The sequence below is a fragment of the Mangrovibacter phragmitis genome (assembly GCF_001655675.1).
GTDB classification, from domain to species: Bacteria; Pseudomonadota; Gammaproteobacteria; order Enterobacterales; family Enterobacteriaceae; genus Mangrovibacter; species Mangrovibacter phragmitis.
Genome location: NZ_LYRP01000022.1, coordinates 403,700 through 519,042, shown reverse-complemented (window position 1 = coordinate 519,042; position 115,343 = coordinate 403,700). Strand labels below are relative to the sequence as shown.

Annotated in this window: 100 protein-coding genes (2 of these 100 running past the window's edge); 38 read left to right on the top strand and 62 right to left on the bottom strand. The window is 50.0% G+C overall.

Annotated features, from left to right (window positions below):
- The 4 genes from A9B99_RS15480 to proS form a co-directional block, all read left to right on the top strand.
- Positions 1-480: the 3' portion of a MetQ/NlpA family lipoprotein gene (locus A9B99_RS15480; RefSeq protein ID WP_064598962.1), read on the top strand. Its footprint begins 336 nt before the window's first position; 480 of the gene's 816 nt are visible here — the last part of the coding sequence; the start codon falls outside the window, past its left edge; it ends in the stop codon at positions 478-480.
- A 126-nt stretch (positions 481-606) separates the two neighbouring features.
- The gene (rcsF, locus tag A9B99_RS15475) at positions 607-1,017 is read left to right on the top strand and encodes an Rcs stress response system protein RcsF (protein ID WP_064598960.1); all 411 of its coding nucleotides are present in this window, start codon (positions 607-609) and stop codon (positions 1,015-1,017) included.
- A 6-nt stretch (positions 1,018-1,023) separates the two neighbouring features.
- Positions 1,024-1,731, top strand: coding sequence for a tRNA (N6-threonylcarbamoyladenosine(37)-N6)-methyltransferase TrmO (gene tsaA, locus A9B99_RS15470; protein WP_064598958.1), 708 nt, complete (start codon positions 1,024-1,026; stop codon positions 1,729-1,731).
- A gap of 105 nt (positions 1,732-1,836) precedes the next feature.
- Positions 1,837-3,555 carry a proline--tRNA ligase gene (proS, locus tag A9B99_RS15465; RefSeq protein ID WP_064598956.1) on the top strand — a complete coding sequence of 573 codons (1,719 nt, stop codon included), beginning with the start codon at positions 1,837-1,839 and terminating at the stop codon, positions 3,553-3,555.
- Between the two features lie 85 nt (positions 3,556-3,640).
- On the opposite strand, the gene nlpE is transcribed toward proS, so the two are convergent.
- The 3 genes from nlpE to A9B99_RS15450 all read right to left on the bottom strand — a co-directional run bounded on the left by nlpE (position 3,641) and on the right by A9B99_RS15450 (position 5,460).
- The gene (gene nlpE, locus A9B99_RS15460) at positions 3,641-4,342 is read right to left on the bottom strand and encodes an envelope stress response activation lipoprotein NlpE (RefSeq protein WP_064598954.1); all 702 of its coding nucleotides are present in this window, start codon (positions 4,340-4,342) and stop codon (positions 3,641-3,643) included.
- A 154-nt stretch (positions 4,343-4,496) separates the two neighbouring features.
- Positions 4,497-4,919 (bottom strand): alternative ribosome rescue aminoacyl-tRNA hydrolase ArfB, encoded by a 423-nt coding sequence (gene arfB, locus A9B99_RS15455; protein WP_064598952.1) that lies wholly within the window; start codon positions 4,917-4,919, stop codon positions 4,497-4,499.
- Positions 4,920-4,926: 7 nt separating this feature from the next.
- Positions 4,927-5,460: a YaeQ family protein gene (locus tag A9B99_RS15450; RefSeq protein WP_064598950.1), complete on the bottom strand. Its 534-nt coding sequence runs from the start codon at positions 5,458-5,460 to the stop codon at positions 4,927-4,929.
- 212 nt (positions 5,461-5,672) lie between these two features.
- On the opposite strand from A9B99_RS15450, the gene A9B99_RS15445 reads away from it, so the two are divergent.
- On the top strand, positions 5,673-5,873 hold the full coding sequence (locus A9B99_RS15445; protein ID WP_036105974.1) for a YaeP family protein: 201 nt from the start codon (positions 5,673-5,675) through the stop codon (positions 5,871-5,873).
- Positions 5,860-6,120 carry a Rho-binding antiterminator gene (gene rof / locus A9B99_RS15440; protein ID WP_064598948.1) on the top strand — a complete coding sequence of 87 codons (261 nt, stop codon included), beginning with the start codon at positions 5,860-5,862 and terminating at the stop codon, positions 6,118-6,120. Before A9B99_RS15445 ends, rof begins: the two co-directional genes overlap by 14 nt.
- Positions 6,121-6,148: 28 nt before the next feature.
- Here the strand turns inward: rof and tilS are convergent, their stop codons facing one another.
- From tilS to rpsB, 20 genes are all read right to left on the bottom strand, one after another.
- Positions 6,149-7,459 (bottom strand): tRNA lysidine(34) synthetase TilS, encoded by a 1,311-nt coding sequence (gene tilS, locus A9B99_RS15435; protein ID WP_064599027.1) that lies wholly within the window; start codon positions 7,457-7,459, stop codon positions 6,149-6,151.
- Positions 7,460-7,488: 29 nt separating this feature from the next.
- Positions 7,489-7,878 carry a VOC family protein gene (locus A9B99_RS15430; RefSeq protein WP_064598946.1) on the bottom strand — a complete coding sequence of 130 codons (390 nt, stop codon included), beginning with the start codon at positions 7,876-7,878 and terminating at the stop codon, positions 7,489-7,491.
- 38 nt (positions 7,879-7,916) lie between these two features.
- On the bottom strand, positions 7,917-10,052 hold the full coding sequence (locus tag A9B99_RS15425) for a lysine decarboxylase LdcC (RefSeq protein WP_064598944.1): 2,136 nt from the start codon (positions 10,050-10,052) through the stop codon (positions 7,917-7,919).
- Between the two features lie 261 nt (positions 10,053-10,313).
- A complete protein-coding gene (gene accA, locus A9B99_RS15420; protein ID WP_036105984.1) occupies positions 10,314-11,273 on the bottom strand; it encodes an acetyl-CoA carboxylase carboxyl transferase subunit alpha in 960 nt (319 codons plus the stop codon).
- Positions 11,274-11,285: 12 nt separating this feature from the next.
- Positions 11,286-14,768: a DNA polymerase III subunit alpha gene (dnaE, locus tag A9B99_RS15415; RefSeq protein ID WP_064598942.1), complete on the bottom strand. Its 3,483-nt coding sequence runs from the start codon at positions 14,766-14,768 to the stop codon at positions 11,286-11,288.
- Between the two features lie 41 nt (positions 14,769-14,809).
- Positions 14,810-15,403, bottom strand: a complete 594-nt coding sequence (gene rnhB, locus A9B99_RS15410) for a ribonuclease HII (RefSeq protein ID WP_064598940.1) — start codon at positions 15,401-15,403, stop codon at positions 14,810-14,812.
- Positions 15,400-16,548: a lipid-A-disaccharide synthase gene (lpxB, locus tag A9B99_RS15405; protein ID WP_064598938.1), complete on the bottom strand. Its 1,149-nt coding sequence runs from the start codon at positions 16,546-16,548 to the stop codon at positions 15,400-15,402. Before lpxB ends, rnhB begins: the two co-directional genes overlap by 4 nt.
- A complete protein-coding gene (lpxA, locus tag A9B99_RS15400; RefSeq protein WP_064598936.1) occupies positions 16,549-17,337 on the bottom strand; it encodes an acyl-ACP--UDP-N-acetylglucosamine O-acyltransferase in 789 nt (262 codons plus the stop codon).
- A gap of 3 nt (positions 17,338-17,340) precedes the next feature.
- On the bottom strand, positions 17,341-17,796 hold the full coding sequence (fabZ, locus tag A9B99_RS15395) for a 3-hydroxyacyl-ACP dehydratase FabZ (RefSeq protein ID WP_064598934.1): 456 nt from the start codon (positions 17,794-17,796) through the stop codon (positions 17,341-17,343).
- 113 nt (positions 17,797-17,909) lie between these two features.
- The gene (gene lpxD / locus A9B99_RS15390) at positions 17,910-18,935 is read right to left on the bottom strand and encodes a UDP-3-O-(3-hydroxymyristoyl)glucosamine N-acyltransferase (RefSeq protein WP_064598932.1); all 1,026 of its coding nucleotides are present in this window, start codon (positions 18,933-18,935) and stop codon (positions 17,910-17,912) included.
- Between the two features lie 5 nt (positions 18,936-18,940).
- Complete coding sequence (gene skp / locus A9B99_RS15385) at positions 18,941-19,435, bottom strand: molecular chaperone Skp (RefSeq protein ID WP_064598930.1); 495 nt, start codon at positions 19,433-19,435, stop codon at positions 18,941-18,943.
- Positions 19,436-19,554: 119 nt separating this feature from the next.
- The gene (gene bamA, locus A9B99_RS15380) at positions 19,555-21,960 is read right to left on the bottom strand and encodes an outer membrane protein assembly factor BamA (protein WP_064598928.1); all 2,406 of its coding nucleotides are present in this window, start codon (positions 21,958-21,960) and stop codon (positions 19,555-19,557) included.
- A gap of 33 nt (positions 21,961-21,993) precedes the next feature.
- Entirely contained in the window at positions 21,994-23,352 is a 1,359-nt protein-coding gene (gene rseP, locus A9B99_RS15375) for a sigma E protease regulator RseP (protein ID WP_064598927.1), read from the bottom strand.
- Positions 23,353-23,363: 11 nt separating this feature from the next.
- Positions 23,364-24,221, bottom strand: a complete 858-nt coding sequence (gene cdsA / locus A9B99_RS15370) for a phosphatidate cytidylyltransferase (RefSeq protein WP_064598926.1) — start codon at positions 24,219-24,221, stop codon at positions 23,364-23,366.
- Positions 24,222-24,233: 12 nt separating this feature from the next.
- A complete protein-coding gene (gene ispU, locus A9B99_RS15365; RefSeq protein WP_064598925.1) occupies positions 24,234-24,992 on the bottom strand; it encodes a (2E,6E)-farnesyl-diphosphate-specific ditrans,polycis-undecaprenyl-diphosphate synthase in 759 nt (252 codons plus the stop codon).
- Between the two features lie 192 nt (positions 24,993-25,184).
- Positions 25,185-26,381, bottom strand: coding sequence for a 1-deoxy-D-xylulose-5-phosphate reductoisomerase (gene ispC, locus A9B99_RS15360; RefSeq protein ID WP_064599025.1), 1,197 nt, complete (start codon positions 26,379-26,381; stop codon positions 25,185-25,187).
- A gap of 253 nt (positions 26,382-26,634) precedes the next feature.
- Positions 26,635-27,192 (bottom strand): ribosome recycling factor, encoded by a 558-nt coding sequence (frr, locus tag A9B99_RS15355; protein WP_036106016.1) that lies wholly within the window; start codon positions 27,190-27,192, stop codon positions 26,635-26,637.
- A gap of 172 nt (positions 27,193-27,364) precedes the next feature.
- A complete protein-coding gene (gene pyrH / locus A9B99_RS15350) occupies positions 27,365-28,090 on the bottom strand; it encodes a UMP kinase (RefSeq protein ID WP_036106019.1) in 726 nt (241 codons plus the stop codon).
- A gap of 259 nt (positions 28,091-28,349) precedes the next feature.
- Positions 28,350-29,201 carry a translation elongation factor Ts gene (gene tsf, locus A9B99_RS15345; RefSeq protein ID WP_064598924.1) on the bottom strand — a complete coding sequence of 284 codons (852 nt, stop codon included), beginning with the start codon at positions 29,199-29,201 and terminating at the stop codon, positions 28,350-28,352.
- 254 nt (positions 29,202-29,455) lie between these two features.
- Positions 29,456-30,181, bottom strand: a complete 726-nt coding sequence (gene rpsB / locus A9B99_RS15340) for a 30S ribosomal protein S2 (protein WP_064598922.1) — start codon at positions 30,179-30,181, stop codon at positions 29,456-29,458.
- 311 nt (positions 30,182-30,492) lie between these two features.
- Here rpsB and map point away from each other — a divergent pair, with 311 nt between their 5' ends.
- The 4 genes from map (at position 30,493) to A9B99_RS15320 (ending at position 35,409) form a co-directional block, all read left to right on the top strand.
- Entirely contained in the window at positions 30,493-31,287 is a 795-nt protein-coding gene (map, locus tag A9B99_RS15335; RefSeq protein WP_036106027.1) for a type I methionyl aminopeptidase, read from the top strand.
- Between the two features lie 75 nt (positions 31,288-31,362).
- Positions 31,363-34,038: a bifunctional uridylyltransferase/uridylyl-removing protein GlnD gene (gene glnD, locus A9B99_RS15330; protein ID WP_064598920.1), complete on the top strand. Its 2,676-nt coding sequence runs from the start codon at positions 31,363-31,365 to the stop codon at positions 34,036-34,038.
- A 49-nt stretch (positions 34,039-34,087) separates the two neighbouring features.
- A complete protein-coding gene (dapD, locus tag A9B99_RS15325; protein WP_064598918.1) occupies positions 34,088-34,912 on the top strand; it encodes a 2,3,4,5-tetrahydropyridine-2,6-dicarboxylate N-succinyltransferase in 825 nt (274 codons plus the stop codon).
- A 110-nt stretch (positions 34,913-35,022) separates the two neighbouring features.
- A complete protein-coding gene (locus A9B99_RS15320) occupies positions 35,023-35,409 on the top strand; it encodes a DUF3461 family protein (RefSeq protein WP_064598916.1) in 387 nt (128 codons plus the stop codon).
- A gap of 31 nt (positions 35,410-35,440) precedes the next feature.
- On the opposite strand, the gene A9B99_RS15315 is transcribed toward A9B99_RS15320, so the two are convergent.
- The 3 genes from A9B99_RS15315 to dgt form a co-directional block, all read right to left on the bottom strand.
- Positions 35,441-36,601, bottom strand: coding sequence for a CdaR family transcriptional regulator (locus A9B99_RS15315; RefSeq protein WP_064599023.1), 1,161 nt, complete (start codon positions 36,599-36,601; stop codon positions 35,441-35,443).
- Between the two features lie 163 nt (positions 36,602-36,764).
- Positions 36,765-38,198, bottom strand: a complete 1,434-nt coding sequence (gene degP / locus A9B99_RS15310; protein ID WP_064598914.1) for a serine endoprotease DegP — start codon at positions 38,196-38,198, stop codon at positions 36,765-36,767.
- Positions 38,199-38,339: 141 nt separating this feature from the next.
- Positions 38,340-39,851: a dGTPase gene (gene dgt / locus A9B99_RS15305; RefSeq protein WP_064598912.1), complete on the bottom strand. Its 1,512-nt coding sequence runs from the start codon at positions 39,849-39,851 to the stop codon at positions 38,340-38,342.
- 96 nt (positions 39,852-39,947) lie between these two features.
- Between dgt and mtnN the strand changes: the two genes are divergently transcribed.
- From mtnN to A9B99_RS15290, 3 genes are read left to right on the top strand one after another with little or no spacing between them, the layout of a single operon-like run.
- On the top strand, positions 39,948-40,646 hold the full coding sequence (gene mtnN / locus A9B99_RS15300) for a 5'-methylthioadenosine/S-adenosylhomocysteine nucleosidase (RefSeq protein WP_064598910.1): 699 nt from the start codon (positions 39,948-39,950) through the stop codon (positions 40,644-40,646).
- Between the two features lie 4 nt (positions 40,647-40,650).
- Positions 40,651-41,457, top strand: coding sequence for a vitamin B12 ABC transporter substrate-binding protein BtuF (btuF, locus tag A9B99_RS15295; RefSeq protein WP_269448075.1), 807 nt, complete (start codon positions 40,651-40,653; stop codon positions 41,455-41,457).
- 60 nt (positions 41,458-41,517) lie between these two features.
- A complete protein-coding gene (locus A9B99_RS15290; protein ID WP_064598906.1) occupies positions 41,518-42,141 on the top strand; it encodes a TRIC cation channel family protein in 624 nt (207 codons plus the stop codon).
- 84 nt (positions 42,142-42,225) lie between these two features.
- Here A9B99_RS15290 and erpA read toward each other — a convergent pair whose 3' ends face one another.
- Positions 42,226-42,570 carry an iron-sulfur cluster insertion protein ErpA gene (gene erpA / locus A9B99_RS15285; RefSeq protein WP_036106861.1) on the bottom strand — a complete coding sequence of 115 codons (345 nt, stop codon included), beginning with the start codon at positions 42,568-42,570 and terminating at the stop codon, positions 42,226-42,228.
- A 135-nt stretch (positions 42,571-42,705) separates the two neighbouring features.
- The gene (gene clcA / locus A9B99_RS15280; RefSeq protein ID WP_064598904.1) at positions 42,706-44,127 is read right to left on the bottom strand and encodes a H(+)/Cl(-) exchange transporter ClcA; all 1,422 of its coding nucleotides are present in this window, start codon (positions 44,125-44,127) and stop codon (positions 42,706-42,708) included.
- A 177-nt stretch (positions 44,128-44,304) separates the two neighbouring features.
- Between clcA and hemL the strand changes: the two genes are divergently transcribed.
- Complete coding sequence (hemL, locus tag A9B99_RS15275; protein WP_064598902.1) at positions 44,305-45,588, top strand: glutamate-1-semialdehyde 2,1-aminomutase; 1,284 nt, start codon at positions 44,305-44,307, stop codon at positions 45,586-45,588.
- Positions 45,589-45,660: 72 nt separating this feature from the next.
- Here the strand turns inward: hemL and fhuB are convergent, their stop codons facing one another.
- The 5 genes from fhuB to hrpB form a co-directional block, all read right to left on the bottom strand.
- The gene (fhuB, locus tag A9B99_RS15270; protein ID WP_064598901.1) at positions 45,661-47,643 is read right to left on the bottom strand and encodes a Fe(3+)-hydroxamate ABC transporter permease FhuB; all 1,983 of its coding nucleotides are present in this window, start codon (positions 47,641-47,643) and stop codon (positions 45,661-45,663) included.
- Positions 47,640-48,533 (bottom strand): Fe(3+)-hydroxamate ABC transporter substrate-binding protein FhuD, encoded by an 894-nt coding sequence (gene fhuD, locus A9B99_RS15265; protein ID WP_064598899.1) that lies wholly within the window; start codon positions 48,531-48,533, stop codon positions 47,640-47,642. Before fhuD ends, fhuB begins: the two co-directional genes overlap by 4 nt.
- Positions 48,533-49,333 (bottom strand): Fe3+-hydroxamate ABC transporter ATP-binding protein FhuC, encoded by an 801-nt coding sequence (gene fhuC, locus A9B99_RS15260; protein ID WP_064598897.1) that lies wholly within the window; start codon positions 49,331-49,333, stop codon positions 48,533-48,535. The genes fhuD and fhuC overlap by 1 nt, the downstream gene beginning before the upstream one ends.
- A 325-nt stretch (positions 49,334-49,658) precedes the next feature.
- Positions 49,659-52,214 carry a bifunctional glycosyl transferase/transpeptidase gene (gene mrcB, locus A9B99_RS15255; protein WP_064599014.1) on the bottom strand — a complete coding sequence of 852 codons (2,556 nt, stop codon included), beginning with the start codon at positions 52,212-52,214 and terminating at the stop codon, positions 49,659-49,661.
- Positions 52,215-52,314: 100 nt separating this feature from the next.
- Entirely contained in the window at positions 52,315-54,762 is a 2,448-nt protein-coding gene (gene hrpB / locus A9B99_RS15250; protein WP_064598895.1) for an ATP-dependent helicase HrpB, read from the bottom strand.
- Between the two features lie 97 nt (positions 54,763-54,859).
- Between hrpB and thpR the strand changes: the two genes are divergently transcribed.
- The 9 genes from thpR to panD all read left to right on the top strand — a co-directional run bounded on the left by thpR (position 54,860) and on the right by panD (position 61,902).
- Complete coding sequence (gene thpR, locus A9B99_RS15245) at positions 54,860-55,399, top strand: RNA 2',3'-cyclic phosphodiesterase (protein WP_064598893.1); 540 nt, start codon at positions 54,860-54,862, stop codon at positions 55,397-55,399.
- The gene (gene sfsA / locus A9B99_RS15240) at positions 55,399-56,103 is read left to right on the top strand and encodes a DNA/RNA nuclease SfsA (protein ID WP_064598891.1); all 705 of its coding nucleotides are present in this window, start codon (positions 55,399-55,401) and stop codon (positions 56,101-56,103) included. The genes thpR and sfsA overlap by 1 nt, the downstream gene beginning before the upstream one ends.
- A 178-nt stretch (positions 56,104-56,281) precedes the next feature.
- Complete coding sequence (dksA, locus tag A9B99_RS15235) at positions 56,282-56,737, top strand: RNA polymerase-binding protein DksA (RefSeq protein ID WP_036106071.1); 456 nt, start codon at positions 56,282-56,284, stop codon at positions 56,735-56,737.
- 67 nt (positions 56,738-56,804) lie between these two features.
- Positions 56,805-57,701 (top strand): tRNA glutamyl-Q(34) synthetase GluQRS, encoded by an 897-nt coding sequence (gluQRS, locus tag A9B99_RS15230; protein WP_064598889.1) that lies wholly within the window; start codon positions 56,805-56,807, stop codon positions 57,699-57,701.
- A 50-nt stretch (positions 57,702-57,751) separates the two neighbouring features.
- The gene (pcnB, locus tag A9B99_RS15225; protein WP_074388817.1) at positions 57,752-59,149 is read left to right on the top strand and encodes a polynucleotide adenylyltransferase PcnB; all 1,398 of its coding nucleotides are present in this window, start codon (positions 57,752-57,754) and stop codon (positions 59,147-59,149) included.
- Complete coding sequence (folK, locus tag A9B99_RS15220; protein ID WP_064598887.1) at positions 59,146-59,625, top strand: 2-amino-4-hydroxy-6-hydroxymethyldihydropteridine diphosphokinase; 480 nt, start codon at positions 59,146-59,148, stop codon at positions 59,623-59,625. The genes pcnB and folK overlap by 4 nt, the downstream gene beginning before the upstream one ends.
- A gap of 151 nt (positions 59,626-59,776) precedes the next feature.
- Complete coding sequence (gene panB, locus A9B99_RS15215; protein WP_064598886.1) at positions 59,777-60,571, top strand: 3-methyl-2-oxobutanoate hydroxymethyltransferase; 795 nt, start codon at positions 59,777-59,779, stop codon at positions 60,569-60,571.
- A gap of 12 nt (positions 60,572-60,583) precedes the next feature.
- Positions 60,584-61,438, top strand: a complete 855-nt coding sequence (gene panC, locus A9B99_RS15210) for a pantoate--beta-alanine ligase (protein WP_064598884.1) — start codon at positions 60,584-60,586, stop codon at positions 61,436-61,438.
- An 83-nt stretch (positions 61,439-61,521) separates the two neighbouring features.
- Positions 61,522-61,902: an aspartate 1-decarboxylase gene (panD, locus tag A9B99_RS15205; RefSeq protein ID WP_064598882.1), complete on the top strand. Its 381-nt coding sequence runs from the start codon at positions 61,522-61,524 to the stop codon at positions 61,900-61,902.
- A 59-nt stretch (positions 61,903-61,961) separates the two neighbouring features.
- Here the strand turns inward: panD and A9B99_RS15200 are convergent, their stop codons facing one another.
- The 3 genes from A9B99_RS15200 to A9B99_RS15190 all read right to left on the bottom strand — a co-directional run bounded on the left by A9B99_RS15200 (position 61,962) and on the right by A9B99_RS15190 (position 64,215).
- A complete protein-coding gene (locus tag A9B99_RS15200) occupies positions 61,962-62,402 on the bottom strand; it encodes a PTS sugar transporter subunit IIA (RefSeq protein WP_064598880.1) in 441 nt (146 codons plus the stop codon).
- 119 nt (positions 62,403-62,521) lie between these two features.
- Positions 62,522-63,292 (bottom strand): ABC transporter permease, encoded by a 771-nt coding sequence (locus A9B99_RS15195; RefSeq protein ID WP_036106091.1) that lies wholly within the window; start codon positions 63,290-63,292, stop codon positions 62,522-62,524.
- On the bottom strand, positions 63,289-64,215 hold the full coding sequence (locus A9B99_RS15190) for an ABC transporter ATP-binding protein (RefSeq protein WP_064598878.1): 927 nt from the start codon (positions 64,213-64,215) through the stop codon (positions 63,289-63,291). The genes A9B99_RS15195 and A9B99_RS15190 overlap by 4 nt, the downstream gene beginning before the upstream one ends.
- Before the next feature lie 106 nt (positions 64,216-64,321).
- Here A9B99_RS15190 and can point away from each other — a divergent pair, with 106 nt between their 5' ends.
- Entirely contained in the window at positions 64,322-64,984 is a 663-nt protein-coding gene (can, locus tag A9B99_RS15185) for a carbonate dehydratase (protein WP_064598876.1), read from the top strand.
- A gap of 84 nt (positions 64,985-65,068) precedes the next feature.
- Here can and hpt read toward each other — a convergent pair whose 3' ends face one another.
- Positions 65,069-65,605 (bottom strand): hypoxanthine phosphoribosyltransferase, encoded by a 537-nt coding sequence (hpt, locus tag A9B99_RS15180; RefSeq protein ID WP_064598874.1) that lies wholly within the window; start codon positions 65,603-65,605, stop codon positions 65,069-65,071.
- 193 nt (positions 65,606-65,798) lie between these two features.
- Between hpt and A9B99_RS15175 the strand changes: the two genes are divergently transcribed.
- Entirely contained in the window at positions 65,799-68,183 is a 2,385-nt protein-coding gene (locus tag A9B99_RS15175) for a glucose/quinate/shikimate family membrane-bound PQQ-dependent dehydrogenase (RefSeq protein ID WP_064598872.1), read from the top strand.
- A 120-nt stretch (positions 68,184-68,303) separates the two neighbouring features.
- Here A9B99_RS15175 and cueO read toward each other — a convergent pair whose 3' ends face one another.
- A complete protein-coding gene (cueO, locus tag A9B99_RS15170) occupies positions 68,304-69,917 on the bottom strand; it encodes a multicopper oxidase CueO (RefSeq protein ID WP_064598869.1) in 1,614 nt (537 codons plus the stop codon).
- A gap of 148 nt (positions 69,918-70,065) precedes the next feature.
- Here cueO and A9B99_RS15165 point away from each other — a divergent pair, with 148 nt between their 5' ends.
- The 3 genes from A9B99_RS15165 to speD all read left to right on the top strand — a co-directional run bounded on the left by A9B99_RS15165 (position 70,066) and on the right by speD (position 72,196).
- Positions 70,066-70,413 (top strand): YacC family pilotin-like protein, encoded by a 348-nt coding sequence (locus A9B99_RS15165; RefSeq protein ID WP_064598867.1) that lies wholly within the window; start codon positions 70,066-70,068, stop codon positions 70,411-70,413.
- 107 nt (positions 70,414-70,520) lie between these two features.
- Entirely contained in the window at positions 70,521-71,387 is an 867-nt protein-coding gene (speE, locus tag A9B99_RS15160; protein WP_064598865.1) for a polyamine aminopropyltransferase, read from the top strand.
- 14 nt (positions 71,388-71,401) lie between these two features.
- On the top strand, positions 71,402-72,196 hold the full coding sequence (gene speD / locus A9B99_RS15155; protein WP_064598862.1) for an adenosylmethionine decarboxylase: 795 nt from the start codon (positions 71,402-71,404) through the stop codon (positions 72,194-72,196).
- 203 nt (positions 72,197-72,399) lie between these two features.
- Here speD and murP read toward each other — a convergent pair whose 3' ends face one another.
- The 7 genes from murP to pdhR form a co-directional block, all read right to left on the bottom strand.
- Entirely contained in the window at positions 72,400-73,845 is a 1,446-nt protein-coding gene (gene murP, locus A9B99_RS15150) for a PTS N-acetylmuramic acid transporter subunit IIBC (protein ID WP_064598860.1), read from the bottom strand.
- A 288-nt stretch (positions 73,846-74,133) separates the two neighbouring features.
- Positions 74,134-74,496: a protein YacL gene (gene yacL, locus A9B99_RS15145; protein WP_064598858.1), complete on the bottom strand. Its 363-nt coding sequence runs from the start codon at positions 74,494-74,496 to the stop codon at positions 74,134-74,136.
- A 160-nt stretch (positions 74,497-74,656) separates the two neighbouring features.
- The gene (gene acnB / locus A9B99_RS15140; protein WP_156519067.1) at positions 74,657-77,254 is read right to left on the bottom strand and encodes a bifunctional aconitate hydratase 2/2-methylisocitrate dehydratase; all 2,598 of its coding nucleotides are present in this window, start codon (positions 77,252-77,254) and stop codon (positions 74,657-74,659) included.
- Between the two features lie 268 nt (positions 77,255-77,522).
- Positions 77,523-78,950: a dihydrolipoyl dehydrogenase gene (gene lpdA / locus A9B99_RS15135; protein ID WP_064599012.1), complete on the bottom strand. Its 1,428-nt coding sequence runs from the start codon at positions 78,948-78,950 to the stop codon at positions 77,523-77,525.
- 199 nt (positions 78,951-79,149) lie between these two features.
- Positions 79,150-81,030, bottom strand: a complete 1,881-nt coding sequence (gene aceF, locus A9B99_RS15130) for a pyruvate dehydrogenase complex dihydrolipoyllysine-residue acetyltransferase (RefSeq protein WP_064598854.1) — start codon at positions 81,028-81,030, stop codon at positions 79,150-79,152.
- A 14-nt stretch (positions 81,031-81,044) separates the two neighbouring features.
- Positions 81,045-83,708 carry a pyruvate dehydrogenase (acetyl-transferring), homodimeric type gene (aceE, locus tag A9B99_RS15125; protein WP_064598852.1) on the bottom strand — a complete coding sequence of 888 codons (2,664 nt, stop codon included), beginning with the start codon at positions 83,706-83,708 and terminating at the stop codon, positions 81,045-81,047.
- A gap of 160 nt (positions 83,709-83,868) precedes the next feature.
- Complete coding sequence (gene pdhR, locus A9B99_RS15120) at positions 83,869-84,633, bottom strand: pyruvate dehydrogenase complex transcriptional repressor PdhR (protein WP_064598850.1); 765 nt, start codon at positions 84,631-84,633, stop codon at positions 83,869-83,871.
- A 541-nt stretch (positions 84,634-85,174) separates the two neighbouring features.
- Here pdhR and aroP point away from each other — a divergent pair.
- From aroP to A9B99_RS15105, 3 genes are all read left to right on the top strand, one after another.
- Positions 85,175-86,545 carry an aromatic amino acid transporter AroP gene (gene aroP / locus A9B99_RS15115; protein ID WP_064598848.1) on the top strand — a complete coding sequence of 457 codons (1,371 nt, stop codon included), beginning with the start codon at positions 85,175-85,177 and terminating at the stop codon, positions 86,543-86,545.
- 168 nt (positions 86,546-86,713) lie between these two features.
- Positions 86,714-88,162, top strand: coding sequence for a glycoside-pentoside-hexuronide (GPH):cation symporter (locus A9B99_RS15110; RefSeq protein WP_064598846.1), 1,449 nt, complete (start codon positions 86,714-86,716; stop codon positions 88,160-88,162).
- 30 nt (positions 88,163-88,192) lie between these two features.
- On the top strand, positions 88,193-89,140 hold the full coding sequence (locus A9B99_RS15105; RefSeq protein ID WP_064598844.1) for a glycoside hydrolase family 43 protein: 948 nt from the start codon (positions 88,193-88,195) through the stop codon (positions 89,138-89,140).
- A gap of 18 nt (positions 89,141-89,158) precedes the next feature.
- On the opposite strand, the gene ampE is transcribed toward A9B99_RS15105, so the two are convergent.
- Positions 89,159-90,013, bottom strand: a complete 855-nt coding sequence (gene ampE / locus A9B99_RS15100) for a beta-lactamase regulator AmpE (RefSeq protein ID WP_064598842.1) — start codon at positions 90,011-90,013, stop codon at positions 89,159-89,161.
- Complete coding sequence (ampD, locus tag A9B99_RS15095; protein ID WP_064598840.1) at positions 90,010-90,570, bottom strand: 1,6-anhydro-N-acetylmuramyl-L-alanine amidase AmpD; 561 nt, start codon at positions 90,568-90,570, stop codon at positions 90,010-90,012. Before ampD ends, ampE begins: the two co-directional genes overlap by 4 nt.
- An 81-nt stretch (positions 90,571-90,651) precedes the next feature.
- Between ampD and nadC the strand changes: the two genes are divergently transcribed.
- The 4 genes from nadC to hofC all read left to right on the top strand — a co-directional run bounded on the left by nadC (position 90,652) and on the right by hofC (position 94,777).
- A complete protein-coding gene (nadC, locus tag A9B99_RS15090; protein WP_064598838.1) occupies positions 90,652-91,542 on the top strand; it encodes a carboxylating nicotinate-nucleotide diphosphorylase in 891 nt (296 codons plus the stop codon).
- 200 nt (positions 91,543-91,742) lie between these two features.
- Complete coding sequence (ppdD, locus tag A9B99_RS15085; protein ID WP_064598836.1) at positions 91,743-92,180, top strand: prepilin peptidase-dependent pilin; 438 nt, start codon at positions 91,743-91,745, stop codon at positions 92,178-92,180.
- 16 nt (positions 92,181-92,196) lie between these two features.
- Positions 92,197-93,582: a type II secretion system protein GspE gene (gspE, locus tag A9B99_RS15080; RefSeq protein WP_064598833.1), complete on the top strand. Its 1,386-nt coding sequence runs from the start codon at positions 92,197-92,199 to the stop codon at positions 93,580-93,582.
- Positions 93,572-94,777 carry a protein transport protein HofC gene (gene hofC / locus A9B99_RS15075; protein ID WP_064598831.1) on the top strand — a complete coding sequence of 402 codons (1,206 nt, stop codon included), beginning with the start codon at positions 93,572-93,574 and terminating at the stop codon, positions 94,775-94,777. Before gspE ends, hofC begins: the two co-directional genes overlap by 11 nt.
- 71 nt (positions 94,778-94,848) lie before the next feature.
- Here the strand turns inward: hofC and A9B99_RS15070 are convergent, their stop codons facing one another.
- Entirely contained in the window at positions 94,849-95,892 is a 1,044-nt protein-coding gene (locus A9B99_RS15070) for a GMP reductase (protein ID WP_064598829.1), read from the bottom strand.
- A 388-nt stretch (positions 95,893-96,280) separates the two neighbouring features.
- Here A9B99_RS15070 and coaE point away from each other — a divergent pair, with 388 nt between their 5' ends.
- Genes coaE through yacG form a run of 3 tightly spaced genes read left to right on the top strand, consistent with a single transcriptional unit; the run spans position 96,281 to position 97,849 of the window.
- Positions 96,281-96,895, top strand: coding sequence for a dephospho-CoA kinase (gene coaE, locus A9B99_RS15065; protein WP_064598827.1), 615 nt, complete (start codon positions 96,281-96,283; stop codon positions 96,893-96,895).
- A gap of 6 nt (positions 96,896-96,901) precedes the next feature.
- Positions 96,902-97,645 (top strand): cell division protein ZapD, encoded by a 744-nt coding sequence (gene zapD / locus A9B99_RS15060; protein WP_064598825.1) that lies wholly within the window; start codon positions 96,902-96,904, stop codon positions 97,643-97,645.
- A gap of 9 nt (positions 97,646-97,654) precedes the next feature.
- Complete coding sequence (gene yacG, locus A9B99_RS15055) at positions 97,655-97,849, top strand: DNA gyrase inhibitor YacG (protein ID WP_064598823.1); 195 nt, start codon at positions 97,655-97,657, stop codon at positions 97,847-97,849.
- Here the strand turns inward: yacG and mutT are convergent.
- The 14 genes from mutT to murE form a co-directional block, all read right to left on the bottom strand.
- Complete coding sequence (gene mutT / locus A9B99_RS15050; protein WP_064598822.1) at positions 97,846-98,238, bottom strand: 8-oxo-dGTP diphosphatase MutT; 393 nt, start codon at positions 98,236-98,238, stop codon at positions 97,846-97,848. The genes yacG and mutT overlap by 4 nt on opposite strands.
- A gap of 116 nt (positions 98,239-98,354) precedes the next feature.
- On the bottom strand, positions 98,355-101,060 hold the full coding sequence (secA, locus tag A9B99_RS15045) for a preprotein translocase subunit SecA (protein ID WP_064598820.1): 2,706 nt from the start codon (positions 101,058-101,060) through the stop codon (positions 98,355-98,357).
- A 60-nt stretch (positions 101,061-101,120) separates the two neighbouring features.
- Complete coding sequence (gene secM / locus A9B99_RS15040) at positions 101,121-101,630, bottom strand: secA translation cis-regulator SecM (protein ID WP_064598818.1); 510 nt, start codon at positions 101,628-101,630, stop codon at positions 101,121-101,123.
- 275 nt (positions 101,631-101,905) lie between these two features.
- Positions 101,906-102,823 (bottom strand): UDP-3-O-acyl-N-acetylglucosamine deacetylase, encoded by a 918-nt coding sequence (gene lpxC, locus A9B99_RS15035; protein ID WP_036106166.1) that lies wholly within the window; start codon positions 102,821-102,823, stop codon positions 101,906-101,908.
- 100 nt (positions 102,824-102,923) lie between these two features.
- On the bottom strand, positions 102,924-104,069 hold the full coding sequence (ftsZ, locus tag A9B99_RS15030; protein ID WP_036106169.1) for a cell division protein FtsZ: 1,146 nt from the start codon (positions 104,067-104,069) through the stop codon (positions 102,924-102,926).
- 62 nt (positions 104,070-104,131) lie between these two features.
- Positions 104,132-105,388, bottom strand: a complete 1,257-nt coding sequence (gene ftsA, locus A9B99_RS15025; protein ID WP_064598816.1) for a cell division protein FtsA — start codon at positions 105,386-105,388, stop codon at positions 104,132-104,134.
- Entirely contained in the window at positions 105,385-106,221 is an 837-nt protein-coding gene (gene ftsQ, locus A9B99_RS15020; RefSeq protein WP_064598815.1) for a cell division protein FtsQ, read from the bottom strand. Before ftsQ ends, ftsA begins: the two co-directional genes overlap by 4 nt.
- 113 nt (positions 106,222-106,334) lie before the next feature.
- The gene (gene murC, locus A9B99_RS15015) at positions 106,335-107,810 is read right to left on the bottom strand and encodes a UDP-N-acetylmuramate--L-alanine ligase (protein WP_064598814.1); all 1,476 of its coding nucleotides are present in this window, start codon (positions 107,808-107,810) and stop codon (positions 106,335-106,337) included.
- A 66-nt stretch (positions 107,811-107,876) separates the two neighbouring features.
- Positions 107,877-108,944 carry an undecaprenyldiphospho-muramoylpentapeptide beta-N-acetylglucosaminyltransferase gene (gene murG / locus A9B99_RS15010; protein ID WP_064598812.1) on the bottom strand — a complete coding sequence of 356 codons (1,068 nt, stop codon included), beginning with the start codon at positions 108,942-108,944 and terminating at the stop codon, positions 107,877-107,879.
- Positions 108,941-110,185: a cell division protein FtsW gene (gene ftsW / locus A9B99_RS15005; protein ID WP_064598810.1), complete on the bottom strand. Its 1,245-nt coding sequence runs from the start codon at positions 110,183-110,185 to the stop codon at positions 108,941-108,943. The genes murG and ftsW overlap by 4 nt, the downstream gene beginning before the upstream one ends.
- The gene (murD, locus tag A9B99_RS15000; RefSeq protein ID WP_064598808.1) at positions 110,185-111,501 is read right to left on the bottom strand and encodes a UDP-N-acetylmuramoyl-L-alanine--D-glutamate ligase; all 1,317 of its coding nucleotides are present in this window, start codon (positions 111,499-111,501) and stop codon (positions 110,185-110,187) included. Before murD ends, ftsW begins: the two co-directional genes overlap by 1 nt.
- Positions 111,502-111,503: 2 nt before the next feature.
- Positions 111,504-112,586 carry a phospho-N-acetylmuramoyl-pentapeptide-transferase gene (gene mraY / locus A9B99_RS14995; protein ID WP_064598806.1) on the bottom strand — a complete coding sequence of 361 codons (1,083 nt, stop codon included), beginning with the start codon at positions 112,584-112,586 and terminating at the stop codon, positions 111,504-111,506.
- Entirely contained in the window at positions 112,580-113,938 is a 1,359-nt protein-coding gene (gene murF / locus A9B99_RS14990; RefSeq protein ID WP_064598804.1) for a UDP-N-acetylmuramoyl-tripeptide--D-alanyl-D-alanine ligase, read from the bottom strand. The genes mraY and murF overlap by 7 nt, the downstream gene beginning before the upstream one ends.
- Positions 113,935-115,343, bottom strand: partial view of a UDP-N-acetylmuramoyl-L-alanyl-D-glutamate--2,6-diaminopimelate ligase gene (gene murE / locus A9B99_RS14985; protein ID WP_064598802.1) — the 3' portion only. The gene runs 79 nt beyond the window's last position; only the last 1,409 of its 1,488 coding nucleotides appear in the window; its start codon lies off the right edge, out of view; its stop codon occupies positions 113,935-113,937. The genes murF and murE overlap by 4 nt, the downstream gene beginning before the upstream one ends.

Sequence of the window (115,343 nt, the reverse complement as noted above, 5' to 3'; positions counted from 1 at the left end):
CCAATTGCAGGTTACTCTAAAAAAATCAAATCCCTCAGTGAACTGCAGGATGGTGCTCAAATCGCCGTACCAAACGATCCGACAAACCTGGGCCGTTCCTTGCTGTTACTGCAAAAAGTGGGGCTGATTAAACTCAAAGATGGTGTTGGCCTGTTACCGACGGTACTGGATATCACCGAAAACCCGAAAAACCTGAAGATTGTTCAACTGGAAGCACCACAGTTGCCACGTTCTTTGGATGATGCGCAAATCGCTCTTGCTGTTATCAACACCACTTATGCCAGCCAGATTGGTTTGACTCCGGAAAAAGACGGTATCTTTGTTGAAGATAAAGACTCTCCGTATGTGAACCTGATTGTGGCTCGAGAAGATAATAAAGATGCTGAGAACGTGAAAAAATTCGTTAAAGCATATGAATCAGATGAAGTTGCTGCCGCTGCGAACAAGATTTTTAACGGCGGTGCTGTGAAAGGTTGGTAAGACTTTCCCAGGCAACAAACAAATAATTACAGGACGGGCGCAAGCCCGTCTTGTTATTTGTGCCATAGCTTGCTTCAATAACAGCCGTTTTAACTATTCCGTTTTCACTTTTATCGAGGAATTATTATGCGTGCTTTACCGGTCTGTTTAATTGCGCTAGCGAGTCTTCTCAGCGGCTGCTCATTGTTAAATAGACCCCCTGTAGAACCTGTTGAAAGCACCGTAACGCCGCCGAAAACAGAACATACTCAACCCAAAGTTAGCCACGCTGCACCTGTTCAGATTTACACAGACGCAACTGCACTGGTGGGTAAACCCTTCCGCGATTTAGGCGAAGTCTCTGGTGAATCATGCCAGTCAAGTAGCCAGGATTCTCCGCCCAACATTCCAACAGCACGCAAGCGTCTGCAAATTAATGCTTCAAAAATGAAAGCCAACGCGGTTTTACTGCATAGCTGTGAAGTCACCAGTGGTACTCCCGGGTGCTACCGGCAAGCCGTATGCCTGGGATCAGCATTACAGGTTTCTGAGAAATAACGCCTGATGAGCGTTTTCGAGCTTAACCAGATAGGGGTTATTCATTCCCCATATAAGGAAAAATTTGCCGTCCCCCGGCAACCCGGTTTGGTGAATGCGATGGGTGGCGAATTGCATCTTCTCCCCCCTTATAATCAGGCCGAGGCTGTTCGCGGCCTGGAAAACTTTAGTCATTTATGGGTGCTATTCGTTTTTCATCAAACAATGGAAAATGGCTGGCGTCCTACTGTTCGCCCTCCCCGTCTGGGGGGCAATGCGCGTATGGGGGTGTTCGCTACACGGTCAACCTTCAGGCCGAACCCTGTAGGGCAGTCTCTGGTGGCACTTAAACATGTGGAGTGCCGGGGGCAGAACGTGATTTTGCACCTCGGCGGGTTGGATCTGGTTGATGGAACCCCCGTTATTGATGTCAAACCCTATCTTCCTTTTGCTGAATCCATACCTGATGCCCGTGCCGGTTATGCGCAGACGGAGCCACCCGCTGCTCTTGTCATAACATTTACCACACAGGTCAGGGAACAGTTGCGCAACCTGGCATCGCGCTATCCTGACTTAGAGCGCTTTATTGTCGAAGTACTGTCTCAGGACCCACGCCCTGCTTACCGAAAATCGGAGGCACCAGGCAAAACCTATGCTGTATTGCTGGCAGACTTCAATGTTCGCTGGCGAATAACCGGGGCAGGTGCTGAAGTCTTCGCGCTGGAGCCACGCTAATTTCACTGTTCACCCTTTTGACATCTGGCCCACGCTGGTAAACTAAACCACTTTTTATATCAGGCACTGTGCCTGAAACCTTTGTTCAACTGGAACCGTAACAACATGCGTACTAGCCAATACATGCTCTCCACTCTTAAGGAGACACCCGCCGACGCCGAAGTCATCAGCCATCAGTTGATGCTCCGTGCTGGTATGATTCGTAAGCTGGCCTCCGGTTTGTACACCTGGTTGCCCACCGGTTTGCGCGTTCTGAAAAAAGTCGAAAACATCGTGCGCGAAGAGATGAATAATGCCGGTGCTATCGAGGTGTCTATGCCCGTTGTCCAGCCCGCAGACCTCTGGCAGGAAAGTGGTCGTTGGGAACAATATGGCCCGGAATTGCTGCGTTTTGTTGACCGTGGTGAGCGCCCGTTTGTATTAGGCCCAACGCATGAAGAAGTGATTACAGACCTGGTTCGTAACGAGTTGAGCTCCTACAAACAATTACCGCTCAACTTTTTCCAGATTCAAACCAAATTCCGTGATGAAGTGCGCCCTCGCTTTGGTGTCATGCGTTCACGCGAATTTATCATGAAAGATGCCTACTCTTTCCATACCAGCCAGGAATCACTGCAAGAAACTTACGACACCATGTACCAGGCGTACAGCAAGATTTTCTCCCGTATGGGGCTGGATTTCCGTGCTGTTCAGGCTGACACTGGCTCAATTGGTGGCAGTGCTTCTCATGAGTTTCAGGTACTGGCACAAAGTGGTGAAGACGATATTGTTTTCTCTACCGAGTCTGATTTTGCCGCTAATATTGAACTGGCAGAAGCCGTAGCACCTGCCTCGGAACGTGCCGCACCTTCTCAGGCTATGAGCACCGTTGATACACCGAACGCGAAAACCATCGCAGAACTGGTGGAGCAGTTTAATTTACCTGTAGAAAAAACTGTCAAAACGCTGTTGGTTAAAGCCGCAGAAGACAGCGAACATCCACTGGTTGCCTTACTGGTACGTGGTGACCATGAGCTGAATGAAGTTAAAGCCGAGAAGTTACCACTGGTTGCCAGCCCGCTGACTTTTGCCACTGAAGAAGAAATTCGTGCAATTGTTAATGCAGGCCCGGGTTCTCTTGGCCCGGTGAATATGCCAATACCGGTAATTGTTGACCGTAGCGTCGCTGTAATGAGTGATTTTGCAGCTGGTGCGAACATTGATGGTAAACACTTCTTCGGTATCAACTGGGATCGTGATGTAGCGTTGCCTGTAGTTGCTGACATTCGTAATGTTGTTGAAGGTGATCCAAGCCCGGATGGTAAAGGTACTTTGCTTATCAAACGTGGTATTGAAGTGGGGCATATTTTCCAGTTAGGTACCAAATATTCAGCTGCGCTGAAAGCCACTGTTCAGGGTGAAGATGGCCGTAATCAAACGCTGACAATGGGTTGCTATGGGATTGGTGTAACACGCGTAGTGGCAGCGGCAATTGAACAGAATAATGATGAGCGTGGTATTGTCTGGCCTGAAGCCATTGCACCTTTCCAGGTTGCAATTCTGCCAATGAACATGCACAAATCTTTTCGGGTTCAGGAAGTTGCTGAGCGCCTGTATAACGAACTGCGTGCTCAGGGAATTGAAGTACTTCTGGATGACCGTAAAGAGCGCCCGGGTGTTATGTTTGCCGATATGGAACTGATTGGGATTCCACACATGGTTGTTATCGGTGACCGTAACCTGGACAGCGACGATATCGAATACAAATATCGCCGTGAAGGTGAGAAGAAAATGATTAAAGTTGGCGAAATTCTCAATTACCTCGTCAACCAAATCAAAGGTTAAGACCGGATTACGGACTAAAAAAGCCCTGTTAATAAATCACAGGGCTTTTCTTTTTATGACGTATATTACGTATTACAGCTAAAGGCTATTGTTGTACCGTTGTACTACACCCCATATTGGGTTTAAAAATGCCTTCAGAATCAGCTACCAGCGCAATATGCATTACACCGGTATCAGGATTAGGCTCATGCGTGAAATGAGCATCAAGCACGACTAAAACGGGTGCCATATCTGGTTTACGGCTTGCCCTGTAACCTCTTTCCAGCGCTATATTACTGACAACAGGAAATCGCTTACCTGTAACACAATCAGTAAACGTTGCGGAATCAGCTATATATTTATACATGCCTCGCATTGGCATAGGTTGTTCGGGAAGCGGTTGTTGTACAGGTTTCAATGTATAGTTCAGTGAAGACTCAATAGCATTGCCTTCTTGATCCAGCATCACCAGGGTATCGCCCTGAGGATGGAAGAACCATTTTTCGCCATCAGTAGCCGTTAATGTCAGTTTATTCGCCGTTCTTGCCCAGGTTCCCCAGGAAGCCGTAGCCGTCCCGTCCCCGCGTCCCTGATATTTCTGCTGCATAATCCATGAACCATCTTTTTCTAAAAAAAGACTGGTTTCAATCCCGCCACAATCCGCACATGGCAAAACACCCTTGTAGCTCTGTTGCATAGGTTTGAATTCTGCTGGCACAACAGCTACGCCCTCAGCACGGTTATTACAGCCTGACAGCACCAGCATACTGCCTAACACAATGGATACCGCTATAATAATTTTTCTCACTTTCTCATTCCTCAGCCAGTAACTTTTCGGCTTGCGCCAGGCGTGAAATTTGCCTTAAAAGCAGGGTTCATTGGTTTTTATTATCGTTATACCTGAACAACGATAGGGTGGACGCCTGATAATTCTCAATATTTCTGAAAAAAACGCCAGTTCCTCACTCAAAAAAACGACGAACCTTACTGCGTAGCGTCTTCACAATACTGTGTTTATTCTTAGCATCCAGCCGGCGTACAACACTTGTCCGCGTTGGTTTAGTACTTTTTCGGATCTTCTCTTCCCGGGTCAACTCACGAATCAACGTGACAAGACGCGAGATTGCAGCATCTTTGTTCATCTGTTGGCTACGATACGATTGCGATTTAATAATGATTACGCCATCTTCCGTAATTAAGTGATGCGTGGCAGACAGTAAACGCGCCTTGTAGTGTTCAGGTAATGACGATTGCTTTATATCGAAGCGCAAATGAATTGCCGTGGATGCTTTATTAACATGTTGCCCACCCGCTCCCTGAGCACGAATCGCTGTTATCTCCAGTTCTTCGTCTTCTAAAACAACATGATTCGATAGTCTAATCATCCGTGATTCACCATTGATGAGGTTGTATTTCCAGATTGCTGCTGCCATCAGACAACCAGATAACACCTTCCTGAAGCGTTGCCTGGAGCGACATTGTGCGGGATATCAACGCGGTAAGTTGCGCCAGTTGTTGATCGTCCAGATACCATACTGTTAAATCAGCATAACCATTGATTACGCCTCGCATCTGCTCATACCACACTTGTGCTGCCCGTGAATTATAAGCAAACAAAACCACTTTATCTGAAAGACTATTCGCTTTTTTGAGGCGCTTCTCTTCTGGGAGTCCTAAATCTATCCAAAGTTCAATGCCACCAAAATCATTACGTAACCAGAGCTCTGGTTCATCATCCGCACATAAACCACGAGTAAAATGCAAAGACTCGCTGGCATACATTATCCAGGCCAGCAAACGAAGCATCATTCTTTCCTGGGTTTCCGATGGGTGCTGAGCCAGGGTAAGGTTATGTTCCAGATAAACGTGCCTGTTCAGATCTGCCACATTCACCGTAGCCTTATAAACCGTTGCTTTTAATGCCATATATCCCCCACAAAAACACCTGACGTGCATTGTAACGAAAAGCATTAATTTGCACAGGTAAACGAATGAATTTATGCGTGACTTTACATAAGCCCGCGGTAATATCAACCAGATGAGTATGCTATAGTCACCTTGCGAAACAGCATTTATCTTCGTAGGCTTAACTGGCATCCCATGTATAAGTCTGTAGCCAAAAGCTGACTGGAGGGTATGTGGAAAAATATTGTGATTTGATTCGCAGACGTTACTCAGAAATTGCCAGTGGCGACCTGGGCTATGTGCCTGATGCGCTGGGTTGTGTATTGAAAACGTTGAATAACATTGCCTCAGACGAAACGCTTTCTGATTCTGTCAGGGAACCTGCAGCTTACGCTGCCGCTAACTTACTGGTGAGCGATTATGTCAATGAATGATGCGTATCAGCCAATCAATTGCGATGACTATGACAATCTGGAGCTGGCCTGCCAGCATCACCTGATGCTGACCGTAGAGTTAAAAACAGGCGATGTAATAAAAGCAAAGGCACAGGATCTGATTTCGCGTAAAAACGTTGAATACCTGGTGCTTGATGACGGCGGAAACAGCCAGGAGTTGCGCCTCGATAAAATTGCCAGCTTCAGCCACCCGGAAATTGGCACCGTAGTGGTCAGTGACTCATAATTGCCCAGGGCAGCAACGCTGCCCTGATTTATTCAGGCTGCCAACAAAAGTACCATTGGTCTGGGCCGGGTTCACCCTGCTGAGTAATAAAATAACCAGCCGCCGCAATAAGTTGTTCGTTATAAAACAATAATGGAACAGTCCTTCTCTTCCATGGTGCAACCCCCAGTTCCTGCCATATTTTCTTCAGTTCCCTCCCTTTGTCCCGACCAACAATGTGCAATAACCCCGAAGCAGTAAAACGAATGGACACTTTTTCATCTTCTGTTGCTGGCCGCACCGCCAGGCCATTACCCGGTACCTCACGGCAAAAAACTTGCCCAGACCCGGCAGGTAATTGCAAAGGCGTCAGTGGATATTCCCAGGGTATACAGGCATTTCGTGGGATCCTTACAGGTTTGACCAAATATAACGCCCCCTGGAAACGTCGTACCTCCCATGGTGCTATATGGAGGCAGGGCATAGCGTCTTCACGGCTCACGGCCACTTCATACCACAACCGCTTTAATTGCTCCCGTGAAGGCATTTTTGCACCAAGACACGCCAGCCAGCGCCGTAAGATTGCAGCTCGCCGCACTTCGCTCATGGTGTTCAGAGGCGCTATTTGTAATGAACTATCTGGCTGCACCAGAGCCTCAAGCTCCTCCGCGAGAAGTTCATCCAGCAATTGTTCCTGTTCCGCACACAACTGCGCACTCCTGGCCACAGCCTGCGTGAAATGAGGCCATCGTTGTTTCAGCTCTGGCAATATAGTCAGGCGCAAAAAATTCCGGTCATACCGGGTATCGGTGTTACTGTCATCGTCAATCCAGTGGAGCTTTGCAGCCCGTGCATAATGCTCCAGTTCAGTGCGCGAAAGTGATAATAAAGGGCGCAGTAGCGCACGGCCCGAAAACTGCATTTCTCGCGGCATGGCAGAAAGGCCAGCAGGCCCGCTACCGCGCTTCAATGCCAGTAAGAAAGTCTCGCTTTGGTCGTCAAGGTGCTGAGCAGTCAGCAACGCTTCGTCAGGAGCCAGAACGGCTTCAATCGCCTGATAGCGAACTTCCCGTGCCGCAGCTTCCACTCCTTTACCATTCGGGGAGACAGCCACATGACAGGCGATAAACTCAACATCCCACAACTGGCATAATTGCCTGCAATGCGCCAGCCAGGCATCAGCGTGAGCGCTTAAGCCATGGTGCACATGTACCGCCCGAACAGATAATGCCGGGTTTTCAGCACGCAGTGCAACCAGTTGGTGGAGCAGCACTGTCGAATCCAGCCCGCCACTGAAACCAACCAGGAAGTGGCGGTGATCTCCAAGGTCAGACAGGGAAAATAAAGGGCCAGGTAACATAGCCGTCATACTGTCATTCGTCACAGTAATTAACTCTGATAAAGTTCGAGGGGTAACCCATCCGGGTCACTGAAAAAAGTGAACCGTTTCCCGGTGAACTCATCTGTTCTCACTGGTTCGCAGGTTACCCCTTTGTCCTGCAGCACACCCACGGCCGCCTGAATATCGTCTACCGCAAACGCCAGATGGCGCAAACCACAGGCTTCGGGCCTTGAAGGGCGGGCTGGTGGAAAAGGGAATGAGAAAAGCTCAATAACATACTGCCCGTTCAAACCGAGGTCGGCCTTCCATGAGTCCCGCGCTTCACGGTAAACCTCCGCAAGCAGAGTAAAACCCAGAATGTCGCAATAAAATTGCTTACTTGCTGCATAGTCGGATGCAATTATCGCAATATGATGGATGCGTTTAATAGCCAGCATAATGTCATTATCCCTTTCTTTTAGCGTAAAAATGCCTGTTATTCTTTTAACACCCGCACACGGTAGATACCGTCTTCCCCAAGCCTCGCCCCATGAATATCCGTTTCAAACCCAGGGTAATGTTTACCTATGGAACAAAGCATTAGCAGAAAGTCCAGCACTCCCCTGCTTGCGTCAGTGATACGTTCACCAGGCATAACAACGGGAACACCAGGAGGATAAGGTAAGATCATATTCGCCGAAACTCGACCAGCAAGTTTCTCAATTTCTACAGTTTCTACATTACCGCGTAATTGTTGCTGATACATTTGATGGGGTGTCAATGCCATTTCGGGCAGCGTATCAAACGCATTTAACATCAGGCGTGGCAACTCATGCTGCTGGATAAGATCATGGATCCCTTGTGCCAGTGTCTGAATTCGCATATTGCGATAAAAATCAGGTGCCTCTGCATACAGGTCTGGCAGTATATTGCGCACCCGCAGATTCAGGTCATAAGCGCGCTTGAATTCCATCAGGCCACGCAACAGGCTCATCGCCCGGGTTTTATCAATACCAATACTGAACAGGAACAACAGATTATACGGCCCAGTTTTTTCCACCACCACGCCGCGTTCATCAAGGAACCTGGCGACCAGCGCGGCTGGGATCCCTTCGCTCGCCATAGTACCCTGCTGATCCATACCAGGCGTGAGGATCGTAACTTTGACAGGATCAAGGTACATATGAGCATGGCAGGCGTCACGAAAACCGTGCCAGTCCTCTCCGGGTTCTATGGGCCAACAATCTGCTTCATCAATATCTTCTGGCTGCCAGATATCAAAAAACCACCCATCAGCTTCTTCTCGCAGGCGCTTAATCTCTTTGCGAAAATGCAGGGCCCGTTCAACTGAGCGGTTAATCAACCGCCGGCCGGGATTTCCCCGTAACATTGCCGCCGCAGTTTCAATGGAAGCCACCAGTGGGTAACTGGGAGATGTGGAAGTATGCATCATGTATGCTTCGTTAAAGGTTTCCTCGTCATAGTCACCTTTAATATGAATCAGCGATGCCTGAGAAAGCGCGGCCAACATTTTGTGTGTGGACTGCGTTTCAAAAAAGACCTTGCCCGGAACCCGCTCCCCACTCATGCCACTTTTTCCATTATAAATAGGATGGAACTGGGTATAGGGCACCCAGGCTGAATCAAAATGAATAGAAGGAACATCCAGGGTTTGCTTGATCCAGTTGGTGTTGTACAGCAAACCATCGTAGGTAGAGTTGGTTATCACAGCATGAACAGGCCAGCTCGCACCAGGCGTTAACGCCACTTTGGCCTCAATACTCTCATGTGAAAATTGTGACTGCGGAATACCGCCCAGAATCCCCAGAGCATTACGTGTCGGCTTTAACCAGAGTGGCACAATATCGCTCATCATCAGCAAATGCGTCAGAGATTTATGGCAGTTACGATCAACCAGCACAGTACTGCCAGCGGGTGCCGCATACATGCCCACAATTTTGTTCGAAGTGGATGTCCCATTTGTGACCATATAGCTCTGCTCGGCACCAAAGGTGCGAGCAATATACTCTTCTGCCTCTAAATGTGGCCCGGAATGATCTAATAAAGACCCCAGTTCAGTAACAGAGATGGAGACATCTGCCTTTAAGGTATTCTCACCAAAGAAATCGTAAAACAGACACCCCACCGGGCTCTTTTGATAAGCTGTTCCACCCATATGGCCCGGGGTACAAAATGTGTATTTCCCTTCTTTTACATAAGTAAACAGCGCTTTGGTAAAAGGGGGAGTAATGGCATCAAGATATTCATCAGTGTACTGAACAATACGCTGAGCAATATCATGTGCCACTCCAAGGGTGTATTCAAAAAAACACAATGCCATACGCATTTCATTGGTACTGACATCTAACGTGGAGTGCGTATTGATGAACGCATACAAAGGCAAATGTTCGTTCAGTTGGTTGATTTCCGGGCACAACTCCAGGCCGTAGTCATCCCAGTCAAACACCACACCACAAATGCGCGGATTATGCTCAAGCAATTTCAGTAAGTCTGCACTGCTTCCCGGGAAGATAAGTTGAAAATTCTGCTGGCGCAGGGCATCAGCCAGTTCACGTAATGGACCTTCTTTATAAAACACACCATGCGTTTCCATGATAGCGATAATATTCACATTTACCTCTTTGCTTATTCCTTTGTGTAAGCATAACCAGGCTGTCTGATTCCTGAAACGAAAAAGGGCCGCTAAGCGGCCCTTCCGATTGATGAAAAAGAAGGAAAAAGCGTGGTTTTTCCTTCTTTTTAGCTAGCAGCCGAAAATCAATGAATTGATTTTCCTGGTTTTTATTGGGTGACATCCTCTCGTTCTCTGCGAACATGAGGTTTGTCATCAGGCTCAAGGGCCGCTAAGCGGCCCTTTAAGACAGTCGGTTGATTAAGCGTAACCGTAGGTCATCAAACGCTGATAACGCCTGTCGAGTAATTCATCTTTACTTAACACGTCTAAATCAGCAAGATCAGCAATCAATTGCGCTTTCAATGATTCTGCCATGGTTTCGGGGTTACGATGAGCCCCACCCAGAGGTTCGGCAACTACACTGTCTATCAGTTTCAGTTCTTTAAGACGTGGGGCGGTAATTCCCATCGCCTCTGCAGCCAGTGGGGCTTTATCCGCACTTTTCCACAGAATAGAGGCACAACCTTCCGGTGAAATCACAGAATAAGTGCTGTATTGCAACATGTTGACTTTATCGCCAACGCCAATTGCCAGAGCACCACCTGAGCCCCCCTCACCGATGACTGTACAGATGACAGGCACTTTCAGGCGAGACATTTCGCGCAGGTTACGGGCAATCGCTTCAGACTGACCACGCTCTTCAGCACCCACACCAGGATAAGCGCCAGGAGTGTCAATAAAGGTAATAATGGGCATATTGAAGCGCTCAGCCATTTCCATCAGGCGCAACGCTTTGCGGTAACCTTCTGGTGCCGGCATACCAAAGTTACGGCGGATCTTCTCTTTGGTTTCACGGCCTTTCTGGTGGCCGATTATCATCACCGGGCGCCCATCTAAACGCGCAATACCGCCGACAATCGCTTTATCGTCAGCATAAGCACGGTCTCCGGCCAGCTCATCAAACTCATCGAACGCCAGGCGAACATAATCCAGAGTATAAGGACGCAGAGGATGACGGGCGAGCTGTGCAATTTGCCAGGCCCCCAAATCAGCGAAGATTTTACGCGTCAGTTCCACGCTTTTTTCGCGCAAACGGTGAACTTCTTCGTCGATATTTATATCCAGTTTTTCATCCTGACGGCCTACGCTGGTCAAGGAATCGATTTTCGCTTCCAGCTCTGCAATAGGCTGTTCAAAATCAAGGAAATTCAGACTCATAATATTCCTGTTTTAGTCAAACTCCAGTTCCACCTGCTCCGGGCCAATAAGACCACGTAAATCGTTAAGTAAACGATCACTCGGAGATACACGCCACGTTGCCCCAAAGCGTAACCGCGCACGTGCGTCCGCCCTCTGATAATAGAGATGTACCGGAATAGTCCCCGAACGGTGAGGTTCCAGTGACTGGCGGAGACGGTTTAAAAGCTGGTCATCAATTTGCCTGTCCGTCAGCGAGATAGCAAGCCCGCGTGCATATTTTTCCCGGGCTTCGTCAATATCTATGACTTCACGGGCGGTCATTTTAAGCCCCCCGCTGAAGTCATCAAAGCTGACCTGTCCACTGACGATCAAAATACGGTCTTTTTCCAGCAATTGCTGGTATTTGTCCAGAGCATCGGTAAATAACATCACTTCCAGGCGACCAGAACGGTCATCCAGAGTACAAATACCAATACGGTTGCCTCGCTTGGTGACCATAACCCGCGCAGCAAGCACCAAACCTGCAGCAGTGGTAACTTTACCACGCTCGGTCGGGTGCATATCTTTCAGACGCATTCCTCCAACATACCGCTCAATTTCTTTCAGATACTGATTAATAGGGTGACCGGTAAGGTATAGTCCAAGGGTTTCGCGCTCGCCATCCAGTACAACCTGTTCAGGCCAGGGTGTTACACTGGCATAAGATTGCTCTACCTGCTCAGGCTCTTCCGCCAGTACACCAAACATATCAGCCTGACCAATGGCTTCGGCTTTGGCATGCTGATCGGCCGCTTTCAGCGCATCACCAAGAGCGTTCATCAGCGCAGCCCGGTGTGGGCCCAGCCGGTCAAACGCCCCCGACATAATCAGTTTTTCCAGCACTCGCCTGTTTAACTTCTTAGTATCAGTACGGGCACAGAGATCGAACAACTCGCGGAAATAGCCCCCTTCATTGCGCGCTTCAATAATGGCTTCAATCGGGCCTTCACCCACACCTTTGATTGCGCCAATGCCATACACAATTTCCCCGTCATTATTCACATGGAAGTGATAAAGACCAGAATTTATATCTGGTGGCAGAATTTTGAGCCCCATCCGCCAGCACTCATCCACCAGCCCGACAATTTTATCGGTATTGTCCATATCAGCGGTCATCACCGCCGCCATAAACTCAGCGGGATAGTGTGCCTTAAGCCAAAGCGTCTGATACGACACCAGAGCATAAGCCGCTGAGTGTGACTTGTTAAACCCATAACCGGCGAATTTCTCCACCAGGTCAAAGATTTTCATTGCCAGTTCGCCATCAACGCCATTTTTTTTCGCACCTTCTTCAAAGGTACCGCGTTGTTTGGCCATTTCTTCTGGCTTTTTCTTACCCATGGCGCGCCGCAGCATATCTGCGCCACCCAGAGTATACCCAGAGAGAACCTGCGCTATCTGCATCACCTGTTCCTGATACAGAATAATGCCATAAGTCGGCTCAAGAACAGGCTTCAGGCTTTCGTGTTGCCACTGAACATCAGGATAGGATATTTCTTCTCGCCCGTGTTTACGGTCAATGAAGTTATCCACCATACCGGACTGCAACGGCCCGGGCCGGAACAGTGCCACCAGGGCTATCATGTCTTCAAAGCAGTCAGGCTGCAGGCGCTTAATCAGATCTTTCATACCACGGGATTCCAACTGGAATACCGCGGTTGTTTCTGAGCGCTGCAGCATATCGAAACTTTTTTTATCATCAAGCGGAATCGCCGCAATATCTAACGGCGGCAGCCCTTCACGCTCCCTGCGGGCGTTGATCATTTCCATCGCCCAGTTGATGATGGTCAGTGTCCGCAAGCCAAGGAAGTCAAACTTCACCAGACCGGCATATTCAACATCACTTTTATCAAACTGAGTAACCGGGTGCCCACCCAGTTCATCGCAATATAATGGTGCAAAATCAGTAATTTTGGTGGGCGAAATGACCACGCCCCCCGCATGTTTCCCGGCATTACGCGTAACACCTTCCAGCTTACGTGCCATATCAATCAGCGCACGAACTTCTTCATCCGCTTCATAGATTTCTGGTAGCTGTGGCTCGGCCTCAAACGCCTTGGCGAGGGTCATCCCCGGGTCTGGAGGAACCAGTTTCGAAATACGGTCGACAAAACCATACGGGTGCCCAAGTACACGGCCAACATCGCGAATAACCGCTTTGGCCGCCATGGTACCGAATGTGATTATCTGCGAAACCGCATCACGCCCGTACATATCCGCAACATGGTCAATAACCCGGTCGCGCTTTTCCATACAAAAATCGACGTCGAAGTCAGGCATGGAAACACGTTCTGGGTTCAGAAAGCGTTCAAACAGCAAATCCAGCGCCAGGGGATCGAGGTCGGTAATCTTCAGGGAATATGCCACCAGCGAGCCCGCTCCTGAACCACGACCAGGGCCAACGGGAACGCCGTTATCTTTCGACCACTGGATAAACTCCATTACTATCAGGAAGTACCCCGGGAACCCCATTTGGTTGATAACCTTGAGTTCTGTTTCCAGGCGTTCATCATAGGGAGGCCGCCGTTTCTGGCGTTCTTCTTCATCCGGGAACAAGAAAGCAAGGCGTTCTTCAAGGCCTTCGCGAGATTTTTTTACCAGGAAGTCCTCGGTGGACATATCACCAGTTGGGAACTTGGGAAGGAAATATTCGCCAAGGCGCACTGTGACATTGCAACGCTTCGCAATTTCTACGCTGTTTTCCAGCGCTTCCGGAATGTCAGCGAACAATTCGCACATTTCGTCTTCACTGCGCATGTACTGCTGCGCAGAGTAGAGGCGCGGGCGTTTAGGGTCATCAAGTGTAAAACCATCATGAATAGCGACACGAATCTCATGGGCATCAAAGTCCGATGCTTCAAGGAAACGGACATCGTTGGTTGCAACAACAGGCAAATCATGCTGCTCCGCAAGCTTTACTGCTGCGTGCAAATAGTTTTCTTCATCAGGTCGCCCGGTGCGAATCAATTCAAGGTAGAACCGGTTCGGAAAATGTTGTTTCCAGAAAGCCAGGCTTTGCTCGACCTGAACATCATTACCACGCAGTATCGCTTTTCCCACCTCTCCCATGCGCCCACCGGAAAGGATTATCAGCCCTTCACTCAACTCAACCAGCCACTCACGGTCAATCCACGGGCCTGCATCACCATAACCACGCTGGTAGGCATGTGAAATAAGCAAGGTAAGGTTTTGATAACCGGTATTGTTGACAGCCAGCACAGTCAGTTGCGTCATTTCATCGCCACTGATCTCACTGGTCATTTGCAGGTCCGCGCCAACAATAGGCTTCATGCCGACACCATGCGCGCCACCATAAAACTTCACCAGACCACACAAGTTGGTGAAATCCGTAATGGCCATCGCTGGCATGTTAAGTGACGCAGCTTTTTTAACCAACGGCCCGACTTTCGCCAGGCCGTCAATCATTGAGTAATCACTGTGTATCCGTAAGTGGACAAAACGTGGTTCAGCCATCTCTTCATCCGGTTAATGGTCTCAACTGGACAGGCCGTACTTCAGGCCAGACCCAGAGCCCTTTTGACTGGGGAAAAACTGCGGCGATGATGCTCTGTCGCACCCAGGGCCGCCAATTTTTCAAGGTGATAAGCTGTCGGGTAGCCTTTATGTTGAGCAAACCCATATTCTGGATATTGTAAGTCCAGTTCGACCATTTCTTTATCGCGGGTTACTTTTGCCAGAATGGAAGCAGCACTGATTTCCGCTACCAGACTGTCACCTTTGACGACGGCCATTGAAGGCACAGGCAATACCGGGCAACGGTTACCATCTATCAATACATACTCAGGCGAAATGCTCAAACCGGCAACAGCACGCTGCATCGCAAGCATAGTAGCATGAAGAATATTCAGTGAATCTATTTCTGCCGGTTCAGCACGACCAAGGCTCCAGGCAAGAGCTTTATCAACAATCTCGTCGTACAGTGACAGACGGCGTTTTTCTGATAACTTTTTCGAATCCGCCAGCCCTGATATTGGACGGGCAGGATCGAGGATAACGGCGGCAGTCACCACTGCTCCAACAAGTGGGCCTCGCCCCACTTCATCAACCCCCGCCACTCTGTATGTGTGTGGGTAGATAAACTCACTCATTGAACTAACTCCAGTACAGCCTGTGCTGCCTGATCATCTGCATTGCACCGGATTTGCTCATGTAATGCCCGGAAGGTGTCATGCAAATGCTGGCTCTCATCTCCGCCTTCCAGCATGGGAATTAATGCCTGCGCCAGTTTTTCTGGCTGGCATTCATCCTGCAGTAATTCCGGTACCAGTTCGCGCCCGGCCAGCAAATTAGGCAACGAGACATATTGTGTTTTCACCAGACGTTTGGCCAGCCAAAAAGTGAAGGGTTTCATGCGATACCCGACAACCATAGGACATTTCGCCAGCATACATTCCAAAGCAGCAGTGCCCGAGGCCAGTAATGCAGCATCACTGGCAACCATGGCTTCGCGTGCCTGCCCGTCCAGTAAGTGGAGCGGAAAATCAGGAGCAACACGCTGTTTAATCTCTTCAAACTCAGCCCGGCGTTTAGCGTTGACCAGCGGCACAACGACTTCAAGATTAGGCCAACGCTGGCGAAGTAGCTGTGCTGTAGCGATAAAATCAGCGCTCAGCATCGACACTTCGGCATGCCGGCTTCCTGGCAGCAATGCAAGACATCGCGCTTGCGGATCCAGCCCCAATATTTTACGTGCTGCCTGCTTGTCCGGGTCCAGGGGCATAGCATCGGCCATTGTGTGCCCAATAAACCGGCATGCCACCGAGTAGCGATCATAAAAGGCTTTTTCAAATGGCAGAAACGCCAGAACGATATCTGTTGCCCGCCCTATTTTGAATACACGCTTTTGCCGCCATGCCCACACTGAAGGGCTGACATAATGAACAGTACGTATTCCACGCTGTTTGAGGCGTTCTTCCAGTGTGAGATTGAAATCGGGCGCATCAATACCCACAAACACATCTGGCCTGAGTTCACTGAAACGCCGGGTCAGGTCAGCACGGACATGAAGCAGCCGCGGTAAACGCCCTAACACTTCAACAATGCCCATTACGGCCAGTTCTTCCATTTCATACCAGACTTCGCACCCTTCAGCCTGCATGCGTGGTCCTGCGACCCCAACAAAGCGGGCATCAGGGACACGGGCTTTCAGAGCTTTTATCAGACCGGCACCAAGAATATCGCCGGAGGTTTCTCCGGCGACCAGGGCAATAGTGAGGGGACGAGCAGGTTTCATTTAACGAATCAAACCGCGTGTCGAGCGCTCAAAGAACTCGGTGAATAGTGCAACCTCAGGAACGTTAGCAGCCAGCTCGGTAATTTCCGGCTTCACATCTTCCAGTGTTTTACCGCTACGATACAGTAACTTGTACGCACTGCGGATAGCTGTAATCGCTTCACGGCTAAAGCCACGGCGTTTCAGACCTTCAATATTCACACCAAATGGTGATGCATGGTTACCCTGCGCTATCACATACGGTGGTACGTCCTGAGCAACCCCAGAACAACCACCGACCATGACGTGAGCGCCAATAATGCAGAATTGGTGCACAGCCGTCATACCGCCAATAATCGCGAAATCATCAACAGACACATGCCCGGCAAGTGTTGCATTATTTGCAAGGATACAACGATTTCCTACAGTGCAATCATGCGCAATATGCGCATTGATCATCAACAGGTTATCGCTGCCCACCTTTGTCAATCCCCCGCCCTGAGCTGTTCCGCGATGAATAGTGACACTTTCACGAATGCGATTGCGATCACCAATTTCTACACGCGTTGGTTCACCTGCGTATTTGAGGTCCTGATTCACTTCGCCAATAGAAGCAAACTGGTAAATCTCATTGTCACAGCCAATTTTCGTATGGCCGTTAACAACAACATGGGATTTCAGAACTGTACCAGAACCAATTTCCACATGGGGGCCGACAATACAAAAGGGACCAATGTGAGCACCGGCACCAATAACAGCACCGTCTTCAACAATGGCAGAAGGATGAATAAAGGCGGATTTATCTATCACGTATTATGCCTCCCGGCTCCGTGCACACATCATTGTGGCTTCGCAAACCACTTTACCGTCAACCAGAGCCACGCCTTTAAAGCGGGTCAGCCCACGACGTGTTTTCTCGAAAGTCACTTCCATGACCATCTGGTCTCCAGGCACGACTGGGCGTTTAAAACGCGCTTCATCAATACCTGCAAAATAGTAAAGCTCACCTGGCTCCAGTTTACCAACGCTTTTAAATGCCAAAATTCCCGTTGCCTGCGCCATCGCTTCCAGGATTAGTACACCTGGAAAAATCGGTTTACCGGGGAAATGTCCCTGGAAAAACGGCTCATTGACGGAAACGTTTTTCACGGCACGGAGAAAATGGCCTTCTTCAAAATCCAGCACACGGTCTACCAGCAAAAAAGGATAACGATGCGGCAGCAACTCTAAAATCTCTTCAATGTGCAGAGTATGAGTGTCAGTAGTCAAAATACTCTTCCTGTTCAATATACTAAAAAGCAATAATAACACGGCCTGCGGCAACCTAAATAGATCGCTTGCAGGCCGATAATCAGGCAACATCCGTGTCAGCGCGAGTGATGTCAGTCTTGTTGATTAACTTTGCGCTCGATGGCTTTAAGACGTTTTGTCAGGTCATCGATATTCATCACCAACGCAGCTGTTTTGCGCCAGACTTTATTGGGTTGCAAAGGAATACCAGACGAATACACGCCAGGCTCAGTAATCGGGCGCATGACCATCCCCATACCCGTCACTGTGACCTTATCGCAAATTTCCATGTGGCCGTTGATAACACTGGCGCCACCAATCATACAGTAGCGGCCAATTTTCAGGCTGCCAGCCATTATCACACCACCAGCAACTGCGGTATTGTCGCCAATCACAACGTTATGTGCAATCTGGCACTGATTATCAATAATGACACCCTGCCCAATAACTGTATCGTCGAGGGCTCCACGGTCTATGGTGGTACATGCGCCAATCTCAACGTTATCGCCAATAATTACGCGACCAAGCTGAGGAATTTTGATCCAGTTGCCGCGTTCGTTAGCGTAACCGAAACCGTCAGAACCAATCACAGTGCCGGACTGGATAAGGCAGGACTGGCCAATATGAATTTCATGGTAAACCGTGACATTGGCCCACAAACGTGTGCCTGCGCCAATATGGGTATTTTTACCCACAAAGCAGCCAGCACCAATGACTACGTTATCGCCCAGTTCAACGCCTGACTCAATAACCGCGTTTGCGCCAATCGCCACATTGTCACCTAATTTGGCGGTGGCATCGACAACTGCACTCGGAGCTATATTTTTTGCAGGTTGCGGCGTTGTATCCAGAATTTGCGCCATACGCGCATAAGTCACATACGGGTTTTTAACCACCAATGCCGCACTTTTTGCGTAGGGTAAATCATCCGTTGTCATCACAACAGCAGAAGCCTGGCATTGGGCCAGATGCTCGCGATAACGTGGATTAACCATAAAGGTTATTTGGCCTTCCCCGGCAGATTGCATCGAGGCCACACCGGTGATGACGATATCGCCATCACCGTGTAACTCGGCATCCAATTGCTGGGCTAAATCAGCCAGTCGAATTGAAGGCATGAGACTTATTTAACCTGTTTCAGTACATCTGCAGTGATATCTTTAATGTCACTGCTGGTATAAGCAACAGTGTTGGCGTCCAGCACTACATCATAACCTTCATCAGCGGCCACTTTTTTCACTGCGGATTCGATACGTGTAACCAGCTTGCCACGTTCTTCATTAGAACGACGGGCACGATCCTGTTCAAAAGCCTGAGCTTTGCTCTGGAAGGCTTCACGTTTCGCCATAACATCTTTTTCCAGCTTGCTACGGTCGCTGGCTTTCATGGTTGAACCATCACGTTGCAGGCGTTGCATTTGGGATTGCAGGCTGTTTTCCATGCTTTGCAATTCACTGGCGCGGCCTTTGAACTCATTTTCCAGAGATTTAGAAACACCTGAGCTCTGCGCAACTTGCTGGAACAAGTTCCCCATGTTGACTACAGCGATTTTATCTGCTGCCTGAGCAGAAGCAGCCATGACCAGACCCAAACCTGCTGCAACTAACCACTTTTTCACAATAAAACTCCTTACCGTCCCAAATATACCCGAAGGTACGCTTTTGCCAGCCAGTAGTCACCAAAAATGAACTGACTGGCTGAGCTTTGCACTACGAGGCCATCCCGGGCCCGGAAAAATTACCAGGTTTTACCAATGTTAAACTGGAACTGTTCCGCTTTATCTCCACTGTATTTCTTAAATGGCTGCGCATAAGAAAAGACCAATGGGCCTAATGGAGACATCCATTGTAATGACAAACCTGCAGACATACGGATATTAGTTGGATCACTATAGTCAGGAATACCTAACGCGCGCATCTGTTCCGTATTTTTCCAGTGTGTATCCCAGACACTACCTGCATCAACAAACAGTGATGTCCGCAGTGAATTCGCATATTTTTCACTAACAAACGGGGTTGGCGTAATCAACTCAAGACTGGCCACACCCATAGCATTCCCACCAACTGCATCACTTGAGCTACAAAGATCTGCGGAACTACAGTTACTCTGGTTCGGACCATAGTAAACCGCTTTCGGACCAATGTTGTTAGACTGGAACCCACGCACAGTGCTTGAACCACCGGCGTAGAAGTTTTCATAGAATGGCAATTCTTTGCCACCCAGACCATCACCATAACCCCAGCGAGTCCGGCCTAACAGAACCCAGGTGTGATCATCGTTAATAGGCAGGTAACTTTGCGTATCCAGCGTAACCTTGTAGAACTCGTTATCAGAGCCAGGGATCGTCACTTTGCCATTCAGGTTAACGCGCGTACCTGACGTTGGGAAGAAACCACGATCAAGACGGTTGTATGTCCAGCCGTAGTTAAAAGTGAAGTCATCCGCACTAAAGCTGTTATTTGTAGACGACATATTCGCGTTCTGGCCAACTGATTTCAGATAGCGCCACATTGCGACCTGAGGCTGCATGTTTGACAAGTCGTTATGCACGTAACCTAAACCTGCACGTAACGAGTTGTACTCATTAATCGGGAACCCGAGAGTGCCGTCCAGGCCATAACTTTTGTTGGTATAGCTGGACAAGTCCGCATTGTCTGCCTTGAAGTCGTTATAGAAAATACGCCCACCAAGGCTGACACCATCTACCGTGAAATACGGATTGGTGACAGAAAATTCTGAATAGGTCTGGTAGTCATTCTTAGTACCATTGATACCCACTGAATAACCCGTACCCAACCAGTTATCCTGCTGTACCCCAACCTGGAAACTGACACCGCTTTCTGTACCGTAACCAACACCAAAGTTGAAGCTACCGGTGTTACGTTCTTTAACTTTGTACACCACATCAACTTCGTCCGGCTTACCTGGTACACGTTGTGTATCGGTATCTACCGTTTCGAAATAACCAAGGCGGTTCAGGCGCTCTTTACCCTGCTCGACTAAATCGCTCCCTAACCACGCACCTTCCATCTGACGCATTTCACGGCGTAAAACAGAATCTTTGGTAATATCGTTACCTTCGAAACGAATACGACGAACATAGAAACGGTTGCCCGCATCTACATTGATATTCAACTTAACGGTCTTATTGGCATCATCGACTTCGGGTACGGTCTGCACGCGTGGGTACGCGTAGCCATATTTGCCCAATAATTTTTTGATGTCGTCTTCCATCTTCGTCACTTTCGTGCCGTTATAGAGTTCGCCCGGCTGGATCTTCGTCAGCGCTTCAATTTCAGCGGAGTGTCCTGCCAGATTACCGCGAACGGTAACGCCTGAAAGCTTATATTGATGGCCTTCAGTGATATTGATGGTGATATAAATGCCTTTCTTGTCTGGCGTGAGACTGACCTGAGTCGAATCAATATTGAAACGCGCATAACCATGATCAAGGTAGAAACTGCGCAGCGTCTCCAGGTCACCAGACAGTTTTTGTTTCTGGTATTTTTGGTCTGCAACAACGTTCCACCACGGCACTTCATCGCGCAACTGGAACCGGGAGACCAGGCTGTCCGTACTGTAAGCATGGTTGCCAACAATGTTGATCTGCTGAATTTTCGCAGATACCCCTTCCTGGAAAACCAGTTTCAGGTCAACACGGTTACGGGGAAGTGGCGTGACTACAGCTTTCACGCTGGCACTGTATTTACCAACGCTATAGTAGAAATCTTCCAGCCCTTTTTCGATATCAGACAGTGTTGTCCGGTCCAGCGCTTCGCCGACACGCACTCCCGAAGCTTCAAGGTTCTGCTTGAGCATGTCGTCTTTCACTGACTTATTGCCAGCAAACGTGATGCTGGCAATCGTCGGGCGTTCTTTGACCTGCACTAACAAAGAATCACCGTCACGCAGAACACGAACATCTTCAAAGTTACCGGTGGCGAACAGTGAACGGATGGTATTACTGATATCCTCGTCAGTAACGGTGTCACCTGGACGCACCGGCATACTGAGAAGGGCCGCACCAACGGCGACTCGCTGCAGGCCTTCGAAATGAATATTCTTCACTACGAAACCGTCTGCGCCGTATACGGTAGCGCTGCTAAACAGCAGCGACGCTATGAGCAACTTTTTTATCGCCATCGTTATTATGCGTTCTTCCTAACCTGAGTCTCTCTATAACCGAGAGAAATCATTAAAAAGTGCAAGCCCCATTAACAGCATCAGTAGAACAGAACCAACCCGATAACTGAGGTCTTGAACTCGCTCGGAAACCGGCGCGCCTTTAAGCTTCTCAATAGCCAAAAACAGCAAGTGTCCCCCGTCCAGCACAGGAAGAGGAAACAGGTTGATTATCCCAAGATTCACACTGATGAGAGCAAGAAACATCAGGTAATAGATCAACCCAAACTCTGCTGACATTCCGGCACCCTGAGCAATAGAAATAGGCCCACTCAGGTTGTTCAGCTTAACGTCACCGATTACTAATTTGCCCAGCATATCGACCGTGAGCCTCATCAATTGCCATGTTTTTCCTGTGGCTTCAATGACTGCGGCAAACGGCCCATACTGGCGCACTGTCTTATACTCATCAGGCAAAGGAATCACATGCGGCACAACGCCCGCGAAGCCCTCAGCCTGTTTTGTTCTGCCATTCTCTTTCACCGCAGGTGTCAGCGTAAGAGAAAGCAAATTTCCTTTGCGTTCGACATCCAGCCGAAGTGGTTTACCCGGGTTATCCCGCACCTGACTGACAAAATCTGACCACTGAACCAATGGCTGACCATCGACTTTAACGATCCTGTCCCCTGCTTGCAAACCTGCATTGCTCGCGGCTGAATGAGGTTGGACCTCAGCAAGTACTGGTTCGACTTGCGGTGATACCGGCAAAAAACCAAGAGACAGAACAGGATCCTGCTTGTCTGGTTCAAAGTGCCACTGGCGTAAATCCAGTGTGACATCACGCTGTTTATCTGTACCAAAAGGTGCCACACGCAGCGTCGTGCTGCTATCACCAATCTTACTGATAAACGCGAGGCGAACAGCATCCCAGTCAGGCGTTTCGATACCATCTACCGCTTTTAGTTCCGTGCCGGGTAAAATTTGTGCCTGCGCGGCGATTGAATCAGGCCTTACGCCACTAACAACCGGATAGACACTGGGGATACCAATAATGAAGACCATCCAATAGGCAAAGATGGCAAAAATGAAGTTAGCAACTGGCCCCGCCGCAATAATTGCAGCACGCTGAGCAACGGTTTTGTTATTGAAAGCACGATGGCGCTGTTCGGGCGCAACAGGTTCAATGCGCTCATCCAGCATTTTGACATACCCCCCAAGAGGGATAAGTGCGATGACAAACTCAGTACCCTGTTTATCTGTTCGTTTCCACAATGCCTTGCCAAAACCAATAGAAAAACGGTCAACACAGACTCCGCAACGCCGCGCAACCCAAAAATGGCCGAACTCATGCACCGTAATTAAAACTCCAAGTGCAACGATAAAAGCAGCCAGATTCCAGAGTATGCTGAGCATAAAACCTTCCGTTAAATCGTCCTGAAAACTAACAACAAAAGACAGGCAAAAACAGGAACCGCCGCTGTCAAACTGTCGATACGGTCGAGAATACCGCCATGCCCGGGAATCAACGAACCACTGTCTTTGATACCCGCTTCGCGTTTAAACATACTTTCCGTTAAATCGCCCAGTACCGAAGCAAGTGCGGCGATGACAGAACAAGTTAGCAAAGTAACCGGTGCGACGTCTAAATGAGCCAGTGCGCCAAATGCCCACGCAATAACAGCGGATGTCAGCAGGCCACCAATAAACCCTTGCCATGTTTTACCTGGTGACACTTTTGGTGCCAGCTTATGCTTGCCAAACAGCTTGCCAAACATGTAAGCCCCTGAGTCTGCTCCCCAGACCAGAAACATAACATACAGCAACCAGACAGATCCGGCGTAATGGTTGTCATCATAATGCCAGGAGCGCAGAACTACCATGCCCCAAAAAAAAGGTACAATGGTGGCAACACCAAAGCACAGGCGTAATATGTGTGAGCGCCTCCAGACACTGGCAGAAGCCGGGTAACTTAATACCAGCAGCAGAGCAACACACCACCAGCCCAGGGCAAGCCACAGCCACCCTTCAATCAAAGGAATGTGCGCATTATGGCGATATTCCGGCAACAGAAACAGCATCAGGGTTAAAAGCAACCCACATAATACTGCCAGCCAGACACGTTGAGAGCGGCTCTTAAAGCCACTCAACTGCCCCCATTCCCAGGCGGCGAGCATGCACACAACCAGCGTCACAATGGCAAATCCTGCGGGCGGCAGCCAGAATAACGCAGCAATGACGACCGGTATTAAAATAAATGCGGAAATCAGGCGATACTTCAGCAAAAGCAACCCCCATCAGGCTTTTTCGCCATCCGGTGCTGTACCGCCATAACGACGTTCCCTGCTCGCAAAGGCATTGAGTGCACCTTCAAAATCTTGTTCATCGAAATCAGGCCAAAGCACTTCGGTAAAGTAAAGTTCAGCATAGGCTATCTGCCACAGCAAAAAATTACTGATCCGGTGTTCTCCACCTGTCCTAATCACTAAATCCACGGGTGACAACTCATTCATACAAACCTGTTGCCCCAGCATGTCTTCATCAATTTGCTCAGGGAGAACTTCGCCCGACTGAACGCGCGCAGCAAGCGCTTTCACTCCCTGAATAATATCCCAGCGCCCACCATAGTTGGCTGCGATATTCAGCGTCAGCCCAGTATTTTGAGCAGTTAACGCCTCCGCTTTTCTGATCCGTTCCTGTAACCGCGCATTAAAGCGGCTGGTATCACCAATAACCCGCAAACGGACATTGTTGCGGTGCAGGTTTTTCACCTCGCTATCCAGTGCCCAGATGAACAGTTCCATTAAAGCACTAACTTCTTGCGCCGGACGGTTCCAGTTTTCGCTACTGAACGCATAAAGTGTCAGCGCATCCAGACCGATATTCGCGGCAAATGTCACAGCCCGACGAACCGATTTGGCTCCGGCCTTATGGCCAAAGGCCCTCATTTTCCCCTGACGTTTCGCCCAGCGCCCGTTACCATCCATAATGATGGCAACATGACGGGCACCATGTTCAGGCAAACTTTCGCTTAATGGTTGGTTAGCAGACAACATAACGCGTTTTATTCCCTAATCGGATTAAGCGGTTCTCAGGAATACTGATGCCTTTACGTAAAAAAGCCGTGCTCAATCACGGCTTACCCGATAAAAAAACAAACTCAGACATTTATCGGGTGGCGCAGACTATATCACCTCAGCCTGATGCTCACAAATGGCACTGAATTCAGCGCGTGAATATTCCCCACGCTACCCCCCAATATGGTTAACCTGTTTACTTGCCAGTTCACGAGCACCTGCATCGACATCCAGCACTTCATCAACCGATAGCGGCTCCCTGACATTCAGCTTATCGAGCACCGCACTGTTAACCTGGGCAATATCCGTAAAACGAATACGATTCGCCAGAAATGCAGCTACTGCAACTTCATTCGCAGCATTCAGTGCAGTTGTCGCAGCCTGGCCTTGTTGCGAGGCATCAATTGCCAGGCGCAGACAAGGATAGCGTGAGTAATCTGGCTGGCTGAAAGTCAGTTGATTCAAACGGCAAAAATCGAGTGGTTTCACGCCAGCATTAACACGGCCAGGCCAGCCCATTGTATGGGCAATGGGTGTGCGCATATCAGGTTCACCCAGTTGCGCCAGTACGCTACCATCACGATAACGCACCATTGAATGAATCACCGACTGGGGGTGAATCAGAACTTCCATCTGCTGTGCTGAGGCATTAAAAAGCCAGCGGGCTTCAATATACTCGAGTCCCTTATTCATCATTGTGGCCGAATCGACTGAAATCTTACGCCCCATTGACCAGTTAGGATGACGACAAGCCTCTTCAGGCGTCATCATTTCAAGGTCACTGAGCACAGTTTCACGAAAAGGCCCACCAGACCCGGTGAGAAGAATGGATGACACTCCATACTCTTCAAGTTCAGCGTATCCCAGATTTTGCTGGATTGGTTCCGGTAAACTCTGAAAAATGGCATTATGTTCGCTATCCACAGGTAGCAATTGCGCGCCATATTGCTTCACCGCATTCATGAAAAGGCGACCACAGGTGACCAGTGACTCCTTGTTGGCGAGCAAAATTTGCTTGCTCGCTTTTATCGCGGCAAGAGTTGGCAGCAAACCTGCTGCACCGACAATAGCCGCCATAACCTGGTCAACGCCATCCAGTGCCGCCATTTCGCATGCCGCCTGCGGGCCGAACAGAACCTCTGTTTTGCTGCCTGCATCCCGCAATTGCTGGCGCAATGCACGGGCACTCTCCTCATCATTCATAACAGCGAAACGCGGGTTAAATTCCAGACATTGCTCAACCATGCGCGTGACATTTTTGCCAGCGACAAGCGCGGTAACCGAAAATTGCTGAGGATTATGGCGGATGACATCGAGGGTGCTACTACCCACTGACCCGGTGGACCCGAGAATAGTCAATTGCTTCATGCGTTGCCTGTTGTAGAACCGAGTAACCAGGCACATCGTTACCTGATTCGCTCCTGACTGCAGCACACCTGCAGTCCCCTCTCTTTCAGCACACAGGCTGAACAGAGAAAATCACTGAATTGCCCTAAAACGATGCTGGCTGATAAGCCAGGTTGCCTGGTGGCAAAGGCAGTCAGTGCCCAGAAACTAAGCACTACTGACAAAAAAGCCGTGAGTCAGACACGGCTTTTTCTTGCAGCGCTAAGTCATTCAATCAGAACTGCATCAGTTCCGCTTCTTTATCAGCCAGTGCGGCGTCAACTTTCTTGATTGCTGCATCAGTCAGTTTCTGAACATCGTCCTGAGAACGACGGTCGTCATCTTCACTGATTTCTTTTTCTTTCAGCAAAGCTTTAACTTTATCGTTAGCGTCACGACGAACGTTACGCACAGCAACACGCGCCTGTTCGGCTTCACCACGCACGACCTTGATCAAGTCTTTACGGCGTTCTTCAGTCAGTGGTGGCAGCGGCACACGAATAACACTCCCGGCGGAGTTCGGGTTCAGTCCCAGGTCGGAAGCCATAATTGCTTTTTCTACTGCCGGCCCCATGGTGCGGTCAAATACGGTCAGTGCCAGGGTACGGGAATCTTCTGCGACCACGTTTGCCAACTGGCGCAACGGGGTTGGCGTACCATAGTATTCCACCATGATACCGTCCAGCAGACTGGGGGAGGCACGGCCTGTACGGACTTTGCTGATTTGATTTTTAAATGCTTCAACGCATTTTTCCATACGCACTTCAGCATCTTTTCTGATGTCGTTAATCACGTTACGAATCCTTGAAAACTGGTTGTCAGGCAGACCACACTTCTGTTTCCTCCCACAGCAACTGTGGTTGACCTAAGTATAGTCTCGTAAAATTCATGGCACCCGTATGGCTGCCTGTCGTCAAACTAACTTTTCTGGACTGAATGGTACCCTGATTCCGGCCTAAGGAACATTAGTCTGTAATCAAAGTTCCTTCTTTTTCACCCATAACCACCCGACGCAGTGCGCCTGGCTTGTTCATGTTGAAAACACGGATGGGTAATTTGTGATCGCGCGCAAGTGTAAATGCGGCCAGGTCCATCACTTTCAGCTCTCTGTCGAGAACATCATGATAAGACAGTTGTTCATAAAGCGTCGCAGAAGGGTCTTTTACCGGGTCAGCGGAGAACACGCCATCAACTTTGGTTGCTTTCAGTACTACATCGGCTTCAATTTCAATACCACGCAGACATGCTGCTGAGTCAGTAGTAAAGAAAGGATTACCAGTACCAGCAGAAAAAATGACGACGCGATTATTACGCAACAAGCTGATTGCTTCTGCCCAGCTATAGTTATCGCACACGCCATTGAGCGGAATAGCTGACATTAAGCGCGCATTAACATAGGCACGATGCAAAGCGTCACGCATAGCCAGGCCATTCATTACTGTCGCCAGCATCCCCATATGGTCACCGACCACACGGTTCATTCCAGCCTGAGCAAGGCCGGCACCGCGGAATAAGTTACCGCCGCCGATGACTACCCCGACCTGGATCCCCAGTTCAACCAGTTCTTTGATCTCCTGAGCCATACGATCCAGTATGCTCGCGTCAATACCGAAGCCTTCCGCTCCTTGCAGTGCTTCCCCACTCAATTTGAGCAGAATACGCTTGTAGACAGGTTTTGCGTTGGTAGCCATGTTTCTTTCCTGGGACAGTAAACAAATGGAATGGATAATCTGGTGACAATATTTGTCATATTTCAGGACGGCTGACATCAGAGCAGGCCGATTTTTTCAGACCCCGCAATAATGCTCTGGTATTTCGCCGGACAATTGCCATCCTGTTGTCATGCTTTTCTCTGCCGGTTGCAGGCATTATCACATTTTTTGAGGATGGCTTAGTTCTGAAAATGACAGATACAAAAAAGGAGCCGCCCTAAGACGGCTCCTCCCGGCATTACGAGTTTTTGGACATTGCTGCAACTTCAGCAGCGAAGTCAACTTCCGCTTTTTCAATGCCTTCACCCACTTCAAAGCGGATGAAACCTGTTACATCAGCATTGTGTTCTTTCAGCAGCTGACCAACAGTTTTGCTCGGATCCATTACGAAGTTCTGACCAGTCAGAGAGATCTCACCGGTGAATTTACGCATACGGCCTTCAACCATTTTTTCTGCGATTTCACGCGGTTTACCAGACTGCATGGCAATATCCAGCTGGATTTGGTGTTCGTGGCTTACTACGTCAGCCGGTACATCTTCCGGTTTAACGTATTCTGGTTTGCTGGCAGCAACGTGCATGGCAATGTGTTTAACCAGTTCGTCATCCGCGCCAGTCGCAGCAACCATAACACCGATACGCGCACCGTGCAGGTAAGAACCCAGAACATCGCCTTCGATAACAGAAACACGACGGATGTTGATGTTTTCACCAATTTTGGCAACCAGTGCAGTACGTTGTTCTTCAAACTGCGCTTTCAGAACTTCTACATCGGAAACACGGCCAGCCACAGCTGCAGCCAGAACTTCTTCGCCAAATGCTTTAAAACCAGCATCTTTAGCAACGAAGTCAGTTTCACAGTTCAGTTCCAGAACGAGACCAAATTTGCCATCGATAGCAGTCAGGATAACGCCTTCAGCAGCAACACGGCCTGCTTTTTTAGCCGCTTTTGCCTGACCAGACTTACGCATGTTATCGATTGCCAGTTCGATGTCGCCATTCGCTTCGACCAGCGCTTTTTTACATTCCATCATGCCTGCGCCAGTACGTTCGCGCAGCTCTTTTACCAGAGAAGCGGTAATTTCTGCCATTTTCTAATCCTCGGTTATCTCGTGCGGGGAGATATACCCTGCATGTTGAAGCCACACCCGGCACCTGTAACAAGTGCTTTCCGATGTGTTTTACCACACCACTGTGACACCAATGCAAAAGGGTATAGCGTTCAGCTTGTCTGGCTTTATAAAGCCGGACAGGCCGGACTCAAACAAAAAAGGGAGCCTGAGACAGGCCCCCTAACCAAACTATTCATACCTGGTTAATAAGGGCTCTTAAAGAGCGAACCTTATTATTCAGCTTCTACGAAGCTTTCTTCCGCCTGAGTAGCCAGATCCTGAGAACGGCCTTCACGTACGGTTTCTGCAACTGCGCCCAGGTACAGGCTGACAGCACGGATTGCATCGTCGTTACCCGGGATAACGAAATCAACACCATCCGGATCAGAGTTGGTATCAACAATAGCAAATACCGGGATGCCCAGGTTGTTTGCTTCTTTGATAGCGATGTGTTCGTGATCAGCGTCGATAACAAACAGTGCGTCCGGCAGGCCGCCCATATCTTTGATACCGCCCAGGCTGTTTTCCAGCTTGTCCAGTTCACGAGTACGCATCAGCGCTTCTTTTTTGGTCAGCTTGTCGAAGGTACCGTCCTGAGACTGAGTTTCCAGGTCTTTCAGACGTTTGATGGACTGACGAACAGTTTTCCAGTTAGTCAGCATACCGCCCAACCAACGATGGTTCACGAAGAACTGATCGCAGCTCAGAGCAGCGTCTTTTACCGCTTCGCTTGCAGCGCGTTTTGTACCAACGAACAGAATCTTACCTTTACGGGAAGAAATTTTGTTCAGCTCGGCCAGAGCGTCGTTGAACATCGGTACAGTTTTCTCAAGGTTGATGATGTGAACTTTGTTACGCGCACCGAAGATGAACGGTTTCATTTTCGGGTTCCAGTAACGGGTCTGGTGACCGAAGTGAACACCAGCCTTGAGCATGTCGCGCATGGAAACAGTTGCCATGTTTTAAAACCTCTATATAAAGTTGGGGTTATGCCTCCACGTATCCCATATTACCGACCCCGAAGAGCACCCCGGAATATGTGCCGATACGTGTGTGTTATACACAAAGTGAGATTGAAATCTTCCATAGTCCGTTTTTTGACACGGAAGTCCGGCGCGCTTTATACCACAAATGACGCAAGGACTCCAATAGTTGTTAGCGGGTTCTTTACTTCATTATTCCCGATTTGGCACTCTCTCGCCTGCCCTGATAACATTAGCGTTACTTTGTTTAATTATTGCCGAAATCCCGGCATCTGCGGACCTGATTAATGGCTATTTCAATTAAGACCCCTGAAGATATCGAAAAAATGCGCGTTGCTGGCCGCCTGGCTGCCGATGTGCTTGAAATGATCGAATCCCATGTAAAACCTGGAGTAACCACAGGCGAGCTGGATCGTATTTGTGATGATTACATCGTAAATCATCAAAAAGCAGTCTCTGCCTGCCTGGGCTACCACGGCTACCCCAAATCTGTCTGCATCTCTGTCAATGAAGTGGTATGCCATGGCATTCCAAGTGAAGACAAGGTTTTGAAAGATGGCGATATTGTTAATATCGATGTGACCGTGATTAAAGATGAATTCCACGGCGATACATCTAAAATGTTTATCGTCGGTAAACCCACTATTCTGGGCGAGCGTCTGTGCCGTATTACCCAGGAAAGCCTGTACCTGGGTCTGCGTATGGTGAAACCGGGTATTCGTCTGCGTACCATCGGTGCTGCAATTCAGAAGTTTGTTGAAGCCGAAGGCTACTCTGTTGTACGTGAATACTGTGGTCACGGTATCGGCCGTGTTTTCCATGAAGAGCCTCAGGTGCTGCACTATGACGCAGATGATGGCGGTGTGGTGCTGAAAACCGGCATGACTTTTACCATTGAACCTATGGTGAATGCAGGTGATTACCGTATCCGAACGATGAAAGATGGCTGGACGGTAAAAACCAAAGACAGAAGCTTGTCTGCCCAATACGAGCATACTATTGTGGTGACAGATAACGGCTGCGAAATTCTTACGTTGCGTAAAGATGACACCATCCCCAACATTATTTCGCACGATGAATAAGTGAAAAACCGGCATTGTCCGGTTTATCATTACTCTCAGGCCGGCACTTGCCGGCCTTTTTTATGGGCACCACATATGACCAATAGTTTTCCCGAGCAGTATATCGAGCCAAACCTCCCTCTACTCCCAGGTCAACCTGATTACCCGTCTTCCTGGCCTGGTTGCCAGTTAGAATGTCAGCCCATAAAAAGCGCCCTGGAAACTTTTCAACAATGGCTGGGCAGCGCCTTTGATGAAGGTGTGTCTGTCGAGAAACTGGTTGCGGCCCGAACGGAATTCATTGATCAGCTTCTGGAGCGCCTGTGGTCTCATTTTGGGTTCGACACCATTGCCGGGACTGCTCTGGTTGCTGTGGGTGGTTACGGGCGTGGCGAGCTGCATCCGCTGTCGGATATTGACCTGTTGGTATTAAGCCGTGAACGCCTGCCCGAAGACCAGTCACAAAAAATTGGTGAACTGCTGACACTACTCTGGGATATCAAGCTGGAGGTAGGCCACAGTGTGCGCAGCCTTGAAGAGTGTCTGCTCGAAGGGCTGTCCGATCTGACTATTGCCACGAACCTGATTGAATCACGGCTGCTGACAGGCGATGTCGCCCTGTTTCTCGAACTACAAAAACAAGTCTTCAGTGACGGGTTCTGGCCCTCTGAGAAGTTTTTCGCAGCTAAAATTGATGAGCAAAATGAACGCCATCAACGCTACCACGGTACCAGCTATAACCTAGAACCCGATATTAAAAGCAGCCCGGGCGGCCTGCGAGATATCCAAACACTGCAATGGGTAGCCCGTCGCCACTTTGGCGCCACATCCATGAATGAAATGCTCGGTTTTGGTTTTCTGACCGAGGCCGAGCGCGATGAACTGAATGAATGCCAGCATATTTTGTGGCGAATACGTTTTGCGCTGCATCTGGAACTGAACCGCTACGATAACCGCCTGCTGTTTGACCGCCAACTCAGCGTTGCCCAACGCCTCAAATATCAGGGTGAAGGTAATGAGCCCGTTGAACACATGATGAAAGATTTCTACCGTGCGACACGTCATGTCAGCGAACTCAATCAAATGCTGTTACAACTGTTTGATGAAGCAATTCTTGCACTGGATGCAAACGAAAAACCACGCCCACTGGATGATGATTTTCAACTGCGTGGCACACTGATTGATTTGCGCGATGACACGCTTTTTCTTCAGGATCCCTGCGCTATTTTGCGTATGTTTTACACCATGGTGCGTAATCGCGAAATTAGCGGCATCTATTCAACAACCTTACGTCATTTGCGTCACGCCAGACGCCATCTGAATGAGCCGTTGTGCTACAAAGCCGAAGCGCGTGAACTGTTTCTGGTTATGCTGCGCCACCCGGGAGCTGTCAGCCGTGGGCTGGTGCCAATGCATCGCTACAGCGTATTGTCCGCGTATATGCCCCAGTGGTCGCATATCGTTGGGCAAATGCAGTTTGACTTATTCCATGCCTACACCGTAGATGAACACACTTTGCGTGTGTTGCAAAAACTGGAAAGTTTTTCACACGAAGAAACCCGCCAGCGCCACCCACTGTGCGTTGAATTATGGCCGCGACTTTCTCACCCTGAATTGATTCTGATTGCCGCACTGTTTCACGATATCGCCAAAGGCCGGGGGGGTGATCATTCCGTACTGGGCGCACAGGATGTCATAAAATTTGCTGAACTCCATGGTCTTAACTCCCGGGAAAGCCAGTTAATCGCCTGGTTGGTTCGCCAGCACCTGTTGATGTCTGTTACCGCGCAACGCCGCGATATTCAGGATCCTGAAGTCATTGTGCAGTTTGCTGAAGAAGTCCAGACAGAAAACCGCTTACGTTACCTGGTTTGCCTGACCGTTGCCGATATTTGTGCCACGAATGAGACGTTATGGAACAGTTGGAAACAGAGCCTGATTCGTGAACTCTACTTTGCCACCGAAAAACAACTACGCAGGGGAATGCAAAATACCCCGGATATGCGGGAGCGTGTGCGTAATCACCAGGCCCAGGCTCTGGCGTTACTGCGTATGGAAAATATCGATGAAGAAGCATTACATAAAATTTGGGCACGTTGCCGGGCCAGCTATTTTGTTCGTCACTCCCCGAATCAACTGGCATGGCACGCTCGTCACTTGTTACAACACGATTTAAAGCAACCCATGATTTTGCTCAGCCCACAGGCGACCCGCGGCGGTACCGAAATATTTATCTGGAGCCCGGACCGACCTTATCTGTTTGCCGCAGTGTGTGCTGAACTCGACCGGCGTAACCTTAGTGTTCACGACGCACAGATCTTCACTACTCGCGACGGTATGGCAATGGACAGCTTTATTGTGCTGGAGCCCGATGGCAGCCCGCTATCACCTGACAGGCACGACGCGATTCGTCAGGGACTGGAGCAAACCGTTAACCAGCGTACCTGGCAGCCACCACAACCACGGCGCCAGCCCGCCCGTCTGCGCCACTTTACGGTAGACACTGAAGTCAACTTTTTGCCAACGCATACCGACCGGCGCACATTTATTGAACTGATCGCGTTAGACCAGCCCGGCCTGCTGGCAATTGTCGGCCAGGTCTTCGCTGACCTCGGTATTTCATTACACGGCGCACGTATCACTACCATTGGCGAACGTGTTGAAGATTTATTTATTGTCGCCACCAGCGAGCGGCGAGCTCTGGATGCCACTCTGCAACAAGAAGTACAACAACGGTTGACAGAAGGCCTCAATCCAAACGATAAAGTGTAGTGAAGTTTTTTTCATGTCATTCACATAAAACATCAGGAAATGATTAACAATGCAGCAGCTACAGAACATTATTGAGTCCGCGTTTGAGCGCCGGGCAGATATTACGCCGGTCAATGTAGATACAGTCACCCGTGAAGCAATTAACCAGGTGATTTCACTGCTCGACAGCGGCGCGCTGCGCGTTGCGGAAAAGATTGACGGCCAATGGGTAACCCATCAATGGCTCAAGAAAGCTGTGCTGCTTTCTTTCCGTATTAACGACAATCAGGTCATTGACGGCGCTGAAAGCCGCTTCTATGACAAAGTGCCGATGAAATTCGCCGATTACGACGAAGCACGCTTCCAGAAAGAAGGTTTCCGTGTTGTGCCGCCGGCAGCCGTTCGCCAGGGTGCATTTATCGCCCGCAACACTGTACTGATGCCTTCTTATGTCAATATTGGCGCTTACGTCGATGAAGGTACGATGGTCGATACCTGGGCCACTGTAGGTTCTTGTGCGCAAATTGGTAAAAACGTGCATCTGTCTGGTGGTGTGGGTATTGGTGGGGTTCTGGAACCGCTGCAGGCAAACCCGACCATCATTGAAGATAACTGCTTTATTGGTGCCCGTTCTGAAGTTGTTGAAGGGGTTATTGTTGAAGAAGGCTCAGTTATCTCTATGGGCGTCTATATTGGCCAAAGCACACGTATTTATGACCGTGAAACTGGCGAAATTCACTATGGCCGCGTACCTGCTGGCTCTGTCGTGGTATCTGGCAACCTGCCGTCTAAAGATGGTAAGTACAGCCTGTACTGTGCGGTTATCGTGAAGAAAGTCGACGCGAAGACCCGTGGCAAAGTGGGTATCAACGAGTTGCTGCGTACCATTGACTAATGGCGGTGATAAAAAGGCAGGGAGAACCTGCCTTTTTTGTATCTGGCACTGGCGGAAACACTTTTTTTCGTTAATTATCTAATAGTTATTTATTCGCTGAGGGTACCGCTATGTACGATAATCTGAAAAGCCTGGGTATTACCAATCCTGATGAAATTGATCGTTACAGCCTCCGACAGGAAGCGAATAATGATATCCTGAAGATCTATTTTCATAAGGATAAGGGCGAGTTTTTCGCTAAAAGCGTTAAATTCAAATACCCACGCCAGCGTAAAACAGTTGTGTCAGACAGTGTAGGTCAGGGTTATAAAGAGATTCAGGAAATCAGCCCAAATCTCCGTTACGTTATTGATGAGTTGGATCAAATTTGCCAGCGCGACCGTAGTGAAGTCGATCTGAAAAGAAAAATTCTTGACGATCTGCGCCATCTTGAAAGTGTTGTTGCCAACAAGATCAGCGAAATCGAAGCCGATCTGGAAAAACTCACCCGTAAATGACCTTCAGGCTGGCGCTAAGCCAGCCTTTTCTTTAGCCATGCTGTTCATCCAGCTGTAACGCAATATACAACAGCAGCCGGTCGTCAAAACTACTTAAATCAAGCCCGGTCAGTTCCGCAATTCTGTTCAGTCGGTACTCTAAAGTATTACGGTGAATAAACAGAGATTTGGATGTTGCCAGTGGCTGTACATTATGGCGAAACCAGGCGGTTAATGTGCGACGCAACAAGCCGTTATTATCCATTGCCCTGAGCCTCTCCAAAGGACGGGCAAGTTCATTCGCCTGCCAGCCGCCACGCAGGCTGTCAAGTAAGACAGGCAGCATCAGATCCTGGTAAAAATAACTACGGCTGTCTGGCATACGTTGTTTACCCACCATCATAGTGGTGCGCGCCGTTCGGTAAGAACGGGCAATGCTCCCTTCGCCAGTAAAATAGTTTCCCAGAGCGACGCGAAAACGTAGTTGGCCGTTTTCTTTCATTCGCGACAACAGAACATCTACCCGGCGTCGGTGATCATCGGCATCCCATCGCCCATACTGATTCAGTGCAGGTTTCAATACCACCATTTCACTCAGAGAGACAATCGCCACCAGGTTATTTCGCTCAGGTGTGGTTAATGCTGTTTGCAGTTGCTGAAGTTCATCCATGGCAGAATCCACTCCTAACTGCCCGCTATCGACTTCAACCACAGCCACCACTCTGGGCATCGTCAGGTCAATTCCCAGCCGTTGTGCCCACTCACTTAATGCAGGTGTAATGGTTTCTGCCTGAACCAGGTTCATCACCAGTTCTTCACGCAAACGGCTGTCTTGTGCCAGTAAGTGCATCAGGCGAGACTGCTCCAGCATCATCTCCGCCGTCATGCATACCAGCTCACCATATTTACGTAAGTTCTCTGGTTCACCTGTCAGCCCAATCACCCCCACTATCTCGCCTTCAAGGCGTAAGGGCAAATTGATCCCTTCCCGGACACCATGCAAATGGCGGGCAACAGCATTATCAATGTCAACAACGCGCCCCTGGGACAGTACCAGTAATGCCCCTTCGTGCAATTCCCCAATACGCTCCTGGTCGCCACTACCAATTATCCGCCCGCGCGCATCCATCACGTTGATATTGGTATCAATTATCTTCATGGTACGAGCTACTATCTCTTGCGCCATTCTCGTATCAAAGTGCCAGCCTGCCATATTTGCCGCCTCCTGTACGTCATCAGCACAGCATAATGAAGAGGCAGATGCCTTACATTGGGCAAATGACCAATTCACCAGGTAATAATGCAGAGTTGTGTAAAAGCTCACAAAAAAGGCCGCATACGCGGCCTTTAACTCGAAGAAATTAATTAGTAATGCATTACTGAAGGAGCAGATAAATGGAGCTGTCACCACGTTGAATATTTAACGCCAGTACACTCGGTTTGCTATCCAGGATTTTGCGCAGTTCAGCAATGTTATTCACTGGTTGCTGATTTGCCCCCACGATAATATCGCCTTTCTTCAGCCCGATACGCGCCGCCTGTGAACCGGCTTTCACACTGTTCACTACCACGCCTTTATCTTTACCGGCACGATTGCTCATCTCTGCACCTTCGATACCGCTGAAGATACTGGATGAATCCACCTGGGTTTGGCTGCTCTGCTGCAATTCAACATTCACGTCAATACGCTTGCCTTCACGCAACAAGCCCAGTTTCATTTTACTGCCCACTGGCATAGAACCAATTTCAGCACGTAACGCAGCAAAGCTGTTAATCGGTTTATCGTTCATAGAGACAATCACGTCCCCGGCTTTAATACCTGCTTTGGCTGCAGAAGAGTTTGGCAACACCTGGCTTACAAAAGCACCACGCTGAGCGTCAACTTTCATTGCCTTAGCCAGTTCAGAGTTCAGTTCTGTGCCCATAATGCCCAATTCACCACGGCGCACCTGCCCGTACTGAATCATTTGCTCTGTCAGGTTTTTCACCATATTACTCGGGATAGCAAAACCAATACCGATGTTGCCGCCATCCGGAGCCAGGATTGCTGTGTTAATCCCAATTAGCTCACCTTTGAGGTTAACCAGCGCACCGCCAGAGTTACCCCGGTTAATAGCGGCGTCGGTTTGAATGAAGTTCTCATAATTCTCAACATTCAGACCACTACGCCCCAGAGCGGAAACAATCCCCGAAGTAACAGTCTCGCCCAGACCATAAGGGTTACCAATCGCTACGGTATAATCACCAACCCGTAAATTATCGGAATCAGCAATTTTTATCGCAGTCAGGTTTTTCGGATCTTTAAGTTGGATCAGCGCAATATCAGAGCGCGGGTCTTTTCCAACAACTTTTGCGTCAAACCGGCGCCCATCGCTCAGTTGCACTTTAATTGATGTAGCGTTTTCAACAACGTGGTTATTGGTTACTACATAGCCTTTAGCTGCATCAATAATGACACCGGAGCCCAGTGCCATAAATTTCTGCTGCTGGCTGCCATCAGCACCGCCACCATTCCCTCCCCCCTGGCAGAAGGGTGAGTTCTGGAATGGCGAACCATCCTGGCAGAAGGGCGAGTTATCGCCAAAGAACTGCTGGAAATTACGCGACATGCGTGGCGTATTCACTGTCGTGCTACCTTCGACATTAATACTGACGACAGAAGGCATAATTTTTTCCAGCATAGGTGCCAGGCTGGGCATTTCTTGCGAAGTTGTAGCGGAAGAGGTTTCCGCCGCCAGCGCTGTTACCGGATTTAATGCCAGGCCCAGGCTCAGTGCCAGGGCGCTCAATGCTAGTGTCGTTTTTTTCATATGGCTCATTCTCAAATTAAGCAGGTAATACAACGTTGCTGTGTTCGTGGTTATCAGAGTCATATTTATAGCGTTAAGTTCCACGACAGCGTTTTCATAAAAGTAAAAAAGTATTGTGCATCTTTACAAATCTCGCTGGTATTATTCCACAGCCATCAGGCGTCGATATTCATCCCACGCATACAAATCTGTCATACCACTGATATAGTCCTGAATAAGCCGACAACGATAATAGAACTCCCAGACAGGATATTCAGATTGTGTGTTATCCAGTTTCTCAATGGCTTCCTGATACGCCATACAATGTTTGCTGGATAGTTTATGAAACAGCCGGCTTTCAATTGGCAGCCGGCGTACATTTCCCTCTGAAACTAATAACTGGAAATCCGCAAGTGGCAACAGGAGTAATGGCCGGTAAATATCCAGTAACCCACTGATTACACGGTAACCTTGTAGTTCAAGTTGCTCAACGTCCGGGTGCGAGAAAACGTGACGCATGGCAACACGTTTGAACATGCCAAGTAAACGGCTGTACGAACTATCATCTTCCAACAGGGCATGATTAAAATGCCCTGGGTATATTTCTGGCAGATTATCAATAAACCGCCGGGCGGCATGCGGCACCAGTTTACTGAGAGTATTAACACGTAAATACATAAAGAACACATCTTCCGCACCACTGCGTACTTTTCCTGCTCGCGACTTTTCCCAGGCATCTTCCACAACCAGAGAAAATAAGTCTCCTGAGTGATGCTCCCCCCAGGCGGTAGAAAGGTGCTGATAAAGTTGTTCAAGGCTAAAAATCCGCTTTTCTACAGCATCCTCTAAATCGGCAACGCAATAGGAAATATCATCTGCAGCCTCCATTATCCAGGTAAGTGGGAAACGACAATTTTCCTCAAGTGAAAGTTCTTTACGTAACCGTACAATATAATTCGCTTCTGAAAGATAAAAACCCGGTTTTTTCATTAAATAGTGGAAGCCCTCTGGCGCCGGGCCGCTTTCCCAGGCTGGCCGGGTGTATTTTAAAATACACCCCATTTGTGCCCAGGTGAGGTTCATACGCATCAAGGTATTAACCAAACGAATACCCTGAGCATTTCCTTCAAAGTGGCACAAATCTGTTATTACATGCTGGCGCAGGGTATTCAGGGCGGTCTCCCCTTCACGTAAACACAAAACCTCTGCTGCGCGAGATTCTTTTCCCTGCGCATCGTTATCAACACCGGGAAGCAGGCGTTGCCGGAACCAGTCGTTGATGGCTGCTTCACCAAAATGCCCGAATGGCGGATTACCAACGTCGTGCATCAGGCAGGCCATTTCAACAATACTCTCGAATGGGCCGGTCAGCTCACTCAACCCATATTGCTCCAGCAACCGGGCTTCTTTCAGGCGACTGATAACTTCTTTAGCAATATAGCGCCCCACCTGCTGTACTTCCATTGAATGGGTCAGACGTGTACGTACTGCAGCATTGCGCTCCAGAGGGAATACTTGCGTTTTTTGTTGCAACCGGCGAATGGCCGCAGAATTAATAATTCGCCCACGATCACTTTCAAAAATCCGCTGGATTTCGTGCTCGTTTTTTGTCCCTTCTGGCGAACGGAATTGACGATGCCAGTTTATTTTCTTTTGGAAGTTGAACTCACCCATATCACCGCCTTGAAAGGGAAAAATAATCCGATTAAATCCTGTTTGTCTGCCATGATAGACTATGTCTCTGAATACATCATTTAAACAGGTATGGCTATGAAAGCAGGCATCATTGGTGCAATGGAAGAAGAAGTTACGCTCTTGCGTGACAAAATCGAAAACCGCCAGACAATAAAACTGGCTGGTTGCGAAATCTATACTGGTACGTTAAACGGTACAGAGGTCGCACTGTTAAAATCCGGGATAGGTAAAGTGTCTGCAGCCGTTGGCGCGACATTGTTACTTGAGCACTGCAAACCCGATGTCATTATTAACACCGGCTCAGCTGGTGGCCTGGCGCCAACACTAAAAGTAGGTGATATCGTGGTTTCTGATGAAGTTCGCTATCACGATGCTGATGTGACCGCATTTGGCTATGAATATGGACAACTTCCAGGGTGTCCTGCCGGCTTTAAAGCCGATGAAAAACTGGTGGAAGCTGCGGAACAATGCATTACTGAGTTGTCGTTTCACGCCGTACGCGGACTGGTTGTTAGCGGTGATGCATTTATTAATGGCTCCGTGGGTCTGGCTAAAATTCGCCACAATTTCCCGAAAGCAATAGCAGTAGAAATGGAAGCAACAGCAATTGGTCATGTCTGCCATAAATTTTCCGTGCCTTTTGTTGTGGTACGCGCCATTTCCGATGTGGCAGACCAACAATCACATCTGAGTTTTGACGAGTTTCTGACTGTTGCGGCGAAGCAATCTACTTTGCTGGTTGAGCGCCTGGTACAAAAACTTGCTCAGAGTTAATCTCCTGTTTTTACGTGTATTCGCTTTATTGCTCTTCCCGGCGTGGCTTATGGCCGCGCCGCGTGTCATTACACTCTCGCCTGGTAATACGGAGCTGGCTTTTGCTGCCGGGATCACCCCTGTTGCTGTCAGCGCCTGGTCTGATTACCCACCAGCGGCAAAGTCTATTGAGCAGGTGGCAAACTGGCAGGGCATTAATCTCGAACGCATCGTCGCATTAAAGCCCGACCTGGTGATCGCCTGGCAGGGGGCTAATGCTCAAAGGCAGGTCGGCCAGCTATCTGCGTTGGGGATTCATGTATTGTGGCTTGACCCGCAAAATGTCTCTCAGGTTGCGGATGCCATTCGCCACCTGGCTGCGTGGAGTCCCCACCCGGAACAGGCATTAAAGGCCGCGGATACGTTGATGTCACAATTTGCGGCGCTTGAAAAACGCTATGCTGCCACCCCACGCAAGCGGGTGTTTTTACAATTTGGTGGTCAGCCACTGTTCACAACCGGCCAACACTCCATTCAGAACCAGGTCCTGCAGGTATGTGGAGGTGATAACGTTTTTGCCAACAGTGCAGTTCCCTGGCCGCAGGTTAGCCGCGAGCAGGTTCTGGCCAGGAAACCCCAGGTGATTCTGGTTACCGGTGATGAGACACAAATCCCAAAAATTGAACAATTTTGGCACAATCAACTTTCAGCGTCGGTTATTGCGGTAAATAACGACTGGTTTGAACGTGCAGGCCCACGTATTATCCTCGCCGCACAACAGATATGTGCAGCGCTGGCTGGTTTGCCCAATGTAAACAAGCTGGCGCATTAACTCACCTGGCGGCATCAATCCGTTGGGAAATGTTTTGGAAAAGCATTCAAGAGGAAGACCATGTTGGTGTACTGGCTGGATATCATCGGTACCGCTGTTTTTGCTATTTCAGGTGTTTTGTTAGCGGGCAAGCTGCGTATGGACCCTTTTGGAGTGCTGGTGCTTGGGGTAGTAACTGCTATTGGCGGTGGCACAATACGGGATATGGCCCTGAATAACGGACCGGTTTTTTGGGTAAAAGACCCAACTGACCTGGTCGTTGCGATGGTGACCTGCATGTTGACTATCTTGTTAGTTCGCCAGCCCCGGCGCCTACCAAAGTGGATCCTGCCAGTACTTGACGCCGTTGGACTGGCTGTTTTTGTCGGCATAGGAGTAAATAAGGCCTTTGCTGCAGATACCGGCCCACTGGTTGCCATCTGTATGGGTGTGGTAACGGGTGTCGGTGGTGGGATTATTCGTGATGTTCTGGCCCGGGAGGTCCCCATGATCCTCAGAACGGAAATCTATGCAACAGCCTGTATTGCCGGCGGAATTGTCCATGCAACAGCGTACTACACTTTTGGCGTACCACTTGAAATCGCCAGTATGGCTGGCATGGTAATCACGCTGGCTATTCGCCTGGCCGCAATTCGCTGGCACCTGAAGCTCCCCACCTTTGCTCTGGATGACAGAACGCACTGACACACAAGTCATAGCGCCATCCGGCCAAAACGACGACGCCGTGCATGTGCACGGCGTCAGGTGGCAAAACATCACTAAGGCTGGTCAGATACTGAAAGAAGAACCACAGCCACAGGTGCTTTTCGCATTGGGGTTATTTACCACAAAACGCGAACCTTCAAGTCCTTCGGTATAGTCTACCGCGCCACCAACCAGATACTGCAGGCTCATTGGGTCAACAACCAGTGCCACACCCTGTTTTTCGATGGTCATATCACCTTCGTTAATCTGATCATCAAAGGTAAAACCATACTGAAATCCACTACAACCACCGCCAGTAATATACACACGCAACTTCAGATTCGGGTTCTCTTCATCCGCGATCAGACTTTTTACTTTATTAGCTGCTGCATCAGTAAACTGCAACGGCAACGCGACATCATCACTCATTTTCTGCTCCCAACGAAGAAACAACTCACGCAAGACATGACCACAAACAGGCCTGCCAGACAACACAATACCCGGTGGATACACCTGTCTTGCGCCAGTACTTATTGGTGATTATCTAATACCCTGGTGAATCGTTCAAGTATTCTCCAGTGAAGCCGCCTCGGGTTGGGCGGTTTTCTGCTGCGCATCCTGTTTGGCCAATGTGCGCGCCAGAATAGAAGAATACAGCGGTTTTCCGCCTAAGAATTGTGCTAACAGCGTAGCGCCGAGACAGGTGATAATCATTGGCAAAATGAGCTGATAATTATCGGTCATCTCCAGTACCAGCACGATACCGGTCAGTGGAGCACGCACTGATGCAGCAAACAGCGCCCCCATTCCTGCAATAGCAAATGTCCCCGCTTCCAGGTGATACCCGGGAAACCAGGCGGTACAGGCCATACCGTAGGCGGTGCCAAAAAGTGTCCCCAGCGCAAGCATTGGTGCAAAAATCCCGCCCGGAGCACCAGAACTAAAACACAACAAAGTAGTAATAATGCGTGCAATAAAGATAAACAGCAGTGTCCCTACCGCATAGTTCCCTGCTGCTGCAATAGGGATTAGATTAAAGCCACCGCCAGCCGCTTCCGGTTCAATAAAACCCAAAACCCCACACACACCACCCAGGACTCCGCCGATCAATACCCATTTTGTTATCTCACCGCCGTGTAGGCGTTGAAACATATCCTGGGTACGAAAAATAAGTGAATTAAAAATCGGACCGACAATCCCGAAAATCATCCCGAGGATCAGATACAGCCATAACGTATTGACCGGCGCCACGCTGAGTTTACCCACTTCTATCACCGATACTTCGCCATTGAAGTAACGGAAAACAATCGTGGACATGATCACACCAATAAACACGGCCTTAATCGAAATCAGGCTGTAGCGAAATTGTGGGCGCATCTCTTCAATAATGAATAATATGCCTGCCAGTGGTGCATTAAACGCCGCGGCTAACCCGGCTGCAGCCCCTGTCGCCAACAATGTATGGCGGGATTCAGCGCCACGAATACGAAATATATCGAGCACCATACGCCCGATATTTCCTCCCAGTTGCACGGTTGGGCCTTCACGCCCAAGCACCATACCAGCCCCAAGGGTGCCCATCCCACCAAAAAACTTCACTGGAATAACTCGCCACCAGCGAACCGGGCGTAACTCCTCCAATGCACCTTCTATTTCTGGAATGCCTGAACCACCCGCTTCCTGGGCAAAACGGCGAACCAGCCAATACCCCACCATTGCCAGTAGTGCAGAGGCTATAAATGCCAGCGGCCATACCAGAAAAGGAGAATCAGCAAAGTTGAGTAGCATGCTCATTCGGTAATGTAATACCCAATTAACAGCTTTCTCAAAACCAACCCCGGCAAGACCTGCCAGAGTCCCTACAACAGCGGCCATAATAAGAACTGCCAGTGGCGTTTTGTCTCGCCTTACCAGCCGGCGAACCATGTCGCCACGCCGTAACCGAATAATCTGCTGTGCTTCAAAAGAAGGTGTTTCAGGTTTCATGAGTTGTCAGTGCAATTAGTAATACAAATGAGGCAGCATTCTACCTGCCCCGCCAGGGTTAGTCCTGTCCCAAATCAATACATAATGTGTTGTTTCAATCGGGCAAAACTTTCATAACGTTTACCGAATCACTTAGAATGACCCGCACGCTTACATATACCCCTCAGGAGTCCATTGATGAGTAAGTCAGAAAACTTGTATGCCACCGCCAGAGAATTAATCCCTGGTGGCGTCAACTCCCCCGTCCGCGCGTTTACAGGCGTCGGCGGCGTACCGCTGTTTATCGAACGTGCCGACGGGGCCAGACTCTACGACGCCGATGGTAAAGCCTATATTGACTACGTGGGTTCCTGGGGGCCAATGGTACTTGGCCATAATCACCCGGCTATCCGTAATGCGGTGATCGAAGCCGCTCAACGTGGATTGAGCTTTGGTGCACCAACTGAAATGGAAGTTAAGATGGCGCAACTGGTGACTGAGTTAGTGCCAACCATGGATATGGTTCGTATGGTTAACTCAGGAACAGAAGCAACAATGAGTGCAATCCGCCTTGCCCGAGGGTACACCGGACGCGACAAGCTAATCAAGTTTGAAGGTTGCTATCATGGGCACGCAGACTGCCTGCTGGTGAAAGCCGGTTCGGGCGCGCTTACCCTTGGGCAGCCTAATTCCCCAGGTGTGCCAGCTGATTTTGCCCGCCATACGCTGACCTGTACTTACAACTCACTGGATTCAGTGCGTGCGACCTTTGAACAATACCCGCAAGAGATAGCCTGCATTATTGTTGAGCCTGTCGCTGGCAATATGAACTGCGTTCCCCCTCAGCCTGAATTTTTACCTGGCCTGCGTGCACTGTGCGATGAGTTTGGTGCATTGCTGATAATTGATGAGGTGATGACAGGTTTCCGTGTCGCACTGGCGGGCGCTCAGTCTTACTACAATGTTGAACCAGACTTAACCTGCCTGGGTAAAATCATTGGTGGCGGTATGCCGGTAGGTGCGTTTGGCGGACGGCGAGAAATCATGGATGCACTGGCACCAACCGGCCCGGTGTACCAGGCCGGTACCCTTTCCGGTAACCCGATTGCGATGGCTGCGGGTTATGCCTGCCTGACCGAGGTAGCACAACCTGGTGTGCATGAAACACTGGACACCTTAACCACACAACTGGCTGAGGGCCTCAAAGAGGCCGCAGACCAGGCCGGTATTCCTTTCGTGGTAAACCATGTGGGAGGCATGTTTGGCCTGTTCTTCACTGATGCGCCCGCTGTCACCTGCTACCAGGACGTGATGGCCTGTGATGTTGAGCGGTTTAAACGCTTCTTCCACCTGATGCTTGAAGGCGGGATTTACCTGGCGCCTTCCGCGTTTGAAGCCGGTTTTATGTCTGTGGCGCACACGCCGGAAGACATTAACGCCACTATTGATGTTGCCCGTAATGTATTTGCGCAACTCGCCTGACAATAAAATCAGGTAAACAATAAAGTAAGCGTGTTAAGGCAGCCTGGTTTACTGACCGGGCTGCCTCACAGGTCAGTGAGTTTGCTTACGCAACAGGTAAACAAAATAGGGCGCGCCAATAAAAGTGGCGAGTAACCCGGCAGGTACCTGGTATGGAAACAGTAACATGCGGCCCAACCAGTCGGCAGACATCATCAACACCCCACCTAACAACGCAGCAATGACTAGTTGTGGTAATGTCCTGCGAAATCCCATCATGCGGGTGATATGTGGAGCCATCAAACCGACAAAACTTAATGGCCCTATGGTCAGCGTTGCGGCTGCAGTCAGCGCGGCAGCTAACAGCAATAAGCCAATGCGCACAGGTGTCAGTGCCAGTCCTACCGAGCGTGACATTTCACTTCCCAGTGGGAGTACAGTCAACCAGCGTCCGCACAGTGGTGTCACGGCCAGAAGCACAACCATGATTACCGTTGCCCGGACAGCCTGCTCCCCAGAAACATTATAAGTTGAACCAGAAAGCCAGGTCAGAACTTGCGCCATACGCGGATCACCACTGGCCTGAAGCATCATCAGTAACATCGTAAAAGCGGTACTGAGCGCCATCCCGGCCAGCAACATTCGTTGCGGAGAAAATCCGCCTTTGCCGGCAACTAACAAAATCACTACTAATGTAGCCGCAGCCCCCAGGCACCCGGCAGGCAGCAACCAGGCAAACGCATCACCAGGAACAAAAAACAGCATTAACACCACGCCGAATGCGGCTCCGGAGCTGATACCCAGGACTTCCGGGCTTGCCATGCCATTACCCGTGAGGCGCTGAATAATACACCCGGCGGCAGCCAGCATACACCCGGCACTCAGAGCAGATAATACGCGCGGCCAACGCCAGAACAACAGTGTGTCCAGTTCATGCCCTGTGGCAAAAAACCAGCCATGGCTGCCGCGCCCCAGTGATAACGCCACTCCAGTCAGTAATAGCAAGATGCCTGCGCCAACCAGAGCGAACCACGCCACATGTTGGCGCTCTGGTGTCACACTGTCGCCCTGAGCCAAAGACGGCGCGTTCAGTGACCGCAGGCGCGGCAGCAACCATAATAACAATGGCGTACCAACCAACGATGTCATAGTACCCGTGGATATTTCCCGCCACTCCCGGGTCAATAACACAATCACCTGGTCTGATAGCCATAAAATCAACGCGCCAATGACGGGAGCCAGCAACAAACGGCTGGTCAGCCTGCGGGCACCCAACAGCTTTGCCAGGAGAGGTGCAAATAGCCCAATAAAGCCAATAATCCCTACGGCATTGACCAGCATTGCACTGATACCTGTTGCCAGGATAAGTGTGGCAAAACGTGCCAGTGACAACATCAGCCCCAAATTACGGGCAACGCCATCATCCAGCCCCAACAACGTTAATGGGCGTAGTAATAGCACGGTCATCAGTACACCGACAACCAGCACCGGCCATAACCGGGTAACCCCCAGCCAGTCCGTCTGATTCAGTGCGCCAGTGCTCCACAAAAACATGCTCTGTAACTGGTCATGGTGAAAAATCACCAACAGCTGGTTCACCGCACCGCAATACAGGCTGACCACCAGCCCGGCAAGAATGAGCGTAACCGGTGACAGGCGTTTGCCCCAGGCAACACCAAAGACCAGTGCTCCGACTATGCAGGCACCAAACAGTGCGGAAAATTGCTGAGCCAGCGCACCACCAGGCAAAACCCACAAGGTAGACACAGTAATGCCCAGTTGTGCCCCGGTCGCCACACCTAATGTGGTAGGTTCGGCCAGAGGGTTGCGTAACACCTGCTGGAATAACACCCCGACCAGCCCCAGCCCTGCCCCGACCATTAGCGACATCACCAGGCGAGGTAAGGCACTGTAGTGGAATAACATCTGGTTGACTGCATCAGGTGAGGGCGACCAGAATGCGGCAGGCCAGTCCGTCAAAGGCAATAAAGCCTGTAAATTAAACAGAGTCAGCCCAGTACCACACAACAGAATGGCAGCAAACACGCCAGGTGAAATATGCACAGTACGCGTCACTTTTTCTCCCCCAGCGTTTGGCTCAGAACACGGCCAAAATGCATGGCTGAGAGTGTGGCACCATAAAACCAGACCGCAGGAACCCGATGAAAGCGGTTCTGGCGCACAAAAGGCATTGACTGCCATAAAGGTGTGTGGGTAATGGCCCGTTCAGTTGCGTTGTCGCCATGCCCGAAACACAATACGTCTGCATCGCGGATATCCGCCAGGCGTTCAACACCAACAATCGCACTGCCCCAAAAAGTCACCTCCCCCTGCCAGGCATTCTCAATACCCAGCGGATCCAGCACTTGCTGGAATAAGCTGTTATTACCAAGCACTAAAGCATGGTGAGATTCAAGTAAGCTCATCAGCAATACCGGGCGTTTCCCCCGGTGCGCAAATGTCGTTCTCAGGCCATCAATAAACTGATCGTATTGCCCGAGGTGGGTTTGCGCAGCCTGCTGCATATCAAGCAACTCTGCCATCTGGACTAAAGATCGCCGTGCTACATCCAGCGGGTGTTTACCATCAGTAAAAGTAAACCCCTGCCCGGGGGCGATACGGGACAATTTCGTTGCAGCCGGGCCATATCCCGCAGACCAGACAATCAACGAGGGCTTCATGCTGGCCAGCAACTCCAGATTAGGTTCAGTACGCAAACCTAAGTCGATAACCGAGTCTGGCAGGGCTGGTTCACTAACCCAGCGGCGATAATTGGGAATATCTGCCACACCATATGGGGTAACACCCAGTGCAATCAATAACTCAACCGGTAACCATTCCAGTGCGGCAACACGGTGAGGATTTATTCGTGCCGCCAGCGCATTCTGTGATTTCAGCCATAACGGTGAGGAGGCCATCAGCGTGAGTAACTGACGGCGGGATAAAGAAGAGAATAACGATTTCATCAGCAAACAAAACTCACTGGCGCACCACCCGCCGGGTGAGACAAGGTTCCCATGGGAATACCGTAAATCATGGACAGCGTTTCAGGTTGCATGATGTGTTCAGGTTCTCCCTGAGCAATCATCTGCCCACCGCGCAGTGCGACTAAATAGTCGCAATACCTGGCCGCCATATTGATATCATGCAGCACCGCAATCACAGTTAAACCACGTTGTTCACTGAGCCGGTGAATCAGTGCCAGCACTTCAACCTGATGAGCAATATCCAGCGCAGAGGTGGGTTCATCAAGCAACAAACACTGACTGTTTTGCGCCACCATCATCGCTATCCATGCCCGCTGGCGTTCACCACCAGACAAGCTATCTACCAGGCGTTGGGCAAAGGGTTTCAAGCCAACCAGGGCGATTGCGTCTTCGACATGTTGCCGGTCTTCGGCACTAAACCGCCCTAACGCGCCATGCCAGGGATAACGCCCTATCGCAACCAGTTCCCGAACGGTCATCCCTTCAGCTGCTGGTAACTGTTGTGGCAAATATGCAACACGCCGCGCACATGCCTTACTGTTCCATGTTTCCAGTGGCGCATTACCCAGTGTTATCTGCCCTTCACTCGGTGTTTGGTGGCGCCCTAACATTTTCAACAATGTTGATTTTCCTGAGCCATTGTGGCCTATCAGACCAGTAACTTTACCTTCCGGAAAAGCCAGACTCAGCGGGTGAAGTAATGTACGCCCGGGCACCCGAAACGTAACATTATCAAGGCTGAAAGTGATAGGAGTTGTTGTGTTCTGTGTATCCTGCATGGTGCCAACGTCGCCCTGACGGTGTATGAATTAAAAAACGGTGCAGCAACACCCGGTAATATAATGAATTCCCGGTGAGTATCACGCCCCCGACAAGTGAAAACAGGAACGCAAACGAGAATTATTATTATAATCGATGAATAATATGCGAACTGGGCAGCCTGAAGCAAGCCTGAATGGCGGGTTTACATATAGCCAGATTTTCCCTTCTGACCACTGACTGTATTACGTTTTACAGTATTAGTAAGAGAAAGCCCCTGTATGTCGACTGCTTCCCCATAACTAAAATGGGAAAACAGTATGCCATTGTACAGGGGCTGTATGGTTAATTACTGCCGAACATTTCTTTTATCCAGCCAGCCACACCATCATTCTTCTGTTGTTGTTGAGGCTGTTGCTGCTGTTGCGGTTGCTGCGGTTGTTGGGACGGTTGCCCTTGCTGCCCATCAGCCGCAGGTGGTTGCTGAGACATTGGCTGAGACTGCTGGCACAGCACTGACGGGTCGGTGGTCCAGACCGGTAATGTACGTACACCACCACCGTTGCACTGGAACTGCCCCATATCGTCCACGCTCATGTCGACAATGTCCTCAGGTGGCACCAAATCCAGCGGCATTGGCGACTCATTACTGAGATAGCGCTGATACAGCGTCATTGCCCCACTTGAACCATAAAAACGTGTTGGCTGGTTATTATCACGGCCAAGCCAGGTAATCACGACCTCACGGCCATCAATCCCCGCAAACCAGCTATCCACCAGATTGTTCGTCGTCCCGGTTTTACCGGCCAAATGCAGTTTCGGGAACTTCAAACTCAGTGCATGGCCGGTACCACGGCTAACCACCTGTTGCATGGTATAGAGCGTCAGATAGGCAGCCTGAGCCGGTACAGCCCGTTCCGCCTGCGGGAAGCTCTGATACAGCACAGTACCATCTTCACCAATTACAGAACGTAATACGGATAATGTTGCCCGGTTTCCACCGCTGGCAATGGTCTGGAATGCCTGTGCCACCTCAATCGGGGTAAGGTTCAATGCACCCAGCAACATCGCTGGTACCGGTGTCAGTTGGTCTTTGGACACTCCCAGTTTTTGCCAGGTATCAACAATAGAAGACAGGCCCAGCGTCATCCCCAGGTTAACCGTCGGCACGTTCATTGAACGCGTGAGCGCATCCACCAACATCACCTGCCCGCTGAAGCGCTTATCATCGTTTTGCGGCGACCAGGTTTGGCCATTGGATAAACGCAAAGTGATAGGCGCATCAGCAATCCAGGTATTCAGGCGATACTGATTAGGCTGACTCAGTGCCGTCAGGTATGTAGCCGGTTTTGCCAAAGAACCAATAGAGCGACGTGCCTGAAGCGCGCGGTTATACCCGGCAAACTGAGGATTCGCTCCACCAACAATCGCCCGAACTTCCCCTGTGAAGCGGTCGACAACAACCATCGCCGTTTCCAGATCGCTCAATTTACGTTGTTTACGTAATTGTGGGATCCCTTCGGTCACTGCTTTTTCTGCGGCATCCTGGGAAACCTGATCAAATGTCGTGAAAATTTTCACCCCGGAGAGATCTTTGACCTTGTCGCCCAGTTTCTGCTGTAACTCCTGTTTAACCAGTTGCATAAACGCAGGCTGTGGTGAAATCACACCACCACGCGGCTGCACACCTAACGGGCGCGCACTTAGCGTGTTATAGAGATCCTGGTCAATAACTTTCTGCTCCTGCAACAAGCGCAATACGATATTACGCCGCTCCAGTGCCAGTTTTGGCCGGCTCCACGGATTATACAATGACGCCCCTTTCACCATACCAACCAGCAACGCCTGTTGATCCAGGCTCAGCTCTTCTACCGGTCGGCCAAAGTAATACAGGCTGGCAAGCGGGAAACCGCGAATCTCATTATTGCCACTCTGCCCCAGATAGACTTCATTCAGGTAGAGTTCCAGAATACGGTCTTTGCTGTAGCGGGCGTCCATAATCAGCGCCATATAGGCTTCATTGGCCTTACGCCACAAAGAACGCTCATTGGTCAAAAACAGGTTTTTGACCAACTGCTGCGTCAGAGTACTCCCCCCCTGAACAGCACGCCCGGCAGTAATATTCGCGATAAACGCACGGCCAATGGAGTACAGGCTTATCCCGTCATGTTCATAGAAATGCCGATCTTCTGTGGCAATCAGCGTGTCCACCAGCAGGTCAGGGAAGCCTGAGCGTTTCACAAACAAGCGTTCTTCACCATTGGGCGAAGACAGCATGGTTATCAGACGCGGGTCGAGACGCAACAGACCAAAACTGCGGCCATTGTCCATGTTCTGGATGGAATCCAGGTGATCACCATTAAACACCAGACGTGCCCGTACCTGACCTTCCTTGCCATCAGGGAAATCAAATGGACGGCGGATCATCTCAATACTGTTCGCCTGGACAGTAAACTCACCAGGGCGCGTCATCCGCGTCACCTGACGGTATTGCGTTGCTTCCAGCAAATTGATCATCTCTTTTTTGCTGGTGGGCATATCGGGTTCCAGGTTTACCATGCGGCCATAAACGGCTGCCGGTAATTGCCAAACCTGCCCGTCAATACGGCTGCGGATTTTCTGGTCGAGGTAAACCCCATATGCAGCGACAATCACTGCAAAAACAATGAACAGTTTTACCAGTAACCACAGCAACCAGCGCTTTTTGCCCGGAGGGCTCTTTTTCTTACCTTTCCGTTTACTCGGCATGGGCTCCTCGTCTTCGTCCTCATACTCATCGTCGTAATCGTCGTATTCGTCATCGTAATCATCATCCCGATGCCCGCGACGGCTTGCTTTCGGTTTTGAAGGACGGCCAGATTTGGGTTTACGTCCGATTGGTTCGCGGTCATTCCCCGCCATGCTTTTTCTCCAAAAAAACGCCAGGCGCAGGCGTTTGATTCTCATTGCTTGCGCCAATTCTGAAACAAGAAATCTCTCAAAAAACAGATAACCGCCTGATTCAGACTGGCGGTTGGTACTTTTTCGTCCTGCGGGTCGGCGCAGTTGTCGCGGGTGAGTCCGGCCAGAGATGCTTGGGATAACGCCCTTTCATCTCTTTTTGGACCTCCCGATACGCCCCTTGCCAGAACCCGCTCAAATCACTGGTTACCTGCAGCGGGCGCATTGCCGGTGAAAGCAGTTCCAGTGTTAGCGGAACACGATTCTGTGCAATACATGGGGTCACAGCTTCGCCATACATTTCCTGCATTCTTACCGAGAGTATTGGGGGTTTATCACTAAAATAACGAATGGCAACCCGACTCCCGGTGGGCACAGTGTAATGAGTTGGTAGCTCACTATCCAGACGTTGACGTAATGACCAGTCCAGTAAATTGCAAAGAGCTTTAACTAAATCCACATTCAGCAAAGCCTGTCGAGAACTAATCTGTTGAATTTCCGGTGCCAGCCAGGTGTCAATATTTGCCAATAATGCGTCATCATCCACACACGGCCAGTTGTACTCGGGCAACCAGTTCGCCGCACAGGCAATTCGCACCCGCATTTGTTGTGACGCTTCAGTCCAGTTCAGGGCGGACAAACCTTTATCACGTATGCCATTCAAAATCGCCTGAGTCATATCCGCCTGAGAAGGCCTGGCAAGTGGCTGGCTCTTCACCACCAACTCACCAATTTGCCAACGGCGAATAGCGCGCAATGTTCCCTGCTCTTCATGCCATTCCACACTGTCGCGCACTGCAACCAGGTGCCCCATTTCTGCCTGTACAGCGTCAATATCCAGCGGCAGCGCAAGCAGGATCCGGGCATCGGGTGACTGGTTGCCCTGTAACAGACTCACAGCGACCAGCCAGTCATAGCGGTGCAGTGCATTATCCTGGTCCAGCATTGCCCCCATACCATTCGCCAGTTGATAGCGCCCACTCTGCCCCCGCCGCCTGGCGATACGGTCAGCATAAGCCAAAGCCAACAACCGGGTTGCACACTGGCTATTCACTTCACCTACGGGTTCTTTCCTGTGGACACGCTGTAACAATTGCCGGGCGCGTTGGTTCCACTGAGGCGTGTTGCGGTACAGTAAAGTATTCAAATCACCATCAGCGCCTCTGGGTGGTTCTTCTATAATTGCCACTAATTTTGCCGCTGTCGCACGCTCATCTGCATCTCGCGCATTAGCCAGCATCACACCGGCGCGCGGCTCAACACCACAGGCAGCAACCTGGCGCCCCAGTTCAGTGAGCCGCCATTGCGCATCCATAACACCTAACAGTTGTAGTAAGGTTTGCGCAGCTGTTACCGCAGCATGTGGGGGCGCATCCAGCCAGGTCAACGCTGTAACATCATGGCAGCCCCATTGTGCAAGCTCCAGCAACAGCCCACTCATATCGCTGTGCAGAATATCAGGTTCGCTTTGTAGTGGTGCCCGTTCTGCCTGCTCTTTGCTGGTCAAATGGACACAAATACCCGGCTCAAGCCGCCCGGCACGACCAGCGCGTTGAGTCATAGAAGCCTGACTAATACGCAGCGTTTCCAGACGCGTTAATCCGGTACGGATATCAAACCGGGCTGCACGCTCCTGAGCGCTGTCCACCACCAGCCGTATGCCTTCAATCGTCAGACTGGTTTCAGCAATATTGGTTGCCAGCACCACCTTTCTTAAACCTTCTCCGGCAGGAAGAATCGCTTTGCGTTGTTCTGACAGCGGTAATGCGCCATACAAAGGACACAACACCACATCATCACTAATAAGAGATGACAAGGCCTCCTGCACACGCTGAATTTCACCAACACCGGGCAAAAACAACAACAAAGAGCCCGCTTCTTCCCGTAATAACTGGCTCACTGCACGGGCAACAGCCACATCAAAAGGGATATGGCTGGCCAGAGCCTGGTAACGGCGCTCGACGGGAAAAGCACGCCCCTGCGAAACCACCACTGGCGCATCAGGTAAACAAGTGCTCAGACGTTCATCATCCAGGGTTGCCGACATAATCAGTACCCGCAGGTCGTCACGCAACCCCGTTTGAACATCCAGCAATAACGCCAGAGCCATATCAGCCTGAAGACTACGCTCGTGAAATTCATCCAGTATGACCAGCGCCACACCGCTAAGCTCAGGATCCTGCTGAATCATGCGCGTGAGAATCCCTTCCGTGACGACTTCCAGCACCGTACGCGGGCCAACGCAGGTTTGCGCCCGCATGCGGTAACCAACTGTCTCCCCCGGTTCTTCACCCAACAATTCGGCAAGACGCTGCGCGACGTTGCGCGCGGCCAGCCTGCGGGGCTCAAGCAAGATAATCCGCCCTTTAGCGCGAAAATGCGCCAATAATTGCAGTGGCAGCCATGTCGATTTACCTGCACCGGTAGGCGCATTCAGCAAAACCTGCGGTGCCGTGTTCAGCGCACAAACCAGCTCATCCACAACTTCTGCAACAGGTAATAACGACACAGAGCACTCCAGGGGGTTAACATAAAAAGAGCAGCATTGTAGGCTGTACGCTGTGATTATGCACGGCCCGTAACTTTTACCACACCAGCAGACGACTATGCCTGAAACCAAACGGCTCTTTTTTGCCATTGCCCTGCCAACGCCTCTGCAGCAGGAAATTATCGACTGGCGCGCAACACACTTCCCTGAAACCACCGGGCGACCAGTTGCAGCGGCAAACCTTCATCTGACCCTGGCCTTTTTAGGTGATGTTACCGCTGAGAAACAACAAGTATTGATGCAACTGGCCCGCAGAATTCACCAGCGTAGTTTTTCTCTGACACTGGATGACGCCGGGTTATGGATGCGTTCACAGGTGATTTGGCTGGGAACCCGCAGCCCGGCGCGGGGATTACTGTCGCTGGCTGATATGCTGCGTGCGCAAGCGGCGCGCAATGGCTGCTACCAAAGCCCGCAGCCATTCCATCCCCATATCACACTGTGGCGCAACTCAGCGAGCGATGCCAGGCTCCCTGCCCCCGGTTTTAGCTGGTCTTTCACCGTCAATAATTTTGTTCTTTATGAATCACAATTTATCCGGGGCCGTACACGCTATACTCCGCTGGCTGAATTTCCCCTTGAGCACCCGGAGAATTAATGGATTTTTCCCCTGCACTGCGCCCTGCCACATTGGTACGCCGCTATAAACGTTTTCTGGCTGATGTTATTACTGAACAGGGCGAAGCCCTGACACTACATTGCCCTAATACGGGAGCGATGACCGGGTGTGGCAGCCCGGGCGACAAAGTCTGGTATTCCATCTCGGGTAACCCGAAAAGAAAGTATGCCTGCACCTGGGAACTGACAGAAACTCACAGTGGTGATGTTATTTGTGTTAACACACAGCGTGCCAATCAACTCACAGAAGAAACCTTGCGGGATGAATGTATTCCAGCTTTAGCTGGCTATGAAAATATTAAGCGTGAGGTAAAATACGGGCACGAAAACAGCCGGTGCGATTTTATGTTACAGGCATGTAAACAGGTTAACTGCTATATTGAAGTTAAGTCTGTCACGCTCTCGGACGAGGGTCAGGGCTATTTTCCTGATGCAGTGACGACCCGTGGTCAAAAGCATTTGCGTGAACTGATAGCAATTGCGGAACAGGGGGAACGCGCGGTATTACTGTTTGCGGCGTTACACACCGCCATTACCTGTGTCTCGCCCGCCAGCCACATTGATGCGGCCTATGCGCAGTTGCTGAAACAGGCACTGCACAGCGGCGTAGAGGTTTATGCCTGGGGCGCCTCAATCAGCCCTGAAAAAATGGTACTGAACCGCCCGCTCAATGTTGTGGTCTAACAGATTGTTTCGTGTCAGTATGTTGTTGGATAAATGCTGCGCGCGTGAATACGCTTTTCCTCACAGGGTTGTCAAGAGGTGTGTTTATATAATTGCTATCCGGAAAAGCTTCTGTTATTTATAGCGACCTGATTTTCCCCCGACAGGGGATCGATAGTGCGTGTTAAGGAGAAGCAACATGCAAGAAGGGCAAAACCGTAAAACATCGTCCCTGAGTATTCTCGCCATCGCTGGGGTGGAACCATATCAAGAAAAACCGGGCGAAGAGTATATGAACGACGCCCAATTAGCGCACTTCAGGCGCATTCTTGAAGCATGGCGTAATCAGCTCAGGGATGAAGTAGACCGTACCGTAACACACATGCAGGATGAGGCAGCAAACTTCCCGGATCCGGTTGACCGGGCAGCCCAGGAAGAAGAGTTCAGCCTTGAACTGCGTAACCGTGACCGTGAACGTAAGCTGATCAAAAAAATCGAAAAAACGCTTAAGAAAGTGGAAGACGAAGATTTCGGCTACTGCGAATCCTGTGGTGTTGAAATTGGCATTCGTCGTCTGGAAGCCCGTCCTACCGCTGACTTATGCATTGACTGCAAAACACTGGCAGAAATCCGCGAAAAACAAATGGCTGGTTAATCCACCCGCGGTAAATCTCCCTTTCTTCGGCGGGCTTTCCCGCCGAAGCAACCTCCCGCGCTGAATCATGTCTGCAAACAGTTATATTGGGCGTTTCGCTCCCTCACCTTCTGGCGAGTTACATTTCGGCTCCCTGATTGCCGCATTAGGCAGTTATCTCCAGGCTCGTTCCTGTCTGGGCGTCTGGCTGGTGCGTATCGAAGATATCGACCCGCCTCGCGAAGTGCCGGGGGCTGCCACCACGATTTTGCGCCAGCTTGAACATTATGGGTTGCACTGGGATGGCGAGGTATTGTGGCAATCGCACCGTCACCAGGCATACCGGGATGCTCTGCACTGGCTGGCAAGCCAGAACATGAGCTATTTTTGTACCTGTACCCGGGCTCAGATTCAGGCCAGTGGGGGTTTTTACCCAGGCTGGTGCCGGGATAAACACCATAGCGCCGGGCACGCTGCGATTCGGCTACGACAAACCCATCCAGTTACCCATTTTCACGATAAACTGCGTGGCGAGATATACGCCAGCGATGCAATGGCCAGGGAAGATTTTATCATTCATCGGCGTGACGGGCTGTTCGCCTACAACCTGGCTGTTGTGGTTGATGACCATTTCCAGGGGGTAACAGAAATCGTGCGTGGCGCCGACCTGATTGAACCGACAGTGCGCCAAATAGCGTTATACCGGTATTTTGGCTGGGCTGAACCTGGCTATATTCATTTACCCCTTGCCTGTAACGCGCATGGCGATAAATTATCCAAGCAAAACCACGCACCAGCGCTGCCACAAGGCGACCCAAGGCCCGTTCTTGTCCAGGCGTTAGCATTTCTTAACCAACCCGTTCCACCCGGCTGGCAAGACCTGAATACTGGTGAGTTGCTGGCTTTTGCAGTAAAAAACTGGCAATTAAGTCATGTTCCGGCTACGGTCAGCGCGAATCCGGCATTCTCAAATGGTGAACACTGAGCTATGATTAGCCGCTGTTTTATCCCGACCACGATACACAGAGGTGCAACATTTTTACCCGAGTCGCTAATTTTTGCCGTAAGGTGCTAAACCGCGAGGAGTCTGAAACTCCTGAGGTGCTTATGCAACCGAAGATGACCGTTATCCCGCGAGAACAGCATACGATCTCCCGCAAAGATATCAGTGAAAATGCCCTCAAGGTACTTTACCGGCTAAATAAAGCAGGCTATGACGCGCTGCTGGTAGGTGGTGGTGTCCGGGATTTACTCCTCGGCGCTCGCCCAAAAGATTTTGATGTCACCACAAGTGCCACACCGGAGCAAGTGCGCAAACTGTTCCGTAATTGTCGTCTGGTCGGGCGCCGGTTTCGTCTGGCTCATGTTATGTTCGGCCCGGAAATTATCGAAGTTGCCACCTTCCGTGGTCATCACGAATTACATGACAGTGACAGAACCACATCTCAGCTCGGCCAGAATGGCATGTTGCTGCGCGATAACATCTTCGGGTCGATTGAAGAAGACGCCCAACGGCGTGACTTTACAATTAACAGCCTTTATTACAATGTCGCTGACTTTACGATTCGTGATTATGTCGGTGGTCTGCAAGACTTGCAGGAAGGCATTATTCGCCTGATTGGCGACCCGGAAACACGTTACCGGGAAGACCCGGTACGTATGCTGCGTGCCGTTCGTTTTGCCGCCAAATTGAATATGACAATCAGCCCGGAAACAGCCGAGCCGATTCCACGCCTTGCTTCTCTGCTAAATGATGTTCCCCCTGCCCGCCTGTTTGAAGAATCGCTTAAAATGCTGCAGGCGGGTTATGGTTACCGGACTTATCAGCTACTGTGCCAGTACCAACTTTTTCAACCCCTGTTTCCGGGTATTGCGCGCTATTTCACCGAGCATGGTGACAGCCCGATGGAGCGTATTATCACCCGGGTACTCAAGAACACCGACTCGCGTTTGCAGAATGATTTGCGCGTGAACCCGGCGTTTTTGTTTGCGGCGATTTACTGGTATCCCCAACAGGAAATGGCGCAAAAAATTGCTCATGAAGGTGGTTTGACCTGGTTTGACGCTTTTTCGCTGGCCATGAATGACTTGCTGGACGAAGCGTGCCGCTCACTGGCTATCCCGAAACGCATTACCACCATTATCCGTGATATCTGGCAATTACAATTACGTCTCTCACGCCGCCAGGGTAAACGTGCATGGAAATTGATGGAACATCCAAAATTCCGTGCAGCATACGATTTACTGGAAATGCGGGCTGAAGCGGAACGTAACCCGGAATTACAGCGCCTTGCTCAATGGTGGGGTGAATTCCAGGCTGCAACACCGCCGGTGCAAAAAGAAATGCTCAACCAGCTAGGTGATGACAGTCCCGCTCGCCGTAAGCGCCATCGCCCCCGCCGGAGAACCCCGAGACGTGAAGGCAATTCATGACGCGGGTTTATATCGCTATTGGCAGCAACCTGGCGTCTCCACTAAACCAGGTAGAGGCTGCCATTGATGCACTGAAACAATTGCCTGATAGCCAGGTGGTTGCTGTCTCGCCTTTTTTCCGTACCCCACCCCTTGGGCCGCAGGATCAGCCTGATTACCTGAATGCCGCCGTTGCGCTGGACACAACCCTCACGCCTCTGGCTTTGCTGGATAACACGCAGGAAATTGAACGCCAACAAGGACGGGTACGTAAAGCAGAACGCTGGGGGCCGCGAACTCTGGATCTGGATATCATGCTGTATGGCAATGACACCATTGAGAATGAACGCCTGACCATCCCGCATTACGATATGAAGCATCGTATGTTCATGCTCTGGCCTTTGTTCCAACTGGCACCAGATTTATTTTTCCCTGATGGGCAAAGTTTGCGTGACTGCCTGTCCTGCCTGAAAGATACCCCGCCAGAACGCTGGTAGTCGTTTTTTCGAGCTGGATCATTTCAGTCAGTCGAGTGCTGCTTTCCTGGTCACCCGTCAACCGAATTCAGCGCAAAATAACTAACACCTCCCCCCACATTCTTCTAGAATGCCCTGTCCTATATTTTTCCTATGATGCGACGGGGTAACCATGAAACCAACCACCATGACTCACCTGCGCCAGCTAAAAGACCAGAACAAGAAATTTGCGACTATAACCGCCTACGATTTTAGTTTTGCAAAACTCTTTTTCGATGAAGGGATTCGGGTAATGCTGGTCGGCGATTCTCTGGGGATGACCGTTCAGGGGCACGATTCCACTTTGCCTGTAACAGTTGCAGATATTGCCTATCACACAACCGCAGTACGCCGTGGCGCGCCGGAATGCCTGTTACTGGCTGATTTGCCTTTTATGGCGTATGCCACGCCGGAGCAAGCCTTTGAGAATGCGGCAACCGTGATGCGTGCCGGAGCCAATATGGTAAAACTCGAAGGGGGAAGCTGGCTTGCAGATACCGTGCGTATGCTTACCGAGCGTGCTGTGCCGGTTTGCGGCCACCTGGGGCTGACGCCACAGTCAGTCAATATTTTCGGTGGTTATAAAGTTCAGGGCCGTGATACTGCTGCCGCAGCAACCCTGTTTGATGACGCCAAAGCACTTGAAGCGGCAGGGGCACAAATGCTGGTGCTGGAGTGTGTTCCGGTAGCTTTAGCTGAACGGGTAACCCAAGCGTTATCCATTCCGGTGATTGGTATTGGTGCAGGTAATGTCACTGACGGGCAGATTCTTGTGATGCATGATGCATTCGGGATCACCGGCGGGCATATCCCGAAATTTGCTAAAGATTTTCTTCGTGAAACGGGTGATATACGCGCAGCCGTTCGGGCCTACGTTCACGAAGTCGAAACGGGTGTTTATCCGGGTGAAGAACATAGTTTTCAGTAACGGGAGTAGGTTGTGTTAATTGTTGAATCACTCAGCGTCCTGCGCCAGCACATTCGTGAATGGCGGCAGGCAGGAAAGCGCATTGCGCTGGTTCCCACTATGGGCAACCTGCACGATGGCCATATGACACTGGTTGATGAAGCCCGTCGCCATGCCGATATTGTTGTTGTTTCTGTTTTTGTGAACCCAATGCAATTTGACCGGGCGGATGACCTGGCGCGTTACCCGCGCACACTGCAGGAAGATTGTGAAAAGCTCAATCGCCGCCGCGTGGATCTGGTCTTTGCACCCGCGCCATCCGAAATCTACCCTCAGGGGATGGATACCCAGACCTATGTAGAAGTTCCCGGGCTCTCCACCATGCTGGAAGGTGCCAGCCGCCCCGGTCATTTCCGCGGTGTTGCGACCATTGTCAGCAAGTTACTGAACCTGGTTCAGCCTGATGTTGCCTGCTTTGGTGAGAAAGACTACCAGCAACTGGCTCTGATTCGCAAAATGGTGGCGGATATGGGCTATGGCACAGAGATTGTTGGCGTACCTATTGTACGCGCGAAAGATGGCCTGGCACTCAGTTCACGCAATGGTTACCTGACCAGTGAGCAGCGAAAACTCGCGCCTGGGCTGTACCAGGTGATGAACACTGTTGCGGAAAAACTGCGTCAGGGAGAACGGAGCCTGGATGAAATTCTGGCTCTGGCAGCCGCAGAACTGAATGAAAAAGGTCTGCGTAGCGATGATCTGCAAATTCGTGATGCGGACTCACTTGAAGCACTGAGTGAACAAAGCAAAGCCGCTGTGATTCTGATGGCGGCATGGCTCGGGCAGGCACGCCTGATTGATAATATGGTCGTTACACTGACACGCTAGACAGTGTACATAAAACGGGCAATACTGCCCTGGTTCCGGTGTGTTGAGGCACACCGTCAGTCAATGCCACAAAGGTTTAAACTATGATTCGCAAAATGCTGCAAGGCAAACTCCATCGTGTCAAAGTGACGCTGGCAGACTTACATTATGAAGGGTCCTGCGCCATCGACAAAGATTTCCTTGAGGCGGCCGGGATCCTTGAGTACGAAGCCATTGATATCTATAACGTCACCAACGGGAAACGTTTTTCAACCTACGCCATTGCCGGCGAGCGCGGTTCGAAAATCATTTCGGTAAACGGTGCCGCAGCACACTGTGCAGATGTCGGCGACATTCTGATTATCGCCAGCTATGTGGATGTGCCTGATGAGCAGGCCCGCGACTGGCACCCGAAAGTGGCTTATTTCGATGGTGACAACGAAATGAAACGCCTGGCAAAAGCTGTACCGGTACAGGTCGCCTGATTAAGTGTTTCCAGGGTTGGTTGAACCAGCCCTGGTTCATAGAACAAGCGCCCGCTTCGCTAGCTATGTGAACCAGGTTTAATAAGGACAAACGGTGGGTTTTTCTGCTGTTGGTGCCATAAGCTGGTTACGCTACCACCCCCTGCCGCCACAATTTGCTGGCGAAATTGCTCACTGGTCAGAATTTCTCTGGCTGGCAACATGGCCTGTAACAACGCCAGTGAAATACCACAAATAACCTCGCATCCTGGGTGTTTATGGCTTAACAATGCGGCTGCACGATAAGGTGGCGCAGATGGCAGGTCGGTTAAAAAAATCACGCCATCGCCGCTGTCGGTATTATGCAACGCATCACACATAGCACGGCTGAGCATATTATTACTCATTTCGGGCCAAAAATTCACCGTACAGCATTGTGGCAACACACCTGCCTGTGCTTCCAGCGCATCCCGAATTTCCAGTGCCATATTGTTATGGCAGGTAATTACCCAACCCAGCATCACCCATCCTCCTGAAGTACCATACCAGTGTGCCAGACGGGAATAATGATGTTGTGACGTTTATCAATAATGGTCGGTTTCCCCGGCAAAATATTACCGGGGAAGAAGGAAGCACTAACCTAACTGCGCAGACCACGCCCACGCTGAATTAAAAACCAGCATAACGCATAAAATAATGCAATAAAGCCAACTAATACCGCTACAGTGAAGCTCAGCGAAACATCAGCAATACCCAGAAAACCAAAGCGGAAACCACTTATCATGTAAACGATAGGGTTCAGGTGAGATAATCCACGCCAGAATGGCGGCAATAAAGTCAGGGAATAAAACACCCCGCCCAAATACGTTAACGGTGTCAGCACGAATGTAGGAATCAGGCTGATATCATCAAACGTTTTGGCAAAAATAGCATTCAGCAAACCAGCCAGTGAAAACAGGATAGTGGTCAGTAACAGTGTCAGGGCAACAAATAACCATGAATGCACCTGAAAAGGGACAAAGAATAACGAAACCGCCGTTACCAATACCCCCACACACAAGCCACGCGCCACTCCTCCGCCGATAAATCCGGCGATCACAACATGAGTCGGTACCGGAGCAACCAGCAATTCCTCAATATTACGCTGAAATTTTGCACTGAAGAATGATGAGGCCACATTCGCATAAGAGTTGGTGATAACCGACATCATAATCAACCCGGGTACGATAAACTGCATATAAGTAAACCCATGCATTTCACCAATACGCGAACCAATCAGGTTACCGAAGATAATGAAGTAGAGCGTCATGGTGATAACAGGTGGCACCAGTGTCTGAACCCAAATACGCATAAAGCGGTGGATCTCTTTGGTCCAGATACTTTTTAACGCAACCCAATACAGCTGCATCATTCCTGGCCTCCTTTTTTCTCATGCACCAGCGTAACGAACAGCTCTTCCAGGCGGTTTGCCTTGTTACGCATACTTAATACCTGAACACCCTGTTTGCTTAACTGGCTGAACACACTGTTTATCCCTTGTTCCCGCAAGATTTCTACTTCAAGCGTTGCGGTATCAACCAGACGATAATTGTAACCATCCAGCACAGGCAGTGGGCTTTTCGGTGCAAGATCCAACAGGAAAGTCTCAGACTTCAGTTTAGAAAGCAGCGCCTTCATTGAGGTATTTTCAACTAACTCACCACTTTGAATAATCCCAATATTGCGGCACAGCATTTCTGCTTCTTCCAGATAATGAGTTGTCAGGATAATTGTCGTCCCCTGATCGTTCAGATCCTTCAGAAACCCCCACATTGAGCGGCGCAGTTCAATATCAACGCCCGCTGTCGGTTCATCGAGAATCAATAAGCGCGGCTCATGCATCAGCGCACGGGCAATCATCAGGCGTCGTTTCATCCCGCCCGATAACATTCTTGCGCGCTCGTTGCGTTTGTCCCATAGATCCAGTTGGGTGAGATATTTTTCACTGCGTCGGAAGGCTTCGTGGCGTTCAACCCCATAATATCCCGCCTGGTGAACCACAATTTGCTGAACGGTTTCAAAGGGATTGAAGTTAAATTCCTGCGGCACCAGGCCCAATTGACGTTTGGCATTCACAACGTCCCGGTCAAGGTCATACCCAAACACTCGTACCAGTCCTGAGGTTTTATTTACGAGAGAGCTGATAATGCCAATAGTGGTTGATTTACCTGCGCCATTTGGTCCGAGCAGCGCATAAAAGTCACCGGCTTCAACGGTTAAATCAATGCCGCGCAGCGCCTGAACACCACCCGGGTAGATTTTTTTGAGTTTTTCTAACTCAAGTGCATACGTCATAGGTTACCAATTACCTTGATTATTACACTGTCTGTGTGGTTTAACATAAAATCGAATTGCTTATTGTAGTCCAATGCGTCTATCTGTTGACAGGTCAGAAACCTCCATGAAAGATATTGAAACACTCATCAGCAATAACCGTGTCTGGTCCAGGTTATTAAAAGAAGAAGAACCTGGATTTTTTGAACAACTGGCACTGTCTCAAAAACCACGCTTTCTATGGATAGGTTGCTCCGACAGCCGCGTTCCTGCTGAACGCCTGACCGGGTTGGAACCCGGAGAAATATTTGTGCATCGCAATGTTGCAAATCTGGTCATTCATACTGATTTGAACTGTCTCTCTGTTGTCCAGTACGCAGTCGATGTGCTGGAAGTCGAACACATTATTATTTGCGGCCACTATGGCTGTGGTGGTGTACAGGCCGCTGTCGAAAACCCGGAATTAGGGTTAATAGATAACTGGTTACTGCATATTCGAGATATCTGGTTCAAACACAGCACACTACTGGGAGAACTTCCACAAGAACGCCGGATGGACACCTTGTGTGAGCTGAATGTGATGGAGCAGGTCTATAACCTGGGCCACTCAACCATTATGCAATCCGCCTGGAAGCGCGGCCAAAAAGTCGCCCTTCATGGCTGGGTTTACGGGATCCATGACGGTTTACTACGCGACCTGGATGTCTCCGCCACCAGCCGCTCTGGCCTTGAACAACAATACCGTAATGGTATTTCCAACCTTAAGCTCACACACCACAGCCACAAATAATAGCAAAAGGGGCGTGATTCGCCCCTTTCCTATTTGTGCTAAACACAGCGATGCTAAGCCTGAATTATGTAAACGCCGTTAGTATCACTCATCCAGCAAAGTGACTTTACCAATATATGGCAAGTGGCGGTAATTTTGCGCGTAGTCAATGCCGTAGCCCACCACGAACTCATCCGGAATAGAAAAACCGACATACTCCACATTCACGTTCACTTCGCGGCGTGATGGTTTGTCCAGCAAAGTACAAATAGCCAGCGATTTTGGCTCACGCAGGCTCAATATTTCACGTACTTTACTGAGGGTATTACCCGAGTCGATAATGTCTTCCACAATCAAAATATCTTTACCGCGGATATCTTCATCCAGGTCTTTGAGAATTTTGACATCACGCGTACTGGACATGCCGCTGCCGTAACTGGAGGCAGTCATAAAGTCGACTTCATGCGGAACATGAACTTCACGGCACAGGTCAGCCATAAACATAAATGACCCGCGCAACAACCCAACCAGCACCATTTCATTACCCCGACCACGGTAATGCTCAGTGATCTGACGCCCTAACGCTTCAATTCGCGCCTTGATTTCCGCCGCCGGAATCATCACTTCAACAGTATGTTTCATTTCTATAACCATATGATTTAAATATAAATCATTAAATGCCAGTCACTTCTCAGCCAGCATCATGAATTTGCCGGGGAAGTATAACAGCAAACGCTGTTTAACGCTCAGCCGGATCAAAAAGCAAATTTTGTGATGCATATCACATTTGTTAATGACTATAATTAAATACGTCTTAATTATTAAAAGAGTGTTTATGTCTGTAAATAAAGAAGCTACGCAGTCACGTTGGCTCGTCATCATTACGGCACTGTTTGCATTATTAACAGGGTTGTATTTGTTGATTGGCGGGATTTGGCTCGTCGCCATTGGCGGCTCCTGGTACTACCCCATTGCGGGTATCGTAATGTTACTCACCGCAGCACTGGTATGGCGTGGCAAGCGCTCCGCTCTTGTGTTGTACGGGGCATTCTTACTTTGCACCATGATATGGTCTGTCTGGGAAGTGGGTTTCGATTTCTGGGCACTGACACCACGCTGCGATATTCTGGTGTTCTTCGGCATCTGGTTAATTTTGCCTTTCATCTGGCGTCGCCTTGCCACACCTTCGTCACTGGCTGTTCCCACTTTGGGCGTCAGCCTGGTGGTAAGCGGCATTATTCTTGGATGGGCGATTTTCAACGACCCGCAAGAAATCAATGGTACGCTGAGCAATGACACCACTTCCGCCACACAGCAAACCAGCACAGTGGCTGACGGGGACTGGCCTGCTTATGGGCGTACTCAGGAAGGGCAGCGTTACTCCCCTCTCAAACAAATTAACGACACCAATGTTAATCAGTTAAAAGAAGCCTGGCGCTTCCGGACTGGTGACCTGAAAACAGCCAGTGATCCGGTAGAAATCACTGATGAAGTTACCCCGATTAAAATTCGTGACACGCTTTATCTGTGTACTCCGCATCAGCGCCTGTTTGCACTGGATGCCGCAACAGGGAAAGAGAAATGGTCGTTTGACCCACAACTGAAAACCGACCCGTCATTCCAGCATGTGACCTGTCGTGGTGTGTCTTACCATGAGGCAACCCCGGAGAACGCACCAGCAGATGTGGTTGCCGACTGCCCGCACCGCATCCTTCTGCCTGTGAATGACGGGCGGCTGTTTGCCCTGAATGCAGACACTGGTAAGTTGTGCGAAACCTTCGCCAACAAAGGTGTGCTGAACCTGCAAACTAACATGCCGGTTACCACGCCGGGTATGTACGAACCCACTTCGCCACCCGTTGTTACTGACAAAGTGATTGTGATTGCGGGCGCTGTAACCGACAACTTCTCAACCCGTGAACCGTCCGGCGTAATTCGTGGTTTTGATGTAAATACCGGGAAACTGGTTTGGGCATTTGACCCGGGTGCCAAAGACCCGAATGCTATTCCGGCAGATGAACATCACTTTACGCTGAATTCACCTAACTCCTGGGCTCCGGCCTCTTACGATGCCAAACTGGACCTGGTCTATTTGCCGATGGGTGTCACCACGCCGGATATCTGGGGTGGTAACCGTACGCCTGAGCAGGAGCGTTATGCCAGCAGCATCGTCGCGTTGAATGCATCGACCGGTAAGCTTGCCTGGTCATATCAAACTGTTCACCACGACCTGTGGGATATGGACATGCCAGCCCAGCCGACACTGGCTGATATCAAAGATAAAAATGGCAATACCATTCCGGCAATTTATGCTCCTGCGAAAACCGGTAATATCTTTGTGCTCGACCGCCGTACGGGTAAACCTATTGTGCCGGCACCGGAAAAACCGGTTCCTCAGGGTGCAGCTAAAGGTGATCATGTTTCCCCCACTCAGCCGTTCTCTGACCTGACTTTCCGCCCGGCCAAAAAACTGACAGGTGCGGACATGTGGGGCGCGACAATGTATGACCAGTTAGTCTGCCGCGTAATGTTCCACCGTCTGCGTTATGATGGCATTTTCACTCCACCATCAGAGCAAGGTACGCTGGTCTTCCCGGGTAACCTTGGCATGTTTGAATGGGGAGGTATCTCCATTGATCCGCAACGCCAGGTGGCGATTGCTAACCCAATGGCGTTGCCTTTCGTCTCCCGCCTGGTTCCACGTGGCCCGGGTAACCCAATGGAGCCGCCGAAAGATGCCAAAGGTTCAGGCACTGAATCCGGTATTCAGCCCCAGTACGGCGTACCTTATGGCGTCACGCTGAACGCTTTCTTATCGCCGTTTGGTCTGCCGTGTAAACAACCGGCCTGGGGTTATATTTCCGCTCTGGATCTGAAAACCAACCAGGTTGTGTGGAAGAAACGTATTGGTACCGTGCGTGACAGTTCACCTGTTCCGCTACCTTTCCGGATGGGCATGCCGATGCTCGGTGCACCCATTTCAACAGCAGGCAATGTTCTGTTCATCGGTGCAACCGCAGATAACTACCTGCGTGCTTACAACATGAGTAACGGGAAAAAACTCTGGGAAGCACGTCTGCCAGCAGGTGGCCAGGCAACACCAATGACATATGAAGTCAATGGTAAGCAGTATGTTCTGATAGCCGCAGGCGGACATGGTTCGTTTGGCACCAAACTGGGGGATTATATTATTGCCTGGGCACTGCCAGACCAGAAATAACCTGCTGTATGACTGATAACATGCAGAATTAAGGCGGAATATCATTCCGTAACCAATAAAAGAGCCGGTCGCCTCAAAAGAGTGACCGGCTCTTTTCAATAACAACTGTTCTCGGGTTGCTTAAACCTCGCCGACAGTAAAGCCCAGCATCATGCCCGTATCTTCGTGTTCTAACAGGTGGCAATGTGCCATGTAAGCATGTTCCGCACTGGCGACATAATCAAAGCGCACCAGTACTTCGCTGCGCCTGCCTTCTACCCGAACAGTGTCCTTCCATCCCCGGCGATGCTCAGCAGGTGGCTGGCCATTTTCAGTTAATATCCGGAATTGCATGCCGTGAATATGGAAAGGATGCAGCATCATGTCGCCTTCCCCGGAGATAACCCAGCGTTCATATCGCCCTTGTGGGACATGAAACGCCGGGTGATGCATATCGAAAGCTTTACCATTAATACGGTTGGCGGTATAGAGATCAAATGCCTCCTGCCCCATTGCTGAATTACTCATATGATGGGTTTGTGGCATTCCTTGCATGCCAGACATCCCCTGCATGCTGTTCATATCACTGGCATGATGCATGTTCATGCCTGCCATGTTCCCACGGCCCATGGCCTGCTGACCATATTTGTCTTTCAAAGCCTGCATGCCCTGGCTGTCTAACCGTGGGTCCATACTCAATGTCAACACACGCTGAGTCAGCCCTTCAAGGGCAGGTAGTGCAGGTAATGCCACCAGTGTATCGGGTAAATCCCCCGATGCCGGAATACGCAGTGGGCGAATACCAACGACCGGGCAGGGCTTATCAAAGGGCGGTAATGTCATGCCCATTTGAGTGACCGGGAGAGTGACCAGGTCAAAAGGGGTGCCATCACTGGTATCCACCATGATTTCAAAGCGCTCTCCCATTAATAGCGGCAGGGAAGTGGTTTTGACAGGTTCAGGTAATAACCCGCCATCGCTGGCTATCACGTAGAAAGGGCGATTATCACTGGCGGCAATTGTCAACGAACGCGCATTACAGCCATTCAGTAAACGCAGCCGTAACCAGCCTCGTGGTGGCGCATGTTGCGGGTATTCGGCACCATTACACAATAATGTATCGCCAAACCAGCCGACCGCCGCTGTCATCATATCCAGCTGATAATCTATTTCTCCGGCAGTAGTAAAACGCTTGTCCTGAATAATCAGTGGTACATCATCAATCCCCCACTGCTTCGGTAGTCGCAATGCTCCCTGTGCAGCATCATCAATCAGCACTAATCCGGCCAGCCCCATCGCGACCTGCTGGCCTGTATGTTTATGGTAATGGGGATGAAACCAACAAGTGGATGCAGCCTGGTCAGGCGTGAAAGTCACCGTTCGGGTTTCCCCTGGTGCGATAATCCCTTGCGGGCCGCCATCCACACTGCCAGGAATTGCCAGCCCATGCCAGTGCACAGTCGTGGGTTGTGAAAGTGCATTATGCATTTCCACTGTTACCTCAGTCCCTTTATTCAGTGCCAGCGCCGGTCCCAAAAGATTGCCGTTATATCCCCAGGTTGTGACCTGCTTCCCATTAAAAAGTGTTTTCCCGGCCTGAATCCGTAAGCGAATTTTACCGTGGATATCCGCCTGGAGCAGGTCTGGTACCGGCAATGCCGGGCGCTCAGAAAGGACAGGCATTCTGGCCCAGGTGGGTATTACGCTCAGTGCGCCCAAAGCAGCTGAATACTTAATAAACTCACGACGTCGCATTCTTTTCTCCATTGCAGGTGATGACATAATGAGCGCAGTCTAAACCCTGACCTAACAGGAAGGTCAATCTGCGTTAAACACAAGAAATCACTTCCCGAATACTGTAAATATGCTAACGTTTTATTTCCGCAATCACGTGGTCAGAGCAATGAAGACGTTTGTTAAAATAACCATCCTGGGATGTTTGTTAGCTTTCTCCTCCGCCAGTCAGGCATTGAATGAAGCAGAAGCCGAAGATATGGCTGATTTAACAGCTGTATTTGTATACTTAAAAAATGATTGCGGTTATCAGGATTTACCTAATGACCAAATTCGCCACGCTCTGATTTTCTTTGCACAGCAAAATCAGTGGGACCTGAGTAATTACGACAGTTTTAATATGAAAAAAATGGGGGAAGAGAGTTACCGCGATTTAAGTGGTATTGCGATTCCCACCGCTAAAAAATGCAAATCGTTGGCCCGTGACTCACTGAGCCTGCTGGCCTACGTAAAATAGCCCACCTCTGGCCCCTTTGTTGAAATAATGACCGTGCATGCGCGGTCATTGTTCGTTATGATGTTGCGCCCATTTTATCCGGGTGTTAATGAAGGAGGTGCCAACACATGGCTGAAAATCGCCAGTGGCATGAAACGCTACACGATCAATTTGGTCAGTACTTTGCTGTTGATAATGTGCTGTACCATGAAAAGACAGATCACCAGGATCTGATTATCTTTGAAAATAGCGCATTTGGGCGCGTAATGGCGCTGGATGGCGTGGTACAAACGACTGAACGCGATGAGTTCATTTACCACGAAATGATGACTCATGTCCCTTTGCTGGCCCATGGCCAGGCAAAACATGTGCTGATTATCGGTGGTGGTGATGGCGCGATGTTACGTGAAGTTTGCCGCCATAAAAATGTTGAAACCATTACAATGGTGGAAATTGATGCGGGCGTAGTGTCTTTTTGCCGCCAGTATCTGCCACACCATAACGCCGGTGCCTATGACGACCCACGCTTTAAGCTGGTCATTGACGATGGCGTGAATTTTGTTAACCAAACCACGCAAACGTTTGACGTTATTATTTCTGACTGTACTGACCCGATTGGCCCCGGAGAAAGCCTGTTTACTTCCGCGTTCTACGAAGGGTGTAAACGTTGTCTCACGCCTGGGGGTATTTTTGTCGCCCAAAATGGTGTTTGCTTCCTGCAACAGGATGAAGCTATCGGCAGCCACCGCAAACTGAGCCATTACTTTGGTGATGTCAGCTTTTACCAGGCCGCTATCCCCACCTATTACGGTGGCGTAATGACATTTGCCTGGGCGACTGACAATACGGCTCTGCGCCATCTGCGTACCGAAATCATTCAGTCGCGTTTCCGCCAGGCCAGCCTGACTTGTCGCTATTACAACCCGGCAATTCACACTGCGGCGTTTGCCCTGCCCCAGTATTTACTTAACGCCCTTTCCGGCCCCGATTCCTGAGGAGGTGAGCGAAATTGAAAAAGCTGAAACTACATGGCTTTAATAATCTCACTAAAAGCCTGAGTTTTTGTATCTACGATATTTGTTATGCCAAGACACCCGCTGAGCGTGATGGCTATATTGCTTATATTGATGAGTTGTATAACGCCAACCGTTTGACAGAGATTCTGAGCGAAACCTGTTCAATTATTGGCGCTAATATTCTGAATGTTGCCCGCCAGGATTATGAACCGCAGGGTGCCAGCGTGACAATTCTGGTCAGTGAAGAACCCATTGACCCACTACACATTGATAAATCTGAAAATCCAGGGCCACTGCCTGAAGCCGTCGTTGCTCACCTGGATAAAAGCCACATTTGCGTGCACACTTATCCGGAAAGCCATCCCGAAGGGGATTTATGTACTTTCCGTGCAGATATTGAAGTCTCTACTTGTGGTGTTATTTCTCCCCTGAAGGCACTGAATTACCTTATCCACCAGTTAGAATCCGATATCGTCACCATTGACTACCGCGTCAGGGGCTTTACCCGGGATATTAACGGCATGAAACACTTCATCGACCATGAGATAAATTCTATTCAGAATTTTATGTCTGAAGATATGAAGTCGCTGTACGATATGGTGGATGTGAATGTTTACCAGGAGAATATCTTTCACACCAAGATGCTGTTGAAAGAATTCGATCTGAAACACTATATGTTCCATACCCGGCCAGAAGATTTAACCGCCGCAGAACGTAAAGTGATAACAGATCTGTTATGGAAAGAGATGCGCGAAATTTATTACGGGCGCAATATTCCGGCAATGTAAAGGTAACAGGTTAAAGCCTTGCTATATGCAGGGCTTTAAATTTTTTCTCTGAGCCAGGATAACCCAAACATTACCTTTCTGGATGGCTTATTTTTTATCCGGATAAACCTGACAGAAACACGACCAGTTTTTCTGCCGTATCACTATCCGTATCACTTTCTATCGTGCACAGCCTGAGCAGTTGTCAGCCACTGCCCTCGTTCTCAAGTCAGATCAACGTCTTTATAACCAAAGAACCATGTGAGGATAAAACCGCATGCATAGGAGATTAATATACCCGCTGCGTAAACGCCCATTCCCGCATAAATACCCAGGCTGGATGTCATCAGCGGCAACGAAACCAAACCTGATGGACCGAACACGGTATTCAGACCAATTGGCAATCCCAGCCAGGCAACCATGCCAATAAAAAAGCCGCCGCAGGCACCACCAAGACAGGCAGTCACAAACGGTTTAACACGGGGTAGCGTCACAGCATAGATCAGCGGTTCACCCACGCCCAGCAGACCGGGGATAATCGCCCCCTTCACCTGATTACGCGTTACGGAATCTTTCCCCGCCCGGAAGTACAACGCTAATGCCGCGCCAACCTGCCCGCCACCGGCCATAGCCAGAATCGGGAATAAGGAGTTGAAACCCTGCGCATCCATCAGCGCGAAATAAACCGGGATAAAACCCTGATGTACACCAAAGACCACTGCTATCAGGAACAGGCCAGCCAGTACCGCGCTGCCAAATGGGTTACCGTTCAGATGCAGGAACAGCCAGGACATACCTTTAAACAGCTCGCCGCCAAACGGCATAATCAGCGTAAAGGTCAGCATACCAGTGATAAGCAGTGTCAGTAGAGAAGTGACTATCATATCCAGGTTATCCGGGACAATCTTGCGGATTTGCCGTTCGATCCACGCCCCCAGAATCGCGGCAATCAGCACGCCGACAATATTGCCGCGTGGGTCTATCCCCATGCCGAAGAAGCTATCGATACCGGAGAAATAACCCACTGTCGCTTCCGGGTTGTAACCCAGCAGAAACAAAGACGCAATGATCGCCCCGTTGACCCCCGAACCGCCAAACGCTTTCTGCGCGTTATACCCAATCAGGATCGGCAGAAAGGTGAACAGGCCCTTGCCGAAGATTTTCATGTAACCAACGATATGCACGATGGTCGCATTTTTTACCGTAGCATCCACCAGCAGAAGTTGTTCGATTAAGGTCGCAAAGCCCAACAAAATCCCGGCGGCGATAAAGCCCGGGATCAGTGGAGTAAAGATAGTGGCAAACCTTGCGAGGAACTGATGTACCACACTATTTTGCTTTGCTTTCATTTTTTGTTTCGTGTCGCTTGCAACAGAGCTAACGCTCTGCAGAGCGGCAGAAGCGGAATCGCTGCCACTGGACAGCATTCTGTTCATCATCTCGGCGGCACTCTGCGCTTTGCCGGGGCCAAGAATAATTTGCAGTTGGCCGTCGGAGTTAATCACGCCCAAGACGCCATCCAGCACTTTAAGTTTACTGTGTTTGATAAGTTGATCGTTAACGAGCGTCAGGCGCAGGCGGGTCATGCAATGCCCACAGTTCTGGATATTATCTTTATTGCCCACCAGTTCCAGGATTGTAGCGATGAATTGTTCCGTCATCTTAGCCATTACCAGACCTCCATATTGGCTAAAGCGTTGCGAATAGATTCAGCTGGTATCGTTAAGCAGCTGTCTGGCCTGTTGCGCGCTCAACTTGCCCAATACCATGACAATGACCATTTTACAGTGGTTGTTTATGGGCATGCTCCAGCGTAACAAAAGCGAAGGAATGAAAATGATTGAGCAAAGCCGCAATCTGGTTGAGAGATTAACCTGACAGCACTGGCCCCCATTTCTGAAAAAAACCATGCGCATCCCGCATATTTCGCCAAGCTAAGCTAACTGGGGGCTAACGGCTTATTTTCCCGCTAAAAAGCGTTTATACGCGGCGACAACCTGTAAGAAATCCTCAACACCACACATCGCCAGACTTTCTTCGTCGTAGTAACTCATCCCTTCTTCGATTTCATCGCCCGAAAAGTCCAGTTGGTTGGCCCGTACCATCACTTCTTCGCCATCCAGCCACAACGTGTATTCATGCCCGGTCCGTTGCCAGTGGCGCTCACTCCCTTTTACTGTGCGCGCAGCCTGCTCTACCTCATCAAGCAACACCAGGTTCTCTTTCACTTCTTCGTTAAACCAGTGACCGATTGCCTCATGCCCCATTGACATACGCACTTTTACCACGCCAGTAACATCCCGCATAAATTCATAGTCCATAATGTGTTCCTCTCTATGCGTGCCCCAACCTGCAGGCGGGCTTTGACAACGCTATTATCTCAGTCAAACACCAGAAAAAAAGCGGGGACGGTGACAACTTAAAAAAAAGAATCCCTCCCCCCGAAGGGAAAGGGATTCTACAGTATGGCAGAGCTGAAAGTCAGACTGCAGTCTGGAAAATCACGCCATCTGCTTTTTCCGTATACTGACTGAGACGGTCAAAGTTCAGGTAACGGTAGGTATCTGTCGCGGTCTTATCGACTTGCTCCATAAAGGCCTGGTATTCCTGAGGTGTCGGCAATTTGCCAAGCAGCGATGCAACCGCAGCCAGCTCTGCAGATGCCAGGTACACATTCGCCCCAGTACCTAAACGGTTCGGGAAGTTACGAGTAGAAGTCGACACAACTGTCGCCCCGTCCGCAACTCGCGCCTGGTTACCCATGCACAGTGAACAGCCTGGAATTTCAATACGGGCGCCACTCTTACCGAATACGCTGTAGTACCCTTCTTCTGTCAGCTGTGCGGCATCCATTCGTGTTGGCGGAGCAACCCACAAACGCGTTGGCAACTGGCCTTTATGGCTGTCGAGCAACTTACCGGCTGCACGGAAGTGGCCGATATTGGTCATGCAGGAACCAATAAAGACTTCATCAATTTTGCTGCCAGCCACATCGGACAACAGGCGGGCATCATCCGGGTCATTCGGTGCGCACAGAATCGGCTCTTTGATCTCATCCAGATTAATGTCGATCACAGCGGCATATTCCGCATCGGCATCACCTTCCAGCAACTGCGGGTCGGCCAGCCATTTTTCCATACCCTGAATACGGCGCTCCAGAGTACGGCGGTCACCATAACCTTCCGCGATCATCCATTTCAGCAGAACAATGTTGGAATTGAGGTATTCAGTGATCGGGTCTTTATCCAGCTTGATAGTACAGCCCGCAGCAGAACGTTCTGCAGAGGCATCCGCCAGTTCAAATGCCTGTTCAACTTTGAGTGTGGGCAGACCTTCGATTTCCAGAATACGACCAGAGAAGATGTTTTTCTTACCTTTCTTCTCAACCGTCAACAGCCCCTGACGAATAGCGTACAGCGGAATGGCATGCACCAGATCACGCAAAGTGATACCCGGTTGCATTTTCCCGGAGAAACGCACCAGCACAGATTCCGGCATATCCAGCGGCATAACGCCAGTTGCAGCAGCGAAAGCCACCAACCCAGAGCCAGCCGGGAACGAGATCCCAATCGGGAAACGCGTATGGGAATCTCCGCCGGTACCAACGGTATCCGGCAGCAGCATTCGGTTCAGCCAGGAGTGAATAATACCGTCGCCCGGACGCAGGGACACACCGCCACGGTTCATAATAAAATCTGGCAAGGTATGATGAGTTTGTACGTCAACCGGTTTTGGATAGGCGGCAGTGTGGCAGAATGACTGCATAACCAGGTCAGCGGAGAAACCCAGGCATGCCAGGTCTTTCAGCTCATCACGGGTCATCGGCCCGGTGGTATCTTGTGAACCAACAGATGTCATTTTTGGTTCGCAATACTGGCCTGGACGGATACCGGCAACACCACAAGCACGGCCAACCATTTTTTGCGCCAGGGAGAAACCACGGTTACTGTCAGCGACATCTTTCGCTTTACGGAACACATCGCTGTGTTCAAGGCCCAGGGACTCACGCGCTTTGCTGGTCAGCCCGCGGCCAATAATCAGCGGGATACGCCCACCGGCACGCACTTCATCCAGCAGAACATCCGTCTTAAGTTCAAAGGTGGCCAGTACTTCGTCGGAGTCATGGCGGCAAACCTCACCTTTATACGGGTAGATATCAATGACATCGCCCATATTCAGGTTTGATACATCCACCTCAACAGGCAGCGCACCGGCATCTTCCATGGTGTTGAAGAAGATTGGGGCAATTTTGCCACCCAGGACAACCCCACCACTGCGTTTGTTAGGCACACCCGGGATGTCATCCCCCATGAACCACAAAACGGAGTTGGTTGCAGATTTACGCGATGAACCTGTACCTACAACATCCCCGACGTACGCCAGCGGGAAGCCTTTTTGTTGCAGCGCTTCAATCTGTTTAATCGGGCCGACGCTACCAGGCTGGTCAGGCTCAATACCATCACGGGCGTTTTTAAGCATAGCCAGAGCATGCAATGGGATATCCGGGCGGGACCAGGCATCAGGTGCCGGCGACAGGTCATCGGTGTTGGTTTCACCCGTCACTTTAAATACAGTAACGGTGATTTTATCAGCCAGTTTCGGGCGGGACAGGAACCATTCGGCATCAGCCCAGGACTGAACAACCTGTTTAGCGAAGACGTTGCCATTTTTCGCTTTTTCTTCAACGTCGTAAAAATTGTCAAACATCAGCAGGGTGTGAGACAGCGCTTTAGCAGCAACCGGGGCCAGCTTCTCATTGTCCAGCGCTTCCACCAACGGATGGATGTTATACCCCCCTTGCATTGTGCCAAGGAGCTCGACAGCTTTTTCAGGAGTAATCAGTGGAGAGGTCGTTTCGCCTTTAGTAATAGCAGCAAGGAAACCTGCTTTGACGTAGGCGGCTTCATCAACACCCGGAGGGACTCGGTTGGTCAGTAAATCTAACAAAAATTCTTCTTCACCCGCAGGCGGGGTCTTCAGCAGCTCTACCAGTGCGGCCATCTGGATTGCATCCAGCGGTTTCGGTACAACACCTTCTGCAGCACGCTCAGCTACGTGCTTACGGTATTCTTCTAGCACGACGGTTCTCCTCGCTCTCATTGTCATATCGGCACCGGACGCTCCTCTTCACTTTCCGATGAGACCTCAGAATGTAGGGTAAAGAGCCCAGTCCCGCACTGGGAGCATATCAGGATTTCAGTAGGCTGTTAATCTGTTTACAAAAAAGCAACATTAAATATTTGCTGAATCGTTAAGCACGGTATATTGCTGTCTTGTTTACGATTTTTGGCGCAAAAAAAACGGCCCATGAGGGCCGCTTTATCTTTACTTCAGGTCTTCACTCGACTTATTTACTTTTCTTCGCTTTTGGGTTCGGCAAGTCGGTGATGCTGCCTTCGAATACTTCAGCCGCAAGGCCAACAGATTCGTGCAGTGTTGGGTGAGCATGAATGGTCAGTGCGATATCTTCAGCATCACAACCCATTTCGATAGCCAGGCCAATTTCACCCAGCAACTCACCGCCGTTAGTACCTACAATGGCACCACCGATAACACGATGTGTTTCTTTATCGAAAATCAGTTTGGTCATACCGTCAGCACAATCAGAAGCGATTGCACGACCAGATGCGGCCCATGGGAAGGTCGCAGTTTCATAGCTGACACCCTTCTCTTTCGCTTCTTTTTCTGTCATCCCGACCCATGCCACTTCAGGTTCAGTGTAAGCAATAGATGGAATCACTTTCGGGTCAAAGTAGTGTTTCATACCGGCGATAACTTCAGCCGCCACATGGCCTTCATGCACGCCTTTGTGAGCCAGCATTGGTTGGCCAACGATGTCACCGATAGCGTAGATGTGCGGCACATTGGTGCGCATTTGTTTATCAACATGGATGAAGCCACGTTCATCAACTTCAACACCCGCCATACCGGCATCAATCAGCTTACCATTTGGTACACGGCCAATTGCGACCAGAACTGCGTCATAACGCTGTGCTTCAGCAGGCGCTTTTTTACCTTCCATAGAAACGTAGATGCCGTCTTCTTTGGCTTCAACTGCAGTCACTTTTGTTTCCAGCATCAGGTTGAATTTCTTGCTGATACGTTTGGTGAAGACTTTAACCACGTCTTTGTCTGCGGCAGGAATAACCTGATCGAACATTTCGACCACGTCAATCTGTGAACCCAGCGCATGGTAAACCGTACCCATTTCCAGACCGATGATACCACCGCCCATCAACAGCATACGTTTCGGTACAGATTTCAGTTCCAGCGCATCAGTGGAATCCCAAATACGCGGGTCTTCATGAGGAATGAACGGCAACTGAACCGGACGAGAACCAGCAGCGATAATCGCGTTATCGAAATTGATAATGGTTTTGCCATTCTCACCGTCAACTTCCAGCGTGTTTGCGCCAGTAAATTTACCCAGGCCAGTCACCACTTTTACTTTACGGCCTTTTGCCATACCCGCCAGGCCACCCGTTAACTGGGTGATCACTTTTTCTTTCCAGGTACGGATTTTATCGATATCAGTCTGCGGCTCGCCGAAAACAATACCGTGTTCAGCCAGTGCTTTTGCTTCTTCGATAACTTTAGCAACGTGCAGAAGAGCTTTTGAAGGGATACAACCGACGTTAAGGCAAACACCACCCAGGGTGCTGTAGCGCTCAACCAGAACGGTTTCCAGACCTAAATCAGCGCAACGAAAGGCCGCAGAGTAACCTGCCGGGCCCGCCCCAAGTACCACGACCTGAGTTTTAATTTCAGTACTCATCATGACCTCTTAATTTATTTCCGGCGGTCCCTGGTCTTTACGCCCATCATCCACCGGGACGTTCTATCCGTCCGCATTCTACAAAATTGTTAACAATTTTGAAACAACAAACGGGTAACGAATCAATTTGGCTCGCACAGCCCCACAACAGGTATGAGGTTACCAGAAAAAAGCCGACCGTCAGGCCGGCTTTCTCTAATTACATCACCAGGCGGCGAATATCGCTCAGCATGTTGTTGATGATGGTGATGAAACGCGCACCATCAGCCCCGTCAATCACACGGTGGTCGAAGGACAGAGAGATTGGCATCATCAGACGCGGCACGAACTCTTTACCATTCCACACCGGCTCCATCGCGGACTTGGACACACCAAGGATAGCCACTTCCGGCGCATTAACGATAGGCGCGAAGTGGGTGGTACCCAGGCCACCGATACTGGAGATAGTGAAGCAGCCACCCTGCATTTCGCCGGCAGTCAGTTTACCATCACGCGCTTTCTTAGAGATGGTAGTCAGTTCACGGGACAACTCAGTAATGCTCTTCTTGTTCACATCTTTGAAGACCGGAACAACCAGACCATTTGGCGTATCAACAGCTACACCAATATTGATGTATTTTTTCAGAGTCAGGCGCTGTGCATCTTCAGACAGAGAACTGTTGAAACGCGGCATTTGCTCAAGCGCTGCAGCAACGGCTTTCATGATGAAGACCACTGGAGTGAATTTCACGTCCAGTTTACGCTTCTCTGCTTCGGCATTCTGCTGTTTACGGAATGCTTCCAGATCGGTGATATCTGTTTTGTCGAAGTGCGTAACATGCGGGATCATTACCCAGTTACGGCTCAGGTTAGCACCAGAAATTTTCTGGATACGGCCCAGTTCCACTTCTTCAACTTCACCAAACTTGCTGAAGTCCACTTTCGGCCATGGCAGCATGCCTGGCAGACCACCACCCGTGGCAGCAGCCGGCGCAGCTTCTGCACGTTTTACGGCATCTTTCACGTAAGCCTGAACGTCTTCGCGCAGGATACGGCCTTTGCGACCAGACCCTTTCACTTTCGCCAGATTCACGCCGAATTCGCGCGCCAGGCGGCGAATCAGCGGAGTCGCGTGGACGTAAGCGTCGTTTTCAGCAAACTCAGATTTGCCTTCCGCTTTTGCAGCAGGTGCTGCAGGTTTAGCCGCCTGAGCCGGTGCAGTTGCCGGTGCCGGAGTGGCTGCGGCAGCTGGAGCGGCGGCAGGTGCAGCGCCTTCCACTTCGAAGACCATGATCAGTGAACCGGTAGACACTTTGTCGCCAGTGCTGATTTTGATCTCTTTAACAGTACCGGCAAACGGCGCAGGTACTTCCATAGAAGCCTTGTCGCCTTCCACGGTGATCAGCGACTGCTCAGCGGCAACTTTATCGCCCACTTTCACCATCACTTCGGTTACTTCAACTTCGTCACCGCCGATGTCCGGTACGTTAACGTCTTTCGCGCCGCCAGCAGCAGCCGGAGCCGGAGCAGCAGCCTGAGCAGGCGCGGAAGCAGGTGCAGCACCCGCCACTTCGAAGACCATGATCAGGGAGCCAGTAGACACTTTGTCACCGGTGTTAACTTTGATCTCTTTAACGGTACCGGCAAAGGGTGCTGGCACTTCCATTGAAGCTTTGTCACCTTCAACAGTAATCAGAGATTGCTCAGCTTCAACGGTATCACCCACTTTAACCAGCAGTTCAGTGACTTCTACTTCGTCACTGCCGATATCAGGTACGTGTACTTCTTTAGCGGCAGCGGCAGCAGGCGCGGCGGCCGGAGCGGCAGCTTTCTTCTCTTCCTGCACAGGTGCAGCAGCTGCTGCACCGTCGGCGGAATCGAAAATCATGATCAGTTTGCCAGTCTCGGTTTTGTCGCCAACAGAGACTTTGATCTCTTTAACGATGCCAGCCTGAGGAGACGGAACTTCCATAGAGGCTTTGTCGCCTTCCACGGTGATCAGCGACTGTTCAGCTTCAACTTTGTCGCCCACTTTGACCAGAATCTCGGTGATTTCAACTTCATCAGCCCCGATGTCCGGTACATTAATTTCGATAGCCATTATTCTTTTACCTCTTACGCCAGACGTGGGTTAACTTTTTCTGCGTCGATGTTGAATTTAGTAATTGCATCAGCAACCACTTTCTTATCGATTTCGCCACGTTTAGCCAGTTCGCCAAGTGCCGCTACAACCACATAGGAAGCATCAACTTCGAAGTGGTGGCGCAGGTTTTCACGGCTGTCAGAGCGACCAAAGCCGTCTGTACCCAGTACACGGTAGTCATCAGCCGGTACATAAGTACGAACCTGTTCAGCAAACAGTTTCATATAGTCAGTAGATGCCACTGCCGGTGCATCGTTCATTACCTGAGCAATGTACGGTACGCGCGGGGTTTCCATCGGGTGTAGCATGTTCCAGCGTTCACAATCCTGGCCATCACGAGCCAGTTCAGTGAAGGAGGTTACGCTGTACACATCAGAGCCCACACCGTAGTCGTTAGCCAGAATTTGAGCAGCTTCACGAACATGACGCAGGATAGAACCAGAGCCCAGCAACTGAACTTTGCCTTTGCTACCCGCTACGGTTTCGAGTTTATAGATACCCTTACGGATACCTTCCTCGGCACCTGCCGGCATAGCTGGCATGTGGTAGTTTTCGTTCAGCGTAGTGATGTAGTAGTAAACGTTCTCTTGTTTCTCACCGTACATGCGTTCCAGGCCATCATGCATGATAACCGCAACTTCATATGCGTAAGACGGGTCGTAAGAGATACAGTTAGGGATAGTCAGAGACTGAATATGGCTGTGGCCATCTTCGTGCTGCAAACCTTCACCGTTAAGGGTGGTACGGCCTGAAGTCCCGCCAATCAGGAAGCCACGAGCCTGCTGATCGCCTGCTGCCCAGCACAGGTCGCCAATACGCTGGAACCCGAACATGGAATAGTAGATGTAGAACGGAATCATCGGCAAATTGTTGGTGCTGTAAGAGGTTGCAGCAGCCAGCCAGGATGCGCCGGCACCCAGTTCGTTGATCCCTTCCTGCAGAATCTGGCCTTTTTCGTCTTCTTTGTAGTATGCAACCTGCTCACGGTCCTGCGGGGTGTACTGCTGGCCGTTCGGGCTGTAAATACCAATCTGACGGAACAAACCTTCCATACCAAAGGTACGCGCTTCATCGGCGATAATCGGCACCAGGCGATCTTTGATAGATTTGTTTTTCAGCATCACGTTCAGTGCACGCACAAACGCGATAGTGGTGGAGATTTCTTTGTTCTGCTCTTCCAGCAGCGGGCCAAAATCTTCCAGCGTCGGCAGTTCCAGTTTTTCAGTGAACTTAGGCTGGCGAGTCGGCAGGTAGCCGTTCAGTTTTTCACGCTGCGCATGCAAGTATTTCGCTTCTTCGGAATCCGGAGCGAAGGTCACATACGGCAGTTTTTCGATGTCTTCATCAGCAACAGGCACATTGAAACGGTCACGCACATAGCGGACGCCGTCCATGTTCATTTTCTTAACCTGATGCGCGATGTTTTTACCTTCAGCAGCGTCACCCATACCATAACCTTTAATGGTGTGAGCAAGGATAACGGTCGGCTGGCCTTTGGTTTCCTGCGCTTTTTTCAGTGCAGCATAGACTTTCTTCGGATCGTGACCACCACGGTTCAGCGCCCAAATCTGGTCATCAGTCCAGTCGGCAACCAGAGCTGCCGTTTCCGGATATTTACCGAAGAAGTGTTCGCGAACGTAAGCACCATCTTTAGATTTAAAGGTCTGGTAGTCACCATCAACGGTTTCATTCATCAGTTGGATCAGCTTACCGCTGGTGTCTTTACGCAGCAGTTCATCCCAACGACCACCCCAAATCACTTTAATTACATTCCAGCCAGCACCACCGAAGATGCCTTCCAGTTCGTTAATGATTTTACCGTTACCGGTTACCGGGCCGTCCAGACGCTGCAGGTTACAGTTGATGACGAAGACCAGGTTATCCAGTTTTTCACGGGTCGCGATAGTGATGGCACCTTTAGATTCCGGTTCATCCATCTCACCGTCACCCAGGAACGCATACACAGTTTGTGCGGAGGTATCTTTCAGACCACGGTGTTCCAGATATTTCAGGAACTTAGCCTGATAAATCGCACCGATTGGGCCCAGCCCCATGGAAACAGTCGGGAACTGCCAGAATTCTGGCATCAGTTTCGGGTGTGGGTAAGAAGACAGACCATTACCATGAACTTCCTGACGGAAATTGTTCATCTGGTCTTCAGTCAGTCGACCTTCAAGGAAAGCACGGGCGTAAACGCCTGGGGAGATGTGGCCCTGGAAGTACACCAGATCACCGCCATCTTTTTCATTGCGCGCACGGAAGAAGTGGTTAAAGCACACTTCATAAAACGTGGCAGAAGACTGGTAAGATGCCATGTGACCGCCCAGCTCCAGGTCTTTTTTAGACGCATGCAGCACAGTCATGATGGCGTTCCAGCGAATAGCAGAACGAATACGACGTTCCAGGTCCAGATTACCCGGGTATTCAGGTTCATCTTCAACGGCAATGGTATTGACGTAACTACCAGCACCAGCGCCAGCGGCAACTTTAACACCACCTTTACGGGCTTCGCTCAGTAACTGATCAACCAGGAACTGCGCGCGTTCAACACCTTCTTCACGGATGACCGATTCGATCGCCTGTAGCCAGTCGCGAGTTTCGATCGGATCCACGTCATTTTGCAAACGTTCTGACATGGGGTATTCCTTATCTTTTAATCGTTGATTGTCTGGAACCTGTCCCATTGCATTCTCAGCCTGAGGTAAAAACACAATAAGACAGGTTCTGCGTTTAGTTGCCGCGCTCTATAATTGGGCGCTTTTGCGTTTTATTCCGGCAAAAAAACCTGAAAAAACGCTAGTCCTTTCGTTGCTGTAAGCGGCGCAATGAACGTTCTCTTCGACTTTGCTCACGGCTGCGATCCAGCAATATTTCCTCAATAAACGCCAGATGCCGGTGCGATGCTTCACGGGCCTGTTCCGGCTTACGTGCCATGATCGCTTCGAAAATACTGGCGCGATGACTACTTACGAGGGGATGCATATCTCTTCGTGAGTAGAGCAATTCAAAATTTTGTCGAACATTCTGGGCAAGCATAGGCTCCATACAGCGAAGCAAGTGGAGCAGCACCACATTATGTGCCGCTTCTGTGACCGCTATCTGATACTGAAGCACGGCTTCCGATTCAGCATCCAGATCACCTGCCTGCCTGGCACTTTCAATACTTTCGTGGCATTCGCGAATACGCGCGAGGTCTTCGTCTGTACCTCGCAGCGCAGCATAATAGGCTGCAATACCTTCCAGTGCATGGCGTGTTTCGAGAAGATCAAACTGAGATTCGGGATGGTCTGACAGCAAAGCAGCAAGAGGGTCACTGAAGCTTTTCCAGAGATTATTCTGGATAAAAGTGCCACCACCCTGACGACGTAATAACAGCCCTTTTGCTTCAAGACGCTGGATAGCTTCGCGTAATGAAGGGCGTGAAACATCAAATTGACGCGCCAGTTCACGCTCCGGCGGCAATTTTTCCCCCGGGCGCAATGTCCCTTCAAGGATGAGGTACTCCAGTTGCTGCTCGATTACATCAGATAGCTTGGGTTGGCGGATTTTGCTGTAGGCCATTCGTTATTTTCTCTGCCTTTCGCCCGGAGTCAATTGGTAAGACCAATTTCATATTCGTGACGCTAAAGTAACAAAGTATTCACCTTATGTCCATATTGGTTTTGACTGAAATCATTAAACACCACACATTTTAACAACATTACAGAAATAGCGTTTCATAAATGTAACTTTGCACAAATCATAACGTTACCTGCCTCGATGCACATTTAACCAATTTGAAACTAATTATTTTTCAAATTGAACCGATTCAACATAGGATTTAATGAATAAAAATACATATTATTTGAATAATAAATCATATTAAAAAATTGAAGTGGAAAAATAGAATCCGCGAGGATGGTGAGATTTTGCTCAATCCGGGAAGAGGAATGCAGAAACCAGGTGCAACTCGCAGCTCTTAACACTATTCTTTTCGCTTCGGTAGTAGACGAATAAAAAAACGCGCTTTGTTACCGTAAAAAAACACTACAGCATATGGAATGTATCAATTACATACGGTGCTATTTACACCAACAATATCACCACACACGAGGTTTGTAAGATGGAAGGTCAACAACAAGGTGACTCGCTAAAGCGCGGCCTTAAAAACCGCCATATACAGCTAATCGCGCTGGGCGGCGCTATCGGCACCGGTCTGTTTCTGGGTAGTGCATCGGTTATACAGTCTGCCGGCCCGGGGATAATTTTGGGCTATGCTATTGCTGGCTTCATCGCTTTTCTGATCATGCGTCAGTTAGGTGAAATGGTCGTTGAAGAGCCCGTTGCAGGCTCATTCAGCCACTTTGCCTACAAATACTGGGGCAGCTTCGCAGGCTTTGCTTCTGGCTGGAACTACTGGGTGCTGTACGTACTGGTTGCCATGGCTGAACTGACAGCTGTCGGTAAGTATATTCAGTTCTGGTATCCGGAGATCCCCACATGGGTTTCTGCCGCAGCCTTCTTTGTCATTATCAATGCCATTAACCTGACCAACGTAAAAGTGTTCGGCGAAATGGAGTTCTGGTTTGCCATCATCAAAGTATTCGCTGTTGTGGCAATGATAGTTTTTGGCGGCTGGTTGTTGTTCAGTGGTAAAGGTGGGCCTCAGGCCACAATACATAACCTGTGGGATCAAGGTGGTTTCCTGCCCCATGGCATGACCGGTCTGGTCATGATGATGGCTATTATTATGTTCTCCTTTGGCGGGCTGGAATTAGTCGGTATTACCGCAGCAGAAGCGGATAACCCGGAACAGAGCATCCCGAAAGCAACCAACCAGGTTATCTGGCGTATCCTGATTTTCTATATTGGCTCACTGGCAGTTCTGCTCTCTCTGTTGCCGTGGACGCGCGTTACAGCGAATACCAGCCCGTTTGTACTCATCTTCCATGAGCTGGGTGATACTTTCGTAGCCAATGCCTTGAATGTCGTGGTGCTGACCGCCGCTCTGTCTGTATATAACAGCTGTGTATACTGTAACAGCCGCATGTTGTTCGGGCTGGCCCAGCAAGGTAACGCGCCGAAAGCACTCCTTACTGTGGATAAACGTGGTGTACCAGTAAACACCATCATCGTTTCGGCAGTGGTAACGGCACTCTGTGTACTGATTAACTACCTGGCGCCGGAATCGGCTTTCGGTATGCTAATGGCTCTGGTGGTTTCTGCTCTGGTTATCAACTGGGCAATGATTAGCCTGGCGCACATGAAATTCCGCCGGACCAAGCAACAGCAAGGCGTGACTACGCGCTTTCCAGCGCTGCTCTACCCATTGGGCAACTGGGTTTGCCTGCTGTTCATGGCTGCAGTGCTGGTTATCATGTTAATCACTCCTGGTATGGCAATTTCTGTTTACCTGATTCCTGTCTGGATTGCGGTCCTCGGTGTGGGTTATATGTGTAAGCAGAAAAGCCGCGACGCTGTGAAAACCCACTGATTTGTCCTTCCCTCTGCGCCCGTATTTTGCGGGTGCAGAATATTGTTACCCCCTTCACACTTACTACCCGATGACATGATTGTCCATTTCTGCGGTTGATTCTTGCTGCGAAAAATTTCACTTTAGCACCAATAATTCTGTCCATATCTTCTGAATGGAGTGAGGCAGATGCAAAGTAATAAATTAACAGTAAAGGAAAAGATAGGCTACGGGATGGGAGATGCCGGTTGTAATATCATCGGCGGTGCAATCATGCTGTTTTTAAACTTTTTTTACACCGATATATTCGGTCTTGCTCCCGCACTGGTGGGGACTCTACTTCTCTCAGTGCGTGTAGTTGACGCGGTAACCGACCCCATTATGGGAGCCATTGCTGACCGGACAAAAAGCCGTTGGGGTCGTTTTCGTCCATGGCTACTCTGGATTTCACTGCCTTATGTACTCTTCAGCGTACTGATGTTCACCACGCCGGAGTGGAGCTATAACAGCAAGGTTATCTATGCGTTTATCACCTATTTTCTGATGTCGCTGACTTATACTGCTATCAATATCCCCTATTGCTCACTGGGCGGTGTCATCACTAATGATCCTCATGAGCGGGTTTCCTGCCAGTCTTACCGCTTTGTTATGGTAGGAATAGCCACGTTAATTCTGTCCCTGTCACTGCTCCCTCTGGCTGAATGGTATGGTGGTGCAGATAAAGCGAAAGGCTACCAGATGGCGATGGGCACCCTGGCTATCATCGCGCTATTGATGTTCCTGTATTGCTTCTCAACCGTGCGCGAGCGTATTCGTCCTGCCGTCCCCACAAACGACGACCTGAAATCTGACTTGCGTGATGTGTGGAAGAACGACCAGTGGGTGCGTATTTTGCTGCTGACATTGTGCAATGTCTGCCCCGGTTTTATTCGCATGGCAGCCACCATGTATTACGTCACCTGGGTTATGCAACAAAGTACCGGTTTTGCCACGATGTTTATCAGCCTTGGTGTTATCGGCATGATGTTTGGCAGTACACTCGCCAAGGTATTGACTGATAAATGGTGTAAGTTGAAAGTCTTCTTCTGGACCAATATTGTGCTGGCGATCTTCTCCAGCGGGTTCTATTTCCTCGATCCCCATGCCACTGTGCTTATCATCGTCATGTACTTCCTGCTTAATATCCTGCACCAGATTCCATCTCCGCTTCACTGGTCACTGATGGCAGACGTCGACGATTACGGCGAATGGAAAACAGGTAAACGTATTACTGGAATTAGCTTCTCTGGCAATCTGTTTTTCCTGAAGTTAGGCCTGGCAATAGCCGGTTCTATGTGTGGTTTCTTGCTATCCTGGTATGGCTATGACGCATCCCTGAAGCAGCAGCCCGCCAGTGCCATAAATGGCATTATGTTACTGTTCACAGTCATTCCAGGTGTGGGTTATTTAATCACAGCCGGAGTTGTCCGCCTGCTAAAAGTTGACCGTGAAACCATGAAGCAAATTCAGATTGACCTGGAAAAACGCCGTAAGAACTACCAGGAACTGGTTGACTACCAGGAAGGTACACAAGAAAACGAAACCGCTGTATCCCCCATTGGCAAAGCCGCCAGCAAGCACCTTGAAAAACCTGTTTGAGAGCCAAACGAAACGATAAGGAAAGACGTTATGTTGCAATGGCCGAATCCACTAATTGAACAGCGTGCAGACCCTTTTATTTTGCATGAAGGTTCAGAGTACTATTTTATTGCCTCCGTTCCTGAGTATGACAGGCTGGAGATTCGCCGGGCTTCGTCAATTACAGAACTGGCCCAGGCTGAGAGCGTGGTTGTCTGGCGCAAACCCGATACTGGCCCGATGAGTGAGCTGATCTGGGCTCCGGAACTCCACCGTATAGCTGGCAAGTGGTATATCTATTATGCCGCTGCACATACCAAAGCATTGCGCGATAACATGTTCCAGCACCGTATGTATGTGCTCGAATGTGCTGATGACTGCCCACTAACCGGTACCTGGGTTGAAAAGGGGCAGTTAATCACACAGTTCGATACCTTCTGCCTTGACGCCACAACCTTTTCACATCAGGGTAAGCAGTGGTACCTGTGGGCACAAAAAGCCCCCGATATTCCAGGTAACTCCAATTTGTATTTAAGTGAAATGGCAAATCCGTGGACCCTTAAGGGGGAAGCAGTCATGCTGAGTAAGCCTGAATTTGACTGGGAGTGCCGGGGGTTTCTGGTGAATGAAGGGCCTGCGGTTATTTTTCACGGAGAGCGTATTTTCATTACTTACTCCGCCAGCGCCACTGATGAAAATTACTGTATGGGCTTATTATGGGCCAATAAAGACGCCAACCTTCTTGACCCGAAAAGCTGGCATAAATCCCCTCACCCGGTATTTACCACCTGTGAAACCAACCGCCAGTTTGGCCCCGGCCATAACAGCTTCACCACTACACCGGACGGCCAGGATGTGCTGGTTTACCACGCACGCAACTACACTGAAATAGAGGGCGACCCGCTTTATGACCCTGGCCGCCACACCCGGGTGAAATTGATTGAGTGGAGTCCCGATGGCATGCCAGACTTTGGCATCCCCCCCGCAGACCACCCGTAACGGCAAAAAACGGCGTACTTAAACCAGTGCGCCGTAAATTGTTAATAAAGCTACCACCACAACAACCACCAACGCGGTCTTCTTCGCCATGGATACGGCAGCTTTCGGAGTTCTGACTTTATCTGAATGTGGCTCACGCGCCAGAGAAAATTGAGCCAGTTGCGTCAGCACCTGGTACTGTGATGTACCACGGTCACCCAACGTTGCAAACCAGGCTGGCAGCGCTTTTTCACCATGCCCCAGTAATGCATAAGCCAGCCCAACCAACCTGACCGGCACCCAATCCAGAACGTGCAAAATGGCATCAATACCCGCATGTAACCGCTGATGAGGTGTATGGTGACGAGCAAGCCATGTTTGCCACGCCCTGAGGACTGCATACCCGACTAAAGTAACCGGCCCAAAGCTTCCCCCTACAACAAACCAGAATAGTGGTGCCAGGTAGTAGCGATAATTAATCCATAGCAGGGCATTTTGTAACTCACGTAAAAACTCACGGTCATCACAACCTGGCGGAACACCATGGATCATGGTTAACTCAGCCACCATCTCATCGCAGGCACGGGAATCTCCACGGCTGGCAGCTTTAAGATAGGAATGATAGTGCAGTCGTACCTTTCCGGCTCCAATGCACAAAACGCCAACCAGGATCCAAAACACCAATAGCGGGACATTGAACAAAATCCCTTTTAACAAATACAGACACGCTGCAATAAATACCATCGCGGCAACAGACAGCATCAGCGTGTAACCCATAGAAAAATAGCGCGTTCGGCGGAAGATAACTTCCAGGCGGCTTTCCAATTGCCAGTGTTCCCCAAACTTAAATAAACGTTCTGAAATTAACACTAACAATAAGGTAAATAGTGTCATACCCTCTCCTTACCAGAAACTGAAACCAGTGCACGAAAGCGCGGCCAGTCAAAAACGCCGCCGGGGTCAGTTTTTCTGGAAGGTGCTATATCACAATGCCCTGCCATATTTTTGGCAATAGCCGGCCAGACCACCATCAAAACGCGTGTTATCTCAGCCAGGCGCTGATATTGAGCATCGGTGTATGGCAGGACATCGGTGCCTTCCAGTTCAATCCCGATAGAAAAATCATTACATTTTTCCCGCCCCTGCCAGGAAGAAACACCAGCATGCCAGGCACGCTTATTAAAGGGGACATACTGAACCACTTCACCATCACGGCGAATCAGGCAATGCGCCGACACACGCAAGTGGGCAATCCCTTCAAAATAAGGGTGGGCCCTGGCATCCAGCGTACCGGCAAACAAAGCATCAATCCACGGGCCACCAAATTCACCGGGTGGTAAACTGATATTATGTACAACCAGCAATGAAGGCGATTCACCTTCCGGGCGCTCATCACAATGCGGTGAAGGTGCATGCCTTGCGTCGCTTAACCAGCCATCCTGAAGCTTCATTATGGTTCTCCTTGCTGTGGTACTAAAGGTCGCTTCAGAGTAGCATGTTTCCAATTTATATCAGCCATTTCGGAGTTAATAATGCCACCACGCCGTTATAACCCAGACCACCGACGTGAAGCACTGTTGGAGCGGATTAATACCGATATTCCCGGTACGGTTTCCGTTGCATTAAAAGAAGACCTTGGCGGTGACATTGATGCCAATAACGATATTACCGCGCAATTACTTCCACCGGAAAGTACATCCCATGCTGTTGTTATCACCCGAGAAGACGGTATTTTTTGTGGCAAACGTTGGGTTGAAGAAGTGTTCATCCAGCTTGGCGGCCGCGTACAGGTTAAATGGCATGTCAATGATGGCGATGAAATTACGGCAAACCAACCATTATTCGAGCTGACAGGCACTTCACGTATACTACTGACGGGTGAACGTACCGCACTGAATTTTGTTCAGACGCTTTCAGGTGTCGCCAGTGAGGTACACCGTTATGTAACACAACTGGCCGGTACGCATACCCAGTTACTGGATACTCGCAAAACCGTCCCTGGACTGCGCACAGCACTGAAATATGCTGTACTGTGCGGTGGTGGTAGCAACCACAGACTGGGGCTGTCCGATGCCTTCCTGATCAAGGAAAACCATATTATTGCCGCAGGCTCTGTTCGCCAGGCAATCGAAAAAGCCAGTTGGATCCACCCAGATGTTCCTATTGAAGTCGAAGTTGAAAACCTTGAAGAGTTGCAGGATGCCTTACGGGCAGGTGCAGATATCATCATGCTGGATAACTTTGATACCGATATGATGCGTAAAGCGGTGGGGATAACCCAGGGCAATGCCCAGTTGGAAGTGTCTGGCAACGTGACTCTGGAGACACTGAGAGCCTGTGCTGAAACCGGTGTGGATTTTATTTCAGTAGGAGCCCTGACTAAACACATTCGCGCACTGGATCTGTCTATGCGCTTTCGCTAAACGCTTAGATAACGCTTTCTCCGTTATTCCGTTACGGGCAGCTACTCTGCCCGTATTCTCGGGCATCCTCGCATTTATTTCGCACTCGTTTCAGTATACATATTCACTCCGGAACAGAAATTCCAGAATCAAAAACAGCCTGTCGAAGCATATTTCGTAACCTGCCATAGTCGTGCTCCGTTATACCAAAGGAGACAACCATGCACAGGCAACGTGGCTTCACCCTGATTGAATTAATGGTAGTAGTTGGCATCATCGCCATTCTCAGTGCAACCGCTATTCCCGCATATCAAAACTACTTACGTAAAGCGGCATTAACCGACGTCTTACAAAATGTATTACCTTACCGCAGCGCAGTCGAACTTTGTGCTATTGAGCGCGGTGGCATTACATCCTGCCATGCCGATAGCCACGGAATTCCAGCTTCACGGACCTCAAGGTATATCTCCAGCCTTTCCGTTACTGCAGGGAGTATTCAGCTTAGCGGGCAGGACAGCCTCAACGGGCTCTCATTAACACTGCTACCTCAATGGGATGACAACCAGGGTATCACCGGCTGGCGCAAAACCTGTTCAGCGTCTGGTAATACAAGCCTTGAGCAGGCATGTAATGACATTTTCCGCTTTGCTGACGAGTAAGCAGGAGGAAGAAAACATGAGCAATGAAAAACTGTTTGCCTTGTGTGCCCGCCATCACGCCCTGCTTCTGCGGCATGACCCGGAGATTGTCATTGCAGTTGCAAACAACGCCCCTGATGAATTGCTTAGCTCACTGCGCTTTCTTTCCCACAAAAAGGTCGTTGTTGAGCACTGGTCACCCGCACAAATAGAACGGCACCGGGCACAACTCCAGGCAACACAGCCTAACGTACCCACACCAGGATCAGCAAGTAACACCGTTGTCCATCTCGAACAGATATTGCAACAGGCGTTAAACCAGCGGGCCTCAGATATCCATTTTGAGCCAGATACGCCACTGTTCCGTGTGCGTTTTCGCATTGATGGCGTATTACACATTCAGCACCAGGGGAATGCTGATGCTTACCCGGCTCTTGTGGCCCGGTTGAAAGTACTCGGCGATATGGATATTGCAGAAAAACGGCTTCCCCAGGACGGGCAATTTACACTTCCGGATCTTCCCGGGAATATTTCATTTCGCCTGGCGACTCTGCCATGCCGGGCTGGAGAAAAAATCGTCTTACGGGTTTTACATAAGCAGGATGAGCAACTCTCACTTGATGCACTTGGCCTTGCTCCACGGCAACTGGATGAATTTAAAAATGCACTCAATGCGCCACAAGGGTTGATTCTGGTAACAGGCCCTACCGGAAGCGGGAAAACAGTATCCCTGTATAGCGCTCTGAATGCCCTTAATCAGCCGGATATTAATATCAGCAGCGTTGAAGACCCAATAGAAATTCCGCTTAGTGGGTTGAACCAGGCACAGGTGAACCCGAAAGCGGGTTTAACATTCCAGCGAGTATTGCGGGCGCTATTACGCCAGGATCCGGACGTCATTATGGTAGGAGAGATCCGTGACAATGAAACAGCCGAAATTGCCATTAAGGCCGCGCAAACAGGGCATTTGGTGTTATCCACACTACATACCAATTCCACAACCGATACACTCATTCGTCTTGAACAAATGGGCATTGCCCGCTGGATGATTGCCTCAGCACTCAAACTGGTTATTGCCCAACGTCTGGTCAGAAAGTTGTGTCCACATTGCCGGAAACAACAGCCGAAACCACTGGTTCTGCCACGAACTGTGAGCCGGTTACCTTTACCTGACTGGGAACCTGTTGGTTGCGAGCGGTGCTACAGCGGGTTCTATGGGCGGGTAGCGCTGTTTGAAGTGCTGGCTATCACACCGGAAATTCATGATGCTTTGTTACGTGGAGATACAGCCACACAAATTGCTGAACTCGCCAGGCAACAAGGTTGCATAGCACTTTTCGAACATGGCTGCCAGGCTGTCAGCCGCGGGGAAACCACAGTGAATGAACTGTACCGGGTGTTGGGATTACCTCATGACAACTAAATTATCGCTTTGGCGCTGGTCCGCACTTGATATAAAAGGTAACCCGCAATCCGGCATCAGTTTTGCTGTGGGAAAAATTGATATCATGACCTGGCTTTGTAGCCGGGCGTTATTCCCGGTGCGTATTCAACGGGAACGGGCATATGAAAGTCAGCACCGCCATATGGACCACCGAATCCACTTTTTGCAACAGTTATCGGCATTGCTCAAAGCGGGTGTCAGCCTGCCTGATGCACTGGTGTTACTCGGTCAGCAACATGCTTCTCCGCTTTGGCAGGCTGTCTTGCAACAAATCACACTGCGGCTCAACGAAGGAGAAACTTTTTCGTCCATTGTACAAAGCTGGCCAGCGCTTTTTCCTCCTCTGTTTGTTGCCCTGAGCCGCACAGGTGAGATGACCGGGAAACTTGATTTATGCTTTGCACATCTGTCGGAGCAACAAGAACAACAGCGCGCCCTGCAACGCACTGTATCGAAAGCACTACGCTACCCGCTACTGACACTGAGTATGGCATTGGCCGTTACACTGGGCATGTTACTGTTTGTTCTGCCAACTTTCGCGGATATCTACCAGACATTTAATACCCCCCTACCAGCGGTGACGCGTATTTTGATGTCTGTTTCCGCATGGCTTACCCGGCATATATACATACTGGCTTTTACCGTGACCACTGTGATCATTCTGGTGGTTGGACCTGGCCGGAATTTAAGGCGCAAATTTACCCAATACCTGTTACAACGTGCCCCTGTAATGAATCGCCTGTATGGCGCACTGATGCGTAGCCAAATTTTTATGATGCTCGCCCTGACGCAACAATCAGGTGTAAATATTCTACAAGGGTTACAGCTTGTTAAAGAAACACTCCCTGCTGCCAGCCACTGGCAACAGGTTATGGCACAGCTCTCGACGGATGTCACTCAGGGTATAACTCTGGGTGAAGCCATGCGCCAGCATGATTGTTTTACACCTCTCTGCTACCAGCTGGTTACAACCGGGGAACAATCCGGTGCACTGGATACCATGCTGGAGAAGCTTGCCGACTGGCACAGGGAAAATACGCAACTACAGGCCAGCCAGTTAACTCAACTAATGGAGCCTTTGTTAATGGTAATTACCGGGCTGATAACCGGTTTGCTTGTGCTGGCGATGTATTTGCCTATTTTTGGGCTGGGGGAAGCTATGGGAGCGGGTTGATTATCGTTGTTTAATAGAGAGAAGAGAAACAGGGTAAGTCCAACTTACCCTGTAAATAGGATGGGAAACTATTACAGGCTGTTGAACACCCGGTTTTCCTGCTCCTGCACACGAATGAATGTTGTGCGTTTAGTCAATTCTTTCAGGCGGGAAGCCCCGACATAGGTACAGGCTGAACGTAACCCCCCCAGAATATCCCGCGCGGTGTTTTCAACCGGCCCACGCAAAGGAAGCTTCACGGTTTTGCCTTCTGCAGCACGGTATTCTGCCACACCACCAACATGGCGGTTCATAGCAGAGGCAGAACTCATGCCATAGAACAGCATAAATTTCTCACCATTTTCTTCAACTACAGTGCCACCACTCTCTTCATGGCCTGCCAGCATACCGCCAAGCATGACAAAATCAGCGCCGCCGCCAAAAGCTTTGGCCACGTCACCAGGTACTGTACAACCACCATCGCTCACGATTTGCCCACCAAGGCCATGAGCGGCATCAGCACACTCAATGACTGCGGACAACTGTGGGTAACCGACCCCGGTTTTTACACGAGTGGTACAGACAGAACCAGGTCCAATGCCGACTTTCACAATATCCGCACCTGACAGGATCAGCTCTTCACACATTTCACCCGTTACCACATTCCCGGCACAAATAACTTTATCAGGCCATGCTTCACGCGCTTTTGCCACAAACTGAACGAAGTGTTCTGAGTAGCCATTGGCGACATCGATACAGACAAAAACCAGAGACGGGCTCAGTGCCAGAATCTGTTTAGTCTTTTCAAAATCAGCGGCCGATGTCCCTGTAGACACCATAACATGGCGCAGCACAGTAACCGGAGCTTGCTCAACAAACTGGCGCCAGTCTTCAACAGAATAATGTTTATGGACTGCTGTCAAAATATCAAACGCAGCCAGAGCACCCGCCATACTGAAGGTACCCACGGTATCCATATTTGCAGCAATAACAGGAACGCCAGCCCAGTTCACACCAGAATGTTTAAAAGTATACTGGCGTTCAAGTTCTACATCAGAGCGGCTTTTCAGTGTGGAACGTTTTGGGCGGATAAGTACGTCTTTAAAACCTAACTTGATATCTTCTTCAATACGCATTTGCGATTTTCCTGGTCGTGGCGATGTAATAAAGGGTAAGAGGCGATACAACTGCCAGCTCCAGTGACGTTATCTTACGCACTAATAAAGGCAGCGCAAGACTGCGAAAAGCGACTTTTTTACGCTACAATCCTATAAATTTAACGTCAGAATGGCGTTAAAGATAACCTATATAAAAAACTTATTTTCGGCTATGTATTGCTCACTTTTTTCGAAAGTATGATTAAATCAGCCACTGGGGACGGTGTGCTGTTGGCGGATATTTTCAGGTACCGTTGCCATGTTGTGCAAAAATGGCGGTAATTTTGAGCTCTGACATGGTTTCGCAAGGGAAAAGGCATTTTTCTTTTGTTATAAGCACACTCATTACATCGGGGTTTCGTTGGTTATGGTCTTCACTGTTGCGCTTACCGGAGGGATTGGCAGTGGCAAAAGTACTGTTGCTGCGCTGTTTGCCAACCATGGTGTATCGCTAGTTGATGCAGACATTATCGCCAGAGAAGTTGTGGCGCCGGACCAACCGGCCCTGCAAAAAATTGCTGAGCATTTTGGCGAACAGATAATCAGCCCCGAAGGCTCACTCAACCGCACAGCACTGCGTGAACGTATTTTTACTGATACCAAAGAAAAGCAGTGGCTTAATGCCTTATTACATCCATTAATTCACCAACGGACACAGCAAGCTATTGCTCAGGCATCATCGCCTTATGTCTTGTGGGTCGTACCTTTGCTGGTTGAAAACCAACTTCAGCGACAAGCTGACCGCGTATTGGTTGTTGATGTCAGTACTGAAACTCAGATTAAGAGAACCATGGTGCGAGATAATGTCAGCCGAGAACTTGCGCAACACATTATCTCAGCACAGGTAAGCCGGGAGGCGCGTCTTGCTGTCGCGGATGACATTATTAATAATGATGGTTTACCACAAACATTAACTCGCGATGTGGCCCGCCTGCACCAACTATACATGGCGCTGGCTATGCAGTCCGTCAGACAGGAATGAGGAAGAATGAGCTCGCAAATACTTTTTGAACATCCCCTGAGCGAGAAAATGCGCACATGGCTGCGTATAGAGTTTTTGCTACAACAACTTTCTTCTCAGCTCCCTTTAAATGATTACCCTTCCGCACTCTATTTTTTAAGAAATATTAGTGACCTGCTGGATATTTTTGAACGCGGTGATATTCGAACAGAGTTACTTAAAGAACTGGAACGCCAGCAGCGTAAACTTCAGGCATGGGTGGAAGTACCTGGGGTTGACATGCAACGCATCACATCACTAAAAGAACAGCTAAGGAATACAGGTTCCAGCCTGATGGCAGGCTCACGCCTGGGGCAAGTATTGCGCGAAGATAAGCTGATAAGTCTGGTCCGCCAGCGTTTAAGCATTCCCGGTGGCTGCTGTAGTTTTGACCTGCCAACGTTGCATGTCTGGCTAAATGCCAGCGAAAGCGCACGCAACAATCTGGTAAATCACTGGTTAGCCAGCCTTGAATCGCTGCGCGAAACGCTTGCCTTGATCCTTGATCTGATTCGCCACTCCTCACCTTTTCGTAAACAAACCAGCCTCAATGGGTTTTATCAGGACAATGGCGATGATGCCGATTTGTTACGTCTCGAGATGAATCTTGAGGATGCTATCTATCCGCAAGTGTCCGGTCATAAAAGCCGTTTTGCCATTCGTTTCCTGCCTCTGGATAGTGAACATGGGGTAATACCGGAGCGGATTGATTTCAATTTGGCTTGTTGCTAAGGAAGTATGATGTCTGAAACAACAGAAGTGAACTGCCCAACTTGTGGCAAAACCGTTATCTGGAATGAGCAAAGCCCATGGCGGCCATTTTGTTCAAAACGCTGCCAGTTGATTGATTTAGGTGAGTGGGCCGCAGAAGAGAAACGCATCCCCAGCCAAAACACCTTATCTGACAGCGATGAGTGGAGTGAAAAGCAGGACTAAGCAGTTTGCTGCAGTTTTGCGATAACAGGCGCATTAGCTGGCGGAAATTGTTCCGGCTCCAGCGCCTGTTGAGCCACCCAACGAGAAGGTTGGCCTTCTTTTCCCCAGGGTTCGCCATCCCACTGCTCAACAAGGAAAAACCAAAGGCTGACATGCCGGTCAGGGAACTGGTGTTCCTGTTTTTCAAATAATGAGAAGCCTGTGGGTGTAATTCCAACTTCCTCCATTAACTCCCGTTCCAGTGCCTGTTCCGGGGTTTCTCCTTGTTCAATTTTCCCACCGGGAAACTCCCACATATTCGCCATATGCGAGCCAGCACTTCGTTGCGCCAGAAAAATCTCTGCATTCTGATTACGAATGATCCCAACCGCTATCTCAAATCGTTTCATGGGGAAGCTCCTGAAAAAGAGGCGCAGTCTTCTGTGCCCCGGATATGACCAGGCCAGAGGTTTCCCCCTGGCCCGATTAATTACCGTTAAAATTTAACCAACAGCATGTACCTGTCTTAGCTCAGGCGACCATGGCATTGCTTATATTTTTTGCCTGAACCACAAGGACAAGGATCATTACGCCCTACTTTACGATCACCTGTTTGTTCAGCCAGAGACTGCGCGGCCTGGAGATCATCACTTTGATGGCTCAGTTGCTGCATTTGCGCCAAACGTTCAGCTTCTTCACGGCGTTGCTGTTCCATGGCTTCAACTTCCTCAGGTAAACGCACCTGAACTTTGCTCAGCGTACTGATTACTTCGTACTTCAGTGACTCCAGCATAGCCGCGAACATAGAGAAAGATTCACGTTTATACTCTTGCTTAGGATCTTTTTGCGCATAGCCGCGCAAGTGAATCCCCTGACGCAGGTAATCCATGGCAGCAAGGTGCTCTTTCCACAGGCTGTCCAGCGTCTGCAGCATCACACCTTTTTCGAAATTGCGCATCATCTCGGTGCCAACAATTTCTTCTTTACGCTGATAGACTTCAACAGCCATCTGCAGAATACGTTCACGCAATGTTTCTTCGTGCAGTTCAGGCTCTTTATCCAGCCACTCAGAAATTGGCATTTCGAGATCGAAATCATTTTTCAGGCGCTCTTCCAAACCTGGAATATCCCACATCTCTTCCAGAGACTGAGGCGGAATATGAGCATCAATCGTAGTCTTAAACACATCTTCACGAATGCTGTTGATTGTTTCGCTGACATCACTGGCATCCAGCAATTCATTACGCTGAGTATAAATTGCACGGCGCTGATCGTTCGCTACATCATCATATTCCAGCAATTGCTTACGAATATCAAAGTTGCGGCTTTCCACTTTACGCTGCGCATTGGCGATGGCTTTAGTTACCCAGGGGTGCTCAATGGCTTCGCCCGGTTTCATCCCCAGCTTACGCATCATGTTAGAGACACGGTCTGATGCGAAAATACGCATCAGGGCATCTTCCATTGACAAATAGAAACGCGATGAACCAGGATCACCCTGACGGCCTGAACGGCCACGCAACTGGTTATCAATACGTCGCGATTCATGGCGTTCAGTACCAATAATATGCAGACCACCGGATGCCAATACGGCATCGTGGCGTTGCTGCCAGTTGCTTTTGATTTCAGCTATTTGCTCATCAGTTGGTGCTTCAAGCTCCGCCAATTCAGCCTGCCAGCTACCACCCAACATAATATCGGTACCACGCCCAGCCATGTTGGTGGCGATGGTAACAGACCCCGGATAACCGGCCTGAGCAACAATATCTGCTTCGCGTGCATGGAACTTCGCATTCAGTACATTGTGTTTTATGCCTGCTTTCGTCAGTTCTTGCGCAACCAGCTCAGATTTTTCAATGGAGATAGTACCAACCAGAACTGGCTGACCTTTCGCAGTACGTTCACGAATATCTTCGATGATCGCGGCAATTTTCTCTGCTTCGGTCATGTAGACCAGGTCAGCCATGTCTTTACGAACCATTGGCCGGTTGGTTGGCACGACGACAGTATCCAGTTTATAGATTGAGCTGAACTCGAAGGCTTCGGTATCTGCCGTGCCCGTCATACCCGCAAGTTTTTCGTACAAGCGGAAGTAGTTCTGGAAGGTAATGGAAGCCAGAGTCTGGTTTTCATTTTGAATATCAACACCTTCTTTTGCTTCCACAGCCTGGTGAAGACCATCAGACCAACGGCGGCCCTGCATAGTACGGCCTGTATGTTCATCAACAATGATGACTTCACCGTCTTTCACAATGTAATCAACATCGCGGGTAAACAAAGCATGTGCACGTAGTGCCGCTGTTACGTGGTGCATCAGCATAATATTGCCCGGTGAATACAGCGATTCACCTTCTTCCATAATGCCTTCCTGGACCAGTAACTCTTCTATCAGTACCAGGCCACGTTCAGTCAGGTTAACCTGACGTGCTTTTTCATCTACAGAGAAGTGACCTTCCCCCTGGAACGTATCGGAATCTTCTTTTTCCTGGCGAACCAGATGAGGAATGATAGTGTTCACCCGGCGGTACATTTCCGAGCTGTCTTCTGCCGGACCAGAAATGATTAATGGCGTACGAGCTTCATCGATAAGAATGGAGTCAACTTCATCCACCAGTGCATAATGCAGTTTACGTTGTACGCGCTCTTCCGGGCTGAATGCCATGTTGTCACGCAGGTAATCGAACCCGTACTCATTGTTGGTGCCGTAAGTAATATCCGCCGCATAAGCTTCACGCTTCGCCGGCGCGGGCATACCTGGCAGGTTAATACCCACACTCAGGCCCAGGAATTCAAACAATGGGCGGTTATTTTCAGCATCACGCTGGGCGAGATAATCGTTCACCGTTACCACATGAACACCTTTACCGCTCAGTGCATTCAGATAGGCCGGTAATGTCGCAGTCAGTGTTTTACCTTCACCAGTACGCATTTCCGCAATGCAGCGCTCATTGAGCACCATACCGCCAAGCAACTGAACATCGAAATGGCGCATACCAAACACGCGTTTACTGGCTTCACGAACTACAGCGAACGCTTCAGGCAGGATACTTTCCAGTGAGTCGCCTTTCTCGAGACGCGCACGGAACTCGCCTGTTTTGCCTTTGAGTTCATCATCTGACAATTTTTCAATTGCCGGCTCCATGGCATTAATTTGCGTAACAAGTTTACGCATACGACGCAACGTACGGTCGTTACGGCTTCCGAATACTTTAGTTAATAGTTTGACTAACATAATAAATTCCCAAACGCTTCGCTGAGCGATAAAACAAAATGATAAGAGTAGTGGTGTTTATCAGCAGCGAGCTTGCGGGCCTGCACGAATCCCCTGAGCAGTGCCCAGCCAGTTCGTAAAGGTAAAGGAGAGTGAGGGTGCCATTGCAGGCCAGGGCTCCTGGCGTACAACCGACGGTGGTTTACTTTCCTGAGTAAGCAGCGCACTAAGCGTATCAAGCAATGCAATGTGCTGTTTTTCCAGTGGCGATTCATTGGGCACCGAAGCGCCTGCCATCACCTGAGGTGCCATAACAAAAGTCAGATGACGGATAACAGTACGAATAGCATGCTGGTGCCAGTAATCGACACTAAATGTTGACTGGCGGCGGTTGCTCTCCTGCAATTGCGCTAACGAGAGTGCGGGATTAAAACGATTATAGTTCGCTGCGGTTTCTGCTGGAGTAGTGGCTCCGGCGTTACTGCTCGCTAAAACAGGTAGCCCAAAACTGGCCGCAACCATCCCTAACAGCAGATGGGGCCAGAAATATCGTCTACCTAATTGTCGCCAACGCGCAAATATACCGGACACTCTATTTCACCAAAGGAATTGAATCATTTTGGCTATACAAACTGACAAGCCACATTTTAGCGACCAAATAGTATCACCAAACGCGCCATTCATCAGCTTAATCCCTGCGATGAACCCCGAAAAAACGCGTAACAAATGAGCGAACAAACCAATTAAATGAAAAAACAGAAGCAGAAAAGAGGAAATAGCTGTCGTGTTACAAAAATAAAAAACGACTGGGTCACCAGGCCGGAGAGAGTGCCTGATTAACCAGTCGTTTTAAATGTATCTTGCCCTTATGCCAGGACTGTCGACGGTGCCTTGAAAGCCAGTGGCAGTTCAGCTTCGTCTTCGAAGGTCACGTATTCCCACGCTTCTTGTTTAGCAAGCACAGCCTGCAACAGTTTGTTATTCAGCGCATGGCCAGATTTATACGCGGTAAACGCACCGATAATATTGTGACCACACATAAACAGGTCACCAATGGCATCCAGCATTTTGTGACGCACAAACTCGTCTTCAAAACGCAGACCATCTTCATTCAGCACACGGTAGTCATCCACGACGATAGCACAATCAAAACTACCACCAAGACACAAACCACGCGACTGAAGATATTCGATGTCACGCATAAAACCGAAAGTACGTGCCCGGCTGATTTGGCGCATAAACGCATCTGCCGAGAAGTTCATGCTGTAACGCTGAGTGCTGGCATCAATCGCCGGGTGATTAAAATCAATGGTGAAATCCAGAGTAAAACCATTATGCGGTCTGAACTCTGCCCATTTATCACCATCCTCAACCCGGACGACATCTTTAATGCGCACGAATTTCTTCGCGACATTCAGCTCGTCAACACCTGCGTCCATCAACAGATAAACGAAGGGAGCAGCACTGCCATCCATAATTGGAATTTCTGGCGCATCCACTTCAACAATAATATTGTCGATGCCTAAACCAGCCAGAGCTGCGTTCAGGTGCTCCACGGTTGATATCCGCACGTCATGCTCATTCACCAGGCACGTACAGAGCATGGTATCACGCACAGATTTGGCATCAGCCGGGAAATCTACCGGTGGATTCAAGTCGGTACGACGATAGATGACCCCGGTGTTAGCCGGCGCAGGGCGTAACGTCAGCGTGACTTTTTTGCCGGTATGCAAACCGACACCCGTCGCCTGAACAATACGTTTTAATGTCCTTTGTTTGATCATCGCATTATCTCGCCTGTTACTGATCCGACCGAAAGTGTACATCACTATCGGCGAGTCATAGTAGCATAAAGAGCTGAGATACCCAAATTCCGGCTAATTCTTAGTCTGCCTGCTTACGCAGGAAGGCTGGAATATCCAGATAATCGGGCTCTTTATTGCTCTGGGAAGCCGTATCGTTCACGACCTTCGCCACATTTTTCTGCTCTGGCTGCAGTTGGGTCATACCACTCTGGTAACCCATAACCGGCTGCTGCTGTTGCTTGTTGGTTACCAGCGTGATTTCTGGACGCTTGTCCATACCAATCCCGGTGGCAACAACCGTTACACGCAGTTCATCGTTCATTTCTGGATCCAGAGAGGTACCGATAACCACTGTAGCATTGTCAGACGCGAAAGCACGGATAGTATTACCCACGGTTTCGAACTCATCCAGACGCAGGTCAAAGCCAGCAGTGATGTTAACCAGTACGCCACGCGCACCAGACAGGTCGATATCTTCCAACAGCGGGCTGGAAATAGCCATTTCAGCGGCTTCTTCAGCACGGTCTTCGCCTGTCGCGACACCCGAGCCCATCATGGCATAACCCATTTCTGACATTACAGTACGCACGTCAGCAAAGTCGACGTTCATCAGACCTGGGCGGGTGATCAGTTCAGCAATCCCCTGTACTGCACCTTTAAGGACATCGTTCGCCGCACCAAAGGCATCCAGCAAAGAGATACCGCGGCCAAGCACTTTCAGCAGTTTGTCGTTCGGAATTGTAATCAATGAATCGACATGCTTGGACAGTTCAGTGATACCCTGCTCCGCAAATGCCATGCGCTTTTTGCCTTCAAAATTAAAAGGCTTGGTCACCACAGCAACAGTCAGAATACCTAAATCTTTTGCAACTTCAGCCACAACGGGTGCTGCACCAGTCCCCGTACCGCCGCCCATACCGGCTGCGATAAAGACCATGTCAGCACCTTCCAGTGCGGAACGTAATGCTTCACGGTCTTCTTCCGCAGCATTACGGCCTACTTCCGGATTTGCGCCAGCCCCCAGACCTTTAGTGATACCACTACCGATCTGAATCGTCTGGCCAACAGCTGTTTTACGCAATGCCTGCGCATCAGTATTGACGGCAAAAAATTCAACGCCTTCAATGCGTTCGCGCACCATGTGTTCTACGGCATTACCGCCGCCGCCACCGACGCCGATGACTTTAATCACCGCGTCATTGGTCAGTTCCATAGGTTCAAACATAGTTTCTCTCCGTTTTGTGCCTGTCGCCTGAGACTACTTATTGTCATAGTCTCTTAATAAAATTAAAACTCTTTTCTCAGCCAGCTATTAATTCGTTTAAACCACGAAGTGACTGATGTGTGCTTTTCCACTTCAGTCTCACCGGTTAAATGCGATTCCTTGCCGTAATGTAATAACCCAACTGCGGTTGAATAATACGGCTCCTGAGCATAATCGGTAAGGCCAGTGATATTTAAAGGCTGACCAATGCGCACCTGAGTATGGAATACTCGTTGGGCACACGCGGCCAAACCTTCCATTTGGGCTGCGCCACCTGTCAGCACAATCCCTGCAGCCAGGTGGTGTTTGACACCTTGCTGACGTAACTGTTCCTGCAACTGCAGGATCTCTTCATTCACCAAATTCAACAATTCGGTGTAGCGAGGTTCGATAACCTCGGCCAAAGTCTGGCGCTGAAGGCTGCGCGGCGGCCTGCCACCCACGCTGGGTACCTCAACACTTTCATCTTTGCCGACCAGTGACCCCAATGCACAACCATGACGCACTTTAATCGCCTCTGCATCGCTGGGTGGTGTACCAAAAGCGTAAGCAATATCACTGGTAACCACATTCCCTGCGTAGGGAATGACTCTGGTATGTCGCAATGCACCACCAGTGTAAACCGCCATGTCCATTGTACCACCGCCGATATCGACGACACAGACGCCCAACTCTCGCTCATCTTCTGTCAGCACCGCGTAACTGGAAGCAAGCCCGGCGAAAATCAGTTGGTCAACCTTCAGGCCACAGCGCTCTACAGCTTTCACAATATTTTTCGCCATATCGTTGTGGCAGGTAATCAAGTGCACTTTGGCCTGCATACGCACACCGGATAAACCAACCGGGTTTTTAATCCCTTCCTGGTAGTCGATGGCGTATTCTTGTGGAATGACATGCAGCACCCTATGCTCATCTCTTACACGAACAGATTTCGCCGTATGCACTACATTTTCCACATCTTCCTGGGTCACTTCCTCTTCTGAAATTGGCACCATGCCGATTTCGTTCTGGCAGCTAATATGTTTACCTGACAGCGCCAGGTAAACAGAAGATATTTGGCAGTCTGCCATTAACTCAGCCTGATCAATGGCACGCTGTACGCACTTAACCACAGATTCAAGATCGTTAACGCCCCCTTTATCCATACCCCGGGACGGACAACTTCCCACACCGATAATGTTAATCACTCCGTCGGGCAGAACTTCCCCTACTAAAGCGGCAACTTTTGCAGTGCCAATCTCCAGTCCAACCACCAGTTTTCTGTCCGTCGACTTAATCATTGTTGTTTTGCCTGTGCCTGATTCTGTTGTTGATTAGTTCCTTCAGCGGGAGCCGGGGCCGGAGCCCAACCCACCGCAGCACCTGAGTCATAGCGCAGGTCAACATAACTGATAAGCTTGTTGTCCGTCTGCGCCTGCTTTAAAAGAACTGGGTAAAGTTCGATAAAGCGGTTCAGGCGTTTCATCGTATCGCCGCGGCCAAGGTTGAGTTTAATCCCGTTATCCAGGGTTAAAACCCAGGAGCGTCTGGCCGTCATGGCTGCATCCTTCAACGTAAACCTGGATTTCGCCAGCACATCACTCATTGCCCGGTATCCTTCAAGAACTTCAACCTCACTTCCTTCCGGACCAGACAGCCCCGGCAAGACTTGTTTTGCCATTCTGTCCGCAGGTACACTGAATGAATTACCTTGTGCATCAATCATGTGCTGGTCATTCCAGCGTGCAATCGGCACATATTCAACCAGATGAATCTTCAATTCATCCGGCCACTGTTTTCTGACACTGGCCTGTTTTATCCAGGGAAGCCGTTCAATTTGCTGCTGGATAATGTCTACATCCTGCGTCATAAAAGTTCCTGGAGCGCCCAGGGCCAGTATTGCCTGGCGAATATCGTCATTACGTGTGTAATGGCGCTCACCCGTCACAACAAGACGTGACAGAGGCAAGCGCTGAGCATCTTCCATCCAGCGTACAACCATCCAGCCGCCGATAAAGATTGTCAGTAGTACCGCTATCAGGAAGATAATGCCCGCAAGCCGCGTGCCATTACTGCGCCCGGAAAAGGCTTTTTCTTCCTGCTGAGTACGTGTATTCAACGCCGCCTGGGACATATCACTCCGCCAGTTCCAGTATATTTACAACAAACTTACCCAAAATCCGGGTACCAGGCTGGCACTCAACAGGTAACTTATCTGCCTTGCTACCCTGCATGGGTGCCAATTTCTCAGCCATGAGTGTCTTCTTCCTGTAACTGAGGAACCAGACGTGTTTCTGCCAGCGTACGCGCTATCTTGCCAATATTACCCGCCCCCTGGACCAACACTAAATCATTCCCGGACAGAATAGGTGCCAACATTTGGGCAACCTGCGCATGATCGGAAACCAGAATCGGGTCAACCTTGCCACGCCCCCGAATTGTGCGGCACAGAGAACGGCTGTCCGCACCTGGAATCGGCGTTTCTCCCGCCGGGTAGACATCCAGCATAATTAGCGCATCAACCTGCGATAACACATTGGCAAAGTCGTCATACAAATCACGGGTACGCGTATAACGGTGGGGCTGGAACACCATCACCAGATGTTTATCCGGCCACCCTGCACGCGCTGCCTTGATAGTTGCGTCAACTTCAGTCGGGTGGTGACCATAGTCATCAACCAATAACGCCGTGCCTTGCTTGCCATTAATAGCATCAAGAGGAAACTCGCCAAGGAAATCGAAGCGACGCCCTGTACCAGCAAAACTTTCAAGTGCGCGTAAAATAGCGCTGTCATCAATGCCTTCTTCAGTTGCTACTGCCACCGCAGCTGCCGCATTCAGGGCGTTATGCCGGCCAGGCGCATTTAACATGACATGCAGTACGGGCTTATCCTGGCGCAGGATGTCAAAGTGCCCTTGTGCGCCCGACTGCAGGTAGTTTTCAATGCGAACATCCGCGTCTTCACTAAAGCCATAAGTGGTCAGTTGACGTCCAACCCGCGGCAATAACTCTTTGATAACCGGGTCATCCACGCACATAACCGCTCTACCATAAAACGGCAGGTTGTGAAGGAAATTAATAAATGTCTGCTTCAGGTTCTCAAAGTCGCCATGGTAAGTATCCATATGGTCGGCTTCTATATTGGTCACCACAGCGACCATTGGCTGCAAATGCAGGAAAGAGGCATCGCTTTCATCTGCTTCTGCAATCAGGTAACGGCTGTGTCCTAAACGGGCATGAGTACCTGCCGCTTTGACCAGGCCACCATTCACGAACGTCGGGTCAAGACCTGCTTCTGCATAAATACTCGCCACCATCGCCGTGGTAGTAGTCTTTCCATGCGTACCGGCAATAGCAATGCCATGACGAAAACGCATCAATTCCGCCAACATTTCAGCACGGCGAATCACCGGAATACGTGCTTCATGCGCTGCAATTATTTCCGGGTTATCCGCCCGAATGGCAGTGGATACCACAACCACACTGGCATCACGGACGTTTTCAGGGCGATGATTAAAATAAATCGTCGCGCCCAGCGCTGACAGTTGCTGCGTAACCGGGTTTGGCGCTAAATCAGAACCACTGATTTGGTAACCTTCATTCGCCAGCACTTCGGCAATCCCTCCCATGCCGGCACCACCAATGCCAACAAAGTGAATGTGCCGCACGCGGCGCATTTCAGGAACGATTGAACGCAGTTTTGCCAGTTCTTGTGTATTCATTCTTTAAACCTGAGGCTCTTTGCCTTCACATCAAAAACATGCGGTTGCCTGTCGCAACCCGACACATCAGGCTCTGGCCTGATGCACAATCTCATTTGCTACACGCTGTGTTGCATCAGGAATAGCTGCTTCCCGGGCTAATTTCGCCATAGAGAGCAGAACCTGACGATCCCAACCACTCAGAATATCGGCCACGGCCTGAGCCGTGAATTGCGGTTGCTCCAAAATGCGTGCAGCCCCGACTTTCTCCAGTGGCGCAGCGTTCCAGTATTGCTGGCGGTCTTTATGCTGAAAAGGCACAAAAATAGCGGGTAACCCCGCAGCAGCGATTTCACTTACCGTCAGCGCCCCGGAGCGGCAGACCACAACATCTGCCCAGGCATACGCCTGAGCCATATCGTCAATAAACTCAGTAACTTTATGCCTGACAGGGGTTGCAGTTGCATAAGCCTGCATCACCTCTTCTCCAGCACCTTTCCCGCACTGGTGCCAAATGGTGATACTTTCCCCTAATTGAGCGGCAACACCGGGCATTGTTTGATTGAGAACCCGGGCTCCCTGAGAACCGCCCACCACTAATACCCGAACTGGCCCAGTACGCCCGGATAGCCTGTCTTGCGGTAATGGCAGTGCCAGCACATCCTCACGGACAGGGTTACCCACGACATCTGCCTTAGGGAAAGCCCCCGGGAATGCCTGCATGACTTTGCTGGCAATGCGCGACAGCCATTTATTGGTTAACCCGGCTATACCGTTTTGCTCATGCAAAACCACCGGAATACCCAGCGACCATGCAGCCAGACCACCGGGGCCGGAAACATAACCGCCCATGCCTAATACCACATCCGGGCGATAATTTTTCATAATGGCCCGGGCCTGACGCCAGGCGTTAAATATCCGCCATGGTGCCAGTAACATGGCTTTAAGCCCTTTACCGCGAATCCCTGAAATACGAATAAAATCAATTTCGATACCACGCGCCGGAACCAAATCTGCTTCCATGCGGTCTGCAGTACCCAGCCAGCGAACCTGCCAGCCCTGAGCCATCAAATAGTGAGCAACAGCAAGCCCGGGGAAAACATGCCCGCCAGTCCCGCCAGCCATCACCATTAATCGCTTAGGTCCACTACTCATCGCGCACCTCGTGTAAACGCCTGCGCTTTTGCCAGACGTGTTTCATAATCAATTCGCAGCAATAATATGATTGCTGTAGACATAATCAGCAGGCTGGAACCACCGTAGCTGATAAGCGGCAGTGTCAGCCCTTTCGTTGGCAGCATACCAGCAGCAGCTCCAACGTTTACCAGCGCCTGGAAGCTAAACCAGATACCAATAGAACAGGCCAGAAACCCCGAGAAACGCTGGTCAATTTCCAGTGCGCGTTTGCCAATCGACATGGCGCGAAAAGCGACGAAGAATACCATCAAAAGCGCCAGTACCACACCGATATATCCCAGCTCTTCACCAATAATTGAGAAGATGAAATCGGTATGTGCTTCGGGCAAATATTCGAGTTTTTGTACTGAATTGCCGAGTCCTTGCCCCCAAAGCTCACCACGCCCGAAAGCCATCAGTGATTGTGTTAACTGGTAGCCGCTGCCAAAGGGATCTTGCCAGGGGTTCCAGAATGAAGTCACACGCCGGATACGATAAGGCTCTGCCAAAATCAGTAACACCACTGCGGAAATGCCCATACCGATGATGGCAATAAATTGCCAAAGCTTGGCACCAGCCAGGAACAGCATCGCAAGCGTCGTAACAAACAGTACCACCACTGTCCCCAGGTCAGGCTGAGCCAGTAATAACACTGCCATCACCAGGATAACGCCCATGGGTTTCAGAAAGCCGCGCAAATTATTACGGACTTCATCCACCTTACGTACCAGGTAGTTGGAGAGGTAACAAAACAGCGATAGCTTCGAAAATTCCGCAGGCTGAATACGTAATGGCCCCAGCGCAATCCAGCGCGATGCCCCGTTTACTGAGCTACCTACCACCAGCACAATCAGCAGCATCACAATTGATGCCAACAGCATAGGCGCGCTGTATTTTTGCCAGAACGTCATAGGCAAACGCAGGGTAACCAGAGCAAGGACAAAAGCCAGTACCAGATACAACCCATCACGTTTAGAGAACAAAAAGGGATCACCGGCCAAACGTTGCCCGACAGGCATTGATGCTGAAGTCACCATGACAAAACCAATTGCCGCCAGCCCCAGAGTCAGCCAGAACAACGTACGGTCATACAACACCATACTGTTGGCGTCTTTCTCCCGGGAACCCATCACCCAGCCTTTCAGCGCGGTAAATAACCACCCCAGGATAAAAAACCCGGGTATCCGCGGCATACGAAGACGAGGGAGAGATAAACGCATCAGCCTAACTCCTTCGCCAGTTGCGCGAAGATCTCGCCACGCTGTTCAAAGTTTTTAAACTGATCCAGGCTGGCACAAGCAGGAGATAACAACACCATATCTCCCGGCTTAACTTGCCCGGCTATCAGCCGCATAGCCTCTTCCATCGTTTCGGTTTGTTCAGCCACATCCGGGCGGAGTTCCGCCAGTTGCGCGCCATCCCGGCCAAAACAATAGAGGCGAATACTGTCTCCCTGAAGGAAAGGACGCAAAGGTGAGAAGTCTGCCGATTTACCATCCCCGCCCAGCAACAGATGCAACGTCCCCTCGCAATGCAAACCATTGAGCGCCGCTTCGGTGCTGCCAACATTGGTAGCCTTGGAGTCATTAATCCAGCGCACACCTTTGCTTTCCAGCACCAACTCAAAACGATGAGCCAGGCCGGTAAACGTGGTTAACGCTTTCAGGCTACTGGCACGCGGTAAGCCCACTGCATCGGCCAGAGCGAGTGCTGCCAGCGCGTTGGTGTAGTTATGCCGCCCAACCAGTTTCATCTCTTTCACGTTGAGCACTTTCTCACCTTTCACACGCAACCAGGTTTCACCCTGCTGGCGGTTAAGGTGGTAATCGCCGACATCCACACCAAAACTGACACACCGTGCATCAGCGCCACGCACAGGCATTGTTAATGCGTCATCGGCATTCACAACACAGACACGGGCATTTTCATAAATACGTAACTTTGCAGCCCGGTATTGCTGAAGACCAAAAGGATACCTGTCCATATGATCTTCAGTAACATTGAGAATAGTGGCCGCGGCAGCATTGAGGCTGTAGGTGGTTTCCAACTGGAAACTGGAAAGCTCAAGCACATACAACTCATGAGGTAAATCCAGCAGCATCAGCGCCGGCAGGCCGATATTACCGCCCACACCAACTGAGACGCCTGCTGCTTTCGCCATTTCGCCAACCAGCGTGGTCACCGTGCTTTTGCCATTAGACCCAGTAACAGCAACAACAGGAGCCTGTACTTCACGGCAGAAGAGCTCTATATCGCCGATGATTTCGACACCAGCGTCCGCAGCTGCGCTCAGGGCAGGTGTAGCCAGGGCGATACCAGGGCTGGCAATTATCAAATCTGCTGCAAGTAGCCAGTCTTCATTCAGGCTCCCCACATAGCGTTCAACATGTTCCGGGAGCTTATCTATCCCCGGAGGTGTTACCCGCGTGTCCATTACACGCGGAGTTACCCCCCGCGCAAGGAAGAAATTAACGCAGGAAAGTCCGGTTAAACCCAGGCCGATAATAACAACGTTTTTGCCCTGGTAATCTGCCATGATTAACGCACCTTAAGCGTAGCCAGCCCAATCAGGACCAGCATCAGCGAGATAATCCAGAAACGCACAATTACGCGCGGTTCTGGCCAGCCTTTTAATTCATAGTGATGGTGGATAGGCGCCATACGAAAAATGCGCTGACCACGCAGTTTAAACGACCCAACCTGTAAGATGACCGACAGGGTTTCCACTACAAACACCCCACCCATGATTACCAGCAAGAATTCCTGGCGCAGCAATACTGCAATCACACCGAGTGCTCCACCCAGTGCCAGAGACCCCACGTCTCCCATGAAAACCTGAGCCGGATAGGTGTTAAACCACAAAAAACCCAAACCAGCTCCAACGATTGCAGTACACACAATAACCAGCTCACCAGCATGGCGCAGATAAGGAATATGCAGGTAGTTAGCAAAATTCATGTTACCCGTAGCCCAGGCTACTAACGCAAAACCTGCTGCGACAAACACGGTAGGCATGATTGCCAGACCATCCAGGCCATCTGTCAGGTTAACGGCGTTACCCGTACCAACAATCACAAAATACGCCAGTACAACGTAGAACAGGCCAAGCTGTGGCATGATGTCTTTAAAGAAAGGCACCACCAGCTGAGTGGCCGGTGTACCATGCCCGGCAGCATATAAACCAAAAGCGACGCCCAAAGAAATCACGGACATCCAAAAATACTTCCAGCGAGCAACCAGCCCTTTGGTATCTTTACGCACCACTTTGCGGTAATCATCGACAAAGCCGACAATGCCAAAACCTACCAGCACGGTTAATACGCACCAGACATACGGGTTTGACGGGTATGCCCACAATAAGACTGAAACCACAATGGACGTCAGAATCATGATTCCGCCCATTGTGGGGGTACCACGTTTGCTGAAATGGCTTTCCGGGCCATCATTACGCACCACTTGCCCAAACGACAGTTGTTGCAGACGGGCAATCATGCGGGGCCCCATCCACAAGGAGATAAACAACGCGGTCAACAGGCTCACGATGGCGCGAAACGTCAAATATGAGAAGACGTTAAAACCGGAATAATATTTGACCAAATGCTCGGCCAGCCAGACTAGCATGTCCTGTTCTCCTGTAATGCATGTACCACCTCTTCCATGGCAGAACTCCGTGACCCTTTCACCAGCATTGTTATTGTTGAATTTTCCGCGACTAATTCACGTAACCGCTCAATTAATAATGTTTTATTACTGAAATGTTCACCCACTCCACTGGCTGAACTGATGGAATAACTCAGGCTTCCCACACTCAGAACTTTATCCAGACCAGCCGCTTTCGCAGCCTCACCGATTTGGTGATGGCACGCTTGTGCTTCATCGCCCAGTTCAGCCATATCCCCCACAACCAGCACACGATAACCCGGCATTTCAGACAATACACTCACCGCAGCAGTCATCGACCCCACATTGGCGTTATAGCTATCGTCCAGTAATAACTGGGTTGCGGATAAAAGAATGGGGAATAAGCGCCCCGGAACAGCCTGTAACTGCGCCAGACCCGCTTTCACCGCGCTCAAGGGTGCACCAACTGCCATAGATAACGCCGTTGCAGCCAGAGCATTAGCAATGTTATGCCGCCCGGGTAAGGGCAGTACTACTTCACATTCGCCCTCGGGCGTACACAATGTAAAAACAGTACCTTGCGAGGTTATCCGCACATCACGCGCGTGAAAATCACTGCCGGGTTGTTCCGGTGAAAAACGCCAAATTTTGCGATCACCAATCACCGCCTTCCAGCCAGGTAAGTCATTGTTATCGGCATTCACAATGGCGACACCAGTGGGTGGTAGCCCACCAAAAATCTCGCCTTTGGCTTTGGCCACTCCCGCCAGAGACCCAAAACCTTCGAGGTGTGCCGCTGCCAGGTTATTAACCAGTGCCGCTTCAGGTTGAGTCAGGCTAACGGTCCAGGCAATTTCGCCCTGGTGATTGGCGCCCAGTTCAATCACAGCATACTGATACTCTGGCGTCAGACGCAGCAGAGTCATAGGGACACCAATATCATTATTAAGATTACCCAGCGTGTAGAGGGTGTTTCCACAACGGCCAAGAATGGCCGCCGTCATCTCTTTAACCGAGGTTTTTCCCGAGGAACCAGTCAGCGCAACAACTCTCGCTGGCACCTGCTGGCGTACCCATGCACCCAGTCTCCCAAACGCAATGCGCGTGTCTTCCACTACCAGTTGAGGGATATCCAGAGGTAGCTGGCGACTGACCAGTAACGCACCTGCGCCACCTTCAATGGCTTTTTGCGCAAAATCATGGGCGTCAAAACGTTCACCTTTCAGGGCGACAAACAGACAGCCAGCAGTTAATTTACGTGTGTCCGTGGTGACATCTTTAATTTGGCAGTCGGCACCAATATGTTGCCCGTTAAGGACCGTAGCCAGTTGCTCAAGCGTTACCGGGATCATGCGACCACCCCCAATAAACGAGCTGCCGTTACACGGTCTGAGTAGTCCAGACGACGCGTACCCACGATTTGATAATCTTCATGGCCTTTGCCCGCCAATAACACCACATCACCGGGTTTAGCCTGCATAATGACACTGGTCACAGCCTCAGCACGCCCCGGCATAACACGGGCACGCCCGGCATCCAGCATTCCCGCAAGAATATCGTCAATAATGGCGCCTGGCTCTTCGGTGCGGGGATTGTCGTCAGTCACTACAGCGACATCCGCAAACTCTTCAGCTATAGCGCCCATTAATGGACGCTTGCCTTTATCACGGTCGCCACCACATCCAAACACGCACCACAGCTTACCCGGGCAGTGCAAACGCGCTGCCATGAGCGCTTTTTCCAGAGCATCAGGTGTATGTGCATAATCAACCACAACGGTCGGTTTACCCGGCGCGCTGAAAACCTCCATACGGCCACAGACTGGTTGCAACTGAGAGGCCGTCGCCAGAAGTGATTCGAAGGCATAGCCTTGTGACAGCAACGTAGCCAAAGCAAGTAATAAATTACTCACGTTGAAGGCGCCCATCAGCCCGCTTTCTATCTCGCCATCTCCCCAGGAGGAAGCGAACTGAATCGTCGCGCCACGGTCGTGATAAGACACATGTGTCGCTTTCAGCCAGCGGTTATGTTGGTCCGGGTTGAGTGGGGTATCAACAGCAACAGCCACAGCATCGGGGAGTTTCTCCAGCCAGCGCCGACCAACTTCATCGTCCGCATTAACGATGGCAACACCACACTGGTGTTCAGAAAATAGCAGCCATTTAGCCGCTTCGTAATGCGCCATATCGCCATGATAATCAAGGTGATCACGACTAAGATTGGTGAAAACCGAGGCCGCAAATTTAACCGCAGCAACCCGGTGCTGAACCAGACCATGGGAAGAGACTTCCATGGCAGCAAAATTTGCCCCCTGGTCAACAAAGCCGGATAACATATGCTGAACATCAACTGCGGAACCCGTGGTATTTGCCGTTGGAGCCACACTCCCCAGCAAACCGTTACCGACGGTGCCCATCACAGCGCTGACGTTACCCAAAATTTGTGCCCACTGAGCAAGTAACTGTGTGGTGGTGGTTTTACCGTTCGTGCCGGTGACACCTACCAGACATAATGAATGAGAGGGTTCATGGTAAAAACGCCCCGCTAATGCGGATAAACGCTGGTCCAGTTGGCTGAGATAAACCACCGGAACACCATGCATTTCACGGATTTCGCCGTCAGCAGCTTCCCCTTCTGCTTCCGCTATTACAGCAGCAACACCTTGCGCTATCGCCTGCGGGATATACCGACGCCCGTCCGCCTGATGACCGACCACCGCCACAAAAAGATCCCCTGCGGCAGCCCCACGGCTGTCGA

Bases quoted from the DNA above. Each gene is read 5' to 3' on its own strand.
- rcsF (WP_064598960.1), top strand. From the start codon at position 607: ATGCGTGCTTTACCGGTCTGTTTAATTGCGCTAGCGAGTCTTCTCAGC.
- tsaA (WP_064598958.1), top strand. From the start codon at position 1,024: ATGAGCGTTTTCGAGCTTAACCAGATAGGGGTTATTCATTCCCCATAT.
- proS (WP_064598956.1), top strand. From the start codon at position 1,837: ATGCGTACTAGCCAATACATGCTCTCCACTCTTAAGGAGACACCCGCC.
- arfB (WP_064598952.1), bottom strand. From the start codon at position 4,919: ATGATTAGACTATCGAATCATGTTGTTTTAGAAGACGAAGAACTGGAG.
- A9B99_RS15450 (WP_064598950.1), bottom strand. From the start codon at position 5,460: ATGGCATTAAAAGCAACGGTTTATAAGGCTACGGTGAATGTGGCAGAT.
- rof (WP_064598948.1), top strand. From the start codon at position 5,860: ATGTCAATGAATGATGCGTATCAGCCAATCAATTGCGATGACTATGAC.
- tilS (WP_064599027.1), bottom strand. From the start codon at position 7,459: ATGTTACCTGGCCCTTTATTTTCCCTGTCTGACCTTGGAGATCACCGC.
- A9B99_RS15430 (WP_064598946.1), bottom strand. From the start codon at position 7,878: ATGCTGGCTATTAAACGCATCCATCATATTGCGATAATTGCATCCGAC.
- accA (WP_036105984.1), bottom strand. From the start codon at position 11,273: ATGAGTCTGAATTTCCTTGATTTTGAACAGCCTATTGCAGAGCTGGAA.
- dnaE (WP_064598942.1), bottom strand. From the start codon at position 14,768: ATGGCTGAACCACGTTTTGTCCACTTACGGATACACAGTGATTACTCA.
- rnhB (WP_064598940.1), bottom strand. From the start codon at position 15,403: ATGAGTGAGTTTATCTACCCACACACATACAGAGTGGCGGGGGTTGAT.
- lpxB (WP_064598938.1), bottom strand. From the start codon at position 16,548: ATGAAACCTGCTCGTCCCCTCACTATTGCCCTGGTCGCCGGAGAAACC.
- lpxD (WP_064598932.1), bottom strand. From the start codon at position 18,935: ATGCCTTCAATTCGACTGGCTGATTTAGCCCAGCAATTGGATGCCGAG.
- bamA (WP_064598928.1), bottom strand. From the start codon at position 21,960: ATGGCGATAAAAAAGTTGCTCATAGCGTCGCTGCTGTTTAGCAGCGCT.
- rseP (WP_064598927.1), bottom strand. From the start codon at position 23,352: ATGCTCAGCATACTCTGGAATCTGGCTGCTTTTATCGTTGCACTTGGA.
- ispU (WP_064598925.1), bottom strand. From the start codon at position 24,992: ATGTTGTCTGCTAACCAACCATTAAGCGAAAGTTTGCCTGAACATGGT.
- ispC (WP_064599025.1), bottom strand. From the start codon at position 26,381: ATGAAGCAATTGACTATTCTCGGGTCCACCGGGTCAGTGGGTAGTAGC.
- pyrH (WP_036106019.1), bottom strand. From the start codon at position 28,090: ATGGCTACCAACGCAAAACCTGTCTACAAGCGTATTCTGCTCAAATTG.
- tsf (WP_064598924.1), bottom strand. From the start codon at position 29,201: ATGGCAGAAATTACCGCTTCTCTGGTAAAAGAGCTGCGCGAACGTACT.
- rpsB (WP_064598922.1), bottom strand. From the start codon at position 30,181: ATGGCAACTGTTTCCATGCGCGACATGCTCAAGGCTGGTGTTCACTTC.
- map (WP_036106027.1), top strand. From the start codon at position 30,493: ATGGCTATTTCAATTAAGACCCCTGAAGATATCGAAAAAATGCGCGTT.
- glnD (WP_064598920.1), top strand. From the start codon at position 31,363: ATGACCAATAGTTTTCCCGAGCAGTATATCGAGCCAAACCTCCCTCTA.
- dapD (WP_064598918.1), top strand. From the start codon at position 34,088: ATGCAGCAGCTACAGAACATTATTGAGTCCGCGTTTGAGCGCCGGGCA.
- A9B99_RS15320 (WP_064598916.1), top strand. From the start codon at position 35,023: ATGTACGATAATCTGAAAAGCCTGGGTATTACCAATCCTGATGAAATT.
- A9B99_RS15315 (WP_064599023.1), bottom strand. From the start codon at position 36,601: ATGGCAGGCTGGCACTTTGATACGAGAATGGCGCAAGAGATAGTAGCT.
- degP (WP_064598914.1), bottom strand. From the start codon at position 38,198: ATGAAAAAAACGACACTAGCATTGAGCGCCCTGGCACTGAGCCTGGGC.
- dgt (WP_064598912.1), bottom strand. From the start codon at position 39,851: ATGGGTGAGTTCAACTTCCAAAAGAAAATAAACTGGCATCGTCAATTC.
- mtnN (WP_064598910.1), top strand. From the start codon at position 39,948: ATGAAAGCAGGCATCATTGGTGCAATGGAAGAAGAAGTTACGCTCTTG.
- A9B99_RS15290 (WP_064598906.1), top strand. From the start codon at position 41,518: ATGTTGGTGTACTGGCTGGATATCATCGGTACCGCTGTTTTTGCTATT.
- erpA (WP_036106861.1), bottom strand. From the start codon at position 42,570: ATGAGTGATGATGTCGCGTTGCCGTTGCAGTTTACTGATGCAGCAGCT.
- clcA (WP_064598904.1), bottom strand. From the start codon at position 44,127: ATGAAACCTGAAACACCTTCTTTTGAAGCACAGCAGATTATTCGGTTA.
- hemL (WP_064598902.1), top strand. From the start codon at position 44,305: ATGAGTAAGTCAGAAAACTTGTATGCCACCGCCAGAGAATTAATCCCT.
- fhuD (WP_064598899.1), bottom strand. From the start codon at position 48,533: ATGAAATCGTTATTCTCTTCTTTATCCCGCCGTCAGTTACTCACGCTG.
- fhuC (WP_064598897.1), bottom strand. From the start codon at position 49,333: ATGCAGGATACACAGAACACAACAACTCCTATCACTTTCAGCCTTGAT.
- mrcB (WP_064599014.1), bottom strand. From the start codon at position 52,214: ATGGCGGGGAATGACCGCGAACCAATCGGACGTAAACCCAAATCTGGC.
- thpR (WP_064598893.1), top strand. From the start codon at position 54,860: ATGCCTGAAACCAAACGGCTCTTTTTTGCCATTGCCCTGCCAACGCCT.
- sfsA (WP_064598891.1), top strand. From the start codon at position 55,399: ATGGATTTTTCCCCTGCACTGCGCCCTGCCACATTGGTACGCCGCTAT.
- dksA (WP_036106071.1), top strand. From the start codon at position 56,282: ATGCAAGAAGGGCAAAACCGTAAAACATCGTCCCTGAGTATTCTCGCC.
- gluQRS (WP_064598889.1), top strand. From the start codon at position 56,805: ATGTCTGCAAACAGTTATATTGGGCGTTTCGCTCCCTCACCTTCTGGC.
- folK (WP_064598887.1), top strand. From the start codon at position 59,146: ATGACGCGGGTTTATATCGCTATTGGCAGCAACCTGGCGTCTCCACTA.
- panB (WP_064598886.1), top strand. From the start codon at position 59,777: ATGAAACCAACCACCATGACTCACCTGCGCCAGCTAAAAGACCAGAAC.
- panD (WP_064598882.1), top strand. From the start codon at position 61,522: ATGATTCGCAAAATGCTGCAAGGCAAACTCCATCGTGTCAAAGTGACG.
- A9B99_RS15200 (WP_064598880.1), bottom strand. From the start codon at position 62,402: ATGCTGGGTTGGGTAATTACCTGCCATAACAATATGGCACTGGAAATT.
- A9B99_RS15195 (WP_036106091.1), bottom strand. From the start codon at position 63,292: ATGATGCAGCTGTATTGGGTTGCGTTAAAAAGTATCTGGACCAAAGAG.
- A9B99_RS15190 (WP_064598878.1), bottom strand. From the start codon at position 64,215: ATGACGTATGCACTTGAGTTAGAAAAACTCAAAAAAATCTACCCGGGT.
- can (WP_064598876.1), top strand. From the start codon at position 64,322: ATGAAAGATATTGAAACACTCATCAGCAATAACCGTGTCTGGTCCAGG.
- hpt (WP_064598874.1), bottom strand. From the start codon at position 65,605: ATGAAACATACTGTTGAAGTGATGATTCCGGCGGCGGAAATCAAGGCG.
- A9B99_RS15175 (WP_064598872.1), top strand. From the start codon at position 65,799: ATGTCTGTAAATAAAGAAGCTACGCAGTCACGTTGGCTCGTCATCATT.
- cueO (WP_064598869.1), bottom strand. From the start codon at position 69,917: ATGCGACGTCGTGAGTTTATTAAGTATTCAGCTGCTTTGGGCGCACTG.
- A9B99_RS15165 (WP_064598867.1), top strand. From the start codon at position 70,066: ATGAAGACGTTTGTTAAAATAACCATCCTGGGATGTTTGTTAGCTTTC.
- speE (WP_064598865.1), top strand. From the start codon at position 70,521: ATGGCTGAAAATCGCCAGTGGCATGAAACGCTACACGATCAATTTGGT.
- murP (WP_064598860.1), bottom strand. From the start codon at position 73,845: ATGGCTAAGATGACGGAACAATTCATCGCTACAATCCTGGAACTGGTG.
- yacL (WP_064598858.1), bottom strand. From the start codon at position 74,496: ATGGACTATGAATTTATGCGGGATGTTACTGGCGTGGTAAAAGTGCGT.
- lpdA (WP_064599012.1), bottom strand. From the start codon at position 78,950: ATGAGTACTGAAATTAAAACTCAGGTCGTGGTACTTGGGGCGGGCCCG.
- aceF (WP_064598854.1), bottom strand. From the start codon at position 81,030: ATGGCTATCGAAATTAATGTACCGGACATCGGGGCTGATGAAGTTGAA.
- aceE (WP_064598852.1), bottom strand. From the start codon at position 83,708: ATGTCAGAACGTTTGCAAAATGACGTGGATCCGATCGAAACTCGCGAC.
- pdhR (WP_064598850.1), bottom strand. From the start codon at position 84,633: ATGGCCTACAGCAAAATCCGCCAACCCAAGCTATCTGATGTAATCGAG.
- aroP (WP_064598848.1), top strand. From the start codon at position 85,175: ATGGAAGGTCAACAACAAGGTGACTCGCTAAAGCGCGGCCTTAAAAAC.
- A9B99_RS15110 (WP_064598846.1), top strand. From the start codon at position 86,714: ATGCAAAGTAATAAATTAACAGTAAAGGAAAAGATAGGCTACGGGATG.
- A9B99_RS15105 (WP_064598844.1), top strand. From the start codon at position 88,193: ATGTTGCAATGGCCGAATCCACTAATTGAACAGCGTGCAGACCCTTTT.
- ampE (WP_064598842.1), bottom strand. From the start codon at position 90,013: ATGACACTATTTACCTTATTGTTAGTGTTAATTTCAGAACGTTTATTT.
- ampD (WP_064598840.1), bottom strand. From the start codon at position 90,570: ATGAAGCTTCAGGATGGCTGGTTAAGCGACGCAAGGCATGCACCTTCA.
- nadC (WP_064598838.1), top strand. From the start codon at position 90,652: ATGCCACCACGCCGTTATAACCCAGACCACCGACGTGAAGCACTGTTG.
- ppdD (WP_064598836.1), top strand. From the start codon at position 91,743: ATGCACAGGCAACGTGGCTTCACCCTGATTGAATTAATGGTAGTAGTT.
- gspE (WP_064598833.1), top strand. From the start codon at position 92,197: ATGAGCAATGAAAAACTGTTTGCCTTGTGTGCCCGCCATCACGCCCTG.
- hofC (WP_064598831.1), top strand. From the start codon at position 93,572: ATGACAACTAAATTATCGCTTTGGCGCTGGTCCGCACTTGATATAAAA.
- A9B99_RS15070 (WP_064598829.1), bottom strand. From the start codon at position 95,892: ATGCGTATTGAAGAAGATATCAAGTTAGGTTTTAAAGACGTACTTATC.
- coaE (WP_064598827.1), top strand. From the start codon at position 96,281: ATGGTCTTCACTGTTGCGCTTACCGGAGGGATTGGCAGTGGCAAAAGT.
- zapD (WP_064598825.1), top strand. From the start codon at position 96,902: ATGAGCTCGCAAATACTTTTTGAACATCCCCTGAGCGAGAAAATGCGC.
- yacG (WP_064598823.1), top strand. From the start codon at position 97,655: ATGTCTGAAACAACAGAAGTGAACTGCCCAACTTGTGGCAAAACCGTT.
- mutT (WP_064598822.1), bottom strand. From the start codon at position 98,238: ATGAAACGATTTGAGATAGCGGTTGGGATCATTCGTAATCAGAATGCA.
- secA (WP_064598820.1), bottom strand. From the start codon at position 101,060: ATGTTAGTCAAACTATTAACTAAAGTATTCGGAAGCCGTAACGACCGT.
- lpxC (WP_036106166.1), bottom strand. From the start codon at position 102,823: ATGATCAAACAAAGGACATTAAAACGTATTGTTCAGGCGACGGGTGTC.
- ftsZ (WP_036106169.1), bottom strand. From the start codon at position 104,069: ATGTTTGAACCTATGGAACTGACCAATGACGCGGTGATTAAAGTCATC.
- ftsA (WP_064598816.1), bottom strand. From the start codon at position 105,388: ATGATTAAGTCGACGGACAGAAAACTGGTGGTTGGACTGGAGATTGGC.
- ftsQ (WP_064598815.1), bottom strand. From the start codon at position 106,221: ATGTCCCAGGCGGCGTTGAATACACGTACTCAGCAGGAAGAAAAAGCC.
- murC (WP_064598814.1), bottom strand. From the start codon at position 107,810: ATGAATACACAAGAACTGGCAAAACTGCGTTCAATCGTTCCTGAAATG.
- murG (WP_064598812.1), bottom strand. From the start codon at position 108,944: ATGAGTAGTGGACCTAAGCGATTAATGGTGATGGCTGGCGGGACTGGC.
- ftsW (WP_064598810.1), bottom strand. From the start codon at position 110,185: ATGCGTTTATCTCTCCCTCGTCTTCGTATGCCGCGGATACCCGGGTTT.
- murD (WP_064598808.1), bottom strand. From the start codon at position 111,501: ATGGCAGATTACCAGGGCAAAAACGTTGTTATTATCGGCCTGGGTTTA.
- mraY (WP_064598806.1), bottom strand. From the start codon at position 112,586: ATGCTAGTCTGGCTGGCCGAGCATTTGGTCAAATATTATTCCGGTTTT.
- murF (WP_064598804.1), bottom strand. From the start codon at position 113,938: ATGATCCCGGTAACGCTTGAGCAACTGGCTACGGTCCTTAACGGGCAA.